Annotated in this window: 91 protein-coding genes and 2 tRNA genes; 81 read left to right on the forward strand and 12 right to left on the reverse strand. The window is 44.8% G+C overall.

Translation table 11 applies throughout. From position 1 onward, the window contains the following. Positions 1 to 59 precede the first annotated feature (59 nt). Positions 60 to 131 (forward strand) — tRNA-Glu (locus VSQ61_RS13010). Positions 132 to 183: 52 nt separating this feature from the next. Continuing rightward, positions 184 to 254: transfer RNA gene (locus VSQ61_RS13015), tRNA-Cys, on the forward strand. A gap of 89 nt (positions 255 to 343) precedes the next feature. Here the strand turns inward: VSQ61_RS13015 and VSQ61_RS13020 are convergent. Continuing rightward, positions 344 to 1,168: a DeoR/GlpR family DNA-binding transcription regulator gene (locus VSQ61_RS13020; protein ID WP_334344854.1), complete on the reverse strand. Its 825-nt coding sequence runs from the start codon at positions 1,166 to 1,168 to the stop codon at positions 344 to 346. Between the two features lie 435 nt (positions 1,169 to 1,603). Here VSQ61_RS13020 and VSQ61_RS13025 point away from each other — a divergent pair, with 435 nt between their 5' ends. The 22 genes from VSQ61_RS13025 (at position 1,604) to VSQ61_RS13130 (ending at position 21,630) form a co-directional block, all read left to right on the forward strand. Further along, positions 1,604 to 2,620 carry a sugar ABC transporter substrate-binding protein gene (locus VSQ61_RS13025; RefSeq protein ID WP_334344855.1) on the forward strand — a complete coding sequence of 339 codons (1,017 nt, stop codon included), beginning with the start codon at positions 1,604 to 1,606 and terminating at the stop codon, positions 2,618 to 2,620. Positions 2,621 to 2,700: 80 nt separating this feature from the next. Then, positions 2,701 to 4,236 carry a sugar ABC transporter ATP-binding protein gene (locus VSQ61_RS13030; RefSeq protein WP_334344856.1) on the forward strand — a complete coding sequence of 512 codons (1,536 nt, stop codon included), beginning with the start codon at positions 2,701 to 2,703 and terminating at the stop codon, positions 4,234 to 4,236. A gap of 95 nt (positions 4,237 to 4,331) precedes the next feature. Continuing rightward, on the forward strand, positions 4,332 to 5,522 hold the full coding sequence (locus VSQ61_RS13035; protein ID WP_334344938.1) for an NAD(P)-dependent oxidoreductase: 1,191 nt from the start codon (positions 4,332 to 4,334) through the stop codon (positions 5,520 to 5,522). 15 nt (positions 5,523 to 5,537) lie between these two features. Next, positions 5,538 to 7,019 carry an FGGY-family carbohydrate kinase gene (locus VSQ61_RS13040; protein ID WP_334344857.1) on the forward strand — a complete coding sequence of 494 codons (1,482 nt, stop codon included), beginning with the start codon at positions 5,538 to 5,540 and terminating at the stop codon, positions 7,017 to 7,019. A 15-nt stretch (positions 7,020 to 7,034) separates the two neighbouring features. After that, a complete protein-coding gene (locus tag VSQ61_RS13045; RefSeq protein ID WP_334344858.1) occupies positions 7,035 to 8,042 on the forward strand; it encodes a class II fructose-bisphosphate aldolase in 1,008 nt (335 codons plus the stop codon). 424 nt (positions 8,043 to 8,466) lie between these two features. Next, complete coding sequence (locus VSQ61_RS13050; RefSeq protein WP_334344859.1) at positions 8,467 to 9,675, forward strand: mannitol dehydrogenase family protein; 1,209 nt, start codon at positions 8,467 to 8,469, stop codon at positions 9,673 to 9,675. A gap of 158 nt (positions 9,676 to 9,833) precedes the next feature. Continuing rightward, positions 9,834 to 11,345 (forward strand): Na+/H+ antiporter NhaC family protein, encoded by a 1,512-nt coding sequence (locus VSQ61_RS13055; RefSeq protein ID WP_334344860.1) that lies wholly within the window; start codon positions 9,834 to 9,836, stop codon positions 11,343 to 11,345. A gap of 112 nt (positions 11,346 to 11,457) precedes the next feature. Then, positions 11,458 to 12,489, forward strand: a complete 1,032-nt coding sequence (locus tag VSQ61_RS13060) for an SPFH domain-containing protein (RefSeq protein ID WP_334344861.1) — start codon at positions 11,458 to 11,460, stop codon at positions 12,487 to 12,489. A gap of 1 nt (position 12,490) precedes the next feature. Next, on the forward strand, positions 12,491 to 12,694 hold the full coding sequence (locus tag VSQ61_RS13065) for a type II toxin-antitoxin system antitoxin (RefSeq protein WP_334344862.1): 204 nt from the start codon (positions 12,491 to 12,493) through the stop codon (positions 12,692 to 12,694). A gap of 19 nt (positions 12,695 to 12,713) precedes the next feature. Next, a complete protein-coding gene (locus VSQ61_RS13070; protein ID WP_334344863.1) occupies positions 12,714 to 12,857 on the forward strand; it encodes a hypothetical protein in 144 nt (47 codons plus the stop codon). Between the two features lie 17 nt (positions 12,858 to 12,874). Further along, positions 12,875 to 13,072, forward strand: a complete 198-nt coding sequence (locus VSQ61_RS13075) for a hypothetical protein (RefSeq protein WP_334344864.1) — start codon at positions 12,875 to 12,877, stop codon at positions 13,070 to 13,072. Between the two features lie 19 nt (positions 13,073 to 13,091). Then, positions 13,092 to 13,673: a 4'-phosphopantetheinyl transferase family protein gene (locus tag VSQ61_RS13080; RefSeq protein WP_334344865.1), complete on the forward strand. Its 582-nt coding sequence runs from the start codon at positions 13,092 to 13,094 to the stop codon at positions 13,671 to 13,673. Positions 13,674 to 13,739: 66 nt separating this feature from the next. Further along, on the forward strand, positions 13,740 to 14,522 hold the full coding sequence (gene srtB / locus VSQ61_RS13085) for a class B sortase (protein ID WP_334344866.1): 783 nt from the start codon (positions 13,740 to 13,742) through the stop codon (positions 14,520 to 14,522). 14 nt (positions 14,523 to 14,536) lie between these two features. Beyond that, entirely contained in the window at positions 14,537 to 15,259 is a 723-nt protein-coding gene (locus VSQ61_RS13090; RefSeq protein ID WP_334344867.1) for an NAD-dependent protein deacylase, read from the forward strand. Further along, the gene (locus tag VSQ61_RS13095) at positions 15,249 to 15,431 is read left to right on the forward strand and encodes a DUF951 domain-containing protein (RefSeq protein ID WP_334344868.1); all 183 of its coding nucleotides are present in this window, start codon (positions 15,249 to 15,251) and stop codon (positions 15,429 to 15,431) included. Before VSQ61_RS13090 ends, VSQ61_RS13095 begins: the two co-directional genes overlap by 11 nt. A gap of 153 nt (positions 15,432 to 15,584) precedes the next feature. Further along, positions 15,585 to 15,872, forward strand: a complete 288-nt coding sequence (rpsF, locus tag VSQ61_RS13100) for a 30S ribosomal protein S6 (RefSeq protein ID WP_172542823.1) — start codon at positions 15,585 to 15,587, stop codon at positions 15,870 to 15,872. Between the two features lie 36 nt (positions 15,873 to 15,908). Then, positions 15,909 to 16,364: a single-stranded DNA-binding protein gene (locus VSQ61_RS13105; RefSeq protein WP_334344869.1), complete on the forward strand. Its 456-nt coding sequence runs from the start codon at positions 15,909 to 15,911 to the stop codon at positions 16,362 to 16,364. A gap of 263 nt (positions 16,365 to 16,627) precedes the next feature. Beyond that, positions 16,628 to 16,894 carry a 30S ribosomal protein S18 gene (gene rpsR / locus VSQ61_RS13110; RefSeq protein WP_334344870.1) on the forward strand — a complete coding sequence of 89 codons (267 nt, stop codon included), beginning with the start codon at positions 16,628 to 16,630 and terminating at the stop codon, positions 16,892 to 16,894. Between the two features lie 192 nt (positions 16,895 to 17,086). Further along, on the forward strand, positions 17,087 to 19,138 hold the full coding sequence (locus VSQ61_RS13115; RefSeq protein ID WP_334344871.1) for a DHH family phosphoesterase: 2,052 nt from the start codon (positions 17,087 to 17,089) through the stop codon (positions 19,136 to 19,138). Continuing rightward, the gene (gene rplI, locus VSQ61_RS13120; protein ID WP_334344872.1) at positions 19,135 to 19,581 is read left to right on the forward strand and encodes a 50S ribosomal protein L9; all 447 of its coding nucleotides are present in this window, start codon (positions 19,135 to 19,137) and stop codon (positions 19,579 to 19,581) included. Before VSQ61_RS13115 ends, rplI begins: the two co-directional genes overlap by 4 nt. A 1-nt stretch (position 19,582) precedes the next feature. Beyond that, complete coding sequence (gene dnaB, locus VSQ61_RS13125) at positions 19,583 to 20,926, forward strand: replicative DNA helicase (RefSeq protein WP_334344873.1); 1,344 nt, start codon at positions 19,583 to 19,585, stop codon at positions 20,924 to 20,926. Between the two features lie 107 nt (positions 20,927 to 21,033). Further along, positions 21,034 to 21,630: a helix-turn-helix domain-containing protein gene (locus VSQ61_RS13130; protein ID WP_334344874.1), complete on the forward strand. Its 597-nt coding sequence runs from the start codon at positions 21,034 to 21,036 to the stop codon at positions 21,628 to 21,630. Between the two features lie 47 nt (positions 21,631 to 21,677). Here the strand turns inward: VSQ61_RS13130 and VSQ61_RS13135 are convergent, their stop codons facing one another. Beyond that, positions 21,678 to 23,396 (reverse strand): hypothetical protein, encoded by a 1,719-nt coding sequence (locus VSQ61_RS13135; RefSeq protein ID WP_334344875.1) that lies wholly within the window; start codon positions 23,394 to 23,396, stop codon positions 21,678 to 21,680. A 90-nt stretch (positions 23,397 to 23,486) separates the two neighbouring features. Here VSQ61_RS13135 and VSQ61_RS13140 point away from each other — a divergent pair, with 90 nt between their 5' ends. Further along, entirely contained in the window at positions 23,487 to 24,914 is a 1,428-nt protein-coding gene (locus VSQ61_RS13140; protein WP_334344876.1) for an SGNH/GDSL hydrolase family protein, read from the forward strand. 68 nt (positions 24,915 to 24,982) lie between these two features. On the opposite strand, the gene fdxA is transcribed toward VSQ61_RS13140, so the two are convergent. After that, positions 24,983 to 25,153: a 4Fe-4S ferredoxin gene (gene fdxA, locus VSQ61_RS13145; RefSeq protein ID WP_172543115.1), complete on the reverse strand. Its 171-nt coding sequence runs from the start codon at positions 25,151 to 25,153 to the stop codon at positions 24,983 to 24,985. Between the two features lie 248 nt (positions 25,154 to 25,401). Between fdxA and VSQ61_RS13150 the strand changes: the two genes are divergently transcribed. After that, positions 25,402 to 25,605, forward strand: a complete 204-nt coding sequence (locus tag VSQ61_RS13150; RefSeq protein ID WP_172543116.1) for a DUF1858 domain-containing protein — start codon at positions 25,402 to 25,404, stop codon at positions 25,603 to 25,605. A gap of 123 nt (positions 25,606 to 25,728) precedes the next feature. On the opposite strand, the gene VSQ61_RS13155 is transcribed toward VSQ61_RS13150, so the two are convergent. After that, on the reverse strand, positions 25,729 to 26,469 hold the full coding sequence (locus tag VSQ61_RS13155; RefSeq protein ID WP_334344877.1) for an adaptor protein MecA: 741 nt from the start codon (positions 26,467 to 26,469) through the stop codon (positions 25,729 to 25,731). 537 nt (positions 26,470 to 27,006) lie between these two features. Here VSQ61_RS13155 and VSQ61_RS13160 point away from each other — a divergent pair. The 5 genes from VSQ61_RS13160 (at position 27,007) to VSQ61_RS13180 (ending at position 31,273) form a co-directional block, all read left to right on the forward strand. Further along, on the forward strand, positions 27,007 to 28,812 hold the full coding sequence (locus tag VSQ61_RS13160; RefSeq protein WP_334344878.1) for a glycosyl hydrolase family 18 protein: 1,806 nt from the start codon (positions 27,007 to 27,009) through the stop codon (positions 28,810 to 28,812). Between the two features lie 58 nt (positions 28,813 to 28,870). Next, a complete protein-coding gene (locus tag VSQ61_RS13165) occupies positions 28,871 to 29,596 on the forward strand; it encodes an N-acetylmuramoyl-L-alanine amidase (protein WP_334344879.1) in 726 nt (241 codons plus the stop codon). An 84-nt stretch (positions 29,597 to 29,680) separates the two neighbouring features. Then, entirely contained in the window at positions 29,681 to 30,112 is a 432-nt protein-coding gene (rpiB, locus tag VSQ61_RS13170; protein WP_334344880.1) for a ribose 5-phosphate isomerase B, read from the forward strand. A 14-nt stretch (positions 30,113 to 30,126) separates the two neighbouring features. Next, positions 30,127 to 30,756, forward strand: a complete 630-nt coding sequence (gene upp / locus VSQ61_RS13175) for a uracil phosphoribosyltransferase (protein WP_334344881.1) — start codon at positions 30,127 to 30,129, stop codon at positions 30,754 to 30,756. A gap of 31 nt (positions 30,757 to 30,787) precedes the next feature. Next, positions 30,788 to 31,273 carry a deoxycytidylate deaminase gene (locus VSQ61_RS13180; RefSeq protein WP_334344882.1) on the forward strand — a complete coding sequence of 162 codons (486 nt, stop codon included), beginning with the start codon at positions 30,788 to 30,790 and terminating at the stop codon, positions 31,271 to 31,273. A 90-nt stretch (positions 31,274 to 31,363) separates the two neighbouring features. Here VSQ61_RS13180 and VSQ61_RS13185 read toward each other — a convergent pair whose 3' ends face one another. Together VSQ61_RS13185 and VSQ61_RS13190 are read right to left on the reverse strand one after the other, a co-directional pair. Beyond that, positions 31,364 to 31,840: a DUF402 domain-containing protein gene (locus VSQ61_RS13185; RefSeq protein WP_334344883.1), complete on the reverse strand. Its 477-nt coding sequence runs from the start codon at positions 31,838 to 31,840 to the stop codon at positions 31,364 to 31,366. A gap of 65 nt (positions 31,841 to 31,905) precedes the next feature. After that, positions 31,906 to 32,826: an AraC family transcriptional regulator gene (locus tag VSQ61_RS13190; protein ID WP_334344884.1), complete on the reverse strand. Its 921-nt coding sequence runs from the start codon at positions 32,824 to 32,826 to the stop codon at positions 31,906 to 31,908. A gap of 215 nt (positions 32,827 to 33,041) precedes the next feature. Here VSQ61_RS13190 and VSQ61_RS13195 point away from each other — a divergent pair, with 215 nt between their 5' ends. Continuing rightward, positions 33,042 to 34,844, forward strand: a complete 1,803-nt coding sequence (locus VSQ61_RS13195) for an L-fucose isomerase (RefSeq protein WP_334344885.1) — start codon at positions 33,042 to 33,044, stop codon at positions 34,842 to 34,844. Positions 34,845 to 34,943: 99 nt separating this feature from the next. On the opposite strand, the gene VSQ61_RS13200 is transcribed toward VSQ61_RS13195, so the two are convergent. Further along, positions 34,944 to 35,984, reverse strand: coding sequence for a LacI family DNA-binding transcriptional regulator (locus tag VSQ61_RS13200; RefSeq protein WP_334344886.1), 1,041 nt, complete (start codon positions 35,982 to 35,984; stop codon positions 34,944 to 34,946). A 345-nt stretch (positions 35,985 to 36,329) separates the two neighbouring features. Here VSQ61_RS13200 and VSQ61_RS13205 point away from each other — a divergent pair, with 345 nt between their 5' ends. The 11 genes from VSQ61_RS13205 (at position 36,330) to VSQ61_RS13255 (ending at position 48,029) form a co-directional block, all read left to right on the forward strand. After that, entirely contained in the window at positions 36,330 to 37,214 is an 885-nt protein-coding gene (locus VSQ61_RS13205; protein WP_334344887.1) for a D-psicose 3-epimerase, read from the forward strand. 81 nt (positions 37,215 to 37,295) lie between these two features. Then, entirely contained in the window at positions 37,296 to 38,798 is a 1,503-nt protein-coding gene (locus VSQ61_RS13210) for a sugar ABC transporter ATP-binding protein (RefSeq protein WP_334344888.1), read from the forward strand. A gap of 9 nt (positions 38,799 to 38,807) precedes the next feature. Next, positions 38,808 to 39,746 carry an ABC transporter permease gene (locus tag VSQ61_RS13215; protein WP_334344889.1) on the forward strand — a complete coding sequence of 313 codons (939 nt, stop codon included), beginning with the start codon at positions 38,808 to 38,810 and terminating at the stop codon, positions 39,744 to 39,746. A 23-nt stretch (positions 39,747 to 39,769) separates the two neighbouring features. Beyond that, positions 39,770 to 40,780 (forward strand): substrate-binding domain-containing protein, encoded by a 1,011-nt coding sequence (locus tag VSQ61_RS13220; RefSeq protein ID WP_334344890.1) that lies wholly within the window; start codon positions 39,770 to 39,772, stop codon positions 40,778 to 40,780. Between the two features lie 243 nt (positions 40,781 to 41,023). Further along, positions 41,024 to 41,875, forward strand: a complete 852-nt coding sequence (gene fba / locus VSQ61_RS13225) for a class II fructose-1,6-bisphosphate aldolase (RefSeq protein WP_334344891.1) — start codon at positions 41,024 to 41,026, stop codon at positions 41,873 to 41,875. Positions 41,876 to 41,902: 27 nt separating this feature from the next. Next, positions 41,903 to 42,172 (forward strand): hypothetical protein, encoded by a 270-nt coding sequence (locus VSQ61_RS13230; RefSeq protein WP_334344892.1) that lies wholly within the window; start codon positions 41,903 to 41,905, stop codon positions 42,170 to 42,172. A gap of 72 nt (positions 42,173 to 42,244) precedes the next feature. Next, entirely contained in the window at positions 42,245 to 43,999 is a 1,755-nt protein-coding gene (locus VSQ61_RS13235; RefSeq protein WP_334344893.1) for a hypothetical protein, read from the forward strand. A gap of 23 nt (positions 44,000 to 44,022) precedes the next feature. Beyond that, positions 44,023 to 44,559 carry a transcription repressor NadR gene (locus VSQ61_RS13240; RefSeq protein ID WP_334344894.1) on the forward strand — a complete coding sequence of 179 codons (537 nt, stop codon included), beginning with the start codon at positions 44,023 to 44,025 and terminating at the stop codon, positions 44,557 to 44,559. 86 nt (positions 44,560 to 44,645) lie between these two features. Next, positions 44,646 to 45,710 carry a PTS sugar transporter subunit IIC gene (locus tag VSQ61_RS13245; RefSeq protein ID WP_334344895.1) on the forward strand — a complete coding sequence of 355 codons (1,065 nt, stop codon included), beginning with the start codon at positions 44,646 to 44,648 and terminating at the stop codon, positions 45,708 to 45,710. 142 nt (positions 45,711 to 45,852) lie between these two features. Then, entirely contained in the window at positions 45,853 to 47,343 is a 1,491-nt protein-coding gene (locus VSQ61_RS13250) for a HAMP domain-containing sensor histidine kinase (RefSeq protein WP_334344896.1), read from the forward strand. After that, the gene (locus VSQ61_RS13255) at positions 47,340 to 48,029 is read left to right on the forward strand and encodes a response regulator transcription factor (RefSeq protein WP_334344897.1); all 690 of its coding nucleotides are present in this window, start codon (positions 47,340 to 47,342) and stop codon (positions 48,027 to 48,029) included. Before VSQ61_RS13250 ends, VSQ61_RS13255 begins: the two co-directional genes overlap by 4 nt. Before the next feature lie 65 nt (positions 48,030 to 48,094). On the opposite strand, the gene VSQ61_RS13260 is transcribed toward VSQ61_RS13255, so the two are convergent. From VSQ61_RS13260 to murC, 4 genes are all read right to left on the reverse strand, one after another. Continuing rightward, positions 48,095 to 49,288 (reverse strand): ribose-phosphate pyrophosphokinase, encoded by a 1,194-nt coding sequence (locus tag VSQ61_RS13260; protein ID WP_334344939.1) that lies wholly within the window; start codon positions 49,286 to 49,288, stop codon positions 48,095 to 48,097. Between the two features lie 24 nt (positions 49,289 to 49,312). Further along, positions 49,313 to 50,275 (reverse strand): ATP-binding protein, encoded by a 963-nt coding sequence (locus tag VSQ61_RS13265; RefSeq protein ID WP_334344940.1) that lies wholly within the window; start codon positions 50,273 to 50,275, stop codon positions 49,313 to 49,315. Between the two features lie 24 nt (positions 50,276 to 50,299). Further along, entirely contained in the window at positions 50,300 to 51,316 is a 1,017-nt protein-coding gene (locus VSQ61_RS13270) for a DnaD domain protein (protein WP_334344898.1), read from the reverse strand. A 353-nt stretch (positions 51,317 to 51,669) separates the two neighbouring features. After that, entirely contained in the window at positions 51,670 to 53,049 is a 1,380-nt protein-coding gene (murC, locus tag VSQ61_RS13275; RefSeq protein WP_334344899.1) for a UDP-N-acetylmuramate--L-alanine ligase, read from the reverse strand. 289 nt (positions 53,050 to 53,338) lie between these two features. Here murC and VSQ61_RS13280 point away from each other — a divergent pair, with 289 nt between their 5' ends. From VSQ61_RS13280 to VSQ61_RS13315, 8 genes are all read left to right on the forward strand, one after another. Further along, complete coding sequence (locus VSQ61_RS13280; RefSeq protein ID WP_334344900.1) at positions 53,339 to 54,610, forward strand: glucose-1-phosphate adenylyltransferase; 1,272 nt, start codon at positions 53,339 to 53,341, stop codon at positions 54,608 to 54,610. After that, positions 54,610 to 55,728 (forward strand): glucose-1-phosphate adenylyltransferase subunit GlgD, encoded by a 1,119-nt coding sequence (glgD, locus tag VSQ61_RS13285; RefSeq protein ID WP_334344901.1) that lies wholly within the window; start codon positions 54,610 to 54,612, stop codon positions 55,726 to 55,728. Before VSQ61_RS13280 ends, glgD begins: the two co-directional genes overlap by 1 nt. Positions 55,729 to 55,823: 95 nt before the next feature. Further along, on the forward strand, positions 55,824 to 56,099 hold the full coding sequence (spoVG, locus tag VSQ61_RS13290; RefSeq protein WP_334344902.1) for a septation regulator SpoVG: 276 nt from the start codon (positions 55,824 to 55,826) through the stop codon (positions 56,097 to 56,099). Positions 56,100 to 56,254: 155 nt separating this feature from the next. After that, complete coding sequence (gene pth, locus VSQ61_RS13295) at positions 56,255 to 56,833, forward strand: aminoacyl-tRNA hydrolase (protein WP_334344903.1); 579 nt, start codon at positions 56,255 to 56,257, stop codon at positions 56,831 to 56,833. After that, complete coding sequence (gene mfd, locus VSQ61_RS13300) at positions 56,830 to 60,183, forward strand: transcription-repair coupling factor (protein WP_334344904.1); 3,354 nt, start codon at positions 56,830 to 56,832, stop codon at positions 60,181 to 60,183. The genes pth and mfd overlap by 4 nt, the downstream gene beginning before the upstream one ends. Continuing rightward, on the forward strand, positions 60,180 to 61,202 hold the full coding sequence (locus VSQ61_RS13305; protein WP_334344905.1) for a peptidylprolyl isomerase: 1,023 nt from the start codon (positions 60,180 to 60,182) through the stop codon (positions 61,200 to 61,202). The genes mfd and VSQ61_RS13305 overlap by 4 nt, the downstream gene beginning before the upstream one ends. 151 nt (positions 61,203 to 61,353) lie before the next feature. Next, a complete protein-coding gene (locus VSQ61_RS13310; protein WP_334344906.1) occupies positions 61,354 to 62,376 on the forward strand; it encodes a peptidylprolyl isomerase in 1,023 nt (340 codons plus the stop codon). A 250-nt stretch (positions 62,377 to 62,626) separates the two neighbouring features. Continuing rightward, the gene (locus VSQ61_RS13315; protein WP_334344907.1) at positions 62,627 to 64,651 is read left to right on the forward strand and encodes a glycoside hydrolase family 25 protein; all 2,025 of its coding nucleotides are present in this window, start codon (positions 62,627 to 62,629) and stop codon (positions 64,649 to 64,651) included. A 212-nt stretch (positions 64,652 to 64,863) separates the two neighbouring features. On the opposite strand, the gene VSQ61_RS13320 is transcribed toward VSQ61_RS13315, so the two are convergent. Beyond that, positions 64,864 to 66,051, reverse strand: a complete 1,188-nt coding sequence (locus tag VSQ61_RS13320) for an acetate/propionate family kinase (RefSeq protein WP_334344908.1) — start codon at positions 66,049 to 66,051, stop codon at positions 64,864 to 64,866. Between the two features lie 265 nt (positions 66,052 to 66,316). Between VSQ61_RS13320 and spoVT the strand changes: the two genes are divergently transcribed. The 30 genes from spoVT to VSQ61_RS13470 all read left to right on the forward strand — a co-directional run bounded on the left by spoVT (position 66,317) and on the right by VSQ61_RS13470 (position 98,906). Further along, complete coding sequence (spoVT, locus tag VSQ61_RS13325) at positions 66,317 to 66,865, forward strand: stage V sporulation protein T (RefSeq protein ID WP_334344909.1); 549 nt, start codon at positions 66,317 to 66,319, stop codon at positions 66,863 to 66,865. Positions 66,866 to 67,237: 372 nt separating this feature from the next. Beyond that, positions 67,238 to 68,254 (forward strand): LacI family DNA-binding transcriptional regulator, encoded by a 1,017-nt coding sequence (locus VSQ61_RS13330; RefSeq protein WP_334344941.1) that lies wholly within the window; start codon positions 67,238 to 67,240, stop codon positions 68,252 to 68,254. A 136-nt stretch (positions 68,255 to 68,390) separates the two neighbouring features. Further along, a complete protein-coding gene (locus VSQ61_RS13335; RefSeq protein WP_334344910.1) occupies positions 68,391 to 69,479 on the forward strand; it encodes a sugar ABC transporter substrate-binding protein in 1,089 nt (362 codons plus the stop codon). A gap of 66 nt (positions 69,480 to 69,545) precedes the next feature. Continuing rightward, positions 69,546 to 70,583 (forward strand): phosphotriesterase family protein, encoded by a 1,038-nt coding sequence (locus tag VSQ61_RS13340; protein ID WP_334344911.1) that lies wholly within the window; start codon positions 69,546 to 69,548, stop codon positions 70,581 to 70,583. Between the two features lie 16 nt (positions 70,584 to 70,599). After that, positions 70,600 to 72,096, forward strand: coding sequence for a sugar ABC transporter ATP-binding protein (locus VSQ61_RS13345; RefSeq protein WP_334344912.1), 1,497 nt, complete (start codon positions 70,600 to 70,602; stop codon positions 72,094 to 72,096). 20 nt (positions 72,097 to 72,116) lie between these two features. Beyond that, on the forward strand, positions 72,117 to 73,085 hold the full coding sequence (locus VSQ61_RS13350) for an ABC transporter permease (RefSeq protein ID WP_334344913.1): 969 nt from the start codon (positions 72,117 to 72,119) through the stop codon (positions 73,083 to 73,085). A gap of 65 nt (positions 73,086 to 73,150) precedes the next feature. Further along, positions 73,151 to 73,522 (forward strand): sensory rhodopsin transducer, encoded by a 372-nt coding sequence (locus VSQ61_RS13355; RefSeq protein ID WP_334344914.1) that lies wholly within the window; start codon positions 73,151 to 73,153, stop codon positions 73,520 to 73,522. 54 nt (positions 73,523 to 73,576) lie between these two features. Further along, on the forward strand, positions 73,577 to 74,764 hold the full coding sequence (locus VSQ61_RS13360; RefSeq protein WP_334344915.1) for a M24 family metallopeptidase: 1,188 nt from the start codon (positions 73,577 to 73,579) through the stop codon (positions 74,762 to 74,764). A gap of 52 nt (positions 74,765 to 74,816) precedes the next feature. After that, a complete protein-coding gene (locus tag VSQ61_RS13365) occupies positions 74,817 to 76,004 on the forward strand; it encodes a M24 family metallopeptidase (RefSeq protein ID WP_334344916.1) in 1,188 nt (395 codons plus the stop codon). A gap of 73 nt (positions 76,005 to 76,077) precedes the next feature. Beyond that, the gene (gene aroE, locus VSQ61_RS13370; protein WP_334344917.1) at positions 76,078 to 76,929 is read left to right on the forward strand and encodes a shikimate dehydrogenase; all 852 of its coding nucleotides are present in this window, start codon (positions 76,078 to 76,080) and stop codon (positions 76,927 to 76,929) included. A gap of 334 nt (positions 76,930 to 77,263) precedes the next feature. Then, positions 77,264 to 78,376 carry a substrate-binding domain-containing protein gene (locus VSQ61_RS13375; RefSeq protein WP_334344918.1) on the forward strand — a complete coding sequence of 371 codons (1,113 nt, stop codon included), beginning with the start codon at positions 77,264 to 77,266 and terminating at the stop codon, positions 78,374 to 78,376. Positions 78,377 to 78,455: 79 nt separating this feature from the next. Next, entirely contained in the window at positions 78,456 to 79,961 is a 1,506-nt protein-coding gene (locus tag VSQ61_RS13380; RefSeq protein WP_334344919.1) for a sugar ABC transporter ATP-binding protein, read from the forward strand. Between the two features lie 23 nt (positions 79,962 to 79,984). Further along, the gene (locus VSQ61_RS13385) at positions 79,985 to 80,941 is read left to right on the forward strand and encodes an ABC transporter permease (RefSeq protein ID WP_334344920.1); all 957 of its coding nucleotides are present in this window, start codon (positions 79,985 to 79,987) and stop codon (positions 80,939 to 80,941) included. A 13-nt stretch (positions 80,942 to 80,954) separates the two neighbouring features. After that, positions 80,955 to 82,478 carry a xylulokinase gene (locus VSQ61_RS13390; RefSeq protein WP_334344921.1) on the forward strand — a complete coding sequence of 508 codons (1,524 nt, stop codon included), beginning with the start codon at positions 80,955 to 80,957 and terminating at the stop codon, positions 82,476 to 82,478. 2 nt (positions 82,479 to 82,480) lie between these two features. Continuing rightward, a complete protein-coding gene (locus VSQ61_RS13395) occupies positions 82,481 to 83,227 on the forward strand; it encodes a hypothetical protein (RefSeq protein WP_334344922.1) in 747 nt (248 codons plus the stop codon). Further along, positions 83,224 to 83,901: a hypothetical protein gene (locus VSQ61_RS13400; protein ID WP_334344923.1), complete on the forward strand. Its 678-nt coding sequence runs from the start codon at positions 83,224 to 83,226 to the stop codon at positions 83,899 to 83,901. The genes VSQ61_RS13395 and VSQ61_RS13400 overlap by 4 nt, the downstream gene beginning before the upstream one ends. A gap of 134 nt (positions 83,902 to 84,035) precedes the next feature. Continuing rightward, a complete protein-coding gene (locus tag VSQ61_RS13405) occupies positions 84,036 to 84,785 on the forward strand; it encodes a GntR family transcriptional regulator (protein ID WP_334344924.1) in 750 nt (249 codons plus the stop codon). Between the two features lie 147 nt (positions 84,786 to 84,932). Continuing rightward, the gene (locus VSQ61_RS13410) at positions 84,933 to 85,328 is read left to right on the forward strand and encodes a VOC family protein (RefSeq protein ID WP_334344925.1); all 396 of its coding nucleotides are present in this window, start codon (positions 84,933 to 84,935) and stop codon (positions 85,326 to 85,328) included. Positions 85,329 to 85,356: 28 nt separating this feature from the next. Beyond that, positions 85,357 to 86,292: a shikimate dehydrogenase family protein gene (locus VSQ61_RS13415; RefSeq protein ID WP_334344926.1), complete on the forward strand. Its 936-nt coding sequence runs from the start codon at positions 85,357 to 85,359 to the stop codon at positions 86,290 to 86,292. An 11-nt stretch (positions 86,293 to 86,303) separates the two neighbouring features. Beyond that, the gene (locus VSQ61_RS13420) at positions 86,304 to 86,879 is read left to right on the forward strand and encodes a glucose-6-phosphate isomerase family protein (RefSeq protein WP_334344927.1); all 576 of its coding nucleotides are present in this window, start codon (positions 86,304 to 86,306) and stop codon (positions 86,877 to 86,879) included. A gap of 14 nt (positions 86,880 to 86,893) precedes the next feature. Then, a complete protein-coding gene (locus VSQ61_RS13425; RefSeq protein ID WP_334344928.1) occupies positions 86,894 to 87,829 on the forward strand; it encodes a phosphotriesterase family protein in 936 nt (311 codons plus the stop codon). Between the two features lie 20 nt (positions 87,830 to 87,849). Beyond that, on the forward strand, positions 87,850 to 88,479 hold the full coding sequence (locus VSQ61_RS13430) for a bifunctional 4-hydroxy-2-oxoglutarate aldolase/2-dehydro-3-deoxy-phosphogluconate aldolase (RefSeq protein ID WP_334344929.1): 630 nt from the start codon (positions 87,850 to 87,852) through the stop codon (positions 88,477 to 88,479). A 17-nt stretch (positions 88,480 to 88,496) separates the two neighbouring features. After that, a complete protein-coding gene (locus VSQ61_RS13435; RefSeq protein WP_334344930.1) occupies positions 88,497 to 89,456 on the forward strand; it encodes a phosphoglycerate dehydrogenase in 960 nt (319 codons plus the stop codon). Positions 89,457 to 89,874: 418 nt separating this feature from the next. Then, positions 89,875 to 90,723, forward strand: coding sequence for a BglG family transcription antiterminator LicT (gene licT, locus VSQ61_RS13440; RefSeq protein ID WP_334344931.1), 849 nt, complete (start codon positions 89,875 to 89,877; stop codon positions 90,721 to 90,723). A 112-nt stretch (positions 90,724 to 90,835) separates the two neighbouring features. Further along, entirely contained in the window at positions 90,836 to 92,692 is a 1,857-nt protein-coding gene (locus VSQ61_RS13445) for a beta-glucoside-specific PTS transporter subunit IIABC (RefSeq protein ID WP_334344932.1), read from the forward strand. A 50-nt stretch (positions 92,693 to 92,742) separates the two neighbouring features. Further along, complete coding sequence (locus VSQ61_RS13450; RefSeq protein ID WP_334344933.1) at positions 92,743 to 94,224, forward strand: glycoside hydrolase family 1 protein; 1,482 nt, start codon at positions 92,743 to 92,745, stop codon at positions 94,222 to 94,224. Between the two features lie 3 nt (positions 94,225 to 94,227). Beyond that, a complete protein-coding gene (locus VSQ61_RS13455) occupies positions 94,228 to 95,067 on the forward strand; it encodes an HAD-IIB family hydrolase (protein WP_334344934.1) in 840 nt (279 codons plus the stop codon). 228 nt (positions 95,068 to 95,295) lie between these two features. Continuing rightward, positions 95,296 to 95,970 carry a response regulator transcription factor gene (locus VSQ61_RS13460; protein ID WP_334344935.1) on the forward strand — a complete coding sequence of 225 codons (675 nt, stop codon included), beginning with the start codon at positions 95,296 to 95,298 and terminating at the stop codon, positions 95,968 to 95,970. Then, complete coding sequence (locus tag VSQ61_RS13465) at positions 95,960 to 97,501, forward strand: sensor histidine kinase (protein ID WP_334344936.1); 1,542 nt, start codon at positions 95,960 to 95,962, stop codon at positions 97,499 to 97,501. Before VSQ61_RS13460 ends, VSQ61_RS13465 begins: the two co-directional genes overlap by 11 nt. Positions 97,502 to 97,526: 25 nt before the next feature. Beyond that, the gene (locus VSQ61_RS13470) at positions 97,527 to 98,906 is read left to right on the forward strand and encodes a hypothetical protein (protein ID WP_334344937.1); all 1,380 of its coding nucleotides are present in this window, start codon (positions 97,527 to 97,529) and stop codon (positions 98,904 to 98,906) included. Positions 98,907 to 98,968: the final 62 nt, after the last annotated feature.

Genomic DNA, 98,968 nt, shown 5'->3' on the forward strand with positions numbered 1-98,968 from the left:
CCATATTGAGTGGAGAAAAGTGCCATTTGGTATTAAGGCCCAAGGGCCAGAAGGAACAGGGCTCCTTGGTCAAGCGGTTAAGACATCGCCCTTTCACGGCGGTAACACGGGTTCGATTCCCGTAGGAGTCATTTTTTGATATTGACGTATCAAAAAGTTTTTGTTAGAATATAATAAGTATATGGCGACATAGCCAAGTGGTAAGGCGTGGGTCTGCAACACCCTGATCACCAGTTCAAATCTGGTTGTCGCCTCTAGAAAACCTCGAAAATCAAGTTTTGATTTTCGAGGTTTTTTGTGAATATATGAGAGATTTACAGTAATCTGCAAATTGCTTTTGTATTTATTGCTCCACTGTCAAATCCGGAGCGACAATACAATGAATCCCTTTTGCATTAAATCTTTTAATCTCTTCTTTGGTTATATGCCAGTCTGTAATCACCTGATAAAGCTTCTGAGGGACATTAACCTGGATCAGAGAATCATCCCAAAACTTAGAATAATCGGCCAGCACAAAACACTGTTTGGCAGAATTAAGAATTGTCTGCTTTAGATCGGCTTCCTGAATATTAGGCGTAGTAATTCCATGCTCATAAGAAATATGTTCAATTCCAATAAAAACTTTATCAAAAATCATTTTCCGGATAGTGTCGGTAGTTATGTATCCACTGGTAGCACGGGAATCATGGCGAATTTCCCCGCCGGCGAAGATAATCCGAAGTTCATCAATTCCAATCAATTCCGTAGCATGATCAAAAGCATTGGTTGCGATCAAAATGTTCTGCTTTGGTTTTTGCCGAAGCAGTTTAACCAACTCAAAAGTAGTAGTTCCGCTGTCAATATAGATGGTATTCCCCTCTTCTATATAGTCATATGCGGCCTGTGCAATCGCAGCTTTTTCTTTCAGATACTTGGTCTCACGAGTTTGATAAGACATCTCCTTTGCTGTACCGATGGGCTTGATGGCGCCGCCCCAGGTTCTTTGAAGAAGATATTCCTTTTCCAATGAAACCAACATGTTGCGGATGGAAACACTGGATAGGCCGAGCTGTTCACTCAGTTCAGATACACGAACGCTTCCTTTCTGGTTCAGCTCCGATAAAATAAAGGCTTTTTTTTCGTCATGCTTTAAGCGGTGTTGTTTTAGTGTGGTGTTATTATCATTCATAGTTGTCTGCTTTGCGGATGAATAAGAGAATGGAGATACCATATTTTATATAGTGACAATGATGTTGAATATGTTTTAAAATAGCTTCAACATCAAAAAAACGTAAAATAAAATGTAAATATATTATACCAAATTATAAATATAAATCAAGTGAAACATAAAAAACAGAAAAATGTAAAGATATATATCTTGAAATAAGTTTCGAAAAAGTGCTGATTTGGGAAAATGAAACAAAAAAACGGTTTAAACAGAAAGAAAAGTTCCGGAAAATTGTGAAAATGAAACAAAAATGAAAAATAATATTGACAAAATATAAGATAATTGCTAGAATAAACTTACGAATTCGAAAGAAAATAAATGATTATATTTCGAATTAGTTACGAATACTGTGCACAAGTATTGAAAACAAAATAATAATGTGTGGAGGTAAAAGAAATGAAAAAGAGTTTGGCGATTCTTTTAGCAATGGGGTTAATTTTGGGATTAGTCGGATGCGGATCTTCTGGAACTGCGAATGAAAGTCCGACAACAGAGAATAGCAATGAGGAAACTGCAGAGAATACAGAAAGCCCAGAGCCGGCAGCCGAAAATAATGATGAGTTTACGGTAGGTTTTTGCCCAATGGATTTGTCTAATAATTTCTGGGCTGCAATTGCTAATTCGTTTGAGGCTGCAGGAAAAGATGCAGGAATTAAGACGGTAATAGCAGACGGAAAATCTGATTCGGCTACACAGGTTTCCGCATTAGAAAATTTTATTTCTCAGGGCGTAGATGTGATTGTAGTAGGGCCTGTTGATTCTTCTTCTCTGTCAGGCGTAATTGCAGAAGCAAAAGAAGCTGGAATTCCGGTTATCACCCACACGACTGCATATAAGGATGCCACCTGTAATATGAATGTTGACGAGTTGGAAATGGGAACTGCCATTGGTCAGATTTGCGGAAAATGGATGGCGGAGACCTTTGGGGAGGATGCAGATTGCAAGTTTGCAATTCTGACTCAGAGTGCTTTGGAGCAGACGATTGGACGTGAAAACGGCATCAAGGCCGGTATTGCTGAATTTTGTCCCAACGCTGTTTGCGCAACGACTGTAGACGCTCATACAACAGATCTCGGCATCGCAGCAGGAGAAAACATTCTTGCGGCTAATCCGGATATTGTAGCGATTATAGGAATTAATGATTCCGGAGCACTTGGAGCATATGAGACATGTGTTGCCCAGGAAGTTGGGGATGACTTTTTCCTTGGAGGTGTTGACGGAACGGAGCAGGCATTAGAACTGATTTCTCAGGGAACCATTTATAGAGGAACTGTGTATCTGAATCCGGTGGGAACAGGACAGCAGTTTATAGAGTATGCGCAGACGTTGAGAGATGGCGGTGAGATTCCTGAGTCTTTCATGGTTCCGGTAAATGCTATCAGTGCAGATAATATTAACGAGTATAAAAATTAATTCAGAAAACGAGTAAAAGTTGCTTGAAGAAATGGCGGTTGTTAGACCATAAAATTGTGCTCTGGCAGCCGTCATATTTTATGGGATTGAGGTGTGAGAAAGCTTTGGAAAAAATGACCGGGGACATTAGCCTGAGAATGAACCATATATGCAAGTCGTATCCGGGAGTTATGGCGTTGGATCATGTAGATTTTGAACTTCGCAAGGGAGAAGTGCATGCGCTGTTAGGAGAAAATGGCGCCGGAAAATCAACCTTATGCAAAATTATTGCCGGTGCGCAGCCGATGGATTCCGGTGAGTATTATCTTTTTGGTGAAAAAATAGAGCATTTATCACCTGTGGAAGCAAAAGATAAAGGAATTGCAATGGTTTATCAGGAATTTAATCTTGTTCCTTATTTGAAGATTTATGAAAATCTTTTTTTAGGTAAGGAAATGATGCATGGTCTAAATACAGATAAAAGGGCCATGATAAGTAAGACAAAAGAAGTCTTTCAAAGGTTCGGAATAGATATTGACCCGGAAATACGGGTTTGCGATTTGTCCAACGCATATAAGCAGTTGGTTGAGATTGTCAAGGCGATTTTGGAAAATGCAAAAATTCTCTGCATGGATGAGCCTACGGCGCCGCTTACCACACGGGAAGTGACAATTCTGTTTGAACTGATTGAATCTTTGAAAAAAGACGGAGTATCCATTATTTATATTTCCCATAGATTGGAAGAATTGTTTGAGGTTTCAGATCGCATTACGGTTATGCGTGACGGACAGTATATTAAAACAATCAATACTAAGGAAACAAATAAAGATGAACTTGTAAAATTAATGGTTGGCCGTGAATTGAATGATGAATATCCAAAACGAAATATTGAAATTGGAGAAGAGGTTTTAAGAGTTGAACATCTCTCAACAGAAACAACGGGTATTTCAGATATTTCATTTTCTTTGAAAAGGGGAGAAGTTTTGGGGTTTGCCGGACTGGTCGGCGCCGGAAGGACTGAAGTGATGAGAGCGCTTTTCGGCATTGATAAGAAAAGCTCTGGAGACATCTATGTAAAGGGTAAGAAGATTGAGATCAAAGAACCGATAGACGCAATATGCAATGGAATCAGCCTGGTTCCTGAAGACAGGAAAGGGCAAGGGGTATCTCTTACTTTGCCGATACGTGAAAATATTTCTTTGGTAAGGCTGAAGGTACTGCAAAGATTTTTGTCTATAGATAGGAAAAGAGAGAAAAAGCTTGCGGCAGAATACATTGATGCATTATCAATTAAGACACCGGGGATGGAACAGCTTGTAAAAAATTTAAGCGGCGGAAATCAGCAGAAAGTTGCAATTGCAAAATGGCTGGCTATGGATTCGGATATTATTATTCTGGATGAACCAACACGAGGCATTGATGTAGGAGCCAAATATGAGATTTATTTATTGATGAATGAGCTTGTAGAAAAAGGAAAGTCCCTGATTATGATTTCTTCTGAAATGCCTGAACTGATTGGAATGTCCGATCGGATTATGGTAATGCACCAGGGCAGGTTGACGGGAAAATTGGAAGCGGAAGAGATTGCGGGTAACAAAGAGATTCAACAGACTGTCTTGGAGATGGCTTCTAATTAAAGGATAAAAGAGGTGCAGAAAAAATGAAAAAAAGATTTTCTTTAAGTAAAATTTTTGTGTATTTAGTATTAGCGGTTATCATACTCTTTTTCACAATGACCACAGATACCTTTTTGACTTCCAAAAATATTTTAAATATTTGCAGACAAATCTCTATGATTGGAATTTGTTCTGTGGGTATGACAATGGTTTTGCTCACTGGTGGAATTGATATTTCAGTTGGTTCCATCATAGCCCTGGTGGGAGTTGTATCTGCAAAATTAATTGGAGAATCTGGAATGCCGATTTTTCCGGCAATGGTAATTGGTATAGCTGTAGGAGCATTTTGCGGATTGATTGATGGAATTATGGTTGCGAAATTTGATGTTCCTGCTTTGATTAAGGCATCCATGCTTTCCGTAGAAGTAAACGGTCCGGAGAAAACACAAATCAATCCAGCAGTATTCGAAGCGGTTAAGGAGGCGGAGATTGTAGTAACGCATTTTGCTCCTGTCGGCAAAAAACTGATGGAAGCGGCTCCAAACCTGAAAGTGATTGCCACCTGCAGAACCGGAATGGAAAACATTAACATGGAAGAGGCCGAAAAGAGAGGAATTCAGGTAATCAATGCTCCGGGAAGGGCAGCAACAGCAGTTGCGGACTTTACGGTGGGGGCTATGATCTGCCAGATTCGAAATATTGCAAGAACAGACGAGGATATTAAACATGGAGGCTGGGCGAAGAAATTTCCAAATTCCAAAGACTCCTATAACATGTGTGACTATCAGGTGGGCTTAATTGGATTCGGAGATATTGGGAAAAAGATAGCAGCCAGATTGAGAAGCTTTGGCACGAAGGTGCTGGCGTACGATCCGTACTGTCCGGCGGAAAAGATTACGGAGTGCGGCTGTATCCCGGTAGAGCTGGACGAACTGCTGAAGACTTCGGACATAGTATCCATTCATGCCAGACTGACCGAGCAGACAAAAGACATGTTTAATGGGGAAATGTTTTCTAAAATGAAGCCTACCGCAATCTTTGTCAACACGGCAAGAGCAGGACTGGTGGATGAGAATGCGCTGATTCAGGCTCTTCAGGAGAAAAAGATTGGGGGAGCCGTACTGGATGTGTTTAAGGAAGAACCCTTATCGGAAGATCATCCCCTGCGCAAATTGGATAATGTAACCCTTGCGGCGCATCTTGCGGGAACAAGCCAGGGAACATTTAGCGCTTCCATCGGGATTGTTCTGGAAGACTTGAAAAACCATGCGAAAGGACTTCCGCTGGCACATGTGATGCATGCATGACAGGAGGTTGGGAGATTGAATCAGAAAGAAGCTTTTTTGGCTCTGGACTTTGGCACATCCAATGTTCATGTGACGTTGATAGACTCCGCAACAGCAGAAGCAATCGTGGGAACCAATAAGAAATACAGGTGGTATACGCCCAAATCCAATGAGATAGAATTGGATGCTGAGGAAGTATGGGGGGCATCGGAACAAGCAGTGTCAGAGCTGCTTAAGCGGCGGCCGGATGGAATACATATTTTGGCAATGACCTTTTCCTTTTTCGGCGACAGCATTACCGCTGTAGATAAGAATGGAAATGCGCTGTATCCCATGCTGCCGGGTTTCTGCGGCCGTTCGGGAGAAGAGGTTGAGATGATGGCCCGGGAGGTTGGCGCCCAGGAATATGCGAAGATTACGGGCAACACCCTGTCCACGCTGAGCTCCGTGTCCAAGATTCTCTGGTTAAAAAGAAACAAGCCGGAGGTATTTCAAAGGGCAGCAGGTTTTTATTCCAATCAGCAGTATGTGATGCACAAGCTTGGATTTGGGAATGTGCAGGACACAACATTAGCTGCCAGAAAACTGGCGTTTGATGTAAAGGGCGGACATTGGTCAGAACCTCTATTGGAGATGATGGGAATTTCAAGGGAAAAGCTGGGAACTCATATAGTGGAATCAGCTGCAACAGTGGGGTATATTCACACCTACGGTAATGTGAAGCTTCCGTATGAAATCCCTGTTACGATTGGATGCCATGATGTATCGGCTTCTCTGCTTTCGGCGGGAGTACATCCGGAGCATTCGGATACAATGGGCGTTCTTATGGGAACCTATGAACAGATAGGTTACTTTTCAGATATATTTGTGGATGGTTGCAATGATTTTAAAGATTCCCTGATTTTCTCGTGCTGCTATAATTCGCCTTTTAAAGGGAAATACACGGTTATGGATGCCTTTCCCACGGCAGGAGCGCTGCTGGAATGGTACTGTAAAAATGTTTTGAAAGATAAAAAATCCGATATCGGCCAGTTGATTGCATCAGCAAAGCTTGACGGGAAAAATCCCCTGTTCTTTTTGCCTTATGCGGAAAATTTTCATGGAGCTGTTTTGGGAATGGGGTTAAGCACAACTCTGGAGGAGATATTTGAAAGTCTTCTGGAAAGCCTGGCCTTTCAGTTTGTGACCTGCATTGATTACATCAGGTCTACCAGAAAAGAGCCTTTTTCAAAGATCCATTTTGGAGGAGGGGGATCCCGCTCGGATAAGCTGCTTAAGCTTCGGGCGGATTTGATTCAGGCGCCGGTAGGCCGTATGGAGAATATTGAGCTGCCCTCTATAGGAGCGTGTATGCTGGCGGGTATTGGCAATGGCATTTATCGGGATGTGGATGATGCGGCGGCAAAAATGGTAAAAGGCGTGAAGTATTTTGAACCCCGGGAAAGTAACTTGAAAAATTATGAAAGTAAATATAAGACATACAAAAAGCTTTCATCTGCTTTTTTGGAAGTGTTTTAAGAGTAGGAGATTAAAATGCCAATTATAACAAAAAGACAAGAAGTTTTAAAAATATATGAAGATGCGGCTGAAAAAGGCTGGGTCATTCCCTGCCTTTGCACGGAAAATCTGACCACAACAGAGGCAATTATTGAAGCAGCCAGTGAATTTGCAAAGGACCATGGACTAAAAAGCGTTCCGGTAACGCTGGCGATTACCGTGCAGTACGATCACCGCTCCCAGTCCCGGAATTATACGCATAGCAGAAATTGGGAAACAGGGCTTAAGCTGTTCAAGGCTGATGCGGAGGTTTTGATGAGAAAGGGCGGGGATTATGACAACGTAGATTTGCTGCTCCATCTGGATCACGTACAGCATGACCTGGATGAAGAACTCTGTGAGAGCGATTTGAGTGAGTTTTCTACAATTATGTATGATGCGTCTAACCTCCCTTTGGAAGAAAACATTGCGAAAACAAGAAGGTTTGTAGAGAAAAAGGGACAGGAAATCATGATCGAGGGCGCCTGCGACGAGATTGTAGATGCCGGAGGGGAGGCCCATAATGATATTACAACTGCGGACAAGTGCGCAGATTATATGAAACGTACCGGGGTGGACATGGTAGTAGCGAACCTTGGCACAGAGCACCGGGCATCAGGAAAAGACCTGCAGTATCATGGAGAAGCGGCCAAAGCAATCCGGAAACTGATTGGCCCGAAGATTGTACTGCATGGAACTTCTTCGGTATCGAATGAACAGGTGAGAAAGCTTTTTGGGGACGGTGTCTGCAAGGTGAATATTTGGACTGCTTTGGAAAGGGACGCCTCTCCGGAACTGGTAGAATTCCTTGTTCATAATGCATCGAAGGCAGCAGGGCCGGATATGGCTGCAAAGCTTATACGGGAGGGATATCTGACAGAAAAATGTGCCACAGGTGAGAAAGAGTCCCTTACGGCCTTTACTACCGTTGCCCGGCAGGATGTGATCTTTCGGGTGATGAAACGGATGGTCAGGGAGTATCTGGATATGTGGTATGTTTTTTAACCACCCTTCAGCGCTATTGCGCAGCAATTTTTAATGGTAAAGTCGCAAAGACGCACGAGAGGAACTTTCATGAGAGTCCTTTCGAATGAAAGTTTCTCTCATTACAGGTGTGTTGAAGCGACTTTACCCTTCAGTGCTATTGCGCAGCAATTTTAAATGGTAAAGTCGCAAAGACGCACGAGAGGAACTTTCATGAGAGTCCTTTCGAATGAAAGTTTCTCTCATTACAGGTGTGTTGAAGCGACTTTACCCTTCAGTGCTATTGCGCAGCAATTTTAAATGGTAAAGTCGCAAAGACGCACGAGAGGAACTTTCATGAGAGTCCTTTCGAATGAAAGTTTCTCTCATTACAGGTGTGTTGAAGCGACTTTACCCTTTAGTGCTATTGCGCAGCAATTTTAATAAGAAAGGAAAGACAAAAGATATGAAAGCAGTCATGTACGGCGGAGGAAATATCGGGCGTGGTTTTATTGGTATGCTTTTTTCGGCATCCGGCTATGAAGTAACTTTTGTGGATGTGGCGGATATTGTGGTGGACACCTTGAATCAGGAGGGAAAGTATCCCCTTCGGATTGTTTCAAACAAAGGCCATGAGGATATAGAAGTGCTGCATGTGAATGCGGTAAATGGCAATGATCAGAATGCGGTGGCAGAAGCCATCGCAGACTGTGATATTATGGCTACGGCAGTAGGCGTCAATATATTGAAATGGATCGTCCCCAATCTGGCGGAGGGAATTCGCAGGCGAATGAGGACGGGAAGACCCTTAAATATCATTATTTGTGAAAACCTGATGGATGCAAACAAGGTGCTGGAAGGAATGCTGAAAGCGGAGCTTTCTTTTGAAGAAAGCAGATGGTTGGATGAAAATGTCGGTCTGGTAGAAGCATCCATAGGGAGGATGGTTCCGGTACAAACAGATGAGATGAAAGATGGAAATCCTTTAAGGGTCTGCACAGAAAGTTATGGCTATCTGCCGGTAGACAAAGCAGCTTTTAAAGGGGAGATACCGGCGATTAAGAATATGGTTCCCTATGAGCCATTTGATTTTTATATCAAACGAAAGCTCTATGTACATAATATGGGCCATGCTGTTTGTGCATATTTGGGCTTATACTCTCATCGGCAGTATATTTATGAAGCCATTGATGATGAACAGATTCGGAGTATGGTGCAGGATGCCATGCTGGAAAGTGCCCTGGCATTGTCCGGGGAATACAAGGTTCCCGTGGAACGTCTGGTATTTCATTATCAGGATTTGCTTAGCCGGTTTGCCAATCGGGCGCTGAAAGATACCTGCAAGCGGGTGGGGGCCGACCCAAGGCGCAAGCTTTCCCGGACAGACCGGCTGATCGGCGCTGCGTCCCTGTGTCTGGAAGCAGGAATATCGCCGATCTTTATCAGTGTGGGAGCTGCAGGCGCAGTCTATCAGTATATTCGGGAGCATGAAAAAGAACAGAGTCTTAAATGTGCAAGGGAAGTGCTCATAGAAATCTCAGGCTTAGGGGAGGCGGAGACGCTTATGGAGTATATTCTTCCGGTTTACCAATTGTATATGGAGGGAGTGAGCATCCGGGAAATCCGTCGATTTGCGGAGGAGATGCGAAAGAAAGAGCAAAGGGAGGTTATCTGAGGAAACCATAAGATAATAAAACATTTACAATTCCGTATGCATAAGTTAAAATAAAATTATGAATAATTATACCTTACAGGTACACCGTAATGCATACCCCTTTGGGGTGGGCGGTCTTCGTCCGGTAAGGTATGCATCTACGGAAGGAGAAATGTGTTATGAATTACGGCTGGTTAAGCCTTTTACCGCCCATTGTCGCAGTGGTAATGGCGATCAAAAGCAAAAATGTAATCCTGTCACTGTTTTGCGGAGGATTTGTGGGGACCATGATATTTTGCATGGGGAATCCCTTTTTGGCAGTGAAATCTATGATCGGAGATTACTTCTTTGTCCAGCTTACGGACTCTTATAATGCAGGAGTAATTGTATTGGTAATCTTCATCGGCGGTTTTATAAAGCTGATGGAAAAGTCAGGAGGTGCCCGGGCGTTCAGCAAGTTCGTTTACCGTTTTGTCAATACCGGACTGAAAGCCCAGATGTGTGCATGGGCAGGCGGAATCCTGATTTTCTTCTCGGATTTGGGCACCCCTCTTTTGGTAGGCCCCGTATTTCGCCCCTTGTTTGACAAGCTGAAGATTTCCAGAGAGAAGCTGGCTTGGATACTGGATTCCACTTCGTCTCCGGTAGCTATTTTGATCCCCTTTATCGGCTGGGGCGTGTACATCATGGGATTGATTCAGGCTGAATTTGAAAACCTGAATATAGCTCAGTCGGATTATACCACTTTTGTACAGGCCATTCCTTTTCAGATATATGCAATTTTAGCAATCCTTATGATTCCGCTGATTGCCTTTACAGGAAAGGATTTTTCTCAGATGCGTAAGGCGGAGAAGCGAACCGTAGGAAGCGATTTTACGGCAAAAGAGAAGCAGGAAAATAAGATAATGAGCGAGAACGGGGAGTACTCTATCGGGAATGCCCGTCCCTCTATGGTGATTCTTCCCATTGTGGTAGTATTCGTTACACTGTTTGTTACACTGGCTCCTTTGGGATTCCCCTTTCAAAAGGTAGATGGCAATGCCTTTCGCGTGGCACTGACCATGGGCTATTTTTTTGGCGCTTTGGTGCTGATGGCGCTGATTCGTGTTTATAAGGTAAAGACCTTTCAGGAGACCTTTAAGCTCTATGTGGATGGAATGAAGGGAATGACGGATGTAGCAGTTACCTTGGTTTTGGCCTGGTCCCTGGGCGGTATGATCAGCGGCCTTGGCACGGCGGATTTTATTGTAAACGGAATGAAAGCAGTTAACTTTTCGGCGGGCTTGATTCCGGCGGCTATTTTCCTTTTTGGAACCTTTGTGTCCTTTTCCACAGGCAGCTCCTGGGGAACCTTTGCGATTATGATGCCTCTCGCTATTCCGATGGCTCATGCTTTTTCCATTCCCTATGCCATTGCAGTAGGAGCGGTATTGTCCGGCGGATTGTTTGGGGATCATTGTTCTCCTATTTCCGATACAACCATTCTTTCGTCTACCGGGGCAGAGTGCGATCTGGTGGAGCATGTAAAGACGCAGCTTCCCTATGCGCTGGTAAATGGTGTTATCGCATTTGGGGCTTATCTGTTTGCAGGATTTACTGGAAGCAATCTGGCCGTAGTGCTGGCAGTGATAGCCTTGTTTGGCGTCATATTTGTATGGAATAAAAAAGAACATGCGGATAGTGCTGCATAGATATAGATATTTTCAGTGAACAAAGGGGCCTTGTGCCCCTTTTATTTTATTGTTGACAAATAAATATATATATGATATTATTTTGATATCAAAAAGAACGGAGGATATTGATATGAAAGAAAAGATTTTGAATCATAAAAAGAATGGCCTGGCCATGCTGTTCCTTATTATCCTGCTGTATGCAGCAGGAATTGGATGTGTGATACTGGGAGGGAATCTGTCAGGACGCAGCGGCTCTGGCCTGCTTGCGGTTTTCCTGATTGTTTTGGGTTTTATTTGGATTGCTGTAGGCTGGATTCCTCTTCTGGGATTGAAGATTTTGAAGCCTCAGGAGGCGCTGGTTCTTACCTTATTCGGGAACTATGCGGGAACCTTAAAGGAGGAGGGCTTCTACTATGTGAATCCATTTTGCAGCAGTGTGAATCCTGCAGCCAAGACCAGACTGAATCAGAGCGGAGACGTAGATGGAGGCTCCGGCAAACCGCTGATGATCTCATACGGAGGGGCGGCGCTCAGCAGTGATGGTTCTAATAGGAAGATTTCCCTGAAAGTTATGACCCTGAATAACAGCAGGCAGAAGATCAATGACTGCCTGGGCAATCCGGTGGAGATTGGAATTGCCGTTATGTGGCGTGTGGTGGATACGGCAAAGGCTGTATTCAATGTAGACAATTATAAAGAATACCTGTCTCTCCAGTGTGACAGCGCTCTTCGGGATATTGTAAGAGTGTATCCCTATGATGTGGCTCCTAATGTGGATACTACCGGAGACGGTATTGCGGATGAGGGAAGCCTGAGAGGATCCAGCGAGATCGTTGCTTCCCGTATCCGCAACGAGATTCAGCAGAAAGTGGCGGATGCAGGGCTGGAGATTCTGGAAGCGCGGATCACTTACCTGGCCTATGCGCCTGAGATTGCAGCCGTTATGCTGCAGAGACAGCAGGCTTCTGCTGTCATCGATGCAAGAAAGATGATTGTAGACGGAGCAGTTGGAATGGTTGAGATGGCGCTGGAACGTCTGAATGAGAAGCAGTTGGTAGAATTGGATGAAGAGCGCAAGGCGGCGATGGTATCCAATCTTCTGGTAGTCCTGTGCGGAAATCATGACGCACAGCCGGTAGTAAACTCCGGAAGCTTGTATTGATATGGCAGATACACAGAAAAAACAGGTCCCTCTTCGCCTTTCTGCAAAGCTGTACAATGAAATTGCCGCCTGGGCAGAGGACGATTTCAGATCAGTCAATGGGCAGATTGAATATCTTCTCTCCGAATGCGTACGCCAGAGGAAGAAGAACGGGAAATATGTCTCAGAGGAACTGGATAAGCCTTTGGACATTCATATAGAATAAGCAGGTAAAGTATATTGTTATGATAATGGCAGTTTTGACGATTACAAGTCAGAGCTGCTATTGTTTTGGGGAACTATTTACTTATAAGAAGACAGACAAGATGAAAATTGAGGGCTATAGCTTGCGAAAGCCTTATAAATGGGCTATAGTAGAGAAGAAATAAAAGCCAGGGAGGAGCTTATGAAGTTTAAAGAAAAGTATTTGGCAGGAGAGATTCCTTTTGAGGAGATTGACAGTTATATAGAAGCCTGGGGGAACAGTGATGAGCCATGTACTCTGCGTGAGTATCTGGGCTTGAACGAGGAGGAAGAGGATGTCTGGATTTCGGACAGTGACGAGGCATTGATGGAACTGCTGGACAGGCAGAAAAAACGGTGAGTCTATGGTGCGTGTGTATATGGCAGATTTCCCGTGCACAAAGGGGAAACCTAAGGAACAGTCCCAATGGGCATACAGACTGCTGGACAGGGTGATGGAAAGAGAATATCCCAAGCTTCCCAGACGGCTCTTTGTGGACAGGGACGAAAACGGCAAGCCCTATTTTCCGGAACATCCTGAAATTCACTTTAATCTTTCTCACAGCGGGTGCTATGCAGCTTGTGCTGTAGGAGAAAAGCCGGTGGGAATTGATGTGGAATGCTGGAAGAGGCGGAAAGGGCAGGAACAAGTGGTGGGGAAATTTCATTCCCTGGAACGTGAAGTATATCAGAAAGCGAAAGAGAAGGAACGTGAGCGTTTGTTTCATGAGTTGTGGGTGCTGAAAGAAAGCTTTATGAAAGCAGACGGCAGGGGGCTTAGAATTCCCCTGAATTCCTTTTACATGGAGGGAATCTGTAAAGAGACAGGCAGGGTTGAGCAAAACCAAAACGCAAGAATATACTACTATAAACTGTACCGGACAGCGGGAAAGACATTCAGCCTTGCGGTATGCTCAGAAGAAGAGGATTTCACAGAGTGCCCCATATGGCTGAATCCATAGAATCCCAGTAATTAAGTCTGGCTTTTTTGCAGGCAGTTTGATAGAATAAACAAGAGGTGATAGAAGATGAGACGAAAGAAAAGAAGACGTGTCCCAATTGTATTGATTGTGGCGCTTGTTTTGTGCTTAGGCATGGTGATTTTCTGTGGGAGCCAGCTTGCCGGTATTTTCCTGGAATATAAGGAAGGAACGGACGAGTATGATGAGCTTAAGAAATATGTGGAGAAGGAGCTTCCTGATGTACCATACAATGAAGACACTTCTGCGGAGGAAGGAGAAGAGGTACGCGAACAGCGGATTGCTTTTGAAGAATTAAAGGCTCAGAATGAGGACGTTATCGGCTGGATAGAGATTCCGGATACAGAGATCAGCTACCCTTTGATGCAGGGAGATGACGATCAATATTATCTGAAGCACACCTTCAGCGGGAATAAGAACAGTGCAGGAAGTATTTTTGTGGAGTATCAGAATAAGCCTGACCTTACTGACCGGCATACAATTATTTATGGGCATAACATGAAAAATGGTTCTATGTTCGGAGGGCTTAAGGAATATCGCAATGCATCCTACCTGGTGGATCATCCGATGGTTTACATAGATTTGGAAGACGGAACTCATGCTTATCAGATTTTTTCCTGCTATGAGACCCCGGCAAACAGCAATACCTATACCATAGGCTTTGCGTCGCAGCCGGATGGGCGGTATGAGCAGTTTGTTCAGACACTTAAGAACAGTTCTGCCTATGATACAGGAATTGACGTATCCAAAAACGACAGAGTGATTACCCTTTCAACCTGTACAAAGAGAAGTGAAAATCGTTTTGTAGTACATGCAAAGAGAATTTATTAGAAAGAAGGGACAGCATGACAACGGAGGAGCGAATCGGACGTTTGAAGGATTATGTGGAGGAAAGCAGCCGGATTGTATTTTTCGGAGGAGCCGGAGTTTCTACTGAGAGCGGAATTCCGGATTTTCGCAGTACGGACGGGTTGTATCATCAAGAATGGAAATATCCGCCGGAGACCATATTAAGCCACAGCTTTTTCGTAAGCAATACAGAAGAATTTTATCGATTTTATAAGAAGAAAATGCTGTGCCTGGATGCGAAACCCAATGCGGCTCATAAAAAGCTGGCTCAGCTTGAGGAAATGGGGAAGCTGGCAGCCGTTGTAACCCAGAATATTGATGGTCTGCATCAATTTGCCGGAAGCAAGAAGGTGTATGAGCTCCATGGGTCCGTACATCGGAATTACTGCCAGAATTGCGGTAAATTTTATGATGCCGGTTATATGCTGAAATCAGAGGGAGTGCCGCACTGCGAATGCGGCGGTCTGATTAAGCCGGATGTGGTTCTCTATGAGGAAGGGCTTGATAACCGGACCATCCAGGGAGCGGTGGAAGCCATTGCCCAGGCGGATCTTCTGATTATTGGGGGAACATCTTTGGCAGTGTATCCGGCGGCCGGACTGATTGACTATTTTACAGGAAAGCATCTGGTTGTCATCAACCGGGCGGATACGCCCAGAGATGGGAAGGCGGATTTGCTTATACAGGCGAATATAGGAGAGGTGCTAAGTGGAATATAAGGTAGGGGATATCGTAAAGCTAAAAAAGCAGCATCCCTGTGGAAGTTCTGAATGGGAGATACTCCGGGTAGGAGCAGACTTCCGTTTGAAATGTCTGGGCTGCGGCCGCCAGATTATGATTGCCAGAAAGCTAGTGGAGAAGAACACCAGAGGACTTCGAACGCCCAAATAGCGGCGTTCGAGGTTTGTCTTTTTTGTATGTGTATTTTGGGGAAAAGCACTTGAATTTCCGGAAAAAATATGTTATAGTTTGGTTTCGTGATAGATTATTAATTTCCTTGTTTCCTTCACAGAGAGGAAGCCAGAGACCAAAAGGAGGTAAAGCATGAACAAGTATGAATTAGCATTGGTTGTGAATGCAAAGGTAGAAGATGACGTAAGAACAGCCACTGTAGAGAAGGCAAAAGAGTACATTGCCCGTTACGGCGGAACTGTTACTGAGGTTGAGGATTGGGGCAAGAAGAGACTTGCTTACGAGATTCAGCACATGAGAGAAGCATACTACTACTTTATTCAGTTTGAAGCAGATACAACCTGCCCGGCTGAAGTGGAGAGACATGTTCGCATCATGGAAAATGTTGTCCGCTATCTGTGTGTTCGCAAAGACGCATAGACTAAAGGTTTAACCGGAAAGTAGAGGATTGTTAGTATGAATAAAGTGATTTTAATGGGACGTTTGACACGTGATCCGGATGTGCGCTACTCACAGGGTGAGAACGCCACAGCGGTAGCAAGATATACATTGGCCGTAGATCGGAGATTCCGCAGAGACGGAGATCAGACTGCAGATTTTATCGGCTGCGTATCCTTTGGAAGGCAGGCAGAGTTTGCGGAGAAGTATCTGCGCCAGGGCACCAAGATTGCAATTACCGGCCGGATACAGACGGGAAGCTATACCAACCGTGACGGACAGAAGGTCTACACAACGGACGTGGTGGTGGAAGAGCAGGAATTTGCGGAGAGCAAAGCGGCAGCAGGTGAACATACCGGCGGCTACCAGCAGCAGAGCCCATTCCAGCAGAGTATGCCGGAGCCGGCAGCAGCGGCAGGCGACGGTTTTATGAACATCCCAGACGGCATTGATGAAGAGCTGCCCTTCAACTAAATCTGCATGCGCCTCATTGGCGCACCAGCGTTAATAGAAGTCGGGAGTGGTACATGAGGCATCCCTGAACATAGCTTTTCGCTGTGCGGAAAAGGGAACTTTCATAGTAAACCCACATGCACCCCATTGGCGCACCACCATAAATGAAAGTTGGCAGTGGCGCATGGGGAATCCCTGAACTCAGTTTTCCGCTATGCGGAAAAGAAACTTTCATAGTAACAATCGTGGAATGAAAAGAGAGATCATATAAGGAGGTAAAAGCCATGGCTTACACAAAATCCGATAAAGGCGATGCTCCCATGAGAAGAAGAGGCATGGGACGCAGAAGAAAGAAAGTCTGCGTATTCTGCGGAAAAGAAAATAATGATATCAACTACAAAGATGTGAATAAATTAAAGAGATATGTATCTGAGAGAGGAAAGATCCTTCCCAGAAGAATCACAGGAAACTGTGCAAAGCATCAGAGAGCCCTTACAGTTGCTATTAAGAGAGCTCGCCACATCAGCTTGATGCCCTATGTAATGGATTAATAAGAAGAAATAAAATATATTGAGGGTGTACCAAAAGCCGTAAGCCGGTCTGGGACACCCTCTTTTTACATGTATAACCGGAAATTATATGGCAAATATGAAAAATATGTGGTACAATACGGTAATGAGCAGGGGATTTTAAATCCCTGTCTGCAATTTGCGGACACAAGCATTTGACTATGGAGATAAATAATGAAAAAGAAGGTTCATTTAAAGGGCCAATTGAAAAGCTATACCCGGTGGCTCTTATTATTGAGTATTCTGTTGCTTGCTATGAATGCATGTATGTACTCGGTATCCATAAAGGCAGGAATTATGGTATCAGCTTTTCTGGTGATTTATTTGCTGATTGTTATTTTTCTGTATCTGCGCAGCAGAACACAGATTTACAATGAGCTGATTTCCTTTGCAACTCAATATGGCCAGATTCAGAGGAAGCTTCTTAAGGAGCTGGCTCTTCCCTATGCTCTCCTGGATGAGGAAGGGAAGGTCTTATGGGGAAATACGGCTTTTTTTGAAGTCAGCGGGAAGAACCAAAAGAGCCTCCGCAAGTCGATTTCTTGGTTCTTTCCGGAGTTTTCCAAAGAAGAATTTCTTAGTGAGGATGGAGAAGACAGTAAAACCATCCGGTTTTCTACAGAAGAGAGAGACCTCCGGGTAGATATCCGAAGAGTGTATTTGGAGCACATTATGGAAGATAATGCTCTTGTGGAGATGGAAGAAGACGGAAGAACACTGATTGCTATTTATATGTTTGATGAGACAGAGATTAATACGTATATCCGAATGAATAAAGAAGAACGGCTGGTAGCCGGACTGATTTATCTGGATAATTACGAGGAAGCTCTGGAAACAGTGGAGGAAGTGCGCCGCTCTCTTCTGGTTGCCTTGGTGGATCGGAAGATTAACAAGTATATTGGAGCCTTTGGGGGCATTGTGAAAAAGATGGAGAAGGATAAATACTTCATTGCCATCCAGGAAAAGCATGTGCCCATTATGAGAGAGAATAAGTTTGAACTTTTGCAGGATGTGAAGACAGTTAACATTGGAAATGAAATGGCTGTAACCTTAAGTATGGGCCTTGGATTAAGCGGTTCAAGCTTCGCAGAAAACTATGATTATGCCCGTATTGCCATTGATTTGGCTTTGGCGAGAGGCGGTGATCAGGTAGTTACTAAGGAAGGAGAAAGCATTACCTACTTTGGCGGCAAAACTCAGCAGATGGAGAAGGCAACCCGAGTAAAGGCACGTGTAAAGGCCCATGCTCTTCGGGAATTTATTGAGAGCCGAGAGAAAGTGATGGTTATGGGGCACAAGATGGGGGATATGGATTCCTTTGGTGCATCCGTCGGCATTTATCGGGCAGCTAAGGTATTGGGGAAACGAGCCTATATAGTCATCAACGATATTACCAATTCAGTACGCCCCTTAAGAGAAAGCTTTAACGATAATCCGGTTTATGAGACAGATATGTTCCTTCGCAGTGATGAGGCTTTGGAACTGATTGACAGAAATACCGTTCTGGTTGTGGTGGACACTAACAGACCCAATTACACAGAATGCAGTGAACTCCTTGGCAGAACTCCCACGATTGTAGTGCTGGATCATCATCGTCAGACAAATGAACAGATAGAGAATGCTGTGCTGTCCTATATAGAGCCTTATGCATCCTCCGCTTGTGAGATGGTGGCGGAGATTCTTCAGTATTTTGATGAGGGTCTGAAGATTAAGACAACAGAAGCAGACTGCCTCTATGCGGGAATTGTTCTGGATACGGATAACTTTATGAGGAGAACGGGGGTTCGTACTTTTGAGGCGGCGGCATTTTTGAGACGCTGCGGTGCAGATGTAACTCGTGTACGTAAGATGTTCCGCAATGAAATGGTAGAATACAAGGCAAGGGCGGAGGCAGTCCGCCATGCAGAGGTATACCATGGATTTGCTATTTCCGTATGCCCAAATGAGAACCTTGAGAGTCCTACCATTGTGGGAGCTCAGGTAGCAGATGAGCTGCTGGATATTAGAGGGGTTCGAGCGTCTATTGTGCTGACTTATTATCAACATCGTACCTTTGTAAGCGCTCGTTCCATTGATGAGGTGAATGTGCAGATTCTTACAGAGCGTTTGGGGGGCGGAGGCCATATGAATATGGCAGGGGCCCAATTGGACTGCGGCGTGGAAGAAGCTATGGAGATTGTAAAGCATACCATTGAAAAAATGCAGGAGGAAGGAGAATTCGAATGAAAGTAATTTTGATAGAGGATGTAAAGTCCTTAGGGAAGAAAGGGCAGCTGGTGGATGTGAATGACGGTTATGCCCGAAATTTTATTTTGGCAAAAAAGCTGGGCGTAGAGGCAACACCAAAAAATCTGAACGATTTGAAGCTGAAGAAGGCCAATGAGGAAAAGGTTGCCAAGGAGGTCTATGAGGAGGCTGTTGCATTTGCCGAGCGAATCTCTAAGATGGAGGTCAATGTAAGCATCAAAGCAGGAGAGGGAGGAAAGATATTCGGTTCTGTTTCCTCAAAAGAGATAGCACAGGCAGCCCAAGACCAGCTGGGAGTCGAGCTTGATAAGAAAAAGATGCAGCTTCCCAGTCCCATTAAGACAGTTGGGACACAGATGGTACCTATTAAGCTGCATCCTAAAGTGACAGCACAGCTCAAGGTGAATGTAAGAGAAGCATAAGATGGAAGAAGCAATTATCAAACGGACGATGCCTCACAGTCAGGAGGCAGAGCAGTCAGTGATAGGTTCTATGATTATGGACAGGGAGGCGATACTTGTTGCCTCTGAGATTATTACAGGAGAGGATTTTTATCAGAGACAGTATGGCGTTGTCTTTGAAGCCATGGTGGAGCTGTTTAATCAAAATGAGCCGGTAGATTTGGTCACGCTGCAGAATCGGCTTCGGGCCAAAGAGGTTCCGGAAGAGATTAGCAGCATGGAATTTGTACGAGATATTTTAGGCTCCGTGCCTACTTCCACCAATATCAAATATTATGCCAACATTGTGGCAGAGAAGTCTACTTTACGAAAGCTAATTCGGGTAAATGATGAGATCAACAATCTTTGCTATGGTGGAGTGGAGTCCCTGGAAGAAGTCTTGGAGCAGACAGAGAAAAAGGTATTTGATCTGGTGCAGCGGCGGAACAGTGGTGAATTTGTACCTATCAAGCAGGTGGTGCTGAATGCGATTCAGAAGATTGAGGCAGCTTCTAGAACCAAGGGGAACGTTACAGGAGTTGCTACCGGCTTTAAGGATCTGGATTATCAGACATCAGGCTTTCAGCCGTCGGATTTGATTCTGGTTGCGGCTCGCCCTTCCATGGGAAAGACTGCTTTTGTATTAAATATTGCGGGGTATATGGCCTTCCGCAATAATGTGACAGTTGCTATTTTTAGCTTGGAGATGTCTAAGGAGCAATTGGTTAATCGTCTGCTCTCCATGGAATCTGGCGTGGATGCTCAGAAGCTCCGAAATGGAAATCTCACGGACAATGACTGGGAGCGCCTGGTAGAGGGTGCAGAAGGAGTGGCTCGCTCCAATCTTATAATTGATGACACACCAGGTATTACGCTGGCGGATCTGCGGAGCAAATGCCGGAAGTACAAGCTGGAACACAGGCTGGGAATTGTTATGATCGACTATTTGCAGTTGATGACAGGAGGAGGCCGTTCCACTGATTCACGGCAGCAGGAGATTTCTGATATTTCCAGAGGCTTAAAGAGCTTGGCAAGAGAGCTGAACGTGCCGGTGGTGGCCCTGTCTCAGCTTAGCCGTGCGGTAGAGCAGCGGCCGGATCACAGGCCTGTTCTTTCGGATCTCCGTGATTCGGGAGCCATCGAGCAGGATGCGGATATGGTCATGTTTTTGTACCGGGATTCCTACTATAATAAGGATTCGGAAATGAAGAATCTGGCGGAAGTGATCGTGGCAAAACAGAGGAATGGTCCTATTGGCACAATCAATCTTCTGTGGATGCCGGAGTATACTGCATTTAAAAATTATAGTCCAAGGCCTGTTATGTAAAAAGGCCTTGGAATTTTCCATTATATGTAAATTTTTCTTGCAATTCTGTCTAAAACTGTTATAATGTAGAATATGGAAAAAATTTACATATAATCGGAGGGATAAGTATGAGCGAAGTGCGGTATATGATTTCGGATGCGGCTCGGTTAGTAGATGTAGAAGCACATGTACTCCGCTACTGGGAGGAAGAGCTGGAGCTTTCCATTGGCCGCAATGAAATGGGCCACCGCTATTATACAGAAGAAAATGTTCAGCTTTTTAGGCGAATCAGGGAATTGAAGGAACAGGGAGTACAGTTGAAAGCTATTAAGATGCTGATTCCGGACTTGGAGAAAGGTGAGACGGAGATTACCCATCTTCTGGCAAGGGTGGACAGGCTTCCGGTTCCGGCCGAGGGACAGGCAGCGGCCCGAGAGGAAAAGATGCAGCAATTCCAGTGCATTATGAGCCGGCTGATTTCCGAAGCTTTGGAGGATCATACAGAGAAGATGGGGAGAGAGATCAGCACACAAGTCAGCGGCCATGTGATTAAGGAGATGGATTATTTGCTGCGGATGAAGGAAGAACGAGAAGATGAGCGTTTCAAACGTCTGGATGAGGCAATCCGCAGCTCCCAGAAGACTCGAAAAGAACGTGCGCTGCTGAAAAAAGAAGAACGGAAAAAACGAAGCTTTTTTGGACAAAGAAAAGGGCAGACTGTGTAGGTCTGCTCTTAATCCGGTTTATGGAAAAGTATATTTTAAAAGGAATTTTAATTTTTCACAAGTGCAGTGGCGGATTCCAGAGTAATAACTTCGTATCCTTGATCAAGAAATTCCTGTATAATTGGTTGATTCTGAAGAGATTCCTCATAATCTGTACAGTAAATGACTGTAGGGTACTTTTCAGGGAAAATATTCAGATAAATTTTATAGACAAACTCATCAAAGATACCCCAGCAAGTATAACTTGCGCAGGTGGCATCTGTGCACAGGTATGCCCAGGGCTCCATGCCCAGAACAAGGAGAGTATCTTCTGGTGTAAGGGAGAGAGATTCCAAATCTATTATGCGCTCGGTATGGAAGGCAGCCATACCAGAAGAAGTATAAAGTCCTTTAGCCGGACCGACATTTACTTGGGTAGTCAACTCGGGCAAAGGAGCTTCGTTGTAAAAGAAGGAGATTCGCAAATAGGCGTTAATGCAGATATGAGCAGTCAACACAGCCATGATACAGCCTGCAGCAGCTTTTCCTATATTGCGTCCAATGGAACGTCCTATTAACAGCTCTTTTAAGAAGGCGCAGAAGAATAAAGCGCCAATCGAACTGCACAGAACAAAAGATGAGGTAATGCAGAGGATACCTGTGTCAGAAGAAAAATGTGAGCACAGGGAGTACAAAACTCCGGGTATGAACCAGAGCCAGAAATACTTTAGCTCCTTTTTGGGAAGCAGCCAAAAACATAGAAATTCCAGAAATGCCAATGGCATAACACAGAAATTCGTAGGCACATAGTTCAGAATAAATCCAAAGTAATATAGATAGTAGAGCACTGTAATTGAAGTGGGAAGAATATACCACAGGGCATGAGCCATCCGTTTTTTATCAAGAGAAGAGATAAGGCAGGTAAGTCCGGTACACCATATGAGATAGGGATAGTACTGGTAAATTCTTTTGAGATATGCAGACAGCTTGTGTGTCCATTCTGAGGGATTCTGCTCATGGCCCGGCATTTTAAAATTATAAATAAATGTATGCACTAGATCCCGAAGGGAAGCCCTCTCAAAAAGCATGAGTAAAAAAATAGTAAATATCAGAAAAGCTCCCAATGTAATCCATAGAAAAGCAACAAGAGAAAGTTCATCCCATCCACGACACTTTTTCCGTTTACAGAGGATGGTTTGGACTACACAGGCTGTCCCGTAAAGGAAGTAAAGGATAACAGCGAAGGGGTTGGATAAAATGCAAAAAGCAAGGCAGATGCCACAGAGAATAAAGTCTCTGACAGGGTGCTTTTTCGGGCCGGCAAGGAGAGCGAAGGTCAGCATGGCAAAACCGAGTCCCATCGTATTGTAGGACAAGGTAACAATATTAAAGGGGGTAAATAAAAGATAAATCAGGCCAACAAAAAAGCTGGCCCATCCAAAACGCTTCAGGCGCAGGAAACATACAAGGGCGACAGCAAGCTGGAATATGGTATAAAGTATCCGCAGATATAAAATAATACCCTCATTAGAACCAACTGCGAGCCGGAAGAGAATATAAAAAGGATAAAGAGGGATACAAGACATTATATGAATTTTCCAGTCTTGAACCAGATAGGCATCGCCCTGAAATAATCGGTAGAGGCAGCCAGAATAGTACATTTCATCATTGTAATTGATGCCATAAAAAGCCCTCCAGACAAAGATCAGACCGATCAGAACAATAAGCCCTGTAAAAGCATAATTTATATATTTGGAATTTTTCATAAACAGTTTTATCCTTTTCATAGAAATTTTCCTTATTATAGCAAAAATGAATCTTGAAGTAAAGCGGACGGCTGATTATAATGAAACTATAAATTTGAGAGGTGGACAGTGTTGAGACGATTACTTTTAGGTATTCTGATATTGGGATTGCTGACAGGGAAGAATGAGAATCAGGCCTTTCAGAATGGAGAGACAGTGGGATTTATGGGAGATAGTATTACCCATGCAGAATATTCAGAAATAAATTATACCCATGTGCTGTACAATTATTATGTGACACATATGCCGGAAGTAGAGATAGAGCTGCGCAATTTGGGAGTGGGAGGTGCCACAGTACTTAACGGTATAGAGTTATATAAGAAAGATCCGGCAGCAGCAGGTTTGGACAGGGTTGTTTTAGAGTATGGAATTAATGGTTTAAAAAGAAATTTGTATGAAAACACAGAGATTTATGAGGAGAGCAGGGAGGAAAGAGAAGAAAATCTGGAAGAGTACCGGGAAAATCTGGCTGTATTTCTGAAAATGCTGGAGGAGGATGGCATAAAGTGTGATGAGATTTATACGACAACTTTGGCGGTCCCCTGTAATAAATACCAGGAGGATGCCGGGGATTCAGATGAATTACAATCTCTGGTGCAGAAGGGATACCAAAGTGTGTCAGATATTACCAGAGAGGTTGCAGAAGAACAGCAAGTTGGATTAATCGAATTTCAGGAGCCTTTGACAGAACTGGCAGAGACTCTGTCTGAGAGGGAGCCAAAAGGAAGTATTATGCAGCAGGATTTGCTGCATGTCAATACGGATGGGCAGATATATCTGGCTTATCTTTTCTTGCAGCAGCAGGGCGCTTTGAGGGATGTTTCCAGTGTTGAGTTTGAGAAGGGAAAGATCTATTCGGAGGATGCGCATGTATCTAATTTGCATTATAAGGATGGGTATATATATTATGACTATCGGTCAGAACGACTGCCGATGGGAGTATCTGATGAATATTATGAGGCAGATGCCAGCCTCGATATTCTTGATAAGCTGAATCGAGAAATAATACAGGTACAGGATCTGCAGGCAGATGCGGTTTATGATATTTATATCAACGGAGAGCGGATTGGAAGCTACAGCGGGAAAGAATTTGCAGAAGGCGTAAATATTGCAAATGTCCGAGAAAATCCGGCTCAGCGGTTTGCGGCTGTTGTAGAACAGATGAATCGGGGAAGAAGGGCGGCAGAACTTGCATACCGGAAGAAAGTACAGGATTTTACAGACTGCGGTTCTGGTGAGGTTACAGAAGATGAGCTTCTGAAAGCTTATGAGATATGGAAAGAAGAAGATACTACGTATCGTAAAAATATGTATGAACTGGTAAGTGAAGAGATTCAGGTTACAGAACGAATAGCTATTGTGCAGCAGGGGGTGGAAGCGCCGGAAGCAGCATTTCGCATTCCGGGGAGGAATTATAAAAAGGCAGCAGCAGCGGTCCTTGCGGTTGGCGCAGTGTTGGGCAGCCTGTTTTACTATTGGAGAAAGAAAAAGAAACAGTAATGAAAGCTCACTACTGCTTCTTCTTTTCCTAAGTTTGATTTTTCCACAGCCAATGTGGAGAAACTTGATTATTCTGCACTGATAGCGCCGGTTGGACATTCTGCTTCGCAGGTTCCGCAATCCAGACAAGCATCAGCATCGATTACGTACTTGCCATCGCCCTCGCTGATCGCCTCAGCAGGACATACAGCTGCGCAGGAACCGCAGTTTGCGCAATCGTCATTGATTACATATGCCATAATACCGATCCTCCTTATACTCTCTCGTTCCGATCCGTTTGGGACCTTACGTGTATTTTAATATAAAGTGCACAATTATACAAGTGGAAAAATAATAAAAGAGAAAATTTGAACAGTAACGGATAAATCCTTGCAAAATAGTCGGAATTACATTATAATAAATTCTGCACTTATGCAGATACTAGTATAACTCACTTTTAACAATCGCATGTTATACTGGGAATACAGATAAAAGGAGGAAGCTTCAGATGGCAAAGATTACCAAGGACATGCTGATGGGTCAGATTCTTCAGGTGGATGAGAATATGGCAGGAATTCTTATGCGGGAAGGAATGCACTGTGTAGGCTGCCCGTCTCATCAGTTTGAATCACTGGAAGAGGCTGCTATGGTCCATGGAATGGATCCGGATGTGTTGACAGCCCGGCTGAATGCATTTCTGGAAGCAGAATAGAAAAACAAAGATGCGCTTAACAGAATGGAGCCAGGACATATTTCTCTATTTATGAGAGAATCGTCCCGGCTCAATTTTGTTAAAGATACTTTTTATACCGGCATCTGCATTTTACTGCTGTACTTATAGAAGTGCGAGCTTCTGTAAAGCCTCGTCCCGAATCATCAGTTCTTCATGCTCTTCCAGATAGGCTTCACTGGCGGTTGCATATTTTTCACTGGAGCCGTATTCGGAGAGAATATTGGAGATCTTATTAAATTCTTCCGGTGTATGGCTGCTCTTTCTTGCAACCAGACAGTAACTGCCGTCCTTCTTTAAGCGGAACAGGGTATTACAGCCGCTATAACAGTTTTCAAGAACATGTGCAGCAGAGATAATCAAATCCAGGCTGGAGAAGAAATACAGGCGTGTTAAATCCAGTTCCTGAGCCAGAGCGATGGCTTTTTCTTCCTGCTCTTCCTGAGTCCCTTCCTTTAGATGACGTTCAATGAGTTTACGGAACATATCCAGCACATTGTCTGCACCTTCCGGAAGAACACTTCCCAATTCGGAAACATCTTCAAAACGATTGTCGCTTCCGGGGGCAAATTTGGAAAAACGGGTATCCAGTTCCTCCGGATCTTCCACTTTTGTAATGATCAGAACGATGCACTCATTGGGAAGAGGAATAGCCTCAATCATCAAGGGAATATTATCTGCTTCGAATCCAAAATCAACAGAAGCCTGCTGCATCATATCGCGGAACAGCTCTTTGGCCTTTTCTGTCCCATATGCCAGTTCACTAAGCTTGATCTGGCGGGTGGCCAAATCGTCTCGGGTTAGTGTACAGCGTATCTGGTTGTCATTCAACTTTTCTATTCTCATAATCACCACATCCAAATCTGAAATCATGTTGTTTATAACTATTATATACATTTTTGAAAGTATATACAATATTTAAAGAGAAGTCAATATGCCAAAAATGCCAATTTTTTTATTAAAATTTTCTAAATTTTTTGATAGGCATGCATTTTTAAAGAAAATCCGAATATAATATACATGGGAGGACCGCCTGCGGAAAGGAGGCGGGGTATTCATATTACATAGGACCTGTGTAAGTCAGGCGTTCGATTCTGATCCACCATTTCGGTGAAACATTCCACGATTGTAAAACAAATATGAAAAAGCAGTCAGGTCTCTCCTGTATATCTATCACGATCTCCTTTTGGAGGAAGCAGCGGCTCTGCGGATTTAGAGCGTGCAAAACGGATCCCCTCTGATGCGGACGCTGGACTGGAAACAGATCCGCAGTGCGGCAGCTTCAAAAACTTAGTGTTTTCTTAAATTTGCAAAATGTCGAAAAATGGGGATGACGTGCGGAAAAAATTCTGCTATTATGGTAGAGAATAGGAGGATTCTGTCATGACAGCAAAGAAGAGAAGAAGAAAGAGGAGATCCAGGGCAAAAAGAAATAATGACAGAAGACAGTTGGTGCCGGTTCTGGCCGCCGTACTGTTGATAGTTATTATCTTGATTGTCATGTTGATTAATTATCTGGTGAAAAAATACAGTCCATCTGATGAACGAATGGACTTATATACATATTTTAATTTGGAGCAGGGAGATCAGGCGGCAATTATTTTGGAGGATGAGCTTACAGAGCTTCGGGCAAGGATTATTGACGGGGAAGCCTATGTGACTACTGATCTCCTGTATGAGTATCTGAATTCCAGATTCTACTGGGATGCAAAGGAGAACCTGCTTCTTTATACGACCCCTACAGAGATTATTACTGCTGAGGTGGGAAGCAATGAGTATTCCGTGGCAAAGACAAAATATACAGAAGATTACGTGCCGGTGAAGGTGGACGGAGATACAGCATATGTAGCACTGAAATATATCCAGAAATATACAGCCATGGAATTTGAAGTGATGACTGAAGAAGTGAACCGGGTACACATTCTGAGAAATTTTGGCACTGTGGATACCATATCAGTGAAAAAAGACGCCAGAGTACGTTTTGAACCAAACATTAAGAGTCCGATTCTTACGGATGTAGTGAAAGGAGATATACTCTATGTATTGTCTTCGGATGAAGAGGCAGAAGAGTGGACCAGGGTTCGCACCGGCAACGGATTTATAGGGTATATCCGCAATAAGTATCTGGGAGAGACGGGGCAGGAAACCAAAGAACCGAATTATGAAGATCCGGAGTATGCAAGCATTAAGAAGGATTATATCATAAATATGGCATGGCATCAGGTAACCAATGCAGATGCCAATAATACGGTGCTTGAGGCCATTGCCAAGACCAAGGGATTGACGACGATTTCTCCCACATGGTTTTTCCTGAGCGACAATGATGGCAATATTGAGTCTTTGGCAAGCCAGACCTACGTGAATTATTGTCACCAAAACGGAATTGAGGTCTGGGCATTAGTAGAGGATATTGCACACAAGGATACGATTGTGGATTATGAGATTTTATCCAGAACATCTTCCAGGCAGCGGCTGGTAAATAATCTGATTGCCAAAGCGATTGAATTTGATTTGGATGGCCTTAACATAGACTTAGAGTTTATCAGTGCAGAGTCGGCCAAGGCATATGTACAATTTATACGAGAACTTTCCATTATGTGCCGGCTGAATGGAATTGTTCTTTCTGTGGACAACTATGTGCCTGCAGATCATAATCTGTTCTATGACCGAAAAGAGCAGGGAATTGTAGCAGACTATGTGGTAATCATGGGCTATGATGAGCACTATGCCACCTCTCCTGAGGCCGGCTCCGTGGCTAGTATCGACTGGGTACGAAAGGGAATTGAGAATACATTAGAAGAGGTACCTGCAGAAAAGGTGATCAATGCAGTGCCTTTCTATACCAGACTATGGGAAGAGCGGCCTAAGACAGAGGAAGAATTGGCGGAGGAATCGGAAAGTGAGGAATTTGTTCCCTATGTTGTCACCAGCAGAGCTTATGGTATGGATACTATTGAACAGATAGTAGCAGAGCATGGGGCAGAGAAAACTTGGAATGATGAATGCGGACAATATTATGCAGAATATGAAGCAGACGGTAATACCTACAAGGTTTGGCTTGAAGATGAGGAGTCCATTGAACAGAAAGCGGCTCTGATTCGGGAGTATAATTTGGCCGGTATCTCCGCATGGAAGCTGGGCTTTGAGCGGCAGGATATCTGGGATATTATATTGAGATATGTGAATTAATACATGGAATAAAAGAAACCGCCATATATTTTAGAAATGGATATATGGTGGTTTTTTAATGGAGATTTTACGAAGATTAAAAGATCGGCTTATAGGGAAGAGCCGTGTTATGGGGCTGGGAATGGCGGTTCTGGTTCTGGCGAGCGCCTGCTATTTTGCGAGAGGAAGCTTTTGGGAACAGGCAAAAGGGGAGGCGAAACGTTCTGATACCCGACTGGTAATTCTGGATGCCGGACATGGAGGAAATGATCCGGGCAAAATCAGCGTGGATGGAACCCAGGAAAAGGATCTGAACCTGAAGATTGCCTGGAAGTTGAAAGAGCTTCTGGAGCAGCAGGACATTGAGGTGGTGATGACCCGAGAAGAGGATCGGGGACTGTATGATGAAAATGCATCCAACAAAAAGGCCCAGGATATGAAACGGCGCTGTGAACTGATCAATGAGGAACAGCCGGCCTGTGTGGTCAGCATTCACCAGAACAGTTACCATGAAGAGGCAATACAGGGGGCCCAGGTTTTTTACTACGGCACGTCCAAGGAGAGCCAGGACCTTGCGGAGCTGATTCAGGAAGAACTGGTCCGTTTTGCGGACCCGGAGAATCACAGGCAGGCCAAAGCCAATGATACATATTATCTGCTGAAGAAGACGCAGTCTCCGGTTGTGATTGTAGAGTGCGGTTTTTTAAGCAACTGGGAAGAAAATGGAAAGCTGAAGGATGAGGGGTATCAGGATCAATTAGTATGGGCTATACATATGGGGGTTATGAGATATTTGAACCAATAGGGGGGCCAAGAAAAGAAAGCATTTGCTATTCCATAAAAAAATGATATAATTAGGAAAATAAATGAGCATGGAGGTAGCAGAATTATGATAGCGCTAGGATGTGATCATGGCGGTTATGAATTGATGCAGGAAGTAATTGCCTATTTGGATCAGAAGGGATTGGAATATAAGAATTTGGGATGTGACAGCATGGCAGCTGTAGACTATCCGGTTTATGCAAAAAAAGTGGCAAAAGCAATTCTTTCCGGAGAGTGCGAAAAAGGAATTTTGATCTGCGGAACTGGAATTGGAATTTCCATTACTGCCAATCGTTTTAAGGGGATTCGCGCTGCTCTCTGCAGCGACTGTTTCAGTGCGGAGGCCACAAGACAGCATAATGATGCGAATGTTCTTGCTATGGGCGGTCGGGTAGTCGGCCCCGGATTGGCAGTGAAGATTGTGGATACTTTTTTAAATACAGAATTTTCTAATGGGGAGAGACATATAAACAGGGTAAGACAAATGGATGAAGAGTAGGGGGACAGAAGAAGATGTCAAAGGTAGTTGTTATGACACATCCGCTAATTCAGCACAAAATTGGCGTGATCCGACGGGTGGAGACAGGCTCCAAAGATTTTCGGGCCATGATCAGCGAGATTGCAAGCCTGATTACCTATGAGGCAACCAAGGACTTAAGGCTCAAGGACGTGGAGATTGAGACGCCTATCTGTAAGGCTACAGTAAAAGAATTATCAGGAAAGAAGATGGCAGTGATTCCGATTTTGAGGGCTGGTCTTGGAATGGTAGAGGGAATGCTTGCCATGATTCCTTCTGCCAAGGTAGGGCATATCGGCCTATACAGGAATGAGGAAACCTTAGAGCCGGTAGAGTATTACTGCAAGGTTCCGGCGGATTGCAGCGAGCGGGATGTTTTTGTGGTAGACCCTATGCTGGCTACCGGAGGCTCTTCTGTGGCGGCTATTCAGATGCTGAAAGACAGGGGAGTGCGGAATATTCGCTTTATGTGTATCATTGCAGCTCCCGAGGGTGTTAAGCGTATGCAGGAGGCCCACCCGGATGTGGATATTTATGTGGGAGCCATGGATGATCATCTGAATGAGCACGGCTACATTGTCCCTGGTCTGGGAGACGCAGGAGACCGCATTTTCGGAACAAAGTAGAGCCTCTGGGGCTTGAATAGGAGAGAAATATATGGGCGGAAAGAGAAACGACTATATTAGCTGGGACGAGTATTTTATGGGAGTTGCAGCCTTATCCGGCATGCGTTCCAAGGATCCCAGTACGCAGGTGGGGGCCTGTATTGTGAGCCCGAATAATAAGATTTTGTCTATGGGCTATAATGGCTTTCCGAATGGCTGTGATGATGATGAATTTCCCTGGGAGAGAACAGGTGAAGAGAACGAGACAAAATACCCTTTTGTCACTCACGGCGAGTTGAATGCGATTTTGAATTATCGTGGAGGAAGCCTGGAAGGGGCAAAGATTTATGTAACTTTGTTTCCCTGCAATGAATGTGCCAAAGCAATTATTCAGGCAGGAATCAAGACAGTGGTTTATGGGTGCGACAAGTATGCGAGCACGGCTTCGGTTCTGGCCTCCAAGCGGATGTTTCGCGCAGCAGGTGTAGAGTTGGTAGAATATCAGGCTACAGGTCGGAAAATCCAATTGGAAGTATAATAAGCAATAAAATAAGACAGCAGACTTTTCAGGTCCGATGCTCTTGAAGAAAGAGAGAGAACGTGGAAGGTCTGCTGTTTTGTAAGATTTCTACAGAAGCCAATAAGATTCCAGGGAGGGCAGCAGTTTTTGGGAATAGATTTCACGCAGCAAAGCATCCAGACGGCGCATGCAGAGGCAGAGCTGAGTCTGATCCAGTAATCCCTGTTCCATGGCATCGGCAATTTCATCCAGATCCACTACCCGAATCTGACCGGAGGGATAGATAAGCACATCGGCTAAAAGATCGGTAAAAACATAAGTGTCCGTATCCGAATCATAGCTCCAGTCAATAATATCACAATACCAGCAAATCAATTGATCTTCCCGGTTGATAAATTGGCTGATTTTCCAACCTTTATCCAAAAGAAAACACGAAATGCCATGATCCAGATCTTTCTTGGGACGAATCGTATTCCAGCGAGTGACCAATAGCTGTTCCTTGTGTAAGAGAATCTCATCCTGATCCAGACGAATACATTCATTGGGAATCAGCCGCTTCCGATATAATATGGGCTTATCTGTCATGAAAACCTCCTTATGTATTTGTTCCCCCAAGCATCAAGGCAGATGAATGTGCCAGGGATATTTGACTAAAAATTTTTAACGAGTGTCAGAGAATCATGTTTCACAAACTCCCGTTCTTCTGAACGCCGATTGTAATAGGTGCGCTTATAAATATCCGGATCCGGAATCTGCAGAAATTCGGAAGGTGTACAACCAGTAATTTCCTTGAAAACCCGATTAAAAGTTCGAATATTGTTAAAACCGCAGTTGAGCGCAATCTCTGTAAATTTTTGCTCTGTATTGCGAAGCTCATAGGCTGCATGTTCCACTCGTACCAGATTCAGATAGGTAACGAAATTGATGCCCATAAGCTTCTTGAAGATTTTAGAAAAATACCCAGTGCTGAAGTTCATATCTGCAGCCGCATATTCCAGAGAAATATTGTCCGCATAATGATCGTCTATATAGGAGAGAAGAGACTGAAAATCTGCAAGCATCCGAGTTCTGCGGTTATCAGGTACGGAATTTGTTTCTGCTCTTGGATGAGAACGCTTTAACAAAAACCAGAATGTCTGCAAAGAAGAGATCACGATCTCCTGATAGTAAGGCTTCTTCTGCTCCAGTTCTTCCGAAACAATATCAATGAGTGCTGCCAAACGCTCGGAAAGGCCATAATGTGCCAATTCCTCTTTTGTAACCAGCGGATGCACAAAATGAGGGTTCTCAAAAAGTCCTCCTAAAATAGAAGTGTCAAATATAATAAAATCCAAAGAATTGTCCATATGATGGGAATCGCTGTAATGAATCTGGCCGCTTTCACAGACTGCCAGATCTCCGGCATGGGCTGTGAAATTGACATCTGTAATACTAAGGCGGCAGGAACCGGAGCGCACGTAGATTAATTCGATTTCCTTGTGCCAATGGGCAAGAAAACCGATATTTTTATAGTTGGAATGCCAGACCATAAAATCGGAATCGTAGCTGCGTACTTCATGAAAAGCTTTCATTCTCCCGTTTCCTCTCCTCTAAGTTGACGAAATTCATAAAAGAAATGAATATTTATAGTGAAAGTATAACAATTAGTACAAAAAATGTCCAGATATGAATCGAAATTTACGTGCAATTTTCTGAAAAATATTATATAATGAAAACACCTAAGAACGGAGCGGACGTAACTCCGCTTTTATAAAAAATTATAAAACGAGTATGGAGGGTATGTAAAGTGGCAAAAAGCAGATTAGTAGGCGATTATCCTGTGATTGGCATTCGGCCGACCATTGATGGCAGAAGAGGCGTTCTGGATGTAAGAGGCTCTCTTGAGGAGCAGACCATGAACATGGCAAAATCAGCAGCAAAGCTGTTTGAAGAGAATCTTCACTATTCCAACGGCGAGCCGGTAAAGGTTGTTATTTCCGAGACTACCATTGGACGCGCAGGAGAATCCGCAAGATGTGCAGCGCAGTTCAAAAAGGAAGGCGTGGACATTACCTTAACCGTCACACCCTGCTGGTGCTATGGATCTGAGACTATGGATATGGATCCCATGACCATCAAGGGCGTATGGGGCTTTAACGGAACAGAGCGTCCCGGCGCTGTTTATCTGGCATCCGTACTGGCCACTCATGCACAGAAAGGCCTGCCGGCATTCGGCATCTATGGCCATGATGTTCAGGAAGCGGATGACACCAGCATTCCTGAGGATGTAAAGGAGAAGCTGCTCCGGTTCGGCCGTGCCGCAGTTGCAGCAGCAACTATGAGAGGCAAGTCCTACCTGCAGATCGGTTCCATCTGTATGGGAATCGGCGGCTCCATCATTGACCCGGCTTTTATTGAAGAATATCTGGGCATGAGAGTAGAGTCTGTAGATGAGGTGGAGATTATCCGCCGGATGACTGAGGGCATCTACGACGAGGAAGAGTTCCAGAAAGCTCTGAAATGGACGAGAGAGAAATGCATTGAGGGCTTTGACAAGAATCCGGAAGAGATTCAGAAGACCAGAGAGCAGAAGGATGCGGACTGGGAGTTCGTAGTAAAGATGATGGTTATCATCAAGGATCTCATGAGCGGAAGCGACAAGCTGGATCCCAAGTTCTCAGAAGAGGCTATCGGACACAACGCAATCGCAGCAGGCTTCCAGGGACAGAGACAATGGACAGACTTCTATCCCAACTGTGATTTTCCGGAGGCAATGCTCAATACTTCCTTTGACTGGAACGGAGCAAGAGAGCCCTATGTTCTGGCAACAGAGAATGATACACTGAACGGACTTGGCATGCTGTTTATGAAGCTTCTGACCAACCGTGCTCAGATTTTTGCGGATGTTCGTACTTATTGGAGCGGAGATTCCGTGAAGAGAGCAACCGGCTATGAGATTGAAGGGAAGGCAAAGGATGCGGACGGATTTATCCATCTGATTAATTCCGGCGCGGCTTGTCTGGATGCATGCGGAGAGGCGAAAGATGAGAACGGCAATCCCTGCATGAAGGAATGGTGGAATGTAACGGAAGCAGATCAGGAAGCAATCCTGAAAGCAACCACCTGGAATGCTGCTGACAACGGATACTTCCGGGGCGGCGGATATTCCTCTCGTTTCGTAACCAATGCTGAGATGCCGGCAACCATGATCCGCCTGAATCTGGTGAAAGGCTTGGGACCGGTTCTGCAGATTGCAGAGGGCTGGACCTTGAAGCTTCCCGAGGAAGTGACCGACAAGCTCTGGAAGAGAACCGACTATACATGGCCCTGCACATGGTTCGCTCCCAGATGTACAGGTGAAGGTGCATTCAGGACTGCTTATGATGTAATGAACAACTGGGGTGCAAATCATGGTGCTATCAGCTACGGCCACATTGGTGCGGATCTGATTACTTTCTGCTCCATGTTAAGAATTCCGGTTTGCATGCACAACGTACCGGAGGAGAAGATCTTCCGCCCGGCAGCTTGGAATGCATTTGGTATGGATAAAGAGGGACAGGACTACAGAGCATGCAAGGCTTATGGTCCGCTGTATAAGACGATTCGGTAATTTAAAAAGTATATTAATGGAATACCGCAGACACACAAAAGCGTGTCTGCGGTATTGCTTTGTCTGGGAACAGCTCTGAAATTTAAAAACATAGATAGATTACTCTTCAAAATAATCAATGGTATCTTCCGTGGCAATCGTGATGGGGATTTTCATATAATACCCATTCGGCTTTTGGCGCTTGATGATATAATCGAAAAGAATCTTTACAAGCTGGTAGCCTTGATTGGATGCATTCTGTCCAATTGCAAAGTCTACGGTTCCATTCTGAAGAAGTGTAATTGTATCAGGAACAAGATCGTGGCAAATAACTTTTAGCTTTTCTGATTTCCTGGCAATGTCCAAAGCTCGTCCGACGCCAATAATTCCACCGCCTGTAATATAAAGTCCCTTTAGTTCGGGATACTTATTACAGTATTCCAAAGTGATTTTAAAAGCCTCCTCTTTGTGATCTTGATTTTCGCGGATTTCCACAATATCAAAATTAGAATATTTTTGCTTCAGCTTTTGCTGAAAACCCTCTAAACGGCATTGGTGACAAGAGAGATTGTGAGAACTGATAATAATTCCAATCTGCCCTCCGCAAGGAAGAAGGCGCCCCATTAAGCCTGCGGCAACAGCGCCGCCCTGGACATGATCCTGTCCCAAGAAACAGAGATCGTGTATTCCGTCAATCTTTGAGTTGAATGTTATAATAACAATACCCTGTTCCGTAAGCTGATTGATTTTGGTCTTTACCTGCTCGTCGTCAATGGGGAATACGGCAATTCCATCATAACTATCTGTGCTCATATCCGTGAGAAGATTTACTAGCTCCGCAGGCTCCAGTGTGGCCAGAATTTTTACGGAAATGTCTAAGTTAAAAGGGGCAAATTCCTCTTTGGCCTGATTGATTCCCTTTAACATAGCCTGAATATAAGGGTTATAGTCCGGTGTGAGGATGATACCGAGTTTTGTGGGTTCCTTGCTTTGGACCAGAGCTTTTCCAAGAAAATTAGGCTGATAATTTAGTTCCTTAGCAATTTGTAGAACCTTTGCTTTTGTTTCGGCTTTGACCCCGGGACGATGATTCAGGACTTTATCAACAGTGCCGCGAGAGACATTTGCCAGTTCTGCGATTTGTTTGATTGTTACACCCATATTGTGCCTCGTTTCATGATGGTTTTTCTGTCATAAGCCATATATTAAAAAGAATATCAAAGAATTGTGCTCGTGTCTAGAAAAAGATCCGAAAAAATAGGAAGCTGTTTTTATAATCAGCTTTATGGAAGAGATTTTTGTACAAATTGAATAAAAATATTGTAAATAATTATAGAAAATGCCGATTGAATATATCTTTTTATGGTGATATAATAAGCCTACGATTAGAGCACGAGCACAAAAAATACTAGAGCAAGTTGGTAAATATATGTAAAACTGTGATATTACGGAAAAATTTTATTTTTAAGAAGATGTTGCACGAGCACAATATGAGAGGAGAAAACAATGAAATTTGGAATGGGACATGCTTATTGGGGAACAACTTGGCAGTGTGATTTGGAAAAGTATAAGAGAGTGGCTGAAAAGTTGTCAGGATTTGGTTTCGATATGTTAGAAGTTACGGCAGATCATATATATCATATGAATGAAACGGAACTAAATGAGCTGGATGCAATTGGGAGAAATTATGGACTTACTTTTTCTACAAATAGTGGTCCGGCAAAGCAGTATGATTTATCTTCTTCCGAACCGGAAGTAAGAAGAAATGGGTTGGAATATTTTAAGGAGATTATAAAGAAAATGTCTATAATTCATTCTCCGGTATTGGCAGGAGCTATTTATTCCTTTTGGCCTACGGACTTTGTGGAAACAGACAAAAAGGCGGCTTGGGAAAGAAGTATTCCAATGCTTAGAGAAGTAGGAGCTGTGGCCGATGATCTGGGAATTGAATGTGCGTTGGAAGTGCTTAATAGAAACGAGACATATATCTTAACAGACTGCCAAGAGGCCATTGAATATTGTGAAGCAATTGGGAAAAAGAGTATTAACATTCTTCTGGATACTTACCATATGAATATTGAAGAAGATGATATGTGTAATGCAATTCGCAAAGCTGGCAGTATGTTGGGGCATTTTCATGTGGGTGAGGCGAATCGCAAGCTTCCGGGAATGAATGAGACCATTAACTGGGAAGCCGTAGGCCAGGCGTTGCGGGATATAGATTATAAAAAGGGCGTTGTTATGGAGCCCTTCTTGAAGCAGGGTGGAGAAGTAGGAAGAGATTGCCGGGTTTGGAGAGATTTGAGCAATGGGGCGGATGAAAAGACACTGGATGAATATTTGAAAAATTCATTACGGTATTTGAAGAGCAAATTTGAACCTGCCAGTTAATTTTTTATAAGTGATTAATGAGAAAGTACTCCGAAAGCTGTTTAAATGTGATATGGAAAAAGAATAAAAGGAGGAGCGTTCGTGGAACAATGGCGTTTGGAGGTAGACAACCTTCATAAAAGATTTCCGGGCGTGTATGCGGTAAAGGGTGTCAGCTTTCAGATTGCACCGGGTGAGGTACATGCACTGGTAGGGGAAAACGGAGCAGGAAAATCCACGTTGATGAAGATGATTACCGGAGAGTATAACCCGGATGAAGGAGTTGTACGGCATAATGGAAAAGAAATCCACCCCAAATCCATTTCAGATTCAATAAAGGAAGGGATTGCCATGATTCATCAGGAATTGGCACCTCTTCCGGAAATGAACATCGCACAGAATATTTTTCTGGGCGAGGAAATTATGAATGGGAAATTTTTGAATGACAAGGAGATGTATCACCAGGCAGAGGAGATTTTGAAAGATTATGGGCTTGTATTTACACCTCAAACAAAGGTGAAGCATCTGAGTGTGGCGCAGATTCAAATGCTGGAGATAATCAAGGCAGTAAGAAAGAATGCGGACATTATTATTATGGATGAACCCACATCGTCTCTGTCGGATGAAGAATCACAGAAGCTGTTTCGTTTGATACATGAACTCACGGAGAAACAGGTTTCCGTTATTTATATTTCCCACCGATTGGAAGAGATTCTGATGCTTACGGATCGAATTACGGTATTAAGGGATGGTCAGTTTATTAAGACCGTATCCGCACAAGGAGTAACACAGGATGACCTGGTGGAAATGATGGTGGGGCGTTCTTTGGACAATATCTATCCTAAAGAAGTGGTTCCAATCAAAGAGCCGGTATTAGAGGTTCGTAATTTTACTTCTAAGGGTGTATTTGAGGATATTTCTTTTACGGTACATGCTGGTGAAATTTTGGGCTTTTCCGGACTGGTTGGAGCCGGAAGAAGTGAAATCATGAATGCTATTTTTGGAATCGACAAAGTAGATTCCGGTGAACTTTATATGGGAGGGCAAAAGATAACAATTCGAAATCCCGGTGATGCAATTGCGAACAAAATTGCTATGGTTAGCGAGGATCGAAAGGTAAGAGGGCTTGTTCTTTGCCGTTCCATTAAAGAAAATATTTCTCTGCCTAATCTTCAAAAGCGGCATCCGGGAGTATTTATTAATGGAAATAAAGAGAAAAGAGAGGTTGAAGAGTATAGCAATGCGTTGGCCACAAAGTGCTCATCTATTCAAATGTCTACGGGAAACCTGAGTGGTGGAAATCAACAGAAGGTGGTTATTGCCAAGTGGCTGATGTCGGAACCTAAGGTCCTGATTCTGGATGAGCCGACCAGAGGAATTGATGTTGGAGCGAAATTTGAAATTTATAAAATTATGTGTGATTTGGCCAAGAAAGGTATTGCGATTATTATGATCTCTTCCGAACTTCCGGAGGTTATGGGCATGAGTGACAGAATTCTGGTTGTATCAGGCGGAAAAATAACCGGAGAATTTAATAGAGATGATATTGAAAGCGGAAAGATAACTCAAAAGACTCTTTTGAGCAGTGCGCTTCAGGAGGTATAGGAGGAGAAGATGGAACAGAGTAAGTTTAACATGGAATTTGCCAGAAAATATGGAATTTTGATGGTTCTGGTGGTGATGTGGATTCTTCTGATGATAGTATCGCCTACATTTCGAACAACAAAAAATGCAGTTAATATTTTGCGACAGGTATCTGTAAATGGAATTATAGCGATCGGAATGACCTTTGTCATTATGACGGGAGGAATTGACCTGACGGTAGGTTCTTTGGTGGCGGTAGCCGGTGTTGTGTCAGGAAGCATTCTGGTGGCAAATCCATCTAATGTAGCAGTTGCGGTAATAGCAGGCATTGTGATTTGTGCATTTTTTGGAGCGATGAACGGATTTTTTGTTGCATATATGGGTGTGCCGCCCTTTGTGGCAACACTTGCCGGAATGACAATTGCCAGAGGATTTGCATATGTATATTCCGATGGAAAACCTTACACGCTTGCATCGGAGGGATTCAGCTTAATCGGTAAGGGTATGACACCCATTGTGATTTTTGTCATTATTTTGATTGTGTGCCATATGTTTCTTTCCAAAATGAAATTTGGCCGATATATTTATGCCGTAGGCGGCAACGTAAAGGCGGCAGAAGCTTCCGGTGTAAAAGTAAAGCATATTTTGATGAAGGTTTATATTTTGAGTGGAGTGCTGACGGGAATAGCGGGAATTGTTCTGGCATCCAGAACAAATTCCGGGCAGCCGGCCGTAGGAACCGGGTATGAGACGGATGCAATTGCGGCTGCTGTAATCGGAGGCACTAGTATGACGGGAGGAATCGGAACGATTCCCGGAACTTTAATCGGGATCCTGATTATTGGTACACTGAATAATGGATTGAATTTGCTGGATGTATCTTCCTATTATCAGCAGATCATCAAGGGACTGATTATTTTGGGAGCTGTTTGCTTTGATATTATGTCTAAAAAATATCAAAGTAGATAATAAAAAAGAAAGGTGAGAAAATTATGAAAAAGAAAGTTTTAGCAGCAATTATGGCAGGAGTGATGCTTCTTGGTTTAACGGCATGCGGCTCCAAAGAGCAGGCACCGGCAGAGACGGACACACCGGAAACAGGTGCAGCAGGTGAGACGGAAGAGCCGGCAAATGAGGAAAACGCTTCCGGAGGTGAAACCATCAAAATTGGGGTTTTGATGAAGACAATGTCCGATACATATTCCAATAAGCTGGGTGAGGCTATTCAGGCATATGCGACAGATACATATTCCGAAGTAGAGCTTTATCTGATGGATGGACAGGCTGACATTGCAAAGCAGATTTCTCAAGCAGAGGACTTGATTGCGAAACAGGTAGATGTCATCATATTGAATCCTCAGGATGCAGATGGTTCCGCACAGGTTCTGGATTTGGCTGCGGACGCAGATGTTCCGGTTATTGAAGTTAATACGGAAACAACACGTACAGATTATGTATCCTTTGTAGGCTCTGATGACAGACAGGCCGGAGAAATTATGGGCAATTTTGTAATGGAACAGCTTGGTGCGGATGGCGGACAGTATGCAATTTTGGAAGGTGAGATGGGGCAAAGCGCACAGCTTCTTCGCTATGAAGGCTTAGAGAACACAATCCTTGCAAATGAAGCCTTTGACTGTGCCGCAACGCTTTCTGCTAACTGGTCCAGAGATGAGGCTATGGCGACTACGGAGGACTGGCTTGGAAAGTATGCGGATTTGAAGGCAATCATTTGTGAGAATGATGATATGTCTATGGGCGCTTTGCAGGCAGCGGAATCTCAGAATAGAGAATTGGTTATTATTGGAACAGATGCAATTCCGGATGCTCTGCAGGCTGTAAAGGACGGACGACTTTCCGGAACGGTACTTCAGGATGCTGACACGCAGGCGAGCACATCTGTTGATGTGGCTGTTAAAGTTGCGAAGGGCGAGACTGTGGAAGCACGGTATGATGTTCCCTTCCAGCTGATTACAATTGATAATGTGGATGACTTTATTGAATAAAATAGAATAGTATAGGCGTAAAATGCCCCGCTGTCAAAAACAATTAGTTTGTGTCGGCGGGGTTGTTTTTAACTTACCTTATATTATAGGCAAGGAATATTAACCAATTTGTAACATTCATTTAAACGAAATGGACTAACGGCGGGGTGAAACTGAGTTGACAAACCGCCCCGGCTATAGTAGGATGAAAACAGAAAATTTCGGAAAAACACAGGAAAATAAGTAGAGCAGGAGGATGTGGATATGTCATTTGTAACATCAGAGAAAATGCTTCTGGATGCCCAGAAAGGCGGCTACGCAGTAGGAGCATTCAATGTAGAAAATATGGAGATGGTGATGGCTGTCATTGCAGCGGCGGAGGAGCTTCATGCGCCCCTTATGCTTCAGACTACGCCGTCTACCGTAAAGTATGCAGGTCTTGATATGTATTTGGCTAACGTAAAGACAGCAGCTAAAAGGGCAAAGGTTCCCGTTTGCATGCATCTGGATCATGGAGACAGCTTTGATCTGGCTATGCAGGCCCTGAGAGTTGGCTACAGTTCTATTATGATTGACGGATCTCATAATGTGTTTGAGGAAAACATTGCAGTTACAAAGGCAGTGACAGATGCCTGCCGTCCGTCCGGGGTGCCTGTAGAGGCAGAGCTTGGCAAGGTAGGCGGCAAGGAGGATGATTTGGACGGCGGCAATGGCGGCTATACGGATCCTATGGAAGCAAAGGAATTTGTGGAGCGCACAGGAGTTGGCTCCCTTGCGGTAGCCATTGGAACGGCTCATGGTGTATATAAGGGAGAACCGAAGCTGGATCTGGATCGCCTGGCTGAGATCCGTAAAGTAGTTTCTATTCCGTTGGTCCTTCACGGAGCAAGCGGTCTTTCGGAGGAAGCGGTGAAGGAAAGTATCAAGCGTGGAATCTGCAAGGTGAACTTTGCCACAGAGCTGCGAATTGCTTATACGGACGGCGTGAAGGAATTCCTGGCGGCAAATCCGGATGCTTTTGATCCGAAGAAGTATGGCAAGGCAGCTATGGAGCATGTGAAGGAGATTGTAAAGCTTCGCATGAAGATGTGCGGCTGCGATGGAAAAGCAGAATAAGGCAGGAAGCAGGAAAGGGAGCAGAACATGAAGGTTCATCAGCTGGAGCAGTTTTACAAAGAGAATGTCGGCCGTTTTAAAGAACAAATGAAAAAACAGGAAAAGGAGCGGTTGGAACAGGTAAGAAAGCAGGTTCGTGAGGAACAGAAAGCGCTTTATGAAAAGAAGCTCCAGGAGTCCAGAGAAGCCAGACAAAGAGAACTTCGTCTGATACAGGAAGAGCTGATGCGGATTACAGAACAGGCAGCAGGACTGAAAGCTCAGATTGATAGAGCTTTAGTGGGAAAAGAAGAGTAATTACAGAGTGGGTGCCGCTTTAGAAGAAACTTTTGCGGCGCCCTCTTTTGCCATATAGAAAAGGGAAAGAAAATGATAGCAGATAAAAAAACAATAGATCGAAAAAAGGTGCAGCATTTGATTTTTATCGGTTTGTTTCTTTTGATAGAGCTCTTTTTAATCAGGCGCAGCTTTTATGGCTTTAATACAGCAGATGAGATGTATTATATAGGAACATCGGAAAGAATATATCGAGGGGAGAAGCTGTTGATTGATGAATGGCATCCCTCGCAGCAGCTCTGCAGTTTTTTGCTGCATCCAATCTATGGTCTTATTCGCACAATTATGGGCACTACAGAGGGAATTGTTATAGCCAGCCGTTTTTTATATCTTGTGTTTGAAGGTATGATTACAGTGCTGCTTTATCTGCGCTTTCAGCGCAGAGGAGCTGTGTCCTATGGTCCGGCTTTTTTGTTTTTGATATTTGTTCCCTTTGGCATTTGTGCTATGTCCTATAATTCCATTGAATTTGGGATATTGACATTGCTGTTAGCCATGCTTTCAGCGCAAATGGAACATTCGGTGCCGGAATATCTGTTTTGCGGGATTCTTATGGCGGCGCTTGTCTTGGCTAATCCTTTTGCGCTCCTTATGTATGCAGCTTATGGATTGATTTGCCTGGGGATAACGGTTCTAAATCAACGAAAAAAGAAGAAGACAGAAGGAGCTCTTTGCTTTAAAAATTTTTTGTGGATGACTTTGGGCGCCGGAATCATTTTAATACTTTTTGTACTTTTTGTATTTCAGCGCGGGACTTTACAAGAGTTAGTCGCCAATGTGCCTTATGTTATAGGGGACCCGGAACATCAAAATGCAGGTCTTTGGTATAAAACAAAACGTTATTTTGAATTATGCTTTAAGAGCTATCGGTATATGTTTTGCGGGTTGAGTCTGATTTATTTGGCAACCCTGTTAGATAGAAAACGCTGTGAACACAGTGTGGCATATATGCTTTTGGCTTCCGCAGCTGTTTTCCCAAGTATGGTTTATTACGGATTTATTGCTGAGCATATTCCGGTCAATTACCAGATGCTCCCTCTGGCATTCTGGTGCCTGGAAGCCTATTTTGTTACAAAGAATAAAGAACAAAGGCTATTCTATGGCTGGTACATGCCTGCCATGATTTTTACTATGATTGTGCAGTATGCTACAGATACGGGAATTGTTAATATCAGTGCGGCTTACAGTCTCTGCTCTTGTGTGGGGCTCGTGTTTGCTGCTCAGTGGCTGAAAGAAATATGGGACAGGGATGAAGGCAACTGGCTTTTTCGGCGCAAGGCAGGAGCGGGGCTTGTTTTTACAATTGTGTTTTTGCAATTTTTGGGAAGCTTTTATCTGCGGATGACATATGCATGCGGAGATGAACGCATGCCGATGCTTACTCAGAAAATGGAGAGAGGTCCCTTGAAAGGGGTTTATACTACAAAAGAGACAGCCAAGTGGTATGGAGAGGTATTGGAGGAATTGGACAGCCTGAATTTGACAAAAGAGGATCAACTGATGGTTTTTGGCGTGGCGCCATGGATCTACCTCTATATTGAGGCAGGCTGCGGCAGTTACTCTACCTGGCAGGTTTATGAGGGAAGTACGCAATTGTACGATTATTATACTTTGCATCCGGACAAATTTCCCAATGTTATCTACATGGCTCACTGGGCAGACATTTTCCTGGATTGTGAACTGTCAGAGCCTTTTAAGGAGAGAGGATATGAAGTAGTGTACAGAGGGACCGGAACCGTGATGATGGCACCAGAGCGGTCCTGGCCCGGGAAACAGACAGATGTTTGAGTGAATAAACAGAAAGGCGCTTAATGATGGAAAAGGTATTAGATGGGGATCGGAGAAGAGAGGAAATCATACGGATACTGGCAGACAGCGTTAGCCCGGTTTCGGGAACAGAGCTTGCCAGAAGGCTCCAGGTGAGCAGGCAGGTTATTGTACAGGATGTGGCTCTTTTAAGGGCTGTTAATAAAAACATTCTTTCCACCAACAAGGGCTATCTTCTGTTTGAACCTGGCAGGGGAGCAGGGGAATGCAGAAAGACGGTGTGTGTTCGCCACACAACAGAGCAGGTGCTGGAGGAATTTTATGCGATAGTGGACTTGGGAGGAAAGATTCTGGACGTAGTGGTTGAACATGAGCTTTATGGGCAGATAGCGGTGGACCTTATTATAGCCAGCCGGCAGGATGCAGATGAGTTTTATCAAAAAATGCAGGAAAATCGGGCAAAGCCTTTAAAGGAGCTGACAGAGGATGTCCATTATCATACGATTATAGTAAAGGATAAGGCGGCTATGGAGCGGATTGAGAAAGCGTTGGAAAAGAAAGGATTTTTAATGGAAGGTTGACTTTCGCCATTAGGTATGATAAGCTGTCTCTTGACTGACAAGACAGTTGACGTTACAACTGTGAAATGCTGAAAAGAGGAGCGGCTATGGAAAAATTAAAAAAGGTATGCAATCATATTTTTATTGACGGACTAAGCGGTATGGCCTTGGGTTTGTTTGCCACCCTATTAACAGGTACAATTATTCAACAGATTGGACTTCTTATAGGGGGGAATGCAGGGAATACGGTTTATTTCTTCGGAAAAATGGCGGCAGCTGTAACAGGAGCAGGGATTGGTGTGGGTACGGCCTGCAAATTTAAAGAAAGCCCACTGGTAGTTTTATCTGCGGCAACGGCAGGTATGATGGGAGCCTTTGCGTCCAATATTCTGGCGGGTAAGGTTTTGGTGGAGGGAGCCATTGTTCTGTCTGGGCCGGGCGAGCCGCTGGGGGCTTTTATCGCAGCTCTTGTGGGAATTGAACTGGGACATCTTGTATCAGGAAGGACAAAGGTTGATATTCTGGTAACGCCGCTTACGGTGATTTTGTCTGGCTCAGTGGTCGGACTTATTCTTGGGCCTCCTATCAGCAGCTTTATGGGAGCACTGGGAGCCGTAATTAACTGGGGAACGATACAGCAGCCTTTCCTGATGGGTATTATCGTGTCTGTCCTGATGGGCATGATTTTGACACTTCCTATAAGTTCTGCAGCCCTGGGGATTATTCTGAACCTATCCGGAATTGCAGCAGGTGCGGCAACCATTGGCTGCTGCTGCAATATGGTGGGCTTTGCGGTGGCAAGCTTTCGGGAGAATAAGGCGGGCGGTTTGCTGGCGCAGGGCTTGGGAACTTCTATGCTTCAGGTGCCGAACATTCTCCGCAGGCCGGTTATCTGGATTCCGGCCATTCTTTCCAGTGCCATTTTAGGTCCTATAGGAACCATGGTTATGAATATGCAGAGCAATGCATCCGGTTCCGGAATGGGAACCTGCGGATTGGTAGGCCAGATTATGACCTGGCAGGTAATGGCGCCTATAGAGGGGCCGGCAGTTACGCTTATCAAAATTCTTGTAATGCATTTTGTTCTTCCGGCAGTTCTGACACTGGCAATTTCTGAGTTTATGCGGAAAAAGGGCTGGATTCATTATGGTGATATGAAACTGGATTTGTAAAAAAATATAGTGGATATTCTGATCTGGGGCTGTTCTGTTTGGAACAGCCTTTTTGCTAAAATGAAATAATTTAGAAAAAATTTATATTTTTTATAATACTTTTTCTACAAGTGTTCCATATCCATGCTATAATAAAACTATTATGAAACTTCGCACAAAACTAATTATTACATTTCTGATTTTGATCTTAGTTCCGGTTCTGTTCACAGGAGTTGCTTTTTATGGTTTTGGAAAATATCAGATCAAATCCATAGAGGAGCTTTATGGTGTTGAGAATCCTACCTATGAGACATTCTCTAATACAACTGCTATGCTTAGCAGAGCTACACAGATTGTCTATGAGGGGATGCGGCAGAAGCTGGAAGAAAGTCCGGCGGCTTTTGAAGATCCGGAGTACTTGGCTTCTGTCAATGCAGAACTGGAGACTCGCCATTCTTTTCTGGTAGTGCGTAAAGGTGATACCTACATTTATTGCGGCAGAGAAGGAGCGCAGGAGCAGTTGTTTTCCATGCTGCCGGAGTATGAAAAGTATACAACCTCCCAGGATACCGGGATTTATGTGGGCGGAAATGTGCAGGTGCTGGCAAAGCAGCTGGACTTTACTTTTCCGGACGGCGCAGAGGGCAGTGCGTTCATTATTACATCTCTGCGAAGCATGATACCGGAGATGGAATCTCTGATATTGGATATGGTATTGACCATCTTGCTGGTTTTGGTATTTACCAGTGTAATACTGACGGCATGGATTTATAAAAGCATTGTTACCCCCATTCATCACCTGCAAGTGGCAACGAAAAATATTACAGAGGGAAATCTGGATTTTGAGATGCCGGCAGGGGGAGATGATGAGATTGGCGAGCTCTGTACAGACTTTGAGGAAATGCGCAGAAGGTTAAAGGAGTCTGCGGAGGAAAAGGTGGAATCTGAACGTCAGAATAAAGAACTTATCAGTAATATTTCTCATGACTTAAAGACACCTATTGCGGCGGTGAAAGGTTATGTGGAGGGCTTGATGGATGGAGTGGCGGATACGCCAAAGAAGCAGGAAAAATATCTTCGAACCATCTACAACAAGGCAAACGATATGGACCGGCTGATCAATGAACTGAGTTTTTATTCCAAGATTGATACCAACCGCATTCCTTATACCTTTGAGAAGATCAATGTGAATGCTTATTTTGCGGACTGTGTGGAAGAACTGTCCATAGAGTTGGAGGAACAGGATATTGAGTTGTCCTATTTTAATTATGTGGAGGAAGAAATTCAGGTAATTGCAGATGCAGAGCAGATTAAGCGTGTAATAAATAACATTGTTGGTAATTCTATCAAATATATTGACAAGCCCAAGGGTATGGTCAACATCCGGGTGAAAGACGTTGGGGACTTTATTCAGGTGGAGATTGAGGATAATGGAAAGGGAATTGCAGCCAAGGATTTGCCCCAGATCTTTGATCGCTTTTATCGGGCGGATGTTTCCCGCAATTCCTCTAAGGGAGGAAGCGGTATTGGACTTTCCATTGTGAAGAAGATTGTGGAGGATCATGGGGGCCAGGTGTGGGCTACCAGTAAAGAGCATACAGGTACAGTGATGTATTTTGTCCTTAGAAAATATCAGGAGGTTCCGATAACATGAGTAGAATATTGATTATAGAAGACGAAGAATCCATTGCAGATCTGGAGAAGGATTATCTGGAACTGAGCGGCTTTGAGGTTGAGATTGAAGGAGAGGGGACTAGAGGGCTGGAGAGGGCTCTTAATGAGGACTTTCAATTAGTGATTCTGGATTTGATGCTGCCGGGGGTGGATGGATTTGAGATTTGCAGGCTGCTCCGGGAGGCAAAGAATACGCCGATTATTATGGTTTCTGCTAAAAAGGATGATATTGACAAGATCCGTGGTCTGGGTCTGGGAGCCGATGACTATATGACAAAGCCATTCAGTCCAAGCGAGCTGGTGGCCAGAGTGAAGGCTCATCTTACCCGTTATGAGCGGCTGGTCAGCAGCAATGTGAAGGAAAATCAGGTGATCGAGATCCGCGGGATAAAGATTGACAAGACGGCTCGCCGGGTATGGGTGAATGGAGAGGAAAAGAATTTTACTTCCCGGGAATTTGATCTTTTAACCTTTCTTGCGGAAAATCCCAACCATGTGTTTACCAAAGAAGAGCTGTTCCGTCAGATCTGGGATATGGATTCCGTTGGCGACATTGCTACTGTGACAGTGCATATTAAGAAAATCCGTGAAAAGATTGAATTTAATTCTACAAAACCCCAATACATTGAGACAATATGGGGTGTAGGATACCGCTTTAAAGTGTAATAGATTGTAAGCCCTGCATATAAAAAGCGCTTCCAAGGCCGTACGGCTTTGAGAAGCGCTTTTTATCAGTCGTCTAAAATGGGCTGTCGGGCCTCGTATTTTTTCACAAGAGCCTGAATCCGATCATAGGGATCCAGCAGATCGCTGATGGACACATCATGATTCAAGGTATCAATAAGAAGAGCAATATATTTGCTCATATCGCAATTAATATAATAAGGGCGCTTCAAAAGCTCTGGTGTCTGGTAAACCAGATTTGTAGTGAGGACCCGGGAGATAATACCTTTCTCATAGGCCTCATCAAACTGATTCAGTCCATTGGTAAACAAACCAAAGGTGGAGAAGACAAAGATTCGTTCAGCTCCGCGTTTTTTCAGTTCACCAGCCACTTCTAACACGCTGTCTCCGGAAGAAATCATGTCATCCACGATAATCATATCCTTCCCCTTGATTCCTTCTCCTAAAAATTCGTGGGAAATAATGGGATTCCGTCCTTTTACAAGCTTCGTATAATCTCGCCTCTTATAGAACATGCCCATATCCAGTCCCAGAACATTGGCAAGATAAACAGCCCGGGACATACCGCCTTCATCCGGACTTATCACAAGCATATGCTCACTGTCAAGCTGCAGATCCTGCACATTCTCCAAAAGCCCTTTGACCATCTGGTAAGTCGAAGGAATAGTCTCGAAGCCGTAAAGGGGAATGGCATTCTGTACACGGGGATCATGGGCCTCAAAGGTGAGGATGTTTTCCACTCCCATTGCCACAAGCTCTTGAAGAGCAAGAGCGCAGTCCAATGATTCCCGAGCAGTCCGCTTATGCTGCCGGCTTTCATAAAGAAATGGCATAATAACTGTGATACGCCGGGCCTTTCCGCCGATAGCGGCAATAACGCGTTTCAAATCCTGAAAATGGTCATCTGGGGACATGTGATTCGTATACCCGTAGAGCTGGTAGGTTAGGCTGTAGTTGCAGACATCTACCATCAGATAAAGGTCATTACCTCTTACGGAATCGGAAAGGCTTCCCTTGGCTTCTCCGGAACCAAAACGGGGGGTTTTGGCTTCAATGAGATAGGAATCCCGCTCATAACCAGTAAAGGCAATGTTGGATTTGTGCTCCAGCTCACTGGAGTGACGCCACTTTACCAGATAGTCGTTGACCTGCTGACCTAGCTGCTGACAGCTCTTTAAAGGAATCAGGCCAAGTGATCCTACAGGAATGGTTTCAAGTACACGCTGACTGCGCTGTAACAACATAATATCCTCCGTTTTCTGGCACTAAGTGCCGGTCTGCAATTTTTTTCGGATCCGTATATCGGTTCCGGGAAGTTTTCGAATGGTATAGCTGCTGATGATACGGGACAGGGTACGCTCTGAGTAAATATTCTGCAGAGCTTCCATATCCAGATTGGAAGAAATTAAGGTAGCTTTTCTTCTTAGAATCCGTTCATTGATGCAAAGAAAGAACTGGGATACGGTAAAGGAGTTAGGCAGTTCTGTTCCCAGATCATCAATAATGAGCAGATCACAGTCCAAAATATAAGGATAGGCCTGCTGGGGAGAAGTATCGCCATGGTCATTTCCGAAAACAGCTTTTGAGAGAAGCTGAAATAATTGAAAGGCCGTTAAATAGACAACGGAATGCCCCGTGTCCATCAATTCCTTTGCGATACAGTTGGAAAGGAAGGTCTTTCCCGTCCCCACGGCTCCCAGAAGAAGCAGATTCTGAAACTCCCTGTCAAAGGCTTCAATGAAAAGCCTTGCATCCATTACATGATGTTTCATAATCTCCAGATCCTCTCCCTCATACCAGGAATAGGAAAAGGTGTGGAAATTTTCTTGCGCTAAAATTTCCTTTAAATGGGACTGGTGATAGATGAGTTCAATCTCAGCCTGTAAAAAACAATGGCATTTTTCAGTTCCTATGTATCCGGTATCCTGACAATCCGGACAGGTATAGGACGGCTCCAGATCCTTTAAGGTATAGCCGCCGGCTTCCAAAAGGCTTTGGCGCTTGCGGCGAAGCTGAGCCAGTTCGTTCTTTAATTGGTTTTGTCTTTCCGGATGGCCGTTTATGGAAGCCCGAACCTGTTCTGCCTGAAGAGAGACAAGCGAGGCGTCCAGAGAAGAAAGCAGTGGAATTTGATTTTGTATTTTTGTGAGGCGTTCTTCCAGCTCCCTGCGATTTTTTGCCTGCCGGCTGGCGTAGGTACGCATAATCGCCTCATATTGGGTATTCATCAAAGGCAAGGGGATTTCCTCCCATTAGTGGTTGATAAGCTGCTTTTCCAATTCCTGAAAATTGTAGCTGCGTTCCCGGAAATTATGAAATCGGCTGGATGGAGCAGCCTTTTTGGCCTGTACTTCTTCCGAATGGTTCTTTGCCGCCTGATGCTGCTGGTCCAGAGCTTCCAGATCGGATAGGCGGACAACGCCCCGTTCCTTCCAGCGTCCCAAGATCCGATCTGCATATTCAAAGCTGGGCTGATGGATGGCGGTCATAGTGCGGCTGCAGGCTTCTGCAATCAGCTCCTGCGAAAAGCCCCATTCCTTCATCCATTTATTCATATACACAATTTCTCCCTCCACCGGATTCCGGCCGGAAATGCCGAATGCCTTTAAGATAGAAAAATAGGCTTTGCTGTAGGTGGAAGTTTGCTGCTTGGCCTGGCTGACAGTAGTATAACCGCTTTTATGCCAGCCAAGGGCTACAGATTCTATGTAACGCAGACTTTTGTGCTGCTTGGAGACACAGTACTCCACCAGATATTCAATGAGATCTGCGCTGAAGCCCAAGGTGTCATGAAAGTACATGATTCGGGAAACCTCTGTGGAACTTAAGGTCTTTCCCAGATACTGCTCACAGATAAAAAGGAGCTGCTTTGCCTCGTCCTGTGACAAAGGGGAAACCGATGTAAAAGGAGAAGATTCGGAGGAACCTTCAGGTACCAAGGGAGCGTCTGTCTCCGGATTGGCGGCTTTCGCTTCGTTCTCTGTCAGGCAGATACCAGTAAGGGCCTTGGACTCATCATATTCCAGCTTTAACAAATGCATCTTTTCCCAATACTTTAAAGCGCGCTGTACATCGCTCTCTGTATGGTCAAACTTGTCCGCAATCAAGGAAATGGAAAGCTCCTGCATATCGGACTTCAGACAGCGCAAGAGGTACAGGTATACCTTTACGTATTCGCCGTTGGCGGCAGGCATATATTCGTCTAAAAATATGTCAGAGACTGGGGTGTGGCCTGTATGAGCCGGGCCGTGCAGTTGAAAATGGGTCATAATGCTTGCCTCCTTGGTGGGGATCGGCAGTACAGCTATATTCCGATGAGCGGAAGACAGCACTGCTTATTGCTTTTGTGAACATTTTACCATAACTCTTTCAAAATGCAAATGTTCTTTTTTGAAGTCTGTACCTTGAAAACTCAGGTGGATAATCCGGTTGGATTATGTGGATAATGTGGATAACTTTGTGGAGAAGTATTATTTGCAACCGACAAAGAGGGGATGTACACTTGAAAAATACAGGAATTGTTCATTTTGAGAGAAAAATTTATGTCAACAGTTTGTCCACAAAAAAATCCACATGTTTTTTAACCAAAATCGGTGTATAAACATGTGGATAATGTGGATAACTAGCGATTTAAAAGATTTTCTCCAATGTTTATCACATTTCCGGCGCCCATAGTTATGCACAAGTCCCCGTGTAAACATTTTTTTAATAAAAATTTTTCAATTTCTTGAAAAGAAGGAAAATAATGGACATCTGCACCTAATTTTTTCAATTCCGCCGCCAATGTCTGTGAGCTGATTCCCAGTGTGTCGGTTTCACGGGCGGCGTAAATATCTGCTAATACAATATGATCTGCCAGGGCCAGAGCTTCTGCAAATTCTGACAGAAATGCCTTGGTTCGTGTGTAGGTATGGGGCTGGAAGACGCACCAGATCTCTCTGTGGGGATAGAGGGACGCAGCTTCCAATGTGGCCCGGATCTCTGTGGGATGATGGGCATAATCATCAATTATGGTAAAGCCGTTTACCTGGCCTTTATACTGGAAACGCCGGTCCGTTCCGGTAAAAGAAAGAAGACCCTTTTGAATGTCTTCCGAAGAAATGTGAAGGGCCTTGGCCACAGCAATAGCAGCCAGTGCATTGGACACATTATGTGCACCCGGAACAGCCAATTGGACAGGTGTTTCATCCGTCCGGTCAATTACTGCCATAAAGGAGGCGTGGGCCAAGGTATCGTAGGAAAGGCCGGAAGCATAATAATTGCTCTCGGGGTTCATGCCGAAGGTTATTACAGAACAGGCCAGCCCCTCTGTAATCTCCTGATACTGTTCAATATCCCGGTTTATGATCAGAAGACCATCCTGGGGTATAAGCTGGGCAAAACGCCGGAAGGAATGGCGGATATCGGCCAAATCCCGGAAGAAGTCCATATGGTCTTCTTCTATATTTAATATGATCCCGACGGTGGGATAAAATTCCAGAAAGCTATTGGTATATTCACATGCTTCCGTAAGAAAGGTCCCGGAACGGCCTACACGGATATTTCCTCCGATTGAGGGCAGAATACCGCCTACTGAGATGGTAGGATCTGCGTTGGCGGCCATTAGAATAGAAGCAATCATAGAGGTAGTGGTAGTTTTTCCGTGTGTTCCGGCCACGGCAATAGCAGTCTTGTAGTTGGCCATAATCTGTCCAAGCAATTGGGCTCTGGAAAGCATGGGGAGCTTTCGGTCCTTTGCGGCGGCGAATTCCGGATTGTCCGGATGGATAGCGGCAGTATAGACAACCAACTGGCAGTCCTTGGGAATATTGGAGGATTTCTGCCCGATCAAAATCCGGGCGCCTCGGGCTTCTAAGTGTTTTGTCAGTTCGGAAGCCCTGCTGTCAGAGCCGGAGATACGGAATTGTTCCTTTAAGAGTATTTCTGCCAGTCCGCTCATACTGATGCCGCCGATGCCGATAAAATGGATAGAAATGGGGTTGTGAAAATCAATATGATACATTCGATACACATCCTGTCTTTTAATTATTTGCATTTCACTTATCAGTATAACCTTATTTTATGAAAATGCAAAGATTATGCAAGAAAAAAATACAGAAAAGAGGAAAAGTTAACAAGAAATGGGTATTGGTTTAATACAATATAGAGAAAATGCCGAAAACATTGTGAAAAACTTGTCGCAAAATGTTTAAAATAATTTGGCAAATTTATAAAAAAATGTTCACTATTTACAAGAGATATGGTATAATTCGTATCATAGACGAACTAATATTACAACAAGAGGTGATTACGTGATTAAAAAAGAAATGATTGCCATGCTTTTGGCAGGCGGCCAGGGAAGCCGTCTTGGCGTACTGACCGCCAAGGTTGCGAAACCGGCTGTTTCATTTGGCGGAAAATACAGAATTATCGATTTTCCCTTAAGCAATTGCATTAATTCCGGTGTTGACACTGTTGGAGTGCTGACACAATATCAGCCACTGCGCCTGAATACCCATATAGGAATCGGAATGCCGTGGGATCTGGACCGCAATATAGGGGGTGTTACTGTTCTTCCGCCCTATGAGAAGAGTAATAACAGTGAATGGTACACCGGTACAGCCAATGCCATTTATCAGAATCTGGACTATATTGACACCTATAATCCGGAGTATGTGTTGATCTTGTCCGGCGACCATATTTATAAGATGGATTATGAAGTGATGCTTGATTTCCATAAGGAGAACAATGCGGACGTAACAATTGCAGTTATGCCTGTACCAATGGAGGAGGCAAGCCGTTTCGGCATTATGATCACGGACGGTGAGAATCGGATTACCGAGTTTGAAGAGAAGCCGGAGCATCCCAGAAGCAATCTGGCATCCATGGGTATTTACATTTTCAGCTGGAAGATTCTGCGCAATGCATTGATTGAGATGTCCAGCCAGCAGAGCTGTGACTTCGGAAAACATATTATTCCATATTGTCATGACAACGGCAACCGTCTATTTGCCTACGAGTTCAATGGCTACTGGAAGGACGTTGGAACTTTGGGATCTTATTGGGAAGCCAACATGGAATTAATTGATATTATTCCGGAATTTAATCTTTATGAAGAGTTCTGGAAGATCTATACCAAGAGTGATGCGGTTCCGCCTCAATATATCTCTACGGAATCCAAGATTGAGCGCAGCATCATCAGCGGCGGCTCGGAGATATATGGAGATGTATTCAATTCTGTGATCGGATCAGGAGTTACGATAGGAAAGGGCACGGTGGTACGGGATTCCATTATAATGAAGAATACGGGCATCGGTGAAAATTGTACCATTGACAAGGCAATTATTGCAGAAGAGGTAGAGATTTCCGATGGTGTTGTTCTGGGAATAGGAGAGGATATCCCCAATAAAGTACAGCCGAAGATTTATTCCTTTGGCCTTGTAACCATAGGAGAGAATTCCTATATACCGCCAAATGTAAAGATTGGAAAGAATACAGCAATTTCCGGAGATACCACGCCGGATGATTACAAGGACGGCGTTCTGGAAAGCGGCGAGACATTGATAAAGGCAGGTGACAGATAATGAGAGCGATTGGAATTGTACTGGCAGGCGGAAGTAATCACAGAATGAGAGAGCTGTCCAACAAGAGAGCCGTTGCAGCAATGCCCGTAGCCGGAAGCTACCGGGGAATTGATTTTGCGCTCAGCAACATGTCCAACTCTCATATCCAGAGAGTAGCAGTGCTGACACAGTATAATGCACGCTCCCTGAATGAGCATTTGAGTTCATCCAAATGGTGGGATTTCGGCAGAAAGCAGGGAGGACTTTACATTTTTACTCCCACGATTACCGCAGACAATAATTCCTGGTACCGCGGTACGGCAGATTCTATCTATCAGAATTTGGACTGGCTTAAGAACAGCCATGAGCCCTATGTAGTGATTGCGTCCGGTGATGCTGTTTACAAGATGGATTATAATAAGGTGCTGGAGTATCACATTGACAAGAAAGCAGATATCACGGTTGTCTGCAAGGATCTTCCGGCCGGATCCGACACCACCCGTTTCGGTGTGCTGAAAACGGATGAGGAAGGGAGAATTTTGGATTTTGAGGAGAAGCCGGTAGAGACTCAGGAGAATACCATTTCCTGTGGAATCTATGTGATCCGCAGAAGACAGCTGATTGAACTGATTGAGAAGTGTGCGCAAGAGGAACGTTATGATTTTGTTCGGGATATCCTGATTCGCTATAAGAATCTGAAACGCATCTATGCATATAGAACTGCTGATTACTGGAACAGTATTTCCTCTGTAGAGTCTTATTATGAGACGAATATGGATTTCCTGAAAGCGGATGTGCGGAAATATTTCTTTAAGACATACCCGGATGTATACTCTAAAGTGTTGGATCTGCCTCCGGCCAAGTACAATCCTGGTTCTGACGTGAAGAACTCTCTGGTAGCCAGCGGCTGTATCATCAATGGAACCGTAGAAAATTCCGTTCTGTTTAAGAAGGTTTTCGTGGGAAATAATTGTGTAATTAAGAATTCCATTATTCTCAATGAGGTATATATTGGGGATAATACGTACATTGAAAATTGCATCGTGGAAAGCCGAGATACCATTCGCGCCAATTCTCGTTATGTGGGAGAGCATGGAGTGAAGATTGTTGTGGAAAAGAACGAGCGGTATGTACTGTAGTACATGAAAAACATGCAGTGGTTTACGAAGTGAACCATAACATAAATTGAGTTACAAGTAGATTCATGCCTTTGGAAAAAGGGGGAACAAAAGAAATGCAGATCACAGATGTACGCGTACGGAAGGTCGCAAAAGAAGGAAAGATGAAGGCCGTTGTGTCGATTACCATTGAAGACGAGTTCGTAGTACATGACATCAAGGTAATTGAAGGGGAAAAGGGATTGTTTATTGCAATGCCAAGCAGAAAGGCAGCCGATGGAGAATATCGGGATATTGCCCACCCCATCAATTCCGGGACCCGTGATCAGATCCAGAAAATTATTCTGGAAAAGTACGAAGCAGCATTGTTGGAAGCATCAGAGGAAGCCTGATTGGGATTATAGATCGTTATGTTATGAAGAAAGTGGTAACAGAGATGTCGTTTTTATAACGGCATCTCTGTTCTTTTGCCTTGCAAAATGGAAAAATCTCCTGTAGTATAAAAAAGGTGTTTTTGTTAGGTTCGTTTTTTAATAGGAGAGTTGTAATGTATATAATTGCAGGCTTAGGAAACCCCACAAAAAAGTATGAGCATACTCGCCATAACATTGGATTTGATGTAATTGACCATTTGGCGGAACAATATAATATTAGTATGAATACTAAAAAATTCAAAGGCGTCTGCGGCGTTGGTACAATTGAAGGGAACAGGGTGCTGCTTCTCAAGCCTCAGACCTTTATGAATCTCAGCGGAAACAGCGTTGGGGAAGCGGTGGAATTTTATAAATTAGATCCGGCTCGGGAACTGATTGTTATTTATGATGATATCGATCTGGCTCCCGGCAATCTTCGGATTCGGAAAAAGGGAAGTGCCGGAGGGCACAATGGCATGAAGGACATTATAACCCATCTTGGAACTCAGGAGTTTTTGCGGATTCGAGTTGGCGTGGGAGCAAAAATAGAGGGTCAGGATCTTGTGAACCATGTGCTTGGGCATTTTTCAGGAGAAGATCGAAAGCTGGTGGAGGATGCCATCAGTAATGCCGCAGATGCGGTTCGCCTGATGGTGCAGGAACAGACGGATACTGCCATGAATCAATATAATAAAAAGGTTGTAAAAGAATGAAAGCCTTTCTGGAACCCTTAAAAAATTTAAGTGCATATGAAGAAATTCGGGGAAAACTGAAAAAGAATCGGGGGGTATTGCAGCTCTCGGGCTGTATCGATTCCCAAAAGGTCCATATAGCCTGGGGCTTGGCACAAGACTTTCCCTTCCGAATGATTCTGACCTACAGTGAACAGAAAGCAAAGGAAATCTATGAGGACTGTCGCTGCTTTGATCAAAGGGCAGTGCTCTATCAGGCAAAGGATTTCCTCTTTTTTCATGCAGACATTCAGGGAAATCTTCTGGTACAGCAGCGCATTCAAGCATTGCAGGCACTGCTTACGCAGTCGGAGATTACGGTGATTACCACTTTTGACGGGTGTATGGATCGCTTAAAGCCTCTGGAGCAAGTGAGGGAAGAACTTCTCTGTATTGGGACAGAAAGTCTGGTTGAGATAAAGGCATTAAGCGAAAGACTGACCCGGCTTGGCTATGAGCGGACGGGGCAGGTGGATGCTCCTGGCCAGTTTGCGGTTCGGGGCGGTATTGTTGATATTTATGGTCTGACAGAAGAGAACCCGTGGAGAATCGAGCTTTGGGACGAAGAGGTTGATTCTATCCGAAGTTTTGATGCAGAAAGCCAGCGTTCCATTGAAAACTTAAGTGAAATCGTTATATATCCGGCGGCGGAGCCTATACCGGAAAAAGAGGAAAGGGCTGTAAGCTTTCTGGATTATTTTCCCGTGGATAAGAGTGTGCTTTTTCTGGATGAGCCTGCAAGGCTTTTGGAAAAGGGAAATACTGTAGAAATGGAATTTCGGGAAAGTCTGGCTAATCGTGCAGAAAAAGGGGAGATGCTGCCGAAAGAGGCCGGGCTGCTCTATGGCGCAGAAGAGGTGACGGCCCGGCTGAATGGGCGAAATTGTGTGGCTTTGTGTATGCTGGAGCAGAAATCTGCTGCGTGGGAGATTACGGGCAGATATCAGATTGAAGCAAGGTCTGTCAATCCCTACAATAATAGCTTTGAACTTTTGGTAAAAGATTTGAAGCGATGGAAACGGGAGAAATATGCAGTAGTTTTGATGTGCGCTTCCGGAACCAGAGCAAAACGTCTGGCAGCAGATCTGCAGGCGGAGGATCTGAACAGCTTCTATACTGAGGATCCGGACAGGGTTGTTCAGGAAACGGAGATTATGGTCGTACACGGCAGTGTCCACAGAGGATATGAATATCCTATGGTGAAATTTGCTGTTATTTCAGAGACTGATATTTTTGGCAGAGAAAAGAAGAAGCGGAAGCGGCATAAGACTTATGAGGGGCAGAAGATTCAGAACTTTTCAGAGCTCAGCATAGGCGATTATGTGGTTCATGAGAACCATGGTCTTGGCATCTATCGGGGAATTGAGAAGGTAGAAGTAGACAAGATCATGAAGGATTATATTAAGATTGAATATGCCAAAGGAGGAAATCTCTATATTCTGGCGACTCAGCTGGAGATGATCCAGAAGTATGCCGGAGCAGATGCCAGAAAACCCAAACTGAACCGCCTTGGGGGAAGCGAATGGGTAAAGACCAAAACAAAGGTTCGAGGCGCAGTTCAGGAGATTGCAAAGGATCTGGTGGAGCTTTATGCAGCGCGTCAGGAAAAGGACGGCTACGTGTACGGACCAGATACTGTCTGGCAGAGAGAGTTCGAGGAGCTGTTTCCTTTTGAGGAAACAGAGGATCAGCAGCTTGCCATTGAGGCAGTAAAACGAGATATGGAGAGTACCCGGATTATGGATCGGCTGATCTGTGGGGATGTAGGCTATGGAAAGACGGAGATCGCAATCCGTGCAGCCTTCAAAGCAGTGCAGGAAAATAAGCAGGTGGTCTATCTGGTTCCTACGACAATTCTGGCCCAGCAGCATTACAATACCTTTGTTCAGAGAATGAAGGAATTTCCTGTCCGAGTGGATATGCTGTCCCGATTTCGAACTGCTACAGAGCAGAAAAAGACCATTGCAGATCTAAAAAAAGGATTGGTGGATATTATTATTGGAACCCATCGGGTGCTGTCGGCGGATGTAGTGTTCAAGGACCTGGGACTTTTGATTATTGATGAGGAGCAGCGCTTTGGAGTGGCCCACAAGGAGAAGATTAAGAAACTAAAAGAGAATGTGGATGTGATGACCCTGACAGCAACCCCTATTCCACGAACACTTCATATGAGCCTTATCGGAATTCGGGACATGAGTGTTCTGGAGGAAGCGCCCCAGGATCGGGTGCCTATTCAAACTTATGTAATGGAATATGATGAAGAGATGGTTCGGGCAGCTATCAGCCGTGAACTGGGACGGGGAGGACAGGTTTATTATGTCTATAATCGGGTGAACACCATTGTAGAGATGACAAACCAACTGGCAAAGCTGGTTCCGGAGGCTAATATTGTCTTTGCTCATGGACAGATGAAGGAGCAGGAGCTGGAACGGATCATGTATGACTTTATTGCAGGGGATATTGACGTGCTGGTTTCCACTACGATTATTGAGACGGGGCTTGATATCTCCAATGTAAATACTATGATTATTCATGATGCTGACAATATGGGTCTGTCTCAGCTCTATCAGCTTCGGGGCCGGGTAGGGCGTTCCAATCGGACAGCTTATGCCTTTTTGATGTATCGTCGAAATAAGATGCTGAAAGAGGTGGCAGAGAAACGTTTGGGAGCTATTCGGGAATTTACAGAGCTGGGGAGCGGCTTTAAGATTGCCATGCGGGATTTGGAGATCAGGGGGGCAGGAAACCTTCTGGGAGCGCAGCAGCATGGGCATATGCAGGCGGTAGGCTATGATCTCTACTGTAAGATGCTGAATGAGGCGGTGAAAAAACAGAAGGGAATTTCTGTGTCTGAGGAAGCATTTCAGACTTTGGTAGATATTGAGCTGGATGCCTATATTCCGGATACTTATATCCGCAGTGAAAGCCAGAAGCTGGATATCTACAAGAGGATTGCCGGTATTGAAGCAGCGGAGGAATGTGAGGATATGCTGGAAGAGCTGCTGGATCGATTTGGGGATCCCCCTAAATCTGTGCTTAATCTGCTGGCAGTGGCAGATCTGAAGGTAAAGGCTCATAAAGTTTATGTAAAGGAGATTGTAGAGCGGCCGGAAGAGCTCCGTCTTTATTTATATGAGAAAGCAAGGCTTAATCCGGCAGAATTTCAGACATTTATCAGCCGGTTTGACGGGCGGATGCGGTTTCTGGCTGGCGAGAAGCCCAGCTTTTTATACCGCAGGGCCAAAAACAGCCGGGATGATGAGAATGTGATAGAGCTTGTAGGAGTTATATTGGAAGAGATGCAGGCGCTGCGGGAGGAAGAGGACAAATGAATTGGAGAAAGATAGGTGCTGCATGGCTGATGACGGCACTGCTGCTGAATCTATGTGCAGGCTGCAACAGGTCGGAAGAATCGTCGGGAACACCAGCAGCAAAGCTGGGAACGGAGACTATCACACTGGAAGAGGCTGTATTTTATACCAGAATGCTTCAGGAGCAATGGGAGATATCTTATTATGATTCCTACGGAGCGGATATGTGGCAGGCAAAACCGGAATTTGGAGAAGGTACAGGGGAAACCATGGAGGAAGTTCTCAAAGAGAATGTGATGGATATCCTTACGGAAATCCATCTTCTTTGTGCGCATGCTGAAGATTATGGGGCGGAACTGACCAAAGAGGAAAGGAAGACCCTAGAAGCTCGGGCGGAGGCCTTTATGAAAGACAATACTCCGGCAGTGCTGGAGGCAGCAGGAGCTACAGAGGAAACTGTGGAGCAGTTCCTGACATATAATGAACAGGCGTCAAAAACTGCGGAATTTTTGAAAGAGGAATATGAACCAGAGATCGATGAGGCGGAAGTTCGAGTAGGAAAGTTAACCTATTGTCTGTTTGCCACAACAGGAACCTTTGACGCAGAGGGGAACCAGACACCTTTTACAGAGGATGAGCTGCTTAAGGTTCGCTCGGATGCGGATAAATTTGTTCTCAGAGTTCGGGAACTGGGGGATATTACAGCGGCCGGAGCAGAGATTTCCCATACAGTGATTGATGTTTATTTTAATGATAAAACGGATGGAGGAGCTCATGAGCTGGTAGCCCAGGCAGCCAGAGAGATGGAAACAGGAGAAGTCTCCGGAATAATAGAGACTCAGGAGGGATACTATATTGTTCAGAAAACAGCAGAGTATGATGAAGAAGCCTCAAAAGAACGTATGGAAGAGATGAAATATCTCGCCAGAGAAGATTATTGTGCTGAACTGATTGAGGAATGGAAGAAAGAGACACCCCTTGAAATTCTGGACGAGGTTTGGAGCGCGGTTCGAGTGGACAAGCTGCTGACAGAGCAGTAGGATAAAAGCAACAGCTGTGAAATGTCTGTGTCCCGGTAAAAGACCCCTTGCCTATGGGGGAAAAACAGATTATAATGGACAAAGAATAAATACAGGAGCCCACAAAGAAACAGCATAGGGCTTCGAGAAAATGGAAAGGTAGACAAAAAAGATGAAAAAGAGGATAATCAGGATCTTATCTCTGGTATTTGTGCTGGCCTTTGTGCTGACAGGCTGTTCCGGGAAACTTGATGCTTCCGAGACCATTGCGGTTCTGGATGAGACCACCAATATAAGATTGGGAGAATTCAGCCTGATGCTGCGTTACCAGCAGGCGCAGATGGAGACTTATTATGGAAGCATGCTTGGGGGCGGCATTTATCAGCAGGAGATGCCGGATACAGGTGAGATCTATGGAGATACAGCGAAGAAGAGCCAGATGGATGAATTTAAGCTGCTTTATGTTCTGGAAGCGGAGGCGCCTGATTATGAAGTGGTATTGACAGAGGAAGAAAAAGCAGCAATTGCCGAGGCTGCAAAGGCATTTATGGATGCCAATACGCCGCAGCTGAAAAAGGCAGTTGGAGCAGAGCAGGCAGATGTAGAGCATCTTTTAACGCTTATGACAATACAGAATAAAATGTATGATGTCCTGACTGCGGATGTAGATTCGGCAGTTTCCGACGAGGAAGCGGCTCAGAAGCGAATTACTTATGCATTTATCGCTACGACAGGAACGGAAACTGACAGTGAGGGAAATACGATTGATCTGACAGATGAAGAAAAGGCAGAGAAGAAGGCGGCTCTTCAGGCAGTCGTGGATGAGGCGAAGACCAGCGGTGATCTGAGTGCAGCGGCAGAGGGCAAAGAAAATATTACTGTAAATACTACAACTTACGGAGCTGACAGCAGTTCTCCGGCAGAAAGTGTACGGGCGGCGGCAGATACCCTGCAGGATGGGGAGTTTGCAGAGATTGTGGAGGCGGAAACCGGGTACTATGCAGTACAGATGGTCAGCACCTTTGACAGGGAGGCTACCGACAGCCAGAAGGAAACCATTGTCCAGCAGCGCAGGGATGAGCTTTACAATGAGAAATGTGAGGAGCTTCAGGAAGCTCATACTTTTACGACTGTGGATGAGGTGATGGGAAAGCTGACCTTTAGCCAGACGTTTGTTTTGAAGACGGAGCAGTAAAAGGTATTTTACGACTTGGAACGGCTCATTGAGAATGTTACAAAAAATTTAAGGAAATATTAAACAAATAATAAAGAAAATGACAAAAAAATGGGATATCCTTGAAAATATCCCATTTTTTATTTCGATTTTTTTTATGTAAACAGTTGAAAAGCGTAATAAAGGGTGTTATACTAAGACTACTGTTAACAAAAATCTGCCCTTTTCAAAAGAGGGCAAGGGTGTAATGAAGCAAATGAGGAGAAGGAACATGAAGGGAAAACGATTTTGGGCGATCAGCCTTTCGGCTGTTTTGGCAGTGTCTATGCTCGGCGGCTGTATTCGGCCGCAGGTAACAGACGATATGATTCCTACGGTAACGAATCTGGGGATGACGGAGGAATCAATACCGGTGGAGGAAGCGGTAAATGTAATAGGACTTGCTATGAACACCTCTTATATGGCAGAGCTTACGAGACTGGACGGGGATAATACACAGGCTGCAACTGTGGATGAAAAGACTATTCCGGTTGTATTGAAGGCCACATCTATGGATAAGGATCTGAAGGTAAAGATTGTTAACCAGAAGAATGACCGGGTCATCACCGGAACACAGTTCGAGGTTACAGTTACAGATTCCAATAAAAAGGCTCAAAGCTATAAGGATGAGGATAAGGATGGAATCATTTACATAAAGAATATGACTCCCGGAAGCTGTACGATTTCCATGAAGTCTTCTGGTTCCTACAGTGCGCCGAAGGATATTCAGGCTGAGGTTAAGGCAAATCTGGAATACAAGGTAGTGGATGTCACAGATGAGATCAAGAAGGAGAGTGAGATCAATGTGGCCAAGGAGGATTCCAATACTACCGGTAACAGTGACGCTGGTACGGCTTCTGTGCTGAAGGATACGGTGGAGTTTGTAGAATCTGATAAGACTGAGATCATGAAGCAGAAGGTGGACGAATATGGGACGCCTATGTATGAGAAGATCATCAGTGAGCCGGCGAAGCATCATAAGGATGATAATGGAGACGGCAAATGTGATCGCTGTAGTGTTAAGATGGCCTGTGAGCATACATATACAGAAAGTGTAACAAAAGAGGCTGGTTGTACAGAGACCGGAACGAAGACATTGACCTGCAGTAAATGCAAGGATACAAAAACAGAAACAATTGCGGCAAAAGGGCATAGCTATGAGAATGGGAAATGCAAGAATTGCGGAGCAATTGATTCAAATCATACACATGACTATAGTGTAGTGGTGACAGAGCCAACCTGTACGAAGGATGGAGAGAATAAATGCTCTGTATGCGGCTCTTCAACTTCCGTGCCGAAAAAGACAGAACATGATTTTGATGAAAACGGAAGTTGTAAAAATCCGGAATGTACAGTTACAAAGCCGGTTGAAGGTAATGAGACAAATAATTCAGGTGCAGAAAGTGCTCCGACTGCTGAAGGAACCGCATCTGTTTTGAATCATACATTGCGTCTGGTTGGAGCGGCAAGCGGAGAGAAGATCGTTTATGATACTACCAGTGCACCGATTATGGAAGGCACCGGTACATACAAATATACCGGTTGGCAGACCATTGACAATGCCACCTACTTCTTTGATAAGAATGGCAACAAAGTAACAGGTACACAGGTTATCCAGGGCATTCAGTATACGTTCAGCAGTGAGGGTATTCGTTCCGGAACTATCGGAATTGATGTATCCAAGTACCAGAAGGGGATTAACTGGCAGAAGGTAAAGAATGCAGGTATTAACTTTGTTATTATCCGCTGTGGATACCGTGGTTATGGTTCCGGTGTGCTGGTAGAGGATCCGATGTTTGCTTCTCATATCAGCGGAGCGAAAGGGGCCGGCCTGCGTGTAGGCGTTTACTTCTTCAGCCAGGCAATTAATGAGGCTGAGGCAGTAGAGGAAGCAAGTATGGCAGTGAAGCTGGCTAACCGTTATGGAATCAACATGCCTATTGCTATTGACAGCGAATATGCTGCAGGCGGACGGGGCCGTGCAGATGGTTTGTCCAAGGCGGATAGAACCAAAATCACGATTGCCTTCTGCAATACAGTAGCCAATTCCGGTCATACACCTATGGTATACGCCAGCAAGAACTGGTTCTCAGAGCACTTAAGCCCATCCCAGTTCCCGGGCAGCTATCGTATCTGGGTAGCGCAATATGCCAGCAAGTGTACATATAGCGGACGTTACGACATCTGGCAGAATACATCAAAAGGACAGGTTGATGGTATCAGCGGAAACGTAGATATGAATGTGAGCTCCATTTGACGGAATCAAGTGAACAATTGAAAGCTAAATAGTTAAAAGTAAAAGGGCGTTTCACTTCTGGATAAAAAAGTGAAACGCTCTTTTTGACAGTTTTATAAACTGTTTTGTAGACAGGTATTAGATTCCCGAGAATTGAATACTTAACAATAATTTCTTTCACTAAATTTTGATTTTGCATTATTCGGGTTAAAGAATAGATGGTTTGGATAATTTCAATTCTTCTTATAAGCAAAGGTTTTCCGGGCCACTCCCAGCTCTTCGTTAGCAGGAATTACATGGATAGTCACAGGAGAAGAGGGAAGTGATATCACTGCATTTTCACTGTAATCCAGGTTCTTTTCCGGATCCAGTAAAATTCCCATGTGTTTTAATTGGTTACAAACAATATGGCGAATCGTACAGCCATGCTCTCCGATTCCGCCGGTAAATACCAGATGGTCAAGGCCTCCAAGTTCAGCATAATAGGAGCCAATATAACGAACAATGCCATTGCAGAATACATGAATTGCCAATTTAGCCCGTTCATTTCCGGAATTGGCTGCTTCTTCAATATCTCTCAGATCATTGCTGACACCAGAGATTCCCAGAAGGCCGCCTTTTTTAGTGAGTCCTTCCATAATATCTTCCAGCTTCATGCCTTTTTCCAGAAGAAATGGGATAATAAAAGGATCCATATCACCATTCCGGTTAGACTGGATCAATCCAACCTGCAGAGAGAGACCAAAACTGGTATCCACGCTTTTTCCATTATCAATCGCACATAGAGAACCGCTTCCGCCCAGATGACAAGAGATAGCCTTACCGGTTGAGCCATAAAGCTCTGACAAGGTTTCCGCCACGTAGCTGTGGGAAGCGCCATGATAGCCCAGGCGCTCAATGCCGTATTTTTCATACCATTCATAGGGAATGCCATAGAGCTTTCGCTCCAAAGGAATGGTGGTGTGGAAGGCGGTCTCAAAGGCACCTACCAGCATAGCATCCGGAGTCAGCTTCTGAAACCGGCGAATAGCTTCCAAATAAGGAATGTTGTGAGCAGGGGCTACTACCAGATATTCTTCCATACCCTTCAGAACTTCTGGTGTCAGCTCGTGAATTCCATAATGATCCTTGGAAAGTACGGTTTTAAAACCTACACGCTCCAATTCCTGCAGATTGGAGAGTACACCGTATTCGTGATTGAGGAGGCAGTCAAGAAACATCTGAATCCCCTCTGTGTAGGTAGGAATACACAGATTTTCCCGAAAGATTTTAAAACCATCCGGCTTTTTAAAATGAAAGATGGCACTGTCCAAGCTTCCTACTCGTTCCACTTTTCCTTCTGCCAGTACCTCGTCCCCTGGCATAACAAATAGTTTGAACTTCAAAGACGTACTTCCTGCATTGCATACTAAAAGCTTCATAAAACCTCCTACTATTTTAAGTACTGTATCACTTATATAATGTTTTTGGTTAAGAACCATTTAAAGTATAACAAAAACCCGTTTTTAACACAATAAAAATAAACGGAAACCGTATTTGTGACATGAAAATCAGGAATTAATTGTGAATTTCAGAAGCAAATGATCTTCGAGGAAGAGGAAAAGTGTGTTTTTCAGGTATAAAAATCCGCCGTTTACAAATACTATTTCCAGAAATGGTCAGAACAGTAAATGGAGGAATATTTTTATGAAAGCTACAGGAATTGTCAGGAGGATTGATGACCTGGGAAGGGTGGTCATCCCGAAAGAAATCAGAAGGACTTTCCGGATCCGGGAAGGCGATCCGCTGGAAATATTTACCGATCGGGAAGGGGAAATTATATTGAAAAAATACTCTCCCATTGGAGAATTAGGACTCTTTGCAAAGCAATATGCGGAAAGTTTGGCTCAAACAACGGGGCTGATGGTCTGCATTGCGGATCGGGATGCTGTAATTGCGGCAGCCGGAGGAGCCAAAAAGGATTACATGGGAAAAGCTATCAGCCATCAGCTTGAGGATGCGATTCAGGAACGAGAGAATATTCAGGCATCTGCAGGAGAAAAGAGATATGTAAAAATTGTGGATGAAGATATGGAAGACTGTTATGCTCAGACCATCAGTCCGATTCTCTGTGAAGGAGATGCTATAGGCGCAGTAGTTCTATTCAGTCGGGATCCAAAAGCTAAAATGGGAGAGGCAGAGCAAAAGCTTGCTTATTCTGCTGCTGGGTTTCTGGGGAGACAGATGGAGCAATAGAAGAAAAATTTGAAGAAGCATGGTGAGAAATTCCCCCATGCTTCTTTTAATGATACGCAAATAAATGTGCAATATATACAAAAATAATATAAAAAGATCGTCACATTTTAACAAAATAACAAAAATGAGTTGACAAGTATAAGAAAATGATTTATTATGAATACATAAGATATGTGAGCGCTAACATAAATAGCAATAAAAATCATAATGTTTGCAAACAAAATCCTGACGAGGATTAATTTTATACCAAATATGTGAGCGCTAATATATTTTGAAAGAACTTATTTTAGGTGGAAGGTTTTAAAAAAAGGAGGTAAAATGAAAGCAAAATTATAGTGAAAGGCATTGGAAGGGGGTAATCACGTGGCAACTATGGATGATGTTGCAAAACGGGCAAATGTATCTCGCATGACGGTATCGAGGGTTATTAACAATAGCGGTTATGTAAAGGAGGAAACCAGGCAAAGAATCAATGAAGCCATAGAGGACTTGAAATTTAAGCCCAATATGTTCGCTAAAGGCCTGGTGACCAGAAAAAGCCGAAGCATAGCATATGTAATGGTAAATATATCAAATCAATATCACAATATGGTCAGTAAGGGATTTGAGGCGGAGGCATTTGAACATGGATATACGACTATGATGTGTGATGCTCATACGGCCGGCCGTGTTACGGATTATGTTAATATGCTTCAGGAGAGATGCATTGACGGTGTATTGCTGCATCACCTGGCAATCACGGAGGAACAGGTGAGAGAGCTGGAAAATGCCGGAATCCATTGCGTTATCATGGATAATGAGACAGACTTGGACGGCGTAAACAGTGTGAATACGGATAATAAGCAGGGGGGACGTTTGGCAGCGGAGCATTTGCTTTCAAAGGGGCATACCAGGATTGCATGTATACATGGTGCTTTATATCCGATTCAAAGAGATTCTCTTACCTATGAAGAGACTTTTCAGTTTAACATCTGGAAAAAGAGGACCGAAGGCTTTCAATCGGTTATGAGAGAAGCCGGTCTGCCGGATCACTATTTATATCAGGGAAGAGGTTTTGGAGATGTGACGCTCACGAACTTGGCAATTGATCAGATGTTTGCGGAAAAAGAGAGGCCGACGGCCCTTTATTGTGAAAATGATTTTATGGCAATGACTGCCATTGGCGTATTACAGGAGAGAGGGGTCCGCATTCCGGAGGATATGGCAGTAATAGGGCATGATGGTCTGGAGTTTTGCCAGATCGTGCATCCCTATCTTACAACCATAGCCCAGCCGAGATACCAGCTGGGAAAGACCGCAGCGGAAACACTGGTTCAATGTATTGAAAAAAAGAAAGAAAAAGTAAATCTGGTACTTCCGCCAAGCGTGCAGGAGGGAGAGACAACCTAGCTGAGCGAAACAGGAATCAGTAATATCCTTAACAATGCACAAATCAATATACAGTCACATGTATTTTAAACCGGAAATTGATTTAAGCTAAGGTGTAGTTGGAAGGGATGCTACGGAAGTTTAAGGAGGAAATAAAATGAAGAAATGGTTAAGCTTACTTATGGGAATTATGGTATTTGCGATGACACTTAACGGCTGTTCAAAACAGGCGGAACCGGAAGCGGATCAGCCTGCGGCAGAAGATACAAAAACAGGCGGCGAGGAAGAAACGGCGTCACCCGAGGAACTTACATCCATTACCATTGGCTATGCTGCTCTGGATGAATCGCAGGAGCATTTGATTCCTGTTGGAGATAATATTGAAAAGGTTGCCAAGGAGATGAGCGAGGAGTTGGGGATCGAGATTAAGGTAATCCGGGTTGATAATGCCGGCGACGGGGCAAAGGCCGTAGAAAATGTGGATAATCTTTTGCTGCAGGGGATAGATGTGCTGGCAGAGTTTAACCTTGATTCAGCGGTTAACGATACTATTTGGGAAAAATGCCAGGAAGCAGGGGTGCCGGTTATGGCTATTGACATTCCGGTAGGTGATGCTCCGTTTATGGGTGCGAATAATTACGATTCCGGATGGAAATGCGGGGATGCACTTGCTGATCTGGTAAATGAGAATTGGGACGGACAGATTGATGCGGTATTTTTCGAGCATACACCGGAGGCCGGAGAGGTTGTTCAGATTCGTATGGACAGCATTTGGGATGGACTGGCAGAAAAAACAGACTATACGGTAGATGAATTGAAGGCAATGACCACTACGGTATCTATGGGTGATGACGCAATTCTGGCCCAGCAGCTGTGTGCGGACTTCCTGACGGCGAATCCGGACAAGCATCACATTGTCATCGGTTCCATTAATGACATCGGAGCCCAGGGAGCTTTTGCGGCAGCTCAGGCGGCAGGAAGAGAAGATGATGTATTCATTGTAAACCATGGGGTGTCCGTCTCTACAAGAGAGAACATTTATCAGCAGATAAATTCCGGAGAGAGGAACTGCTGGAGGGGCGGCGTCTCCTATTTCCTGGAGCGCTACGGAGAATATATCGTTCCGGGCTGCATTGAACTTGCAAAGGGCAATACACCGGATGCGGACAGTCTGCTTATGGATCATATCTTTATTGATGCGGACAATATTGAGGAATGGTATCCACAGGCGGAATGGGCACAGTAAATCAGTTGACACCCGGCAGCAGCGAAAGCTCTGCCGGGTGTAATAAAAAGAAGCGAGGAAAGAAAAATGTCAGTAAAGACCGTGTTAGGAAATATAGAAGCATCCCAGGTAGGTATTTGTGCGCCTCATGAGCATATTTACATTGATATGAAGGTTTTTTTTGTCCCTCCGGAAGAAATAGGAATAAAGAATCTGGCATACAAGCCTGTTACAATGGAATCCCTGGGAATACTAAGAAGGAATCCCTTTGCCGTGCTGGATAATGTTTCTTTAATGGACGAGGAGACACAGATAGAAGAGATTCTGGCTTTTAAAAGTGCCGGCGGCAATACCATTGTAGATGCCAGCAACATCGGGCTTGGGAGAGATCCGGAACTGCTGGCCAGAGCGGCGGCCAGGACGGGCTTAAATATTATAGCAGGCTCCGGCTATTATGTGGAAGGAGCTCAAAGGCCGGAAGTATTGGAATTGACGGCAGAACAGATAGAAGAAGAGATTGTTGGAGATTTGGAAAAGGAGATTGGACATACGGGGATTCGTGCCGGCTATATTGGGGAGATTGGCGTAAGCCATGAGATGTTTCCTTTTGAAAAAAAATCTCTTATAGGAGCCTGCAGGGCGCAGGTCCGCACAGGTGCACCCTTGATGATTCATATCAATCCATGGTCCACCCAGGGAATTGCGGCAATGGAGATTGTAAAGGAGCACAAAATTGACCCTGAGAAAGTCATCATCTGCCACAGCGATGTGGAGAATAGGGAGGATTATATTTTCCGATTGCTGGACATGGGAGTATATATTGAGTTTGATAACTGGGGAAAAGAGATGTTTACGGACCGCTGGGATGTGAAGCCGGGCTCCGGGCGATTTGTCAGCGATTGGGAAAGAGTATTGCTGGTAAAGAAAATTGTAGACAGAGGATATGCAAACCAGATGCTGTTGTCTACGGATTTATGCTTGAAGTCTCTTCTTCATAAGTATGGCGGCTGGGGTTATGACCACGTATTGAAGCATATACTTCCCATGCTGGACGAAGTAGGCGTAAGCAGGGAACAGATAGAAACAATGCTGAAAGTAAATCCGGCCCGGTGGCTGGACTGGTAGAAAGGGGAGACATAGAGTGGGCGAAACCATTCTCAAAATGCAGCAAATTACAAAGCGATTTCCCGGGGTACTTGCCCTTGATCAAGTAGATATCACGCTGAACCGGGGAGAGGTGCTGGCTTTGGTAGGGGAAAACGGCGCAGGAAAATCCACACTGCTTAAGATCCTTTCCGGTGCTTATGTGAAGGATGAGGGCGTGATTGAATATGATGGCCGCATGATAGACGGCTACACGCCAAATGAGGCCATAGATATGGGGATTAGCATTATTTATCAGGAGCTGGATAATTATGGAACGCTGACCGTAACGGAGAATATTCTTGTTAATGCACTGCCGAGAAAAGGAGGAAAATTCAGTCCGATTGATTGGAAAGCTGCCAATAAAAAAGCCAGTGAACTCATTCACCGCATAACGGATGAAATCGATGTGACAGCCAGAATAAGTACTCTGACGGCGGCCCAGCAGCAGCTGGTAGAGATTGCCAAAGCAATGAGCCGGAATATGAAGATACTGGTTATGGATGAGCCTACCTCCGCACTGAATCGTGTTGAGACAGAACAGCTTTTGAAGATAGTGAAGAATCTGGCGGAGCAGGGAATCGGTATTATCTATATTTCTCATCGGATGGATGAAATTTTCCGGATTTCAGATCGGATTCAGGTAATGCGGGATGGAAAAAGCGTATCATCTTTCATGACATCAGAGGTGGATGAGGAACGGATTGTAAGGGAGATGGTGGGACGAACGCTGGACAGTATGTATCCTCACACAAAGCAGACGCCGGGAGAGTGCATTCTAAAAGTAGAGCATTTGACCTGCGGAAAAGCGAAGGATGTAAGCTTCCGGCTGCACAGAGGAGAGATCTTAAGCCTGTTCGGGCTAATGGGAGCCGGCCGTACCAGTATGGTAAAGGGGCTGTTCGGGGATCAATATATACGGAACGGAACCATTGAGATACTGGGAAAGGCCGCTCGGAACCATTCGCCCAAGGAGGCCATACGAAACCACATTGCATACGTCCCAAATGAGCGGAAGCTTGAGGGCTTGATGCTGACAGATACGGTCCGGTTTAACATCAGCATTGCCGTTGTGGATATATTGGAGAAATTTTTGAAGATAGACAAAAAGGCAGAGGCCAGGATGGTGGAGAATTGGATTGAGAAGCTTGGTATACGGACACCCTCTGCGGAGACAAAGGTTGTTTCCTTAAGCGGAGGAAACCAGCAGAAGGTAGTGATTGCCCGATGGCTGGAGACAAATCCTGAAATTCTGATTTTAAACGATCCGACTCGGGGTATTGACGTAGGCGCAAAAGCGGAAATCTATCGCCTGATGGAGGAGCTTTGCAGGCAGGGCATGGGAATTATTATGATTTCCTCGGAGCTGCAGGAGACATTATCCATGGCGGATCGGATTCTGGTAATGAGCGAAGGGAGAGTAACGGGAGAGGTGTCAAGAGAGGAAGCAACACAGGAAAGTCTGATGAAGCTTGCGGTAGGAGGCAAGGGATGAGAAAGGGATGAATTGATAATATGGAGAAGCGTATGACGTTAAAGGACAGAATAAAAAAAGGCGGAGGAAGTGAAATCACCATTTGCATAGCTTATATAGCGCTGTGTGCGATCTTCTCCATTCTGTCGCCGAATTTTCTGTCAGGAAAGAATTTTATTAACATAGGTATTTATTCGGCAATCATGGGAATTACGGCAGCAGCAACCACACTGGTCTTGATCTGCGGCTGTATTGATATCTCCGTTGGGGCTATTATGGGTCTGACAGGAATGTCAAGTGCAATGATGCTGAAGGCCGGAGTGCCTATTTTCGCCACTATACTGATCGCCGTATTAATTGGCGCCCTGGTGGGAGTGATCAATGGTCTTCTGGTATCAAAAGGAAAGATTGTTCCAATGATAGCTACAATGGCAACGATGTCCATTACCAGGGGCATTGCTTATCTCACCAACGGCGGAATTTCCATTGTAGTCAGCAACAAGCAGTTTACCTGGCTGGGCAGAGGATATATGGGACCGGTCCCTTTTATTCTGGTTGTAATGGCAGTGGTGTATGTTGTCATGTTTTATGTATCAAAATATACCGCCTATGGAAGAAAGCTATACGCAACAGGTTCCAATCAGAGAGCAGGCTATCTTGCCGGTATTAATACGGACCGGGTGATCCTGAGCGTGTATGTGATTAACGGCTTATTTGCCGGAGTGTCGGGAATTCTTATGGCCGCCCAGTCCGGAGCAGGGCTGCCTACGGCCGGCGACGGATATGAAATGACCATTATCTCCGCCTGCGTATTAGGCGGAACCTCAATCAATGGAGGAAAAGGAAATGTTTGGGGAACTTTAGTGGGCGTGTTGCTTTTGACCAGCATTTCCAACGGACTGACTATGCTGGGAATCTCCAGCTTTTGGCAGCAGATCATAAAGGGAGCTATCCTGCTGGCAGCAGTATTGATTGACGCATGGAGAGGCGGGAGCTATAAAAAGGTATGAGTAACATCTTGCTGTTATACCATTAGGTACAAAACATGTATAAATGTAGGAAAGGAGAAGGGAAAATGAGTGGAAAAACGTCATGGTATATTATAGACGGATACAGGCCGCCCGTAGAAAAGGGTGGTGCGGATGATTATATTGGGCATGAATGCATTATGATTTTGAATTGCAATGATGAGGACGCACATGTAGAGCTTGATGTATATTTTTCCGACCGGGAGCCGGTGCTAGGAATTCCGTATGTTGTTCCGGCAAGGCGTGTCCGGGCATTTCATACGGATGATCAGACGGTGCTGGGAGAGCTGGAGCTTGGAATCGGCAGGCAGTATTCTCTCAACATCCGCAGTGATGTAGGGGTAATTGTACAGTATGGACGTCTGGACATCAACCAGGATAATATGGCATATATGGCTACTCTGGGCTTCCCAGGCTGACAAATAGAGGTGTTTATTACTTTCGGGTGTGAAGAAATGGAGGTACATGAGTCAATGAGACCCAAAATTGAGCAAAGGGAATTTGAAGAACGGGTAAAAAAAACGCAGGAAGCGATGAAATCTGAGGATCTGGATTTATTGTTTGCTTATGGAAATGAGGCAGAACCCCAATATATCCGTTATTACAGTAACTATTGGCCGAGCTTTGAGGTGGCAGGCGTACTGATTCCGGCAGAGGGTGAGCCTACCCTCATTATAGGACCGGAAAGTGAGACATTTGCAAGAAGTGTATCCCGCATTTTGCGAATACGCAGGGTGCTGGCATTTCGGGAATCCTCGGAACCGGAGTATCCGGAGGCGGTGCTTAGTACGATGGCTGAAGTGATTCTGGAGACAATGGGCAAAAAAGCGCCTCAAAGGATTGGAATCGCAGGCGGCTGTTTGATTTCCCATGTGGTTCATTTGGCATTGGAAGAGGCCCTTAAGGAGCTTGGGAATCCCATGCTGGTGAAGGCGGATATGCTGGCAGCCAGGCTGAGAGCGGTAAAATCCCCTGCTGAAATTGCATGTATGCGGGAAGCCTATCGGATTACCCAATGCGCAATGAAAAAGGTATTGGATGAGATAAGACCGGGAATGACGGAAGAACAGGTAAGGGGAGTTGCGGTTGGCACCATGTATCAGGAAGGTGCGGAAGGAGAAGCATATCCTTGCTGGGTCCTTGCGGGGGAAGGCTCCAATTTGGCTATTGGAAGATGCAGGGGGAAAGTAATTGAGCCTGGGGATTTGGTACATATCCAAATTGGCGCCAGGTATGAGGGATATGCCTCTACCATGGGAAGAGCCGTAATTATGGGAAAAGGAACGAAAAGCCAGAAGTCCTTGATTGAAGCCAGCCTGGCAGGTCAGAAGGCGGTTCTTGAAACGGCGAAAAGCGGCGTGAATGCGAAGGAAGTGTACGATGCTTACTATGAAGCAATCAAGGCCCATGGGCAGGAGCAGCATATTCTTTACGGCCCGGTTCATGGAACCGGATTGATGGAAGGCGAATTTCCGTGGATTGAATCGAATTCCGATTTCCCGCTGGAGGAGGGAATGACCTTTTGCACATGTATTTATCTGGGGGATAATGAGAATCGGATTGGAGTACGGTTTGAGGATGGCTTTCTGGTAACAAAGGAAGGAACGGAAGCATTTTCGGATTATGGCAGAGAGCTGATGGAACTTAAGCGGGAGACATGAAAGAGCTTATAAGCTGCAATATGTGAGCGCTCGCATAGAAAGGAGATGGAAGATGGAGAAAATATGTATACCTAAAAGCGAATTTCAGGAAAGAATTGAACATATACGGAAGCAAATGCATAAGGACGGGTTAGATGGAATCTTTGTTTACGGGGATGAATATCGGAAAGAAAATTTGAGGTACGCATCCAATTATTGGCCCATTTTTGAACGTGGGGCTATGCTTATGGGAAAAACGGGGCAGCCCATTGTTCTCTGCGCCCCGGAAGGGGAACAGGTGGCCCGGGAAATGAGTGTATGGGAGGATGTGAGACTTGTACCGGACTTCCTGTGTGTAACCGTGCCCGATGAGATTGATTATCCCTTTGCATCCTACACCAGTTTTCACAAGCTGGCAAAGGAGCTTCGGGGCGCCGGCGAATTAAACCGTTTGGGCATTGTGGGAATGGGCGATATGTCAGCGGAGCTTCTTGACAATCTGAAAAAGTCGTTTGCGTGTGAGCTTATGGACTGCTCCCAAATGTTTTATGAAATGAGAAAGAAAAAAAGTGCAAATGAAATTGCCTGTTTAAAAGAAGCAGCCCGCATTGCGGAAATAGGATTTCGGGCCATGATGGAAGCGGATCTGATTGGCAGAACAGAGCGGTATGCGGCAGGAATCGCAGAGGGAGCGGCACGGCAGGCCGGAGCCGAGGATATTACATTTACCGTCTTTGGATCGGGGGAGCGTTCGGCTAAAATTGTCGGCAGGCCGGAAAATAAGGTGATTGAGGATGGAGATATGATTATGTGCGCCCTGGCTGTCCAGTATGAGGGCTATGTATCCACCTGTGAAGTGCCTTATGCGGTTGGAAATTACAGTGAAGAGACAAAGCGTGTAATTGATGTATTGATTCATGCGGGCGCAGCCGGGCTGCCCTATCTAAGAGCCGGAGAGCCTATGGAAAATTTTGTCCGTGCGGTTAGAGACTATTTTCGGAAGGAAGGGCTTTCCGAGTATGATGTATATCCGCCTTTGCATGGTATCGGGTGTGCCGAGGCCGAAAGCCCCTATCCGGATGAAAATACGGAAGAGCTTTTTGAGGTGGGGATGACTTGCAATACGGATATCAGCTTGTTTGGGCTGAAAGGAGGCTCCAACCGGGTAGAAGAATCCTTTGTGATTACGGAGGAGGGAGCGGAGAGTATGTTCCCGTTTATGCGTGCTTACTTCGAAAGATGGCTGACGGAAAATAATTGATGCTATTTTCACCTTTTCGATGTACAATAAAGGAAAATACATCTGTAAGGTGAAGAGAAAGGAAGGGAATCAAATGAAAAATTATCGTGCAGAGCTGGTAGGCGTATTCGGAGATCCCGTAGACGGCAATCCCACAGGAGTAACTATGGAGGCGGCTTTTGCGGACAAGGGCCTCAATTACCGCTATTTGACCTTGAAGGTGCTTCCGGAGGACCTTGAGGATGCCATGCGTTCCTTACATGTCCTCCATATGAAGGGAATCAATCTGACCATGCCTCACAAAATAAAAGTGATTCCTCTTCTTAATGAGCTGTCAGAGGCAGCGGGCATCATTGGTGCGGTGAATACGGTGGCGCTTCGTGAGGACGGAACACTGTTCGGTGAGAATACGGATGGAAAGGGCTTTGTACAGGCACTGCATAACCGGGGAATTTCCTTAGAGGGAAAAAACATTACACTCCTTGGGGCGGGCGGAGCGGCAAAAGCTATTGGAGTGGAATGCGCCCTGGCAGGAGCGGCCGCCATTACCATCATAAACCGTACTCTGGAACGAGCCCGGGAACTGGCAGATACCTTGAAGAAACATACCAAAACAGAAGTGTCCTGTGAGCAATGGGAGAGCTGTCACAGAATTCCGGAGAATACGGATATCTTGATTAACGGCACCTCCATAGGTCTGCACCCGAATGGGGATCAGAAGCCGGATATTGACTATAATGGGATTACCCCCAATATGATAGCAGCGGATGTAGTGTTTAATCCGGTAGATACCCTCTTTTTAAAGGAAGCTGAAAAGCAGGGGGCTGTGGCAGTAAACGGCTTGGGTATGCTGGCATGCCAGGCGGCGCTGAACTTTAAGCTTTGGACAGGGGTGGAGCCGTCTCTTAAGGTGATGGAAGATACCTTGAGGAAAGAATTTCAGTAATTCTCTTTGGGGATTCCAAGAGGAAGCAATGCAGGCGTTTGCTTATGGCACACAACGAGTTTTAAAATTATAGGTTGATAGTGACGGAATTGCCATAAAATATTCTGAGGCAATTCCGTTTTACTATTTGCTTGTAAAAACTTGTCATCCTGTAAAATAAGATGTCTGATTATTTGTGTAAATATATTGAATTGCAGAAAACGTATAAAAATAGAAGAGATTTAAAAAAAAGTTGTGCGATTTTATAATAAGGTATTGACAATATTCGATTGTTATATTATTATGTAGTAACAAAGCAACGTTATTACAAAAAAGGAATAGGAGAGGATTTCAAATGAAGAAAAAAGCATTATTATCAATTCTAATGACGGGTATCCTAATTGCAGGAATAGTTGGCTGTGGGGGAAAGTCAGAGGCTCCGGGGACGGAAGCGAATACATCAGCACAGGAACAGCAGACAGAAGAATCTGCTGTAGAAAGCGGTGATGCGACGGCAGAAGAGTATAACTTTGTATACCTTTCACCTTCCACGGAATCTGAGTATTGGCAGTATGCGGAGACAGGAATCCGAAATGCAGTTCTGGATTTGCAGGAAGAAAAGGGAGTAAAAATTAACTTTACCGTGAGCGGACCAGCATCTGAGTCGGAGACAGACGCTTACATTAAGGCATTTGAAAGCGTAATTGCTTCCAAACCAGATGTGATTATTACAGCAACTTTGGCACCGGACGGAACAGTTCCCAAGGCACAGGAAGCACAGAGCGCAGGCATCTATGTGAATTTTGTAAGCATGGGACTTGAGGGCGGAGATTCTCACAATTATGATGACATATATGGTGTACATTATTATTGCAATAATACAGTTATTGGGGAAACGGCAGCAGCTGCTATGCTGGAGGCGCTTGCGGATCGTGGAATTGAACCCAAAGGAAAAATCGGTATGCATATGTCTGTAGTAGTGGAAACGCTGGAAGAGCGTATGGACGGATTTAAGGCTTACATGGCTGAGCATGCACCGGAGCTGGAATGTTTGGACACCCTTTATAATGAAAATGATGTAAACAATGCACAGGCGAATGTGGAAACCCAAATATCCACCTATGGTGATGAGCTCATCGGCCTTTATGGAGGAAACAACGTGTCCGGTGACGGAATTGCACTTGCAGTTGGCGGTGCGGAGCTGGGAGATAAGATTGTAGGGATCGGAGTTGACTCTGATAGTGTTGAGATTGAAGCTCTTGAGAAGGGAAATCTTTATGCCATCATTGTACAGACACCTTATGAGCAGGGCTATAATGCAGCAATGAATGCAATGACTTATCTTGAGACAGGAGAGAATACAGAGACAGAAAAGCACATTGACTGTACCTCTCAGGTAGTTACCAGTGAAAATATGAATACAGATGAGAGTAAAGCACTGCTGAATCCTAAGATTCTGGCTAAATAAGCTGCGTTTTGAGGATGTAGATATAGGGCTGCACCCAGGGTGCAGTCCTGCCATATATGGAAAGGCGGTGGCTTTTAGGATGGATGATGCTCTGCTTAAAATTGAAAATGTCAGTAAAAGCTATCCGGGCGTAAAGGCACTTGATAAGGTTAGTATGACTATACATAAGGGAGAAATTCGGGCATTCCTCGGAGAAAACGGGGCCGGAAAATCTACATTAATCAAGTGTATCATGGGCGTGGAATCCCCAGACGAGGGAGTCATCAGCGTTAACTGTGATGGTGAGTGGAAATCTCCAAGGAATCCTGTAGAGAGTAAGGAACTTGGGATGTTTGCAAACTACCAGCACGTGAACATTGCGAAAGAGCTAAGTATTGCAGAGAATTATTTTTTGGGAAGAGTTCCGAAAACAAAGCTGGGCTTTGTAGACTGGAAAAAGATGTATTCAGACAGCCGGGAGGTTGTAGATAAGTTTGGAATTGATATTGATCCAAGAGAAAAAATCAGTAATTTGACAGTGGCTATGCAGGAGATGGTCACTATCAGCAAAATTTCGGTAAATGATACCATACGCCTTGTGATTTTTGATGAGCCTACAGCTCTTTTGGAAAATGACAAAGTGGAGATTCTTTTCCGGTATATTCGGGAACTGAAGAGCCAGGGAGTCAGCATTATTTACATTTCCCACAGGCTGGAAGAGATCGTAGAGATCTGCGACACGGTTTCGGTCCTGAAGGATGGTGTATATATAGATACAAAAAATGTTTCAGAAGTAACCAAGGATATGCTGGTATCCATGATGGTGGGACGAGAGATAGGTGATATCTATAATATCAGCCACATGGATCCAGGGGAAGAATTGCTGAGAGTTGAACATCTGAGTCACAAAAAATATTTTAAGGATGTTTCCTTCTGCCTTAAAGCCGGAGAAATCCTGGGCTTTTCAGGGCTTGTGGGAGCCGGGCGCAGTGAGGTTATGCGTGCCTTGTTTGGTCTTGAAAAGCTGGAAGCTGGTGAGATTTATATTAAGGGAAAAAAGGCAGAGATTCGCTGCCCTCAGGATGCAATCTATCAGGGGATTGGGTTTCTTACGGAGGACAGGCGTTTGGACGGAGTTGCACTGCCCTTAAGTATTGAAACAAATATCAATGCGGCCTCCTATGAGGGAATCAGCAGATTCGGCGTGATCAGTTTGAAGCAGGAAAAAGAACGGGCAGAGAGATACAGGGAGAGAACAGGAATCAAAACGCCAAATATCCAACAGAAAGTGGAAAACCTTTCCGGAGGAAATCAACAGAAAGTAGTTATCTCCAAAATCCTGTGTGCAGGGTCGGACGTATTGATTTTTGATGAGCCGACAGTTGGCGTTGATGTAGGTGCAAAACAAGAGATTTATAAGATTATGGAGGAGCTTGCCAAGGAAGGAAAAGGCATTATTCTAATTTCTTCTTACTTGCCGGAGGTTATGGGATTGTCGGACCGCTGTATTGTGATGGCAGAAGGAAAAGTAACCGGAGTATTAGACAGAAATGAACTGGAGTCTGTGACAGAAGAAACAATGCTGAAACTGGCATCCACATCCTAAGATAAAGTTTGGGGGAAATAGATATGAAAGAAAAGAAGAGAGATTTCAGCATTTTCCAGAGAACAGAATTTTCTCTGATCTTGATTATTTTGGCATTGTACTTGGTGGCCGTCTTTGGAACAGCTAATTTTTTCACAGAATATAATCAGATGAATATTCTTAAACAATGCTCTATTAATGGTGTGATTGCAATTTCTGCTACCATGATCATTATCACAAGCGGAATTGATTTGAGTTGCGGTTCCATTGTTGGCATGTCAACCTTGATGGTGGCCATGGGGCAGGCAAAGTGGGGAATGTCAATTCCGGTATCTATTATTATAGCCCTTTTTGTAGGTGTCCTCTGCGGTTTGTACAATGCAGTTATTATTCACGAATTGAATGTGCCGCCTTTTATTGCAACACTGGGAAGCATGACAATCATTCGCGGCCTTATTAAGATAATCAGTAATGCAGGAACCATTGCAGGGCTTAAGATAGAATTTACCAATTTGGGCGTGTGCTCCTTTCTTAAGATTCCTTATCTGGCATGGCTTTGGATCTTTGTGGTCATTGTGGGATTTTTTATTTTGAAGTATACTTCCTTTGGAAGGAACATTTATGTTCTGGGCAGCGGTAAAGAAGTGGCAAAGCTCTGTGGCATTTCTATTCGGAGGACCATTTATATGACCTATGGATTTGCGGGTTTTCTGTGTGGAATTGCAGGGATTATGCTGGCAGCCAGAATTAATAGTGCAGTTCCGGCTGCTGGTCAGGGTTATGAGATGAATGCTATTGCTGCCTCAGTTATTGGAGGCGCCTCTCTTGCAGGAGCAAAGGGTGCAATTTTTGGCACTGCATTGGGTACAATTTTAATGACACTGATTGACAATGTGGGAATTCAGTTTGGAATCAATTCCTTCGTTATGGAGATTAGCACAGGTGTTCTTATCACTATTGCAGTAGTAGTAGATCAATTAAAAAATAGAAAAAGTAATTAGGAGGAACACAGATATGAAGTATATTATCGGAACAGATGTGGGAACCCAGTCGATTAAGGTACAGCTATATGATCAGAAGCTTAATCTGGTAGCCCAAACAAACACACCTCAGTATGTAGATACACCAAAGCCTATGTGGGCTACACAAAAGGCGGATGCCTGGTGGGAGATTGTAAAAGACAGTATTCACAAGGTTATGAAGGATGCAGATATTTCCAGTGAAGATGTGGCGGCTTTCGGATGCTGCGCACATATGCATGGAGCCGTTCCGGTAAAGATGGATGGGACAGTAGTGGAAGAGGATGTGCAGCTATACTGTGATAAACGGGGCAGCAGGATTGCGGAAGATTTCGCAGCCAGCCTTTCGGATGAAATTTATCAGCATTCGGCCAATGCGCCTATTGCTTCCTGGCATGGAATAAAAATCCGCTGGCTGAAGGACAACCGGCCAGAAGTATATAAAGCTGCGGATAAATTTTTGACACCCAAGGATTTTATCAATTTTAAGCTCACTGGAAAAGCATGTATCGATCCTTCCGAGGCTTCCGGAACTTTTGCCATGGACTGTGAGACTGATGAATGGTCAGATCAGCTTATTGGTTTTTTGGGCATTGACAAGGCAAAGCTGCCGTCTATTAAGAAAGCTTATGAGGTTATTGGCACTGTTAGCGAGAAAGCGGCTATGGAAACAGGACTTTCCACAAAGACATCCGTTATTACTGGCGGAGGTGATATGCTTAGCATGCTCTATGTGTCTGGTATGAATAAGCTGGGAAGCGTTGTGGATATTACAGGTACAGGTGCCACAATACAGGCTTATACCAGTAAACCGGTTATGGATAAAAGGATTATGAACCTGCGCCATGTACTGAATGGATGGGTACCCTTTGGAAATATCGATTCTGCCGGCGGCGCATTTCGGTGGCTGCGGGATAACTTAGCCAAGGATGAGACGAAGAAAGCTCATGAGAATGGAAAAGATGAATATGCGTATCTTTGTGAGTTAGCTGAACAAGTACCTGCAGGTGCAGACGGCCTCTATTTCCTCCCCTATCTAATGGGTGAACGAACAATGGGAAGCGCAGATTCCAGAGGTTGCTTTGTTGGCCTTTCTTTGGAAAAAAGCATTTCTCATATGGTTCGAGCTCTTCTTGAAGGTGTAGCCTTTGAATTCAAACGTACCTTGGATATCTTTGAGGCCAATGGGGAAAAGATTCAGTTAGTGTACCATTCCGGCGGAGCGGCCAAGGGTGACACCTGGAACCAGATTAAAGCAGATATTTACAATGTTCCCATTTATACTTTAGAGGCAGATGAAGGCGGAGCTTTGGGTGTGGCGCTGATGTCTGCAGTTGCCATGGGATTTGTGGATAATCTGGAAAAGGGTGCAGACAGTCTCTTGAAGGTTAAGAAGATTTATCAGCCCAATAAGGCAAATCGAGAATTATATGATAAGGCTTATCAGGTATTCTGTGAGCTGCATGATGTATTGCAGCCATCCTTTAAACATATGGCTCAAGTGCAGGAGGAGAAATAGGCATGGATTTTAATAGGATAAAAGATGCGGCTCTTGCAAAGCGGGTCAGGGAGGAAGGTGCGGCGCTTGTGGCACATTGCCATTTTGGGGTGCAGGGACTTACAAAGACAGAGGAGGATGTAAAGAAAGCCCTCTATCGTCTGTTGGATACTGGTTTTAAGCCAGTAGCTTTTGATACAGAGCCAACCTTTGTTAAGATGATCCAGGAGATTACGGAAGGAAGCATCCGCCTTCATGCGGCAGTTTCTTATCCACTGGGCCGTATGACGCTTAAAAAGAAGCTTCAGGATTTGGAAACTCTTCGAAAGCTTGGAATTGAGGATACCTGTGTGTGCCTTGACTGGCAGGCGATCTTCTCACACCGCTATGGGGATGTGGAGCGTGAAGCAGCAGTGATTATGAAGGAGTTTGATGGGAAATTTTTTAAGAATGCTTTTGTGATTCCGGCAACACTTCTTAGCGACACAGAGATGATAGAGGTTTTGAAGGCTCTGGATGCTGCGGGAGTATATTCTGTGAAGGTGAATCCAGGATGTAAGCTGGGAGTGTCTTATGAAGAAGTAATGCTGATTAAAAGGCATTTCCCCAATCGGTTTGATATTCATCCCTCCGGAAATATCCGCACATTAGAGCAATTTGAAAAATATTTGGAGCTGGGCTGCCAGGTGATCCATACGGCGAGCACACTGGATATTGCAGAAACCTATATGCAGAGACAGCTTCGACTGTATGGAGGGCTGTGCGAATGAAATATGCAGACAAGATGGAGTTTTCCAATATTCAGCTATATGAAGTTAGTGATATGCAGATAGAAAACCTTGTATTGAAGGCTGCCCGTACCGGGGCAGGTGTAGTAGTAGTAGGACCTTCCGGAGTTCCTGTGGTCAGTCGGGTGCTGACAGCAGAGGATAGAATTCTGGTGGACTGTGCACTTTCTTATCCTTCAGGAGCGTATCTGACAGAGCAAAAGGTACAGGAGATTGAGGATGTACTGGAAGAGTTGCCTCAAATTAACGAGCTTTACATCGTAATGCAGGTAGGAACTTATTTGAGCGGACACAAAGATATTATGAAAGAAGAACTTGTAAGTCTTGTAAAATCAGCAAAAGGTGTTCCGGTAAAGATTGTCACAGAGATTAGCGCTTTTAGCAAGGAGCAGATGAAGGAGGTTTGTGATGCAGCTGCAACGGCAGGGGCAAAGGGGATTGTAATCTCAGCTGATTTTGCACCTTATGACATTCCAGAACCAGACATCGAGCAGGTGAAGGAATTTGTGGAAGCGGCAGCAGGACGTTTTGAAGTGATCGGTGCAGGAGGGGTGACGGATGCAAAAAGATTTCTGGCTATGCTGGATGCAGGAGTTACCAGAGTAAATACGCCTGCCGCTTATGAAATATTAATGGAATTGAATAAAAAAATCTGAAATTCGGGAAAGCAGTTCCGGCAGGAAAGTTGACAAACAGTGGATTTATGCTAAGATAGGTATGAAAGATATAACAATCATACATTAATATTAGCAGTACATAGAAGAGACGCAGTACTGCCGGAGGGGGAACTATGCTGTTTGAAAAAAAGTTAGACAAGACGACACCCGTTCCATTGTATTACCAGTTAAAAGAACTGATTATGATGGAGATTCAAAGCGGTGATTATCCAAAGGGGAGCATGATTCCGACAGAAAGCGAGCTAAGTAAAATGTTTGGACTCAGCCGTACTACTGTACGGCAAGCCATTGCTGAATTGGTAAAGGAAGGCTGGCTGTATCGGGTGAGAAGCAAGGGGACATTTGTGTCCCAGCCCAAGGTGAATCAGGATTTTATCCAGAAGCTGGAATCCTATAATGAGCAGATACGGCGAACCGGCAGAACGCCTCATACAGAGGTGCTTGACTTTGATATAGTACCAGCCACATCAGAGGTTGCAGAGCATCTGGGGATTCAGCCGGGAGATAAAGTAATTTATCTGTACCGAAAGAGGTATGCAGACGATGAGCCCATTGTCATTCTTAAGACCTATCTGCCCTATGAACGTTGTTCTTTTCTTATGGGACACAATTTTGAGAAGGAATCCTTGTATGCGGTTCTCTCGCAGGATGATTCTGTGAAGGTTTATTGTGTTAAACGTCTGGTAGAGGCCATAGAAGCGACAGCTGATGATGCCGAGAAGCTGAATATGAAAAAAGGAAAACCTATTCAGTTCTTCACTTCGGTAGGCTGCAATGCATACGGACAGCCAATAGAGTTTTCGCTTGCCAGATACCGTGGAGATCGGAGCAGTTTTGAAGTGACGGTGTTTACAGAGGAATAAGAGGAAGATCCCAAATGTCAGATTTCAGGACAGGCGGGATCTTTTTTTAGGAAAACTCACAAAGTTATTTACAAACACAAAACAAAGGTATATTATAATGTTATAACAATACATCATTACATAGTTATAGGAAAGGAAGGCGATATAATGAAAATGGAAGGCTTTGCACATGTGGGATTGTTTGTAAATGATATCCAGAGTTCTGTTGCATTTTATACGAAAGTACTGGATTTTAAGCTCATATGGGAATCAATAAACCAGTGTCCGGAGGGAGACGTTCTTGTAAAGTTTATAGAAAATGGCGGCAGTGTCATTGAACTTGTACAATTTCCTTATACATTGGACAGAAAGGACGGCTGGTTTGATCACATTGCAATGAATGTGGAAGATATTGATGCAGTGATTAAAGTTTTGGAGGAAAAGGGTATTGAATTTGAGGAAGGCAGCTATACACATGCGCCGCAGACGTTCCCCAATGGATCAAAATGGGTCATGTTCCGGGGACCGGACGGAGAGCATCTGGAGTTAAACGAGAAACTATAGCTTAAAAATTTGCGAATGAGGTGAAAAAATGTTAAATGTAAAACCGGCTGAAAGGCCAACAATTTATTTTATTGGTGTTACTACAGGAAAATCTTCTATTATGCGTGTGTTTCCCAAGTGGGCAGAAGCTTTGGGACTGGATGCAGAGATCAAAGGAATTGATTTTAAGCCCCATTCTCCAGGGGAAGCGTACAGGGAGGCAGTAGAATTTATTAAAAATGATCCTCTTTCTCTGGGCGCCTTGGTGACAACACACAAGATTGATCTCTATAATGCCTGCAAGGATCTTTTTGAATATTTGGATCCATTTGCTCAAAAGCTTGGAGAGATTTCCGGCATATCGAAAAGAGATGGAAAACTTTGCGGTCATGCGAAGGATCCGATTTCCAGCGGCCTGGCGCTGGAGCACTTTGTGCCGGAGAAATACTGGGTGGAAAATAGCGGAAATGTCTTTTTGATGGGAGCAGGCGGTGCGGCTCTGGCCATGTCTCTGTACTTTGGGCGGGAAAAGACAGGAAATGATATTCCAAAGAAAATTATTATTTCCAACCGCAGTCTGCCAAGACTGGAATCAGCCAAAGAAATTTTAAATGACATGAATCCGGCTATTGCATTTGAATATCGTCATACTCCGTCACCGTCAGATAATGATGCAATATTAGCTTCTCTGCCTCCCCGCTCACTGATTGTCAATGCCACGGGTTTGGGGAAGGATGCGCCGGGGTCACCGCTTACGGATGCCTGCAGTTTTCCGAAAGACAGCTTGGTGTGGGAGATTAATTATCGGGGCGAACTGGTATTTATGGAGCAGGCAAAAGCACAGGCAGCAGAAAAAGGACTGGTGATAGAAGATGGATGGATTTATTTTATCCATGGCTGGACACAGGTTGTAGCAGAGGTATTTCATCTGGAAAATATAGCAGACAAAATACCGATGCTTAGTGAAATAGCGAAAAATGCGTAGGAGGGCAGAAAATGAATCATTTTAATTGGGATTACAGCTTTCTGGTGGACTTTGATTTAAATAATGGATTTTCCAAAACGGCAGAGACGACAAAACGGTATTTGTCTCAGATGAAAGATATGTTTTACGATGTAGAAGCAGCAGAAGAAATTTTGAAGACAGAGGATCCGCTGATTTATGAGTTTTACGAATTAGGCTTTCCGGAGAGAGAAGGGGATCTTGCATTTGGCACTACAATTCTCTATCCGGGATTGGTGGGTGAGGAGTATTATATGACAAAGGGGCATTTCCATACAAAGCTGGAGACTGCGGAGGTATATTATACCTTAAGCGGAGAAGGGTACATGGTTATGGAGAATCCGGAAGGCGATACCATAGAAATTCCTTTGGTGAAAGGACAGGCGCTGTATGTGCCCCGGCGGTATGCACACCGTTCGGTTAATACTGGAAATGAGCCATTGGTGATGTTTTTTACTTTTGATGCAGATGCAGGTCATGACTATGGGACGATTGAAACAAAAGGATATCATAAGATGGTGGTCGAGAGGCAGGGAAAGGCAGAGATTGTGCCGAATCCGAAATGGTAAGGCGGATACATACTGTGCTGGGAGAGGTGAAACCAGGCGAACTTGGATTTACCCAATGCCATGAACACCTTTTGATCAGCAAGGGGAAATCCTTTGAAATTAATCCTGCATTGTGTATGGATGAGCCTGACAAATCCATACAGGAGCTTAAGACCTATGGCGCGGCGGGAGGCAGGGCCGTAGTGGATGCACAGCCAGGCGGCTGTAATCGGGATGCGGCTGGATTGGAAGAAATCAGCAGGAAAACCGGCATTCATATAATAGCTTCTACAGGCTTTCATAAGCTGCAGTTTTATCCGGAGGAACATTGGATTCACACAATTCATCAAAAAGAACTGGAAGAATTTTACATATCCGAGCTTGTGCAGGGAATGTGTGTGAGCATCGACCGAGAGTGGATGCCAGAGCGTATAAGAGCAAAAGCAGGTATTATTAAAACAGCGTTGGATGTATGCGATCTCAGAGGACGCTATGGAGAACTGTTTGAAGCGGCGGCGGGGGCACAGAAGGCAACAGGTGCGCCTATGATGGTGCATATTGAGAAGGGGAGTGCCCCGGAGATTCTGACAGAGTTTCTGCAGGAACGGGGTGTGGATACTGGCCGGGTGTATTTTTGCCATATGGATCGGGCCTGTGAAAAAGAAGAAAGCTTTCTGAAAATTTTGAAAGCAGGAATTACACTGGAGTTTGATACCATAGGTCGTTTTAAATATCACAGTGATAAGGAAGAACTGGAATTAATAAAAAAGATTTTAAATTGGGGATTTGAGGAACAATTATTGTTTTCTCTGGATACCACACAAGAACGGTTAAAAGCTTATAACCCAAAAGCGGTAGGCTTGTCTTATATTCTGGAGACCTTTCTTCCTGCTATGAGGAAATGTGGAATTACAGAAGAGCAAATTCAGAAAATTGCAGAGGAAAATCCCCAAAGGATATTTGCCTGGTAAAAGGCATCAGGAGGCAGAACATGAATATTTATGAAGAGATAGAAAAATATAAAATAGTGCCGGTGGTAGTGCTTAAGGATGCACAAAATGCAGTAGATTTAGCGAAAGCATTGATTGCGGGAGGGCTACCTGTAGCAGAGGTTACTTTTCGGACAGAAGCAGCAGAGGAGGCGATTCGGACAATTGTAAAAGAACTTCCGGATATGTTAGTGGGAGCAGGAACGATCACGACAGCAGAGCAGGCGAAAAGAGCGTTGGATGCCGGGGCAAGGTTTTTGGTAACGCCTGGATTCTCTCGGTCTGTAACGGAATTTGCAGTAAAGCAGAGCTGCCCGATTTTCCCAGGCGTATGTACACCTACGGAGCTTATGATGGCCCAGGAGTATCATCTGTCGGTGGTAAAATTCTTTCCCGCTGCCCAGTATGGAGGACTCAATACAATTAAAGCTCTGTCAGGACCGTTCCCACAGATTCGCTTTATGCCTACAGGAGGAATTAATGCAGGAAATATAAAGGAATATTTGGGAAATCCAAAGATTATAGCCTGCGGCGGAAGCTGGATGGTAAAAGACAGTCTGATTCAGGAAGGCCGGTTTGATGAGATTGAGCGCCTGACCGCAGAAGCAGTCTCTCTCATAAATGAAAATTAAGGGAGGTGACAGAGCTTATGGCAGAATATAAGGTCCTTGTGACAGCGCGATCTTTTGGAACGGCTGATAATAAGGCGGTGGAACTTTTGGAAGAGCATGGCTGTACTGTGAAGAAGCTGGAAGCATCTAAAGGACCCATTTCGGAGCAGCTAAAGGGGGAACTTACGGATGCAGATGCGGTGATTGCCGGATTGGAGGATTACAAAGCGGATCTACTGCAGGGGGCTTCAAAGCTTAAGGTTATTTCCCGCTATGGAGTAGGATACGATAAAGTAGATCTGGAAGCGGCCAAAAGACAGGGTATTGCAGTCACCATAACACCGGGAGCAAACGGAGATTCTGTAGCAGATCTGGCTGTAGCACTGATGTTAAATTGCGCCAGAAATGTAACCTTTATGGATAATGGGATCAAAAAAGGAGAAGCAGTTAGGCCGGCAGGAGTAGAAATGTGGGAGAAAACCCTGGGGGTAATAGGAGCCGGGCGAATCGGAAAAGGTGTAGCCAGGAGATGCATGGGGTTTAAAATGCGGGTTCTGTGCTGTGATCAGTATCAGGACGAGGCATTTGCCAGTGAGTGCAATGCAGAATATGTAGACCTGGATACGTTAATCAGTGAGTCGGATTATATTACGATACACTCCCCTTTGACACCTGAAACACAGAATTTAATCGGGAAAGAGCAGCTTCGAATGATGAAAAAGGAGGCTATCCTGATAAATACAGCAAGAGGTGGAATTATCGATGAGGATGCCTTGTATGAAGCATTAAAATCCGGAGAAATCCGGGCAGCAGCCCTGGATGCAACTGTGGACGAAGAACCTTCCAAGAGTAAGCTGAATGAATTGCCAAATTGTATTTTAACGCCTCATGCAGGTGCGGCAACTAGGGAAGCCAGCAGCAAGATGAGCTTGATGGCAGCCCGGAATGTGCTGGAGGTGTTGGAGACAGGAGAAAGCCGGAATCAGATAACTATCTAGTAAAAGAAAAGATTATAAGGGAAAAATCTGAAGAAAAGCCATTGTAATAATCGGAGGCAGTTGAAAAGTGAGGTAGTTTTAGCTTTTCAACTGCTTCCAACTTTTTTGAAATATCAGAGGATAGTTATGATATTCTTTATGAGACAGTTGAAAATTGTATGGATATTTTTCACAAATATAGGATGTAAAAATTGTGAATTTCGACAAAAAAATAAAAACCCATTGACAGAAAATTTTATTGTGTTATTATATTCACGTAGACGTTTACAAGACATATACATAGCTTGATGAGGATTGTTACTGGGAAGCAGGCAATACCGAAAGCAGAGGATGATTGCTTTTGGTGGCCTGTATTTTTTTGTCCCTTCGGGAAATATATCCGTCAGACAAGGAGAGATTTAAACTCAGAAAGCGAGGGATGGCTCTGAAGATAGTGAAAGTACTGAACAATAATGTGGTTATTTCTCTGAATGAAAAGGGAGAGGACATTATTGTAATGGGAAGCGGAATCGCTTTTCAGAAAAAACGGGGGGATACCATAGAGAAGGATAAGATTGAGCGTATCTTTTCCCAGCAGGTTCCGGACCTGGCGGCAAGGTTTCAGAAGATACTGAGTGAGATTCCCGGGGAATATCTGGAGATTACCGAGAAGATCATAGAGAATGCCAGAAAGAAGCTGGAACATGATTTTGATGATAATATCTATCTTTCTCTCATGGACCATATTCACTTCAGTGTTCAGAGATACCGGGAAGGAATGCTGATTAAGAATCAGCTTCTGACGGAAACGAAGATGATGTACCGAAGAGAGTATGAGGCGGCTATGGAGGCCCTTAAGCTTATTAACCGGACCTTCAAAGTGGAACTTCCGGAGGACGAAGCAGGCTTTATCGCATTTCACTTTGTAAATGCCAGCATGAACGGCTCCATGGAAGACACCATACAAAGAACACGGATTGTGCAGGATACTCTGACTATCATCCGCAACTACTTTAAGATGGATTTTCAGGAGGATTCTCTTGATTATTACCGTCTGGTGACCCATCTTAAGTTCTTCGTACAGAGAATGATAGATAAAAAACCTCTTACATCTACGGATGGCGACAAACAGCTATTAGAGCTTGTGGAAAATAATTATAAGAAGTCCTATGAATGTGTGCAGCGGATTGCCAAATACATTCATTTGGAATTCGGGTATTCAGTTGGAGAGCAGGAAAAGCTTTATCTGACAATTCATATTGAACGTGTAAGAGAACATAATGCTTAGGATTGTTACTTGTAATGGAGGCAAGACCTGAATTAATGTATCGGCAGGGATATTTTAATTTGGGTCTTTTTCTTTTTCCTATTTTACTTATTGAAAGAAAGGCGGACTGATTATGGATGCAAAAAAACTGGCCGGACAGATTCTAAAGGAAGTGGGCGGCAAAGAGAACATCAAGGAAATGTTTCACTGTGTAACAAGGCTGCGGTTTTATCTCAAGGATAAATCTACGGTAGATTTAGAGAAGATTAAGGCGTTGGACGGAGTAATTGGAGCCCAGTATCAGACAGAGCAGCTTCAGATTATCATTGGAAATGAAGTAAATGCCGTATACGATGCGGCCATAGCCCAGACAGGCTTTATCCACAATGAAGAAACCCTGGCCCAGAAGAAAAAATTCAAGGCAACGGGATTATTTGAGACCATGGCAGCTATTTTCCTGCCTACCATCCCCGTATTGGCCGGAACGGGTATGATTAAGGGGCTTATCACAATCCTGACCTCCTACTGCGGTTTTGATGCGGCTTCGGATTTTATTACGGTACTGACTATTGCCGGGGATTGTGTATTCTATTTCTTTCCATTCCTGGTAGCCTGGTCTGCATCCAAACGATTTAAGACAGATACGGCTTGCGCCATGGCACTGGCAGGCTGCTTGCTATATCCAACCATGACAGCCGGACTTGCAGAAGGCGCAGCGCCTCTTCATTTTCTGGGAATGCCCATACCCTTTGTAAAGTATGCGGCAAGCAGTATTCCCATTATCTTAACGGTGCTGGTGCTAAGCTTTGTGTATAAGTGGATTGACAAGGTGATTCCAAAGGTGCTTCGGCTGGTGTTCACTCCGATGCTCGTAATGTTGATTATGGCACCACTGACCTTGATAGGCATTGCGCCGCTGGCAAATTACATTTCCAGAATTCTTGTAACCATTGTGAAATTCCTTTATGATTTGTCTCCTATTATCGCAGGTGCCATTGTAGGAGGAACCCGACTTCTGGTAGTGCTTACCGGTATGCATCTTTCCCTGGGTGCTATCTGTATGGAAAATCTGAATCAGTTTGGTTATGACTTCCTGCTTCCTATGAATACTATGGGGACTCTGGCACTGTTTGGCGTCTGCATGGGCGTTATGGTAAGGGCGAAGAAGAGTGAAAATAAATCCGTAGGAGCATCCACAGCAATTTCTTCCTTTATCGGAATTACGGAGCCTGGCATATATGGTATTCTGTTGAAATTTAAGAACGCTTTGCTTGCCGTAATGATAGCAGGTGCGGCAGGCGGAGCCATTGTAGGAGCCTTTGGGGGCCGTGCAACTGCTTATGTAAATTCTTGTATCCTGTCTCTTCCGGTATTTATGGGAGAGGGTTTCTGGGCCGTATGCCTTGGCATGGCCGTTGCAGCCGGTCTTGGTTTTGTATTGGTTATGGTTATGGGCCTTTCTGAGGAAAAGAATGAGCCGAAGGCAGAGCCAAAAACTCAGAATCAGCCGGCAGCGGCAGTTGGAGAAAAGAAGAATTCAGTCATCTACGCACCGGTTACCGGAACCCTGATTCCGCTTGAACAGGTAAAGGATGTAGTATTCTCTTCCGGAACCATGGGCAAGGGAATTGCTGTAGACCCGGAGGACGGCGTGATCACAGCGCCCTTTGACGGCACGGTGACAGCCCTTTATCCTACAAAGCATGCGGTTGGAATCACCTCTGAGGATGGTGTGGAATGTATCATCCATGTTGGAGTGGATACGGCGAATCTCCAGGGAAAGCATTTTGAGGTAAAGGTAAAGGAGAATCAGAAGGTAAAGGCCGGGGATGTTCTGCTGGAGGTAGACCTGGCGGCGATATTGAAGGAGGGCTATTCTCTGGTGACCCCCGTTCTGGTAACTAACTCCGATGAATATCTGGATGTGCTTCCCAACGAGACGGAAGGCATGATTGCAAAGAGTGAAGTTTTACTGACTGTTATAAAATAAAAAGGTATTGTTAGAGACACTGCAAAACTAAAAAGTAGGAGGAACTAAATATGTATAACAACACATCACCATTAAAATTTCCCGAAAATTTCCTATGGGGAGGCGCAACCGCCGCCAACCAGATTGAGGGCGCATGGAACGAGGACGGCAAGGGCATGACCATCGAGGACTGCCTGCCCTATCGAGAGGTCGGAGTTGCTGATTTTACCAAGCAGTTTGCATTCACAAGCAAGGATTTGGACGAGGCCCTGGCAGCAGGCCCGGAGGCTAATTATCCGAAACGCAGAGGCATTGATTTTTATCATTACTATAAAGAAGATATTAAGATGTTTGCTGAAATGGGCTATAAAGTATTCCGTATGTCCATATGCTGGTCCCGGATTTTTACAGATCCCAGGGATGAGAAGCCCAATGAAGCCGGAATAGCGTTTTATGAAGATATGTTCAAGGAATGCAAAAAATACGGAATTGAACCGTTGGTAACCCTGTCTCACTACGATCCGCCGGTAGTTCTGGCAACAGATTACCGGGGCTGGTATTCCAGAGAGGTAATTGATCTCTTTGAAAAATACGCCCGTGTCTGCTTTGAACGTTTTGGAAAGTATGTGAAATATTGGCTGACTTTTAACGAGGTAGATGCTATGCTCCGTCATCCGGTTACAAGCGGTGCGCTGATTGAGGATCGTTTTACAGATATGCCGTTTGAGCAGGCCATTTACCAGGCCATGCATCATCAGATGATTGCAAGTGCAAAAGCAGTTAAGATTGGACACGAAATACTTCCGGATGCGCAGATAGGCTGTATGATGACAAAGCTCTGCTTCTACCCCTTCACCTGTAAGCCGGAGGACAATCTTGCCAATCAGCAGAGAATGAGAGGCATCTACCGTTATGTAGATATTCAGGTATTTGGAGAATACCCCAGATACTTGTTGAAGGAGATTGAGAATAAAGGCTACACCATTCAGATGGCACCGGAGGATGCTCAGATTCTTAAAGATGGCTGTGTGGATTTTGTATCCTTCTCCTACTATATGACGAGCTGTATGGCTGCCAATACGGAGGGGCTTGATATGGCACCCGGCAATACGGTAAACGGCGTGAAGAATCCCTACCTGCCATCTTCCGAATGGGGCTGGCAGACAGATCCCACCGGACTGCGCATTTCCCTGGTGGAGCTGTATGACCGCTACCGCAAGCCCCTCTTTATCGTGGAAAATGGCCTGGGAGCAAAGGATGTGGTAGCAGAGGACGGCAAGGTTCACGATCCCTACCGCTGTGAGTACTTAAGAGACCATGTGAAAGCCATGAGCGACGCCATCAACGAGGACGGCGTAGACCTGTGGGGCTATACCTGGTGGGGCTGCATTGATCTGGTCAGCGAATCTACAAGGCAGATGTCCAAGCGCTACGGCTTTATCTATGTGGATATGGACGATTATGGAAAAGGAACCTTCAAGCGCATTAAGAAAGACAGCTTTGACTATTACAGACAAGTTATCGAGAGCAACGGCGAAAATCTGGAGTATTAAGACATGATTCGGCATGCGGTAAGTGATCTGGACGGAACCCTGTTAAATGGCAGCTTTGAGTGGGATCAAGTGATAGAAAATGAGATCAGTCGGGTTCTGGAACAAGGCTATGATTTTGCGGCTGCCACCGGACGGACCGAGGAAGGCGTAAAAAACTGCCCGGGACTTTGGCACATGCCCGTATATCTGATTTTAATGAACGGTGCATTGATTCTGGACCCGAAGCGGCGTCCCATTCTGGTAACAGAGGTTTCCCGGCAGACAAAGGAGTATTTCTTAAGAGAATACCCAAAAGCAAATCTGGAATTTATCACCCAGGAGGGAACCCTCACAAGGCTGAGCCGGGACGCCTACATCCGGGAATACGGTGCCTGGGATATGTGGCGGAAAAAAGTACTGGACAAACGGGAGAGCGGCTATTATGATCGCTATATGGCCCGGATTACCTTTAATTGTACCGAAGAAGAGATTCGTAATGCTCCTGTGCTGAAAATCAACGGTCTGGAGCTTAAGGACGAACCATATGGCCGGATGCTTGCGGACCTTGCGGAATCACTCACGGATGCGGTGAATGCGCCCTTTGCGGATCACGTCATAGAAGTAACGGACAGGGGAGCATCCAAGGCAAAGGCTCTGCTCTGGCTCTGCGATCATTTGGGATGGAAAAAGGAAGAGACAGCCGTGTTCGGAGACGGAGGAAATGATGTGGAGATGCTGCACATATTCCCCCATTCCTATGCGCCGGCAGACGCATCCCCCGAAGCGAGAGCCGCAGCTTCCGAGATTCTGCCCCCGAAGCGGGAATATGCGGTGGTTGAAAAAATTAGGGAATTATTTATCTGATACAATCTGTTTACAACTTTGATAAAAATATGCTATACCATTGGTGTAGCATATTTTTTGTATGGTAGAAATTATATCTGAAGAGTATACCTTACCTGACGAAGTCCGCAAACCCCTAGGAGGATGCATGAATGGGGTACCATAGGGTATAATTTTCTACGATATACAGGATTCTTGAGTACTTTTTTAACAGCCTGAAAGTACCTCATAAAAAGGAGTGCAAAAAAGATGGACCAGAAGCGAATCCTGGTAATAGAGGACGAGAAGCCCATAGCAGACATTTTAAAATACGGATTTGAGAAAGAGGGCTTCGAGGTGGCCTGTGCCCACACGGGAGGCAGCGGCCTTGAAAAGGCGGAGGAATACGAGCCGGACATGGTGCTTTTAGACTGGATGCTCCCGGACATCGCCGGCGTTGACGTGTGCCGTATGCTCACCGAGCGGTACAACATCCCCATCATCATGCTGACCGCCCGTGGAAATGTGGAGGATAAGCTCTACGGCCTGGAATCCGGGGCCGACGATTATATCACCAAGCCCTTTGACTTAAGGGAAGTGGTAGCCCGTGTACGCACCATCCTGCGGCGTTTTGACCGTGTCCGGGGCATCCGGCAGGAGGAACCTGCGGCAGAGGGACTTACCGTATCCGAGCAGGAGCGCATGGTCTACCGAAACGGGGAAGCCGTGGAGCTGACCCCGAAGGAGTACGATTTGCTCATCTATTTTTTGAAACATCCCAGACAGGTATTTACCAGAGTGATACTCTTAGAACAGATCTGGGGCTACGACTACGCAGGTGACACCCGGACCGTGGACATACACATCCAGCGTCTGCGCCGAAAGACAGGGCTTGGGGACAAGCTTGTGACTGTATTTGGAGTGGGATATAAATATGTACCATAAAAAATCTCGTGAAAATGGAACAGGGCTTCGTTTTGGGATTCGCATGCAGATGACTGTGGGTCTAATTGCCGTGTTCCTGATCAGTGGGATTTTTTTATACTGGATATCGGACCGGCAGCTCCAAAAAAGCCGGGAGGATCAGATCATAAGGGAGCTTCAGACCATTCGGGAAAATACGGAGATCTATGTGCGTCAGCTTTTGATATTAAACAACGCCAACAACGATGAGGAAAGCTTCGACAATCTGGCGGAAACAATTGTGCAGGAAATGTACGGATCCTCCGGGCGCTACGAGTTGGCGGCCTACTCCAAGGACGGAGAGCTTCTGGCATACAACTACCGGAAGAACCACAGCGACGGCAAAGAGGGAGGGGCCGAAGAGCTTAAGGAGGCGGTAGACGGAAATACGGCATTCACCCTGGTATACTCCGAGACAGGCACTCTGGAGGTCTGGTTTGCAATGCCGGTGATTGTAGCTGAAAAAAATGTAGGTATCATTCGCTACTGCATGGATTATACGGAGCTCTGGCAGCAGGGAGAGCAGATGAAAGGCATTATCATCCGGGCCTCTGCAGCCGTATTTGCGGCAGCCTTTGTATTGATTTTTCTTCTTTTAAATCGGATTATCAAGCCCGTTCAGCGTCTGACCAAGGTATCCAGGCAGATGAGCCTTGATCTGGAGCAGGACGAGGTCAATACGGAGCTTCTGGCAGGACTGGCCTCTTCCGCCAGACGGGACGAGATGGGAGAGCTGTCCAGACATTACAGCGCCATGCTGGGCAAGGTGGGCCAGTATATTCAGAAAATGCAGGATGACCGGGATCAGATCCTAAAGCTTCTGAACAGCCGCCAGGAATTCTACAACAATGTAACCCATGAGCTGAAAACCCCTCTTACCACCATCCAGGGCTATGCCCAGCTTATTGAAGCGGACCAGGGGGGCGATGAGGAACTGATTGAAAAGGGGGTGGAGCATATTCTCCACGAGAGCACAAGACTTCATCGGATGGTAATTCAGCTTCTGGAAATGGCGGACCGGGCGGAGCGGGAAGAAAAAGCACAGGTAGATATGGGAAATCTGATTCGAAGCGTCTCCGAGGCCATGGAGATCAAGGCCAACCGCTATGGAGCATTTATCCGGCTGAAGCTGGAGCAGAATCTCTATGTGTGGGGCCAGGAGGAGCGGCTTCGCCAGGTATTTATTAACCTCATTGACAATGCGGTGAAATATGGGGAAGAAGGAACCGAGATTCGGATTTCCGGAGGATACCGGAAGGGCCGTGTACTCTTCTCCGTGTCAAATAAGGGAAAGCAGATGAGCCAGGAAGAATTAAAGCATATTTTTGAACCTTTCTATCGGGCGGATAAAGAATTTTCCAGAGAGCAGGGGAGTGCCGGTCTGGGACTGTCCATCTGCCAGAAGATTATGCGGGAGCACAAGGGCGTGCTCTGGGCGGAAAACCGCCCCGACGGGCGAATAGGTTTCTTCCTGCTTTTTCCGTCCTTCGAAAAACAGGAGAAAATATCATGAGCAGGAGCCGGAAAGGAGAGAGCCTATGAGGAACCGAAAACATTTGCGATGGAGCATAAGCGTACTCTTTCTTAGCCTGTCTCTTTTTGCAGGCTGCCGGAGAGTTCCGGAGCCGAAGACCATGCTGCTTCCGGAGGAAGAGACGGAACAGGGAGTTGCTCTTGAGGGAGAAGAAGGGGATCGCTATGCGGTCCGGAAAATGTATAATGAGGATTACTCCAGCCTCTTATATGGAGGTTATACGGCCTTTTTGCCGGGAGCCGGGGAGCACAAGGTACGCTTGGCGGAGCTGGGAACGGACGGCCTGCGAGTGCGGACACTGGATTACCGTTATGGCTTTTATGACACAGGACTGTTTCCTGTGGGAGAGCTTATGGCGGCCATTGGAATAACACTGACATGGGAGAAGGGAAGTGTAGAACAACAGAGAATGCAGACAGATTTTTTCTCTCCTGATGGAAAATACCTGCTGTATATGCGGCTCGATCAATCCTATGTGGGAGGACAGCTGTATTTGATGAATTTGGAGACAGGAGAAGAGGAGCTTCTGCTGGACGGAGATGAGGAAGGGTATTCCGGAGGGCAGTTTATGATTATGGCTGCATGGAGCCGGGACGGTTCGCTTTTGTGCTATGGTTTTTATCCAAGGAATGTGGACATATGGGATTCCTACATGGGTGATAAGTTTATTCTCCATTACCGGAACATGGAGACAGGGGAAGAGGTTAACCGCCTGAATTATTACTACTCCGGAACTATAGGAAAGGTAGAAAATCTGGAGGAAACCCGACTTTATGTAGATTGGAAGGGAGAAGACATACTTACAGCCATAGTTTCGGAGATTGCTGAGACAGAGACAAAGAACGCTTCCAATGCTCAAGTACGAATCGACTTTTTTACACAACAAATTCCCGAGCCGGGACGGGAGACAGAAGGAGTAGTAATCCCCCATGTGGCCAATTGCCCAAGGAACAGCAAATTATATCTGGATGCAGGAGCGGGATACCTGTACTTCACCTCGGCGGAGGAAGGGATCATAAGCCTGGATGTGGCGGACGGCGCCTATGTAAATACCATACCTATAGGAGCTGCCAAAGGAATTCAGGATTTTTGTGTTCTGGACGATGGAGAGGCATTTGTGGTAGCGGAATATGACAGAGACCATACAGGCTACGCAAACCCTCAGGATATTTGCCTGTACACTATGTCAGAAGAAGGCATGACCAGACGCGTACTATATCAAAATGCAGGGTATGTCATACGTCTCCAGTACGACGCTGTCTACCGAAGGCTCCTAGCAGAGACTGGGGTTGAATACTATGAAAAAGAAATGCAGGCAAAAGCTGGCGGCGATACCCAGCTGCAATGGGACTCGGAACGCAGGGCGTTAGTGCTGGAGTTTTAGCGCTAGTTGAGCCATGCAAAAAGAATCAGGCAAGGAGTTTGTGCGAGCTGGCTCGCTAAGAA

This window comes from Candidatus Merdisoma sp. JLR.KK006 (assembly GCF_036941035.1).
In the GTDB taxonomy this organism is placed as follows: domain Bacteria; phylum Bacillota; class Clostridia; order Lachnospirales; family Lachnospiraceae; genus Laedolimicola.

What these genes read in the sequence shown, in the direction of transcription:
- VSQ61_RS13465 (WP_334344936.1), top strand. Translation starts at nt 95,960, where the DNA reads ATGTACCATAAAAAATCTCGTGAAAATGGAACAGGGCTTCGTTTTGGG.
- VSQ61_RS13245 (WP_334344895.1), top strand. Translation starts at nt 44,646, where the DNA reads ATGGAAAAATTAAAAAAGGTATGCAATCATATTTTTATTGACGGACTA.
- VSQ61_RS13045 (WP_334344858.1), top strand. Translation starts at nt 7,035, where the DNA reads ATGCCAATTATAACAAAAAGACAAGAAGTTTTAAAAATATATGAAGAT.
- VSQ61_RS13065 (WP_334344862.1), top strand. Translation starts at nt 12,491, where the DNA reads ATGGCAGATACACAGAAAAAACAGGTCCCTCTTCGCCTTTCTGCAAAG.
- srtB (WP_334344866.1), top strand. Translation starts at nt 13,740, where the DNA reads ATGAGACGAAAGAAAAGAAGACGTGTCCCAATTGTATTGATTGTGGCG.
- VSQ61_RS13165 (WP_334344879.1), top strand. Translation starts at nt 28,871, where the DNA reads ATGGAGATTTTACGAAGATTAAAAGATCGGCTTATAGGGAAGAGCCGT.
- VSQ61_RS13315 (WP_334344907.1), top strand. Translation starts at nt 62,627, where the DNA reads ATGAAGGGAAAACGATTTTGGGCGATCAGCCTTTCGGCTGTTTTGGCA.
- VSQ61_RS13190 (WP_334344884.1), bottom strand. Translation starts at nt 32,826, where the DNA reads ATGAAAGCTTTTCATGAAGTACGCAGCTACGATTCCGATTTTATGGTC.
- VSQ61_RS13150 (WP_172543116.1), top strand. Translation starts at nt 25,402, where the DNA reads ATGGCAAAGATTACCAAGGACATGCTGATGGGTCAGATTCTTCAGGTG.
- VSQ61_RS13410 (WP_334344925.1), top strand. Translation starts at nt 84,933, where the DNA reads ATGAAAATGGAAGGCTTTGCACATGTGGGATTGTTTGTAAATGATATC.
- VSQ61_RS13075 (WP_334344864.1), top strand. Translation starts at nt 12,875, where the DNA reads ATGAAGTTTAAAGAAAAGTATTTGGCAGGAGAGATTCCTTTTGAGGAG.
- VSQ61_RS13350 (WP_334344913.1), top strand. Translation starts at nt 72,117, where the DNA reads ATGGAGAAGCGTATGACGTTAAAGGACAGAATAAAAAAAGGCGGAGGA.
- VSQ61_RS13060 (WP_334344861.1), top strand. Translation starts at nt 11,458, where the DNA reads ATGAAAGAAAAGATTTTGAATCATAAAAAGAATGGCCTGGCCATGCTG.
- spoVG (WP_334344902.1), top strand. Translation starts at nt 55,824, where the DNA reads ATGCAGATCACAGATGTACGCGTACGGAAGGTCGCAAAAGAAGGAAAG.
- VSQ61_RS13235 (WP_334344893.1), top strand. Translation starts at nt 42,245, where the DNA reads ATGATAGCAGATAAAAAAACAATAGATCGAAAAAAGGTGCAGCATTTG.
- VSQ61_RS13340 (WP_334344911.1), top strand. Translation starts at nt 69,546, where the DNA reads ATGTCAGTAAAGACCGTGTTAGGAAATATAGAAGCATCCCAGGTAGGT.
- VSQ61_RS13200 (WP_334344886.1), bottom strand. Translation starts at nt 35,984, where the DNA reads ATGGGTGTAACAATCAAACAAATCGCAGAACTGGCAAATGTCTCTCGC.
- VSQ61_RS13050 (WP_334344859.1), top strand. Translation starts at nt 8,467, where the DNA reads ATGAAAGCAGTCATGTACGGCGGAGGAAATATCGGGCGTGGTTTTATT.
- aroE (WP_334344917.1), top strand. Translation starts at nt 76,078, where the DNA reads ATGAAAAATTATCGTGCAGAGCTGGTAGGCGTATTCGGAGATCCCGTA.
- rpsR (WP_334344870.1), top strand. Translation starts at nt 16,628, where the DNA reads ATGGCTTACACAAAATCCGATAAAGGCGATGCTCCCATGAGAAGAAGA.
- VSQ61_RS13035 (WP_334344938.1), top strand. Translation starts at nt 4,332, where the DNA reads ATGACCACAGATACCTTTTTGACTTCCAAAAATATTTTAAATATTTGC.
- VSQ61_RS13390 (WP_334344921.1), top strand. Translation starts at nt 80,955, where the DNA reads ATGAAGTATATTATCGGAACAGATGTGGGAACCCAGTCGATTAAGGTA.
- VSQ61_RS13070 (WP_334344863.1), top strand. Translation starts at nt 12,714, where the DNA reads ATGATAATGGCAGTTTTGACGATTACAAGTCAGAGCTGCTATTGTTTT.
- VSQ61_RS13240 (WP_334344894.1), top strand. Translation starts at nt 44,023, where the DNA reads ATGATGGAAAAGGTATTAGATGGGGATCGGAGAAGAGAGGAAATCATA.
- VSQ61_RS13335 (WP_334344910.1), top strand. Translation starts at nt 68,391, where the DNA reads ATGAAGAAATGGTTAAGCTTACTTATGGGAATTATGGTATTTGCGATG.
- rpsF (WP_172542823.1), top strand. Translation starts at nt 15,585, where the DNA reads ATGAACAAGTATGAATTAGCATTGGTTGTGAATGCAAAGGTAGAAGAT.
- VSQ61_RS13415 (WP_334344926.1), top strand. Translation starts at nt 85,357, where the DNA reads ATGTTAAATGTAAAACCGGCTGAAAGGCCAACAATTTATTTTATTGGT.
- fdxA (WP_172543115.1), bottom strand. Translation starts at nt 25,153, where the DNA reads ATGGCATATGTAATCAATGACGATTGCGCAAACTGCGGTTCCTGCGCA.
- fba (WP_334344891.1), top strand. Translation starts at nt 41,024, where the DNA reads ATGTCATTTGTAACATCAGAGAAAATGCTTCTGGATGCCCAGAAAGGC.
- VSQ61_RS13395 (WP_334344922.1), top strand. Translation starts at nt 82,481, where the DNA reads ATGGATTTTAATAGGATAAAAGATGCGGCTCTTGCAAAGCGGGTCAGG.
- mfd (WP_334344904.1), top strand. Translation starts at nt 56,830, where the DNA reads ATGAAAGCCTTTCTGGAACCCTTAAAAAATTTAAGTGCATATGAAGAA.
- upp (WP_334344881.1), top strand. Translation starts at nt 30,127, where the DNA reads ATGTCAAAGGTAGTTGTTATGACACATCCGCTAATTCAGCACAAAATT.
- VSQ61_RS13105 (WP_334344869.1), top strand. Translation starts at nt 15,909, where the DNA reads ATGAATAAAGTGATTTTAATGGGACGTTTGACACGTGATCCGGATGTG.
- VSQ61_RS13185 (WP_334344883.1), bottom strand. Translation starts at nt 31,840, where the DNA reads ATGACAGATAAGCCCATATTATATCGGAAGCGGCTGATTCCCAATGAA.
- VSQ61_RS13255 (WP_334344897.1), top strand. Translation starts at nt 47,340, where the DNA reads ATGAGTAGAATATTGATTATAGAAGACGAAGAATCCATTGCAGATCTG.
- VSQ61_RS13205 (WP_334344887.1), top strand. Translation starts at nt 36,330, where the DNA reads ATGAAATTTGGAATGGGACATGCTTATTGGGGAACAACTTGGCAGTGT.
- VSQ61_RS13375 (WP_334344918.1), top strand. Translation starts at nt 77,264, where the DNA reads ATGAAGAAAAAAGCATTATTATCAATTCTAATGACGGGTATCCTAATT.
- rpiB (WP_334344880.1), top strand. Translation starts at nt 29,681, where the DNA reads ATGATAGCGCTAGGATGTGATCATGGCGGTTATGAATTGATGCAGGAA.
- VSQ61_RS13030 (WP_334344856.1), top strand. Translation starts at nt 2,701, where the DNA reads ATGGGATTGAGGTGTGAGAAAGCTTTGGAAAAAATGACCGGGGACATT.
- VSQ61_RS13180 (WP_334344882.1), top strand. Translation starts at nt 30,788, where the DNA reads ATGGGCGGAAAGAGAAACGACTATATTAGCTGGGACGAGTATTTTATG.
- VSQ61_RS13160 (WP_334344878.1), top strand. Translation starts at nt 27,007, where the DNA reads ATGACAGCAAAGAAGAGAAGAAGAAAGAGGAGATCCAGGGCAAAAAGA.
- VSQ61_RS13215 (WP_334344889.1), top strand. Translation starts at nt 38,808, where the DNA reads ATGGAACAGAGTAAGTTTAACATGGAATTTGCCAGAAAATATGGAATT.
- VSQ61_RS13265 (WP_334344940.1), bottom strand. Translation starts at nt 50,275, where the DNA reads ATGAATACCCAATATGAGGCGATTATGCGTACCTACGCCAGCCGGCAG.
- VSQ61_RS13450 (WP_334344933.1), top strand. Translation starts at nt 92,743, where the DNA reads ATGTATAACAACACATCACCATTAAAATTTCCCGAAAATTTCCTATGG.
- VSQ61_RS13400 (WP_334344923.1), top strand. Translation starts at nt 83,224, where the DNA reads ATGAAATATGCAGACAAGATGGAGTTTTCCAATATTCAGCTATATGAA.
- VSQ61_RS13130 (WP_334344874.1), top strand. Translation starts at nt 21,034, where the DNA reads ATGAGCGAAGTGCGGTATATGATTTCGGATGCGGCTCGGTTAGTAGAT.
- licT (WP_334344931.1), top strand. Translation starts at nt 89,875, where the DNA reads ATGGCTCTGAAGATAGTGAAAGTACTGAACAATAATGTGGTTATTTCT.
- VSQ61_RS13355 (WP_334344914.1), top strand. Translation starts at nt 73,151, where the DNA reads ATGAGTGGAAAAACGTCATGGTATATTATAGACGGATACAGGCCGCCC.
- VSQ61_RS13460 (WP_334344935.1), top strand. Translation starts at nt 95,296, where the DNA reads ATGGACCAGAAGCGAATCCTGGTAATAGAGGACGAGAAGCCCATAGCA.
- VSQ61_RS13330 (WP_334344941.1), top strand. Translation starts at nt 67,238, where the DNA reads ATGGATGATGTTGCAAAACGGGCAAATGTATCTCGCATGACGGTATCG.
- VSQ61_RS13385 (WP_334344920.1), top strand. Translation starts at nt 79,985, where the DNA reads ATGAAAGAAAAGAAGAGAGATTTCAGCATTTTCCAGAGAACAGAATTT.
- VSQ61_RS13115 (WP_334344871.1), top strand. Translation starts at nt 17,087, where the DNA reads ATGAAAAAGAAGGTTCATTTAAAGGGCCAATTGAAAAGCTATACCCGG.
- murC (WP_334344899.1), bottom strand. Translation starts at nt 53,049, where the DNA reads ATGTATCATATTGATTTTCACAACCCCATTTCTATCCATTTTATCGGC.
- VSQ61_RS13080 (WP_334344865.1), top strand. Translation starts at nt 13,092, where the DNA reads ATGGCAGATTTCCCGTGCACAAAGGGGAAACCTAAGGAACAGTCCCAA.
- dnaB (WP_334344873.1), top strand. Translation starts at nt 19,583, where the DNA reads ATGGAAGAAGCAATTATCAAACGGACGATGCCTCACAGTCAGGAGGCA.
- VSQ61_RS13320 (WP_334344908.1), bottom strand. Translation starts at nt 66,051, where the DNA reads ATGAAGCTTTTAGTATGCAATGCAGGAAGTACGTCTTTGAAGTTCAAA.
- VSQ61_RS13455 (WP_334344934.1), top strand. Translation starts at nt 94,228, where the DNA reads ATGATTCGGCATGCGGTAAGTGATCTGGACGGAACCCTGTTAAATGGC.
- VSQ61_RS13055 (WP_334344860.1), top strand. Translation starts at nt 9,834, where the DNA reads ATGAATTACGGCTGGTTAAGCCTTTTACCGCCCATTGTCGCAGTGGTA.
- VSQ61_RS13230 (WP_334344892.1), top strand. Translation starts at nt 41,903, where the DNA reads ATGAAGGTTCATCAGCTGGAGCAGTTTTACAAAGAGAATGTCGGCCGT.
- VSQ61_RS13430 (WP_334344929.1), top strand. Translation starts at nt 87,850, where the DNA reads ATGAATATTTATGAAGAGATAGAAAAATATAAAATAGTGCCGGTGGTA.
- VSQ61_RS13090 (WP_334344867.1), top strand. Translation starts at nt 14,537, where the DNA reads ATGACAACGGAGGAGCGAATCGGACGTTTGAAGGATTATGTGGAGGAA.
- VSQ61_RS13025 (WP_334344855.1), top strand. Translation starts at nt 1,604, where the DNA reads ATGAAAAAGAGTTTGGCGATTCTTTTAGCAATGGGGTTAATTTTGGGA.
- VSQ61_RS13220 (WP_334344890.1), top strand. Translation starts at nt 39,770, where the DNA reads ATGAAAAAGAAAGTTTTAGCAGCAATTATGGCAGGAGTGATGCTTCTT.
- VSQ61_RS13360 (WP_334344915.1), top strand. Translation starts at nt 73,577, where the DNA reads ATGAGACCCAAAATTGAGCAAAGGGAATTTGAAGAACGGGTAAAAAAA.
- VSQ61_RS13420 (WP_334344927.1), top strand. Translation starts at nt 86,304, where the DNA reads ATGAATCATTTTAATTGGGATTACAGCTTTCTGGTGGACTTTGATTTA.
- VSQ61_RS13270 (WP_334344898.1), bottom strand. Translation starts at nt 51,316, where the DNA reads ATGACCCATTTTCAACTGCACGGCCCGGCTCATACAGGCCACACCCCA.
- spoVT (WP_334344909.1), top strand. Translation starts at nt 66,317, where the DNA reads ATGAAAGCTACAGGAATTGTCAGGAGGATTGATGACCTGGGAAGGGTG.
- glgD (WP_334344901.1), top strand. Translation starts at nt 54,610, where the DNA reads ATGAGAGCGATTGGAATTGTACTGGCAGGCGGAAGTAATCACAGAATG.
- pth (WP_334344903.1), top strand. Translation starts at nt 56,255, where the DNA reads ATGTATATAATTGCAGGCTTAGGAAACCCCACAAAAAAGTATGAGCAT.
- VSQ61_RS13155 (WP_334344877.1), bottom strand. Translation starts at nt 26,469, where the DNA reads ATGAGAATAGAAAAGTTGAATGACAACCAGATACGCTGTACACTAACC.
- VSQ61_RS13405 (WP_334344924.1), top strand. Translation starts at nt 84,036, where the DNA reads ATGCTGTTTGAAAAAAAGTTAGACAAGACGACACCCGTTCCATTGTAT.
- VSQ61_RS13305 (WP_334344905.1), top strand. Translation starts at nt 60,180, where the DNA reads ATGAATTGGAGAAAGATAGGTGCTGCATGGCTGATGACGGCACTGCTG.
- rplI (WP_334344872.1), top strand. Translation starts at nt 19,135, where the DNA reads ATGAAAGTAATTTTGATAGAGGATGTAAAGTCCTTAGGGAAGAAAGGG.
- VSQ61_RS13435 (WP_334344930.1), top strand. Translation starts at nt 88,497, where the DNA reads ATGGCAGAATATAAGGTCCTTGTGACAGCGCGATCTTTTGGAACGGCT.
- VSQ61_RS13365 (WP_334344916.1), top strand. Translation starts at nt 74,817, where the DNA reads ATGGAGAAAATATGTATACCTAAAAGCGAATTTCAGGAAAGAATTGAA.
- VSQ61_RS13445 (WP_334344932.1), top strand. Translation starts at nt 90,836, where the DNA reads ATGGATGCAAAAAAACTGGCCGGACAGATTCTAAAGGAAGTGGGCGGC.
- VSQ61_RS13020 (WP_334344854.1), bottom strand. Translation starts at nt 1,168, where the DNA reads ATGAATGATAATAACACCACACTAAAACAACACCGCTTAAAGCATGAC.
- VSQ61_RS13250 (WP_334344896.1), top strand. Translation starts at nt 45,853, where the DNA reads ATGAAACTTCGCACAAAACTAATTATTACATTTCTGATTTTGATCTTA.
- VSQ61_RS13135 (WP_334344875.1), bottom strand. Translation starts at nt 23,396, where the DNA reads ATGAAAAGGATAAAACTGTTTATGAAAAATTCCAAATATATAAATTAT.
- VSQ61_RS13380 (WP_334344919.1), top strand. Translation starts at nt 78,456, where the DNA reads ATGGATGATGCTCTGCTTAAAATTGAAAATGTCAGTAAAAGCTATCCG.
- VSQ61_RS13310 (WP_334344906.1), top strand. Translation starts at nt 61,354, where the DNA reads ATGAAAAAGAGGATAATCAGGATCTTATCTCTGGTATTTGTGCTGGCC.
- VSQ61_RS13470 (WP_334344937.1), top strand. Translation starts at nt 97,527, where the DNA reads ATGAGGAACCGAAAACATTTGCGATGGAGCATAAGCGTACTCTTTCTT.